Annotated in this window: 111 protein-coding genes and 2 tRNA genes (2 of these 113 running past the window's edge); 33 read left to right on the top strand and 80 right to left on the bottom strand. The window is 69.8% G+C overall.

Annotated features, from left to right (window positions below):
- On the bottom strand, window positions 1-79 hold the 5' portion of the coding sequence (locus AC1RTC_RS02660) for a hypothetical protein (RefSeq protein ID WP_493153906.1). It extends 185 nt beyond the left edge of the window; only the first 79 of its 264 coding nucleotides appear in the window; it begins with the start codon at window positions 77-79; the stop codon falls past the left edge of the window.
- 83 nt (window positions 80-162) lie between these two features.
- On the opposite strand from AC1RTC_RS02660, the gene AC1RTC_RS02655 reads away from it, so the two are divergent.
- Together AC1RTC_RS02655 and AC1RTC_RS02650 are read left to right on the top strand one after the other, a co-directional pair.
- Window positions 163-438 carry a hypothetical protein gene (locus tag AC1RTC_RS02655; protein ID WP_493153905.1) on the top strand — a complete coding sequence of 92 codons (276 nt, stop codon included), beginning with the start codon at window positions 163-165 and terminating at the stop codon, window positions 436-438.
- Window positions 439-454: 16 nt separating this feature from the next.
- The gene (locus AC1RTC_RS02650) at window positions 455-661 is read left to right on the top strand and encodes a hypothetical protein (protein WP_493153904.1); all 207 of its coding nucleotides are present in this window, start codon (window positions 455-457) and stop codon (window positions 659-661) included.
- A gap of 12 nt (window positions 662-673) precedes the next feature.
- Here the strand turns inward: AC1RTC_RS02650 and AC1RTC_RS02645 are convergent, their stop codons facing one another.
- The 3 genes from AC1RTC_RS02645 to AC1RTC_RS02635 all read right to left on the bottom strand — a co-directional run bounded on the left by AC1RTC_RS02645 (window position 674) and on the right by AC1RTC_RS02635 (window position 3085).
- On the bottom strand, window positions 674-1090 hold the full coding sequence (locus tag AC1RTC_RS02645; protein ID WP_493153903.1) for a CPBP family glutamic-type intramembrane protease: 417 nt from the start codon (window positions 1088-1090) through the stop codon (window positions 674-676).
- Window positions 1091-1342: 252 nt separating this feature from the next.
- Window positions 1343-2047: a hypothetical protein gene (locus AC1RTC_RS02640; RefSeq protein WP_493153902.1), complete on the bottom strand. Its 705-nt coding sequence runs from the start codon at window positions 2045-2047 to the stop codon at window positions 1343-1345.
- A 3-nt stretch (window positions 2048-2050) separates the two neighbouring features.
- Window positions 2051-3085: an NAD(P)-dependent alcohol dehydrogenase gene (locus tag AC1RTC_RS02635; protein ID WP_493153901.1), complete on the bottom strand. Its 1035-nt coding sequence runs from the start codon at window positions 3083-3085 to the stop codon at window positions 2051-2053.
- Between the two features lie 116 nt (window positions 3086-3201).
- Between AC1RTC_RS02635 and AC1RTC_RS02630 the strand changes: the two genes are divergently transcribed.
- The gene (locus tag AC1RTC_RS02630; protein WP_493153900.1) at window positions 3202-3876 is read left to right on the top strand and encodes a TetR/AcrR family transcriptional regulator; all 675 of its coding nucleotides are present in this window, start codon (window positions 3202-3204) and stop codon (window positions 3874-3876) included.
- On the opposite strand, the gene AC1RTC_RS02625 is transcribed toward AC1RTC_RS02630, so the two are convergent.
- From AC1RTC_RS02625 to AC1RTC_RS02615, 3 genes are all read right to left on the bottom strand, one after another.
- Window positions 3818-5182: a VaFE repeat-containing surface-anchored protein gene (locus AC1RTC_RS02625; RefSeq protein WP_493154273.1), complete on the bottom strand. Its 1365-nt coding sequence runs from the start codon at window positions 5180-5182 to the stop codon at window positions 3818-3820. The two genes, AC1RTC_RS02630 and AC1RTC_RS02625, sit on opposite strands and share 59 nt — an antisense overlap.
- Before the next feature lie 462 nt (window positions 5183-5644).
- The gene (gene murJ, locus AC1RTC_RS02620) at window positions 5645-7201 is read right to left on the bottom strand and encodes a murein biosynthesis integral membrane protein MurJ (RefSeq protein ID WP_493153899.1); all 1557 of its coding nucleotides are present in this window, start codon (window positions 7199-7201) and stop codon (window positions 5645-5647) included.
- 106 nt (window positions 7202-7307) lie between these two features.
- Window positions 7308-7988 carry a hypothetical protein gene (locus AC1RTC_RS02615; protein ID WP_493153898.1) on the bottom strand — a complete coding sequence of 227 codons (681 nt, stop codon included), beginning with the start codon at window positions 7986-7988 and terminating at the stop codon, window positions 7308-7310.
- A 388-nt stretch (window positions 7989-8376) separates the two neighbouring features.
- Between AC1RTC_RS02615 and AC1RTC_RS02610 the strand changes: the two genes are divergently transcribed.
- Together AC1RTC_RS02610 and AC1RTC_RS02605 are read left to right on the top strand one after the other, a co-directional pair.
- Window positions 8377-9246: a PIN domain-containing protein gene (locus AC1RTC_RS02610; RefSeq protein ID WP_493153897.1), complete on the top strand. Its 870-nt coding sequence runs from the start codon at window positions 8377-8379 to the stop codon at window positions 9244-9246.
- 336 nt (window positions 9247-9582) lie between these two features.
- Entirely contained in the window at window positions 9583-10008 is a 426-nt protein-coding gene (locus tag AC1RTC_RS02605; protein WP_493153896.1) for a tyrosine-type recombinase/integrase, read from the top strand.
- On the opposite strand, the gene AC1RTC_RS02600 is transcribed toward AC1RTC_RS02605, so the two are convergent.
- From AC1RTC_RS02600 to AC1RTC_RS02585, 4 genes are all read right to left on the bottom strand, one after another.
- A complete protein-coding gene (locus AC1RTC_RS02600; protein ID WP_493153895.1) occupies window positions 10005-10763 on the bottom strand; it encodes a DUF5131 family protein in 759 nt (252 codons plus the stop codon). The genes AC1RTC_RS02605 and AC1RTC_RS02600 overlap by 4 nt on opposite strands.
- 25 nt (window positions 10764-10788) lie before the next feature.
- Window positions 10789-12024 (bottom strand): three-Cys-motif partner protein TcmP, encoded by a 1236-nt coding sequence (gene tcmP / locus AC1RTC_RS02595; protein WP_493153894.1) that lies wholly within the window; start codon window positions 12022-12024, stop codon window positions 10789-10791.
- Window positions 12025-12134: 110 nt separating this feature from the next.
- On the bottom strand, window positions 12135-12407 hold the full coding sequence (locus AC1RTC_RS02590; RefSeq protein ID WP_493153893.1) for a DUF3892 domain-containing protein: 273 nt from the start codon (window positions 12405-12407) through the stop codon (window positions 12135-12137).
- A gap of 205 nt (window positions 12408-12612) precedes the next feature.
- Window positions 12613-12689, bottom strand: a tRNA-Ile gene (locus AC1RTC_RS02585).
- 121 nt (window positions 12690-12810) lie between these two features.
- Here AC1RTC_RS02585 and AC1RTC_RS02580 point away from each other — a divergent pair.
- The gene (locus AC1RTC_RS02580) at window positions 12811-13350 is read left to right on the top strand and encodes a Dps family protein (protein ID WP_493153892.1); all 540 of its coding nucleotides are present in this window, start codon (window positions 12811-12813) and stop codon (window positions 13348-13350) included.
- Window positions 13351-13379: 29 nt separating this feature from the next.
- Window positions 13380-14486 carry a DUF4232 domain-containing protein gene (locus tag AC1RTC_RS02575; protein WP_493153891.1) on the top strand — a complete coding sequence of 369 codons (1107 nt, stop codon included), beginning with the start codon at window positions 13380-13382 and terminating at the stop codon, window positions 14484-14486.
- Here AC1RTC_RS02575 and AC1RTC_RS02570 read toward each other — a convergent pair.
- Window positions 14483-15721, bottom strand: coding sequence for a glycosyltransferase (locus AC1RTC_RS02570; protein ID WP_493153890.1), 1239 nt, complete (start codon window positions 15719-15721; stop codon window positions 14483-14485). The two genes, AC1RTC_RS02575 and AC1RTC_RS02570, sit on opposite strands and share 4 nt — an antisense overlap.
- A gap of 18 nt (window positions 15722-15739) precedes the next feature.
- Window positions 15740-16729 carry a DMT family transporter gene (locus tag AC1RTC_RS02565; protein ID WP_493153889.1) on the bottom strand — a complete coding sequence of 330 codons (990 nt, stop codon included), beginning with the start codon at window positions 16727-16729 and terminating at the stop codon, window positions 15740-15742.
- 40 nt (window positions 16730-16769) lie between these two features.
- Between AC1RTC_RS02565 and def the strand changes: the two genes are divergently transcribed.
- Complete coding sequence (gene def, locus AC1RTC_RS02560) at window positions 16770-17336, top strand: peptide deformylase (protein ID WP_493153888.1); 567 nt, start codon at window positions 16770-16772, stop codon at window positions 17334-17336.
- Here the strand turns inward: def and AC1RTC_RS02555 are convergent.
- From AC1RTC_RS02555 to dusB, 16 genes are all read right to left on the bottom strand, one after another.
- Entirely contained in the window at window positions 17333-17638 is a 306-nt protein-coding gene (locus tag AC1RTC_RS02555; protein ID WP_493153887.1) for an AzlD domain-containing protein, read from the bottom strand. The two genes, def and AC1RTC_RS02555, sit on opposite strands and share 4 nt — an antisense overlap.
- Window positions 17635-18339: an AzlC family ABC transporter permease gene (locus AC1RTC_RS02550; RefSeq protein WP_493153886.1), complete on the bottom strand. Its 705-nt coding sequence runs from the start codon at window positions 18337-18339 to the stop codon at window positions 17635-17637. The genes AC1RTC_RS02555 and AC1RTC_RS02550 overlap by 4 nt, the downstream gene beginning before the upstream one ends.
- Before the next feature lie 81 nt (window positions 18340-18420).
- Window positions 18421-18738, bottom strand: a complete 318-nt coding sequence (locus AC1RTC_RS02545; protein ID WP_493153885.1) for an SHOCT domain-containing protein — start codon at window positions 18736-18738, stop codon at window positions 18421-18423.
- 119 nt (window positions 18739-18857) lie between these two features.
- Window positions 18858-19523: a response regulator gene (locus AC1RTC_RS02540; RefSeq protein ID WP_493153884.1), complete on the bottom strand. Its 666-nt coding sequence runs from the start codon at window positions 19521-19523 to the stop codon at window positions 18858-18860.
- Window positions 19520-20767 (bottom strand): sensor histidine kinase, encoded by a 1248-nt coding sequence (locus AC1RTC_RS02535; protein WP_493153883.1) that lies wholly within the window; start codon window positions 20765-20767, stop codon window positions 19520-19522. The genes AC1RTC_RS02540 and AC1RTC_RS02535 overlap by 4 nt, the downstream gene beginning before the upstream one ends.
- 190 nt (window positions 20768-20957) lie before the next feature.
- Window positions 20958-21030 (bottom strand) — tRNA-Asn (locus tag AC1RTC_RS02530).
- A 52-nt stretch (window positions 21031-21082) separates the two neighbouring features.
- Entirely contained in the window at window positions 21083-22072 is a 990-nt protein-coding gene (locus AC1RTC_RS02525) for a lactonase family protein (RefSeq protein WP_493153882.1), read from the bottom strand.
- A complete protein-coding gene (locus AC1RTC_RS02520; RefSeq protein WP_493153881.1) occupies window positions 22072-23067 on the bottom strand; it encodes an NAD(P)-dependent oxidoreductase in 996 nt (331 codons plus the stop codon). The genes AC1RTC_RS02525 and AC1RTC_RS02520 overlap by 1 nt, the downstream gene beginning before the upstream one ends.
- Window positions 23068-23133: 66 nt before the next feature.
- Complete coding sequence (locus AC1RTC_RS02515) at window positions 23134-23967, bottom strand: ATP-binding cassette domain-containing protein (RefSeq protein WP_493153880.1); 834 nt, start codon at window positions 23965-23967, stop codon at window positions 23134-23136.
- Window positions 23964-25640, bottom strand: coding sequence for an ABC transporter ATP-binding protein (locus AC1RTC_RS02510; protein ID WP_493153879.1), 1677 nt, complete (start codon window positions 25638-25640; stop codon window positions 23964-23966). The genes AC1RTC_RS02515 and AC1RTC_RS02510 overlap by 4 nt, the downstream gene beginning before the upstream one ends.
- Window positions 25637-26656 carry an ABC transporter permease gene (locus AC1RTC_RS02505; RefSeq protein ID WP_493153878.1) on the bottom strand — a complete coding sequence of 340 codons (1020 nt, stop codon included), beginning with the start codon at window positions 26654-26656 and terminating at the stop codon, window positions 25637-25639. The genes AC1RTC_RS02510 and AC1RTC_RS02505 overlap by 4 nt, the downstream gene beginning before the upstream one ends.
- Window positions 26657-26658: 2 nt before the next feature.
- On the bottom strand, window positions 26659-27756 hold the full coding sequence (locus AC1RTC_RS02500) for an ABC transporter permease (protein WP_493153877.1): 1098 nt from the start codon (window positions 27754-27756) through the stop codon (window positions 26659-26661).
- Between the two features lie 95 nt (window positions 27757-27851).
- Entirely contained in the window at window positions 27852-29471 is a 1620-nt protein-coding gene (locus AC1RTC_RS02495) for an ABC transporter substrate-binding protein (RefSeq protein WP_493153876.1), read from the bottom strand.
- 159 nt (window positions 29472-29630) lie between these two features.
- Window positions 29631-31529: a DNA primase gene (gene dnaG / locus AC1RTC_RS02490; protein WP_493153875.1), complete on the bottom strand. Its 1899-nt coding sequence runs from the start codon at window positions 31527-31529 to the stop codon at window positions 29631-29633.
- Window positions 31530-31820: 291 nt separating this feature from the next.
- Window positions 31821-33074: a deoxyguanosinetriphosphate triphosphohydrolase gene (locus AC1RTC_RS02485; RefSeq protein ID WP_493153874.1), complete on the bottom strand. Its 1254-nt coding sequence runs from the start codon at window positions 33072-33074 to the stop codon at window positions 31821-31823.
- Window positions 33064-34218: a tRNA dihydrouridine synthase DusB gene (dusB, locus tag AC1RTC_RS02480; RefSeq protein ID WP_493153873.1), complete on the bottom strand. Its 1155-nt coding sequence runs from the start codon at window positions 34216-34218 to the stop codon at window positions 33064-33066. The genes AC1RTC_RS02485 and dusB overlap by 11 nt, the downstream gene beginning before the upstream one ends.
- Between dusB and AC1RTC_RS02475 the strand changes: the two genes are divergently transcribed.
- Window positions 34219-34692 carry an aminoacyl-tRNA deacylase gene (locus AC1RTC_RS02475; protein ID WP_493153872.1) on the top strand — a complete coding sequence of 158 codons (474 nt, stop codon included), beginning with the start codon at window positions 34219-34221 and terminating at the stop codon, window positions 34690-34692.
- Window positions 34692-35129, top strand: a complete 438-nt coding sequence (locus AC1RTC_RS02470) for a hypothetical protein (protein WP_493153871.1) — start codon at window positions 34692-34694, stop codon at window positions 35127-35129. The genes AC1RTC_RS02475 and AC1RTC_RS02470 overlap by 1 nt, the downstream gene beginning before the upstream one ends.
- Before the next feature lie 7 nt (window positions 35130-35136).
- Here the strand turns inward: AC1RTC_RS02470 and AC1RTC_RS02465 are convergent, their stop codons facing one another.
- The 6 genes from AC1RTC_RS02465 to AC1RTC_RS02440 form a co-directional block, all read right to left on the bottom strand.
- Window positions 35137-35286, bottom strand: coding sequence for a hypothetical protein (locus tag AC1RTC_RS02465; RefSeq protein ID WP_493153870.1), 150 nt, complete (start codon window positions 35284-35286; stop codon window positions 35137-35139).
- Complete coding sequence (locus tag AC1RTC_RS02460) at window positions 35286-35951, bottom strand: DsbA family oxidoreductase (protein WP_493153869.1); 666 nt, start codon at window positions 35949-35951, stop codon at window positions 35286-35288. Before AC1RTC_RS02460 ends, AC1RTC_RS02465 begins: the two co-directional genes overlap by 1 nt.
- Before the next feature lie 7 nt (window positions 35952-35958).
- Window positions 35959-36909, bottom strand: a complete 951-nt coding sequence (locus AC1RTC_RS02455) for a hypothetical protein (protein WP_493153868.1) — start codon at window positions 36907-36909, stop codon at window positions 35959-35961.
- A gap of 98 nt (window positions 36910-37007) precedes the next feature.
- Complete coding sequence (locus AC1RTC_RS02450; protein WP_493153867.1) at window positions 37008-38186, bottom strand: hypothetical protein; 1179 nt, start codon at window positions 38184-38186, stop codon at window positions 37008-37010.
- Between the two features lie 6 nt (window positions 38187-38192).
- A complete protein-coding gene (locus AC1RTC_RS02445; RefSeq protein WP_493153866.1) occupies window positions 38193-39578 on the bottom strand; it encodes a glycine--tRNA ligase in 1386 nt (461 codons plus the stop codon).
- Between the two features lie 52 nt (window positions 39579-39630).
- Window positions 39631-40674: an aminotransferase class V-fold PLP-dependent enzyme gene (locus AC1RTC_RS02440; RefSeq protein ID WP_493153865.1), complete on the bottom strand. Its 1044-nt coding sequence runs from the start codon at window positions 40672-40674 to the stop codon at window positions 39631-39633.
- 79 nt (window positions 40675-40753) lie between these two features.
- On the opposite strand from AC1RTC_RS02440, the gene AC1RTC_RS02435 reads away from it, so the two are divergent.
- On the top strand, window positions 40754-41692 hold the full coding sequence (locus AC1RTC_RS02435; RefSeq protein WP_493153864.1) for a LysR family transcriptional regulator: 939 nt from the start codon (window positions 40754-40756) through the stop codon (window positions 41690-41692).
- A gap of 3 nt (window positions 41693-41695) precedes the next feature.
- On the opposite strand, the gene AC1RTC_RS02430 is transcribed toward AC1RTC_RS02435, so the two are convergent.
- The 8 genes from AC1RTC_RS02430 to recO form a co-directional block, all read right to left on the bottom strand.
- Complete coding sequence (locus AC1RTC_RS02430; RefSeq protein WP_493153863.1) at window positions 41696-42745, bottom strand: Gfo/Idh/MocA family protein; 1050 nt, start codon at window positions 42743-42745, stop codon at window positions 41696-41698.
- A gap of 9 nt (window positions 42746-42754) precedes the next feature.
- On the bottom strand, window positions 42755-43873 hold the full coding sequence (locus AC1RTC_RS02425) for a cysteine desulfurase family protein (RefSeq protein ID WP_493153862.1): 1119 nt from the start codon (window positions 43871-43873) through the stop codon (window positions 42755-42757).
- On the bottom strand, window positions 43870-44709 hold the full coding sequence (gene nadC, locus AC1RTC_RS02420) for a carboxylating nicotinate-nucleotide diphosphorylase (protein ID WP_493153861.1): 840 nt from the start codon (window positions 44707-44709) through the stop codon (window positions 43870-43872). The genes AC1RTC_RS02425 and nadC overlap by 4 nt, the downstream gene beginning before the upstream one ends.
- Window positions 44706-46208 (bottom strand): L-aspartate oxidase, encoded by a 1503-nt coding sequence (nadB, locus tag AC1RTC_RS02415; protein ID WP_493153860.1) that lies wholly within the window; start codon window positions 46206-46208, stop codon window positions 44706-44708. The genes nadC and nadB overlap by 4 nt, the downstream gene beginning before the upstream one ends.
- On the bottom strand, window positions 46205-47461 hold the full coding sequence (gene nadA, locus AC1RTC_RS02410) for a quinolinate synthase NadA (protein WP_493153859.1): 1257 nt from the start codon (window positions 47459-47461) through the stop codon (window positions 46205-46207). The genes nadB and nadA overlap by 4 nt, the downstream gene beginning before the upstream one ends.
- The gene (locus AC1RTC_RS02405; RefSeq protein ID WP_493153858.1) at window positions 47448-48155 is read right to left on the bottom strand and encodes an NUDIX hydrolase; all 708 of its coding nucleotides are present in this window, start codon (window positions 48153-48155) and stop codon (window positions 47448-47450) included. The genes nadA and AC1RTC_RS02405 overlap by 14 nt, the downstream gene beginning before the upstream one ends.
- 73 nt (window positions 48156-48228) lie before the next feature.
- Entirely contained in the window at window positions 48229-49032 is an 804-nt protein-coding gene (locus AC1RTC_RS02400) for an isoprenyl transferase (protein ID WP_493153857.1), read from the bottom strand.
- A complete protein-coding gene (gene recO / locus AC1RTC_RS02395; protein WP_493153856.1) occupies window positions 49029-49757 on the bottom strand; it encodes a DNA repair protein RecO in 729 nt (242 codons plus the stop codon). The genes AC1RTC_RS02400 and recO overlap by 4 nt, the downstream gene beginning before the upstream one ends.
- 77 nt (window positions 49758-49834) lie before the next feature.
- Here recO and AC1RTC_RS02390 point away from each other — a divergent pair, with 77 nt between their 5' ends.
- From AC1RTC_RS02390 to AC1RTC_RS02380, 3 genes are read left to right on the top strand one after another with little or no spacing between them, the layout of a single operon-like run.
- Window positions 49835-50710 carry an RNA polymerase sigma-70 factor gene (locus AC1RTC_RS02390; RefSeq protein ID WP_493153855.1) on the top strand — a complete coding sequence of 292 codons (876 nt, stop codon included), beginning with the start codon at window positions 49835-49837 and terminating at the stop codon, window positions 50708-50710.
- Between the two features lie 44 nt (window positions 50711-50754).
- On the top strand, window positions 50755-51492 hold the full coding sequence (locus AC1RTC_RS02385) for an SDR family oxidoreductase (protein WP_493153854.1): 738 nt from the start codon (window positions 50755-50757) through the stop codon (window positions 51490-51492).
- Window positions 51489-52145: a trimeric intracellular cation channel family protein gene (locus AC1RTC_RS02380; protein ID WP_493153853.1), complete on the top strand. Its 657-nt coding sequence runs from the start codon at window positions 51489-51491 to the stop codon at window positions 52143-52145. Before AC1RTC_RS02385 ends, AC1RTC_RS02380 begins: the two co-directional genes overlap by 4 nt.
- Here the strand turns inward: AC1RTC_RS02380 and AC1RTC_RS02375 are convergent.
- Complete coding sequence (locus AC1RTC_RS02375; protein WP_493153852.1) at window positions 52132-53079, bottom strand: NAD(P)/FAD-dependent oxidoreductase; 948 nt, start codon at window positions 53077-53079, stop codon at window positions 52132-52134. The two genes, AC1RTC_RS02380 and AC1RTC_RS02375, sit on opposite strands and share 14 nt — an antisense overlap.
- A gap of 99 nt (window positions 53080-53178) precedes the next feature.
- Between AC1RTC_RS02375 and AC1RTC_RS02370 the strand changes: the two genes are divergently transcribed.
- The 3 genes from AC1RTC_RS02370 to AC1RTC_RS02360 are packed head-to-tail and all read left to right on the top strand — an operon-like array spanning window position 53179 to window position 54754.
- Window positions 53179-53604: a hypothetical protein gene (locus AC1RTC_RS02370; RefSeq protein ID WP_493153851.1), complete on the top strand. Its 426-nt coding sequence runs from the start codon at window positions 53179-53181 to the stop codon at window positions 53602-53604.
- Window positions 53598-53819, top strand: a complete 222-nt coding sequence (locus AC1RTC_RS02365) for a helix-turn-helix transcriptional regulator (RefSeq protein WP_493153850.1) — start codon at window positions 53598-53600, stop codon at window positions 53817-53819. The genes AC1RTC_RS02370 and AC1RTC_RS02365 overlap by 7 nt, the downstream gene beginning before the upstream one ends.
- The gene (locus AC1RTC_RS02360) at window positions 53816-54754 is read left to right on the top strand and encodes an NAD(P)-dependent alcohol dehydrogenase (protein WP_493153849.1); all 939 of its coding nucleotides are present in this window, start codon (window positions 53816-53818) and stop codon (window positions 54752-54754) included. The genes AC1RTC_RS02365 and AC1RTC_RS02360 overlap by 4 nt, the downstream gene beginning before the upstream one ends.
- A 148-nt stretch (window positions 54755-54902) precedes the next feature.
- Here AC1RTC_RS02360 and leuA read toward each other — a convergent pair whose 3' ends face one another.
- The 3 genes from leuA to AC1RTC_RS02345 form a co-directional block, all read right to left on the bottom strand.
- Window positions 54903-56666 carry a 2-isopropylmalate synthase gene (leuA, locus tag AC1RTC_RS02355; protein WP_493153848.1) on the bottom strand — a complete coding sequence of 588 codons (1764 nt, stop codon included), beginning with the start codon at window positions 56664-56666 and terminating at the stop codon, window positions 54903-54905.
- 149 nt (window positions 56667-56815) lie between these two features.
- A complete protein-coding gene (locus tag AC1RTC_RS02350) occupies window positions 56816-59272 on the bottom strand; it encodes a bifunctional lysylphosphatidylglycerol flippase/synthetase MprF (RefSeq protein WP_493153847.1) in 2457 nt (818 codons plus the stop codon).
- Window positions 59269-60582, bottom strand: coding sequence for an alpha/beta hydrolase (locus AC1RTC_RS02345; protein WP_493153846.1), 1314 nt, complete (start codon window positions 60580-60582; stop codon window positions 59269-59271). The genes AC1RTC_RS02350 and AC1RTC_RS02345 overlap by 4 nt, the downstream gene beginning before the upstream one ends.
- Before the next feature lie 241 nt (window positions 60583-60823).
- On the opposite strand from AC1RTC_RS02345, the gene AC1RTC_RS02340 reads away from it, so the two are divergent.
- Window positions 60824-62350, top strand: coding sequence for a S1C family serine protease (locus AC1RTC_RS02340; protein ID WP_493153845.1), 1527 nt, complete (start codon window positions 60824-60826; stop codon window positions 62348-62350).
- Window positions 62351-62431: 81 nt separating this feature from the next.
- Here the strand turns inward: AC1RTC_RS02340 and AC1RTC_RS02335 are convergent, their stop codons facing one another.
- A complete protein-coding gene (locus tag AC1RTC_RS02335) occupies window positions 62432-65167 on the bottom strand; it encodes a helix-turn-helix transcriptional regulator (protein WP_493153844.1) in 2736 nt (911 codons plus the stop codon).
- Between the two features lie 114 nt (window positions 65168-65281).
- On the opposite strand from AC1RTC_RS02335, the gene AC1RTC_RS02330 reads away from it, so the two are divergent.
- Entirely contained in the window at window positions 65282-66244 is a 963-nt protein-coding gene (locus AC1RTC_RS02330) for an ATP-binding cassette domain-containing protein (RefSeq protein ID WP_493153843.1), read from the top strand.
- Window positions 66241-67011: an ABC transporter permease gene (locus AC1RTC_RS02325; RefSeq protein WP_493153842.1), complete on the top strand. Its 771-nt coding sequence runs from the start codon at window positions 66241-66243 to the stop codon at window positions 67009-67011. The genes AC1RTC_RS02330 and AC1RTC_RS02325 overlap by 4 nt, the downstream gene beginning before the upstream one ends.
- On the opposite strand, the gene AC1RTC_RS02320 is transcribed toward AC1RTC_RS02325, so the two are convergent.
- From AC1RTC_RS02320 to AC1RTC_RS02300, 5 genes are all read right to left on the bottom strand, one after another.
- Window positions 67008-69803 (bottom strand): AfsR/SARP family transcriptional regulator, encoded by a 2796-nt coding sequence (locus tag AC1RTC_RS02320; protein ID WP_493153841.1) that lies wholly within the window; start codon window positions 69801-69803, stop codon window positions 67008-67010. The two genes, AC1RTC_RS02325 and AC1RTC_RS02320, sit on opposite strands and share 4 nt — an antisense overlap.
- 44 nt (window positions 69804-69847) lie before the next feature.
- Window positions 69848-71248 (bottom strand): ABC transporter permease, encoded by a 1401-nt coding sequence (locus AC1RTC_RS02315; RefSeq protein WP_493153840.1) that lies wholly within the window; start codon window positions 71246-71248, stop codon window positions 69848-69850.
- A complete protein-coding gene (locus AC1RTC_RS02310) occupies window positions 71245-72006 on the bottom strand; it encodes an ABC transporter ATP-binding protein (RefSeq protein ID WP_493153839.1) in 762 nt (253 codons plus the stop codon). The genes AC1RTC_RS02315 and AC1RTC_RS02310 overlap by 4 nt, the downstream gene beginning before the upstream one ends.
- 73 nt (window positions 72007-72079) lie before the next feature.
- Window positions 72080-72718 carry a response regulator gene (locus tag AC1RTC_RS02305; protein WP_493153838.1) on the bottom strand — a complete coding sequence of 213 codons (639 nt, stop codon included), beginning with the start codon at window positions 72716-72718 and terminating at the stop codon, window positions 72080-72082.
- On the bottom strand, window positions 72715-73833 hold the full coding sequence (locus AC1RTC_RS02300; protein ID WP_493153837.1) for a sensor histidine kinase: 1119 nt from the start codon (window positions 73831-73833) through the stop codon (window positions 72715-72717). Before AC1RTC_RS02300 ends, AC1RTC_RS02305 begins: the two co-directional genes overlap by 4 nt.
- A gap of 162 nt (window positions 73834-73995) precedes the next feature.
- On the opposite strand from AC1RTC_RS02300, the gene AC1RTC_RS02295 reads away from it, so the two are divergent.
- Window positions 73996-74595, top strand: a complete 600-nt coding sequence (locus tag AC1RTC_RS02295; protein WP_493153836.1) for a hypothetical protein — start codon at window positions 73996-73998, stop codon at window positions 74593-74595.
- Here the strand turns inward: AC1RTC_RS02295 and era are convergent.
- The 8 genes from era to hrcA are packed head-to-tail and all read right to left on the bottom strand — an operon-like array spanning window position 74592 to window position 81527.
- A complete protein-coding gene (gene era / locus AC1RTC_RS02290; protein ID WP_493153835.1) occupies window positions 74592-75482 on the bottom strand; it encodes a GTPase Era in 891 nt (296 codons plus the stop codon). The genes AC1RTC_RS02295 and era overlap by 4 nt on opposite strands.
- Window positions 75475-76773: a hemolysin family protein gene (locus AC1RTC_RS02285; RefSeq protein ID WP_493153834.1), complete on the bottom strand. Its 1299-nt coding sequence runs from the start codon at window positions 76771-76773 to the stop codon at window positions 75475-75477. The genes era and AC1RTC_RS02285 overlap by 8 nt, the downstream gene beginning before the upstream one ends.
- A 4-nt stretch (window positions 76774-76777) precedes the next feature.
- Entirely contained in the window at window positions 76778-77239 is a 462-nt protein-coding gene (gene ybeY, locus AC1RTC_RS02280; protein ID WP_493153833.1) for an rRNA maturation RNase YbeY, read from the bottom strand.
- Window positions 77236-78246, bottom strand: a complete 1011-nt coding sequence (locus AC1RTC_RS02275; protein ID WP_493153832.1) for a PhoH family protein — start codon at window positions 78244-78246, stop codon at window positions 77236-77238. Before AC1RTC_RS02275 ends, ybeY begins: the two co-directional genes overlap by 4 nt.
- A complete protein-coding gene (locus tag AC1RTC_RS02270; protein ID WP_493153831.1) occupies window positions 78236-78589 on the bottom strand; it encodes a histidine triad nucleotide-binding protein in 354 nt (117 codons plus the stop codon). Before AC1RTC_RS02270 ends, AC1RTC_RS02275 begins: the two co-directional genes overlap by 11 nt.
- 12 nt (window positions 78590-78601) lie before the next feature.
- Complete coding sequence (locus AC1RTC_RS02265; protein ID WP_493153830.1) at window positions 78602-79330, bottom strand: 16S rRNA (uracil(1498)-N(3))-methyltransferase; 729 nt, start codon at window positions 79328-79330, stop codon at window positions 78602-78604.
- 51 nt (window positions 79331-79381) lie between these two features.
- Complete coding sequence (dnaJ, locus tag AC1RTC_RS02260) at window positions 79382-80482, bottom strand: molecular chaperone DnaJ (protein ID WP_493153829.1); 1101 nt, start codon at window positions 80480-80482, stop codon at window positions 79382-79384.
- 22 nt (window positions 80483-80504) lie between these two features.
- The gene (gene hrcA, locus AC1RTC_RS02255) at window positions 80505-81527 is read right to left on the bottom strand and encodes a heat-inducible transcriptional repressor HrcA (RefSeq protein WP_493153828.1); all 1023 of its coding nucleotides are present in this window, start codon (window positions 81525-81527) and stop codon (window positions 80505-80507) included.
- 110 nt (window positions 81528-81637) lie between these two features.
- Between hrcA and AC1RTC_RS02250 the strand changes: the two genes are divergently transcribed.
- Complete coding sequence (locus tag AC1RTC_RS02250; RefSeq protein ID WP_493153827.1) at window positions 81638-82321, top strand: magnetosome magnetite crystal formation protein family; 684 nt, start codon at window positions 81638-81640, stop codon at window positions 82319-82321.
- Window positions 82322-82409: 88 nt separating this feature from the next.
- A complete protein-coding gene (locus AC1RTC_RS02245; RefSeq protein WP_493153826.1) occupies window positions 82410-82805 on the top strand; it encodes a DUF4870 domain-containing protein in 396 nt (131 codons plus the stop codon).
- Window positions 82806-82853: 48 nt separating this feature from the next.
- Here the strand turns inward: AC1RTC_RS02245 and hemW are convergent, their stop codons facing one another.
- Both hemW and AC1RTC_RS02235 read right to left on the bottom strand, forming a co-directional pair.
- A complete protein-coding gene (gene hemW, locus AC1RTC_RS02240) occupies window positions 82854-84077 on the bottom strand; it encodes a radical SAM family heme chaperone HemW (RefSeq protein WP_493153825.1) in 1224 nt (407 codons plus the stop codon).
- Window positions 84077-84547, bottom strand: a complete 471-nt coding sequence (locus AC1RTC_RS02235) for a nitroreductase family deazaflavin-dependent oxidoreductase (RefSeq protein WP_493153824.1) — start codon at window positions 84545-84547, stop codon at window positions 84077-84079. The genes hemW and AC1RTC_RS02235 overlap by 1 nt, the downstream gene beginning before the upstream one ends.
- Before the next feature lie 32 nt (window positions 84548-84579).
- Here AC1RTC_RS02235 and AC1RTC_RS02230 point away from each other — a divergent pair, with 32 nt between their 5' ends.
- Window positions 84580-85320: an HAD family hydrolase gene (locus AC1RTC_RS02230; protein ID WP_493153823.1), complete on the top strand. Its 741-nt coding sequence runs from the start codon at window positions 84580-84582 to the stop codon at window positions 85318-85320.
- Window positions 85317-86147: an NAD-dependent epimerase/dehydratase family protein gene (locus AC1RTC_RS02225; protein ID WP_493153822.1), complete on the top strand. Its 831-nt coding sequence runs from the start codon at window positions 85317-85319 to the stop codon at window positions 86145-86147. Before AC1RTC_RS02230 ends, AC1RTC_RS02225 begins: the two co-directional genes overlap by 4 nt.
- Here AC1RTC_RS02225 and AC1RTC_RS02220 read toward each other — a convergent pair.
- From AC1RTC_RS02220 to AC1RTC_RS02195, 6 genes are all read right to left on the bottom strand, one after another.
- The gene (locus AC1RTC_RS02220; RefSeq protein ID WP_493153821.1) at window positions 86144-86716 is read right to left on the bottom strand and encodes a DUF1990 domain-containing protein; all 573 of its coding nucleotides are present in this window, start codon (window positions 86714-86716) and stop codon (window positions 86144-86146) included. The genes AC1RTC_RS02225 and AC1RTC_RS02220 overlap by 4 nt on opposite strands.
- Entirely contained in the window at window positions 86713-87207 is a 495-nt protein-coding gene (locus tag AC1RTC_RS02215; RefSeq protein ID WP_493153820.1) for a DUF1990 domain-containing protein, read from the bottom strand. Before AC1RTC_RS02215 ends, AC1RTC_RS02220 begins: the two co-directional genes overlap by 4 nt.
- A gap of 9 nt (window positions 87208-87216) precedes the next feature.
- Complete coding sequence (locus AC1RTC_RS02210) at window positions 87217-87567, bottom strand: NINE protein (RefSeq protein WP_493153819.1); 351 nt, start codon at window positions 87565-87567, stop codon at window positions 87217-87219.
- 9 nt (window positions 87568-87576) lie between these two features.
- Complete coding sequence (lepA, locus tag AC1RTC_RS02205) at window positions 87577-89433, bottom strand: translation elongation factor 4 (RefSeq protein ID WP_493153818.1); 1857 nt, start codon at window positions 89431-89433, stop codon at window positions 87577-87579.
- Window positions 89434-89518: 85 nt separating this feature from the next.
- Window positions 89519-89845, bottom strand: a complete 327-nt coding sequence (locus AC1RTC_RS02200; RefSeq protein WP_493153817.1) for a DUF4190 domain-containing protein — start codon at window positions 89843-89845, stop codon at window positions 89519-89521.
- A gap of 53 nt (window positions 89846-89898) precedes the next feature.
- Window positions 89899-91038 carry a pyridoxal phosphate-dependent aminotransferase gene (locus tag AC1RTC_RS02195; RefSeq protein ID WP_493153816.1) on the bottom strand — a complete coding sequence of 380 codons (1140 nt, stop codon included), beginning with the start codon at window positions 91036-91038 and terminating at the stop codon, window positions 89899-89901.
- Between the two features lie 139 nt (window positions 91039-91177).
- On the opposite strand from AC1RTC_RS02195, the gene rpsT reads away from it, so the two are divergent.
- Window positions 91178-91438 (top strand): 30S ribosomal protein S20, encoded by a 261-nt coding sequence (gene rpsT / locus AC1RTC_RS02190; protein ID WP_493153815.1) that lies wholly within the window; start codon window positions 91178-91180, stop codon window positions 91436-91438.
- A gap of 227 nt (window positions 91439-91665) precedes the next feature.
- On the opposite strand, the gene holA is transcribed toward rpsT, so the two are convergent.
- The 5 genes from holA to AC1RTC_RS02165 all read right to left on the bottom strand — a co-directional run bounded on the left by holA (window position 91666) and on the right by AC1RTC_RS02165 (window position 99542).
- Window positions 91666-92661, bottom strand: coding sequence for a DNA polymerase III subunit delta (holA, locus tag AC1RTC_RS02185; protein WP_493153814.1), 996 nt, complete (start codon window positions 92659-92661; stop codon window positions 91666-91668).
- 9 nt (window positions 92662-92670) lie between these two features.
- Window positions 92671-94890 carry a ComEC/Rec2 family competence protein gene (locus tag AC1RTC_RS02180; RefSeq protein WP_493153813.1) on the bottom strand — a complete coding sequence of 740 codons (2220 nt, stop codon included), beginning with the start codon at window positions 94888-94890 and terminating at the stop codon, window positions 92671-92673.
- Window positions 94887-95456: a ComEA family DNA-binding protein gene (locus AC1RTC_RS02175; protein ID WP_493153812.1), complete on the bottom strand. Its 570-nt coding sequence runs from the start codon at window positions 95454-95456 to the stop codon at window positions 94887-94889. Before AC1RTC_RS02175 ends, AC1RTC_RS02180 begins: the two co-directional genes overlap by 4 nt.
- A 58-nt stretch (window positions 95457-95514) precedes the next feature.
- Complete coding sequence (gene leuS, locus AC1RTC_RS02170) at window positions 95515-98112, bottom strand: leucine--tRNA ligase (protein WP_493153811.1); 2598 nt, start codon at window positions 98110-98112, stop codon at window positions 95515-95517.
- Window positions 98113-98225: 113 nt separating this feature from the next.
- Window positions 98226-99542: an anthranilate synthase component I family protein gene (locus tag AC1RTC_RS02165; protein WP_493153810.1), complete on the bottom strand. Its 1317-nt coding sequence runs from the start codon at window positions 99540-99542 to the stop codon at window positions 98226-98228.
- 58 nt (window positions 99543-99600) lie between these two features.
- On the opposite strand from AC1RTC_RS02165, the gene AC1RTC_RS02160 reads away from it, so the two are divergent.
- A complete protein-coding gene (locus AC1RTC_RS02160; RefSeq protein WP_493153809.1) occupies window positions 99601-100353 on the top strand; it encodes an aminotransferase class IV in 753 nt (250 codons plus the stop codon).
- Between the two features lie 107 nt (window positions 100354-100460).
- Window positions 100461-101099, top strand: a complete 639-nt coding sequence (locus AC1RTC_RS02155) for a DedA family protein (RefSeq protein ID WP_493154272.1) — start codon at window positions 100461-100463, stop codon at window positions 101097-101099.
- 45 nt (window positions 101100-101144) lie between these two features.
- Here AC1RTC_RS02155 and AC1RTC_RS02150 read toward each other — a convergent pair whose 3' ends face one another.
- The 5 genes from AC1RTC_RS02150 to AC1RTC_RS02130 form a co-directional block, all read right to left on the bottom strand.
- A complete protein-coding gene (locus tag AC1RTC_RS02150) occupies window positions 101145-102059 on the bottom strand; it encodes an ABC transporter substrate-binding protein (protein ID WP_493153808.1) in 915 nt (304 codons plus the stop codon).
- Between the two features lie 15 nt (window positions 102060-102074).
- Window positions 102075-102809 carry an ABC transporter permease gene (locus AC1RTC_RS02145; RefSeq protein WP_493153807.1) on the bottom strand — a complete coding sequence of 245 codons (735 nt, stop codon included), beginning with the start codon at window positions 102807-102809 and terminating at the stop codon, window positions 102075-102077.
- Window positions 102806-103507: an ABC transporter permease gene (locus AC1RTC_RS02140; RefSeq protein ID WP_493153806.1), complete on the bottom strand. Its 702-nt coding sequence runs from the start codon at window positions 103505-103507 to the stop codon at window positions 102806-102808. The genes AC1RTC_RS02145 and AC1RTC_RS02140 overlap by 4 nt, the downstream gene beginning before the upstream one ends.
- On the bottom strand, window positions 103504-104328 hold the full coding sequence (locus tag AC1RTC_RS02135; protein ID WP_493153805.1) for an ABC transporter ATP-binding protein: 825 nt from the start codon (window positions 104326-104328) through the stop codon (window positions 103504-103506). Before AC1RTC_RS02135 ends, AC1RTC_RS02140 begins: the two co-directional genes overlap by 4 nt.
- 174 nt (window positions 104329-104502) lie before the next feature.
- Window positions 104503-105153, bottom strand: coding sequence for a TetR/AcrR family transcriptional regulator (locus AC1RTC_RS02130; RefSeq protein ID WP_493153804.1), 651 nt, complete (start codon window positions 105151-105153; stop codon window positions 104503-104505).
- 109 nt (window positions 105154-105262) lie between these two features.
- On the opposite strand from AC1RTC_RS02130, the gene AC1RTC_RS02125 reads away from it, so the two are divergent.
- From AC1RTC_RS02125 to AC1RTC_RS02105, 5 genes are all read left to right on the top strand, one after another.
- The gene (locus AC1RTC_RS02125; protein WP_493153803.1) at window positions 105263-106003 is read left to right on the top strand and encodes an SOS response-associated peptidase; all 741 of its coding nucleotides are present in this window, start codon (window positions 105263-105265) and stop codon (window positions 106001-106003) included.
- A gap of 9 nt (window positions 106004-106012) precedes the next feature.
- Entirely contained in the window at window positions 106013-107038 is a 1026-nt protein-coding gene (locus AC1RTC_RS02120) for an App1 family protein phosphatidate phosphatase (protein WP_493153802.1), read from the top strand.
- A 2-nt stretch (window positions 107039-107040) separates the two neighbouring features.
- Window positions 107041-108813, top strand: a complete 1773-nt coding sequence (locus AC1RTC_RS02115) for a glycoside hydrolase family 15 protein (protein ID WP_493153801.1) — start codon at window positions 107041-107043, stop codon at window positions 108811-108813.
- A gap of 720 nt (window positions 108814-109533) precedes the next feature.
- On the top strand, window positions 109534-110733 hold the full coding sequence (locus AC1RTC_RS02110; RefSeq protein WP_493154271.1) for a winged helix DNA-binding domain-containing protein: 1200 nt from the start codon (window positions 109534-109536) through the stop codon (window positions 110731-110733).
- Window positions 110723-111649 carry an alpha/beta fold hydrolase gene (locus tag AC1RTC_RS02105; RefSeq protein ID WP_493153800.1) on the top strand — a complete coding sequence of 309 codons (927 nt, stop codon included), beginning with the start codon at window positions 110723-110725 and terminating at the stop codon, window positions 111647-111649. The genes AC1RTC_RS02110 and AC1RTC_RS02105 overlap by 11 nt, the downstream gene beginning before the upstream one ends.
- Here AC1RTC_RS02105 and AC1RTC_RS02100 read toward each other — a convergent pair.
- Window positions 111639-112097 carry the final stretch of a glycoside hydrolase family 3 N-terminal domain-containing protein gene (locus AC1RTC_RS02100; RefSeq protein WP_493153799.1) on the bottom strand. It continues 717 nt past the right edge of the window, so 459 of the gene's 1176 nt are visible here — the last part of the coding sequence; its start codon lies off the right edge, out of view; the stop codon is at window positions 111639-111641. The two genes, AC1RTC_RS02105 and AC1RTC_RS02100, sit on opposite strands and share 11 nt — an antisense overlap.

Below are 112097 nucleotides of genomic sequence, written 5' to 3'. Positions count from 1 at the left end.
GGACCAGCCTCGCCGGGACGCCGTTGGTCATCCAGATCGCGACAGCCGTACCGGTGCGGGCCGGGTGCATGAGGCTCATATTGACTCCTTGGACATTCGAACATATCTTCGAGAGCACGAGAGTAACCCCGGCTCTCGCGACACGCCAAGAAAGAGTTCCGGATGACCCACCACTGGCGCCCCAGCGACGGCCTCATCGCCGGCCCGCGCCCCGGCGGCGAGTGGTTCCTCTACGACCGCAGCCTGTTCATCGGCACCATCCAGACCGGCAAGGTCGATGGGAGGCGGGCGTTCCGGGCGCTCACTCCCGACGAGGAGCCGGTGGGCTACGCCTGGACGCTCGAGGCCGCGTGCGACCGGCTCTGGACGTGGCACGTCCTCGTGCGCACGGGAGGTGAGCATGTCAGCCTGGCCCTGGCCACCCATCCAGATCAGTGAGTGCGAGTGGATAGTCATGCGACACGACCGCACCCGCCCCCAGGCGATCGTGCGCCGCTTCGAGGCGACGCCGCCGTACTACCGCGCGGTCACGTGGGCGGTGCGGTCGGAGGACAGGAAGCTCATCGGCCGCTACCGGTCGCTCGAGGCGGCGGACGAGGCAGTGCTCGTTGACTCGCCCGGGGCGATCACCAGCGGGGCCGACCGGGATCGGCCCCGGTAAAGGGGTTGGGCGTTAACCAAGTACGAGGAAGAAGATGATGACGTTCATGGCGAGATTGAATGACGCGTGAGCGACGATCGCTCCGGCCAGCGACCCAGTGAGAGCTCTGAACCAGTAGAAGATCAGTGCACTGAGGAACATTGCTCCGACCCAGACGATGGCTGGCAGGGCGAGGAAGCTCCAGCTTCCGAACATGTACACGATCCCGAAGTGCGCAAGGTGCACCAGGGCAAACGCGGCAGCGTCGATGGCCGCCGCTGCACGGTTGCCGAGTTTCATCGCGAAGCTGTCATGAGCGATTCCTCGGTAGAGCAGCTCCTCTCCTAGGGGGCTGAACGTCACACCGATCAGCGCGTAGATCGCAAAGTAGATGAACTGCGAGTAGCGCCACAGGCATCCACCGCCAACGGGTGGGCTTGACCAGGCCAATGCGATTGCGGCCGGGCCGCGAGAGCACCACCCATGGCAAAGCCGCCATCGCGACGAAGACAATACTCACCAGTTGATAGCTGCCGGTGACGTTCGCTTGAAGTACCAGCAAGACTCTGGCGGTTCCAAAGACTCCCAAGAGAAGCAGCCCGGTTCGGACATTGAAGCCGAGGGCCTTCCTGAACGGGCGCCGGAAGTCGTGCTCGATCCCGTCTCGTCCCGCGCGCCCCCGCTTCTGCAGCGCCGCCGTCCTCAATTCGCTCGCGACCGGATGAGGCGCACGCCGGTCACGAAGAGCCAGACCAGCCAGGTGGCGAAACCGAGCAGCCCCGCGAAGATCAGCGGCGAGCCGCCGGCGACCCAGAAGTTGCCCAGCCCCGCGGCGAGCAGCAGGCTCCCGCCCAGCAGGCCCAGTACGCGCTGCCACGCGGGAGTCAGTCCGCTCGCGTGCGCGGCGAGGGCCGAGCCGATGCAGGCGGTGCCGAGCAGGGGCAGCGTCAGCGCGAAGGCCGCGGCGTGGACCTGCCAGACGAGCCCGAACACGGAGGTCGGCCCCTCGAGCCCGTCGGCGGCGAGCGCGAGCCCGATCTGCAGGACGTTGACCAGCACGAACACGGCCGCCACGGTCGCTCCCGCGGCCGCGCCGAGGCGCGACCAGTCGGCGCCCGCTCCGCCTCGCCGCGTCACGAAGCCGTGCAGGCCCGTCACGAACACGAGGAGCAGCGGCAGGTACAGCGCCACCAGGCCGGACACGACGGCAATCACGCCGGAGTTGGCCGCGTAGTAGGCCAGCACGTCCTCGACCGGGTCGCTGTAGGACGGCGCGTCGGTCGCCACGAACAGCGCGTTCTCGATCACCACGAGCACGGCGAATGCGATCGCGGAGACACCGACGAGCCGGCCCCTCACGAGCTCACTGCGGTCTGGCGCGGTGGTGGGGGTCTGGGGGGATCTCATTTCTTACTCCTTGGGTGTGGGGTTGACGGTGATCACGACCTTGCCGCGGGTGTGGCCGGCCGCGACGTACCGGAGGGCGTCGGCCGCCTCGTCGAGGGGGTAGGTGCGGTCGATAGCGGGAACGACCTGTCCGGTCTCGAGCAGGGTGCACAGGGCAAGCAGGTCGTGGCGCTTCTCGACCGAGACGAAGGGCTTCAGCCGCTGGCGGGTGAAGCAGGACAGCACGTGCGCTGTGAGGATCCGACCGAGGGGGCCGATCCACCGGCCGCCGTGCCCGCTGTTCGGGACGAGGGTGCCGGTGGGCGTGAGCGCTCGACGGACCGCCGCCAGTGGCTGGGCCTCCACGTTGTCGACGATGACGTCGTAGCGCTTCTCGCCGCGGGTGAAGTCGGTGGTCGTGTAGTCCAGGACATGGTCGGCGCCGAGCATCCGGACCAGTGCGACGTTGCCGGTGCTGCACACCCCGGTCACCTCGGCGCCGAGCGACTTGGCAATCTGCACCGCGAAGGAGCCCACGCCGCCCGACGCGCCCGTGATGAGCACCGTCTGGCCCGGTCGCACGTTCGCAACGTCGCGCAGGGCCTGCAGCGCGGTCAGTGCGGACGTGGGTACCGCCGCCGCATGCTCGACGGGCACGGTGGCCGGCCGCGGCACGAGGTGGTCCGCCGGCACGCAGGCGTACTCCGCGAGCGTCCCCTCGGTACTCCAGCCGAACACCTCGTCGCCGGGCCCGAGAGTCGCGACATCCTGCCCGACTGCGACCACCACGCCCGCCAGATCCCTGCCGGGGATGCCGTTGCGCGGCTTGCGGAGCCCGTATGCCAGGCGCACCAGGTGCGGGTTGCCGGTCATGACGAAGTAGTCGCCGGGATGCACGGAGGCCGCACCCACTCGAACGAGCACGTCGCCCCGGCCGGGCACAGGGATCGGCACCTCTGACAGCTCGAGCACCGACGGCGGCCCGTAGCGGTGCTGTACAGCGGCGCGCATCGTCGCGCCCTCGGCCGGGCTCATCCCCCGCACCTGCTTGTTTCCCACAGAAGCCTCCTCACGTCGAGCCGCGACTTTCGCTCTCTCGTACACCGTACGTCGTACACTGTACGGTGGCACGTACGCTGTACGGTTGTCAAGCCGGTCGAGAGAGCGAGGGACCCATGTCTGCGAAGGATGATGGCCAGGCCGCGTCAGACGCGGGGCTCAGCAAGCAGCGGGTCGTGGCCGAGGCCGTCAGGCTCGCCGACCGCGAGGGGGTCGACGGGCTGAGTATGCGCCGGCTGGCCGGTGTGCTCGACGCGGGCGCCATGTCGCTCTACCACTACGTCGCGAGCAAAGAAGAGCTGCTGGACGCGATGATCGATGTGGTGTTCGAGGAGATCACACCCCCGCCCGAGGAAGCCGACTGGCAGTCCGCCATGCGGCAGGAGGCGGTCTCGACCCGGGACGTTCTCGCGCGCCACCCCTGGGCGATCAGCCTCATGGAGTCGCGCACGTCGCCAGGCCCCGCGAACCTCCGCCACCGCGAGGCGGTCACCTCGTGCCTGCGACGGGCCGGCTTCTCGGTGATCACGGCGACCCACGCCAACTGGGTGCTCAACAGCTACGTGTACGGCTACGCCCTGCAGGCGGCGAGCCTGCCGTTCGACACCGCCGACGAGCTCGCGGGCATGACCGAGGACGTCTACCTTCCTCAGCTTCCGCCCGAGCAGTTCCCCTACCTCAACGAGTCCGCCGCGGGCCTCGTCGCCGCCGGCTACGACCCGTCGGAGGAGTTCATGTTCGGCCTCGACCTCGTGCTGGCCGCGCTGGAGCCGTTGAGGGCCGGCGAATAGCCAACCCCGCGCCCAGCGCGATCGCCAGAACGGCGAGAGCAGCGGGACCATATGGCGGGGTCGAGCCGGTGGATGCGAGGTGAGCGGTCTGCGGCTGGGGCACGGACGGGTTTGCCGGACCGTTCGGTGCGAGAGACTGGATCGCGATTGTCTGAGCGGCGTCGTTGATGTCCTGGTGCTGAGCGACTGCCGTAGCGTTCCCCGCCTCGAAGAGCGACTCGAAGGCGACCAGGCTCTGCCCGGCGAATCCTGCCGGAACGGTGAACGTGACATCGATCGAGCCCGTCGCCGTCGTCGCGGTGAACGTGGTTGACCCCGTGATGCCGGTCGATGAGCCATTCGATTTGCGCATCAGCTCGCCGGAGACGGTGTAGCTGGTGCCCGGAGTGAGGTCGACGTAGGCAACCGTGTCGGTGACGGTGCCGCCGGTGGATGGCAGCGTGTGGTCGCCGTCGGCGAGATCGACGAGCGTCGTGCTGATCGCAGGTACCGCAGCGGCGGGCACGGCGGCCCACGAGATCGTGGCAGCACCGCTGGTCTGGGTGGTGGACGGAGTCACAAGGATGAGTGTCTGAGCGTGGTCGAGAGCCGTCGTCGGGCCGCCCGGGACGTTCGGCACCGACAAGATCATGCCGGTAGAACTCGAGCCGACGGCCGAGGCCGCTACGGTCGAGCTGCCCGCCGTGGTGACGCCGCGCAGGTCCAGGTAGAGCTCCTGCCCGTCGACCACGGCCGCCGGGTCGATAGCGGTGCCCGTCGAATCGACCAGCGGGACAACAGGATCGGTGGTCACGGTGACGGTGGGCTGGTCGGTGTTCACGAGAAAGGGCCCCACGAGTGTCCCCGCGACCTGCGCACCCGCGGGCGGCGTCACCGAGACGGTGGGATGCAGGTCGGCCGGCTGAAGCCCAGCACTCGCGTTCGCGCCGTTGATGAGGTACCAGTATGCCGTTTCCGAGTCGGGGGTCGCCCACGCCCAGGACGCATCGAACGTCAACTCGGTGTATCGCCAGATGGCGTACTGGGTCGCCTCGATCGCGTCGTTCAGTGAGATGCCCGGCGCGCCCGCTGCGGTGCCGAAGTCCGCGAGGCTCATCGCGGGGTAGCTGTTCGCGAGCACCCACAGCACCTTGCCCTGGACGACGGGATCGATGAAGAAGTTCGCGCCGAGGTAGTCGCTGAATTCCCCCACGTGCCCTAGCCGATCAGTTTCAACGCTGATGTTGTGCTCGACGCAATACGCAAAGAGATCCGGTGGACCCGGGTTCAACGGATCGGCCGGCGGCGTGACGTAGATCCCGTGCACCGAAGTGCCGCCGTACCCGACCCCCGCACCCACGTACACGTCGTCGCCAACATCCACGCCCGAAGGCGGGTCCGCCCACGCCGCCGCGGGGATCAGCAGCGCGAAGAATGCGAAGAGCCCAGGAAGCAGCAAATGCGCGCGCGGGCGCCTAGCCTTCGCGAAACGCACAGCCGACTTCCCGGCTAGTTCAGTTCTTCTCACGATTCGCTCCTTTGCGGCCAGATCAGTCGAATAAGGGACCGACGATCGCCACCCATATGACGCCCAGGACTGCCCCCCAATTCAGGGGTCAGATGGGACAAAAGCTCATGTCACATGCTGTCCACGCTACTGACGGCATCCCGACCCGACAAAGCCCCCGACAGGGAGGCGTAAGGAGCTGGGCACGACGCCCCACGGGATCGCAGTTCCCCCTACCTCAACGAGTCCGCCGCGCGCCTCGTGCGACCTGGCCGGGAATCGCTATTGCCTCAGCAAGGATCGAAGAGAGGCAACGTTGAATCCGGCCACACGGAAAGAGAAGCACGCCGCTAGATAGGTGAGCACGATCGCGACGCCGACTATGGCGGCGTGGACAACGTCCGCCTCCCAGGTTCCCCCGATCGGAATCATCCCGACCAGGGTGCCAATCGCGGCACTCGCGACTCCGGCGGCCGCGAGGCGCCCCACGTCTGACCCTACGGTGGGCAGGCGCAATGTCTCCGCGCCGAGCATTCGCATTCTCCTGTTGAGCGCACAGTAGGCCACCACCCAGCCGGCGAACTGGGCGATCGAGGTAGCTATGGCTATACCCACCACCACTTGCGCGGGCGGGAGAAGCAAGCCGGAAACAAGAGAGCCGGTACCCGTGAGAACTGCGACACAGCATTGGGTGAGAAACACCGCCCTGGGATCCCGCAACGCGATCGACGTCCGGTTCATAAGGTACGTCTGACTGAACGGAAGGAGGCCAGGCGCGAGCGCGACAAGGACAGTGCCGATCACCGACGAGCCCCAGATAAGAGCAGTAACGGCTGGTCCCAAGACGATGAAGCCCGCCGTACCGATGACGGAGAATACGGCCACATTGCGCATTGCGCTGGTGACGTCGCCGTGAAGCCCCAAGACCTTCCCGCCCTCAATCGACCGACTTACCTCCGTGAAGAGGGCGGTGACGATCGACACCGAGAATATGCCGTGCGGCAGCAAGAACAGTAGGAAAGCAAGTCCGTAAGAGTTCAGACTCGCGCCGTCTATACCCTGCTCGTGCAGGCGCTCACCCGCGGCAGTGGCAAAGACGGACGTCAACACGAAAGACAACTGGCCAGCGAGCGCTCCTCCGAACATCCATCCGCCCGCGCGGCTTATCTCTCCGATGTGCGGGTATCCCCAGGCGGGGCGATAGGAGTATCCGATGGATCGCAGAGCCACAACGACAATCACCGCTTGAACCAAGGCCCCGCCCGTGACTCCCGAACACAGGATCAGCACCATCCCGGGTGTCCAGCTCTCGAGACCGCCTGTACCGCCCGCGGTTGTGGCGATGAAGATGCCGATTCCCGCGATCGCGACGAGGTTAGACGCCGCCGGCGCCCAGGCGAATGGACCGTAGCGATCGTGGGCATTGAGGAGCTGCCCGAACACCGAGTAGATGATGAAGAAGAAGAGTTGAGGGAGGCATAGGTAGGCCATGAGTACGGCCAAACTCATCCACCCTTCCGACCATGTCGGGGCATAAATGTATACGAGGAGTGGCGCAGCAACTGTCACTGCCGCCGTAACGAGCAAGCCGATCGAGAGGCAGAGCGTCAACAGCGCGTTCAACTCCCGCCTGTCGCCCGGGATCCGAATTGCGCGCATGATCTGAGGGAAGATCATCGCGCTCAGTACTCCCCCGGCGATGAGGTTGAAGATATTCGTCGGTAGATCGTTAGCAACGCCGAACGCTTGACCCCCCACCGAGCGGGCCGTTCCTCCAATCGCCACGACAAGGATCGTCGCCTTTGCAAAGCCGAGGATGCGGGACACGAGCGCCGCCATGGCCATGCCACCGATCGCGCGCCGCCGGCCCGCCGCGGGTGTACCTGATGGTCGTTGGCTCACAGGACTTGAATCCGCCACCGACGAGACGTCCCGATGAACATCTTCAGCCCCCGCCACGTTCTTCAGCTCTAGTCATCTCAGACCGCACGGCCGACACCAGGTCATTGAGACTTTCGAACGAGGGGCTAGAAAAACGCTTCACATTCACCGGAAGAACCCCGATCTTCGCCAACATGTCTCCTGAGCGCGCGATGAATTCCACCTGCACCATGTCGGACCCTGACATGTTCCTCGTTCCGATCGAAACCTCACAGTTCGCGTCGCGAATAGTGGCGAGGCTGTCCGCAGCCTCCGAGATGCGTACGAGTGCGAGTTCCGGACCCTTGACCACGATGCCATGCACTTTGGAGACTTTGAGGCCCGCCCACCCGGGAAGAGGCGCTGACACCTTCAACGTCGTATAGCCCACCATGAAGGTGAGGGAGTCTGGATATGCAGCCTTGAGCACCTCGAAACGATAGGCAATAAGGCGGACACGTCGCATCAAATAGATCACCATGCCGACGACAACAGCGATAACCAGTAACCCAACGACCGTGCCTGAAATGAAGATGTTCGACGCGGTGTGTTTGTCGCCAGAATTGGCCGCGCTAATCCCCCGTCCGACCATCGCTGCAATACCAAGTCCAACGAGTGGCACGCTGATCCAAATGCTTATCAGCATGCGCTTGCGCGCACTATCCGTCAGCCCGCTGCGAGGTCCAGCCCCGAGGGAGTCGTCCATCATCTGCTCCCTCTTCTATGCGGCCCTGCCGAGACTATTGCGCGAACTCGCGTCTACGCCATGGGTGAATCCAACTTTTGATCAAGATTCTCTGCTCGGCTTAGGGCTCTCGACGAGTTAATGCTCGATACGCCGTCGTCTCCTTGCGGATGCGATCGGCGGGTGGACGTGGCGCAAGATCCGCGGGCACTTGAACAGTTGACTCGAGCCAAAACAGGCTCGGCGTCATTCGCTCGACCGCTGCCGCTGCCCACAGAAGAATAGGGATTGTCGTCGCCCTCCCGAACGCTCCCGTTTTCCTCGGTCGCGCCGCTTGCACAGCGCCCGTCTGTACGTAGGTCGGTCGAAGTTGGATCACGTCCGTGATGGCAGGCAATACAGTTGCGCCATGATCGGCATTCAGCCCGGCTATAGGGCCGACGCAGTACTGGGGCACTTAGAGGCCGCTCATCTCGGCGCGCGCAACCTGCTTGGCAACGAAGACCACGCGAGTCTTCATAAGTACGTGAACTGGGCTACGACCCATCTGCGCACGCTAGGACCAGCGATCAAGCCCGACGACGTGGATGCGCTCATCACGACGAAGCACTACTGGACCTTGATCAGTTTGTTGTCGGGCGGCGGGACGGGCGTACCTGGCACAGCCATTAGGGACCTGCTCTATCTAGAAATCTCGCAACGTGCCGCTGCGCTCGAAGTCGCACATGACGAACTGCAAAACCAGATGATGCTGTCAAAGGGCATCGACGCGGCTGTACTCGATACGAATGTGGTGATGGTGCTGAGGGACCAACTCGACACATACGACTGGCACGCGGCGCTGAAAATCCTGCCGCTCGAGCCGCTAGTGATCTGGATACCACTCGCTGTGATTGACGAACTCGACCGCAAGAAGTTAGACCGTAACAAGATGGTGATTGAGGGCAAAGGATATGCCCGCCGGACGATGGCTCGCGTGGCCCTTAGGAACATCGACCGAATGTTTCCTGACCCACGTCGCGCTTATGTCGTCAGCGAACCGAAACCTGAAATAGGGCCGCTAGCGCCGAAGACCGTACTCCGAATCCTCATGGAAGAGCCGGGGCACATCCGACTTTCGTCGGTGGATGCGGAGATTATCGATCAGGCCGTGTCACTGATGGGTCTCGGTGGCAGGGTCAAGGTCGTCACTTTTGACACAGGGATGCGGCTAAAAGCGCGATCCGCTGAACTAGCCGCTCTGCAGTTGCCAGATCCTGAGGATGACGAAAAGGACTAGCCCTCGATCTTCATGTGGCCGTTCTCCAAGTCATCGCGCACGAACCGAGCGGTCTGCGACAACTTTCTGCACGGTTTGCAACGGCCATGTACACCTGAGCGTCCCCGCCCCTGCAATCGGGGAATCCGGCATTCGCCCGCAATCATTGGTAGGGCGGACGGGACTTGAACCCGTGACCGACGGATTATGAGAACGGCAGGATACTCAGACCGAGACGTACCGAGTTGATCCGCCTTGCTCCGCCTCCCTTCCGAGTTCCCGCATGAAATCAGCCCGCTTGGTGGCCAAATCGGGGCACCGTGGTGTGCCCCGGATCGGATCGGTGGCGAGTGGCGAGTGAGCACCCCGAAGTCCAAACGCTCCACCCGAGAGGTCCCACTGCTCAATCGAGCGCTGACGGCAGAGCTCCGCGCGCTGTTGGTGGAGCACCCGAACTCGGGCGACCCGGATGCGCTGTTCTGGCCGGGGCGCACGCACGGCCCGCACACGGTCGACTGGTCTCGTCCGCTCGACGGCTCGAGTTTCATCCGGCACTACTTCAAGCCTGCCCTCGCGCGAGTCGGTATGCCGAAGATGCGCTTCCACGATCTGCGGCACACGTTCGCCTCGCTCATGCTCGCAGCAGGGTTCAAGCCCTACGAAGTGAGCCGATGGATGGGCCACGCAAACGTCGCGACCACAGACTCGATCTACGCGCATCTGTACCCGAGCGACTACAACGCCCAGATCGCCCTGTTCGAGAAGTTTGTCGCCGAGGGCTAAGCGGTAACGAGGTGTCGGAGACGCGGCGTGGGCATCTCGTCCCATGTCACTCCGGCCAGAGTTCGACCGTTGCGCTTGGGCGTGGTGCCGCCCCACTGCTTGAAGAAGAACGGGACTTCGGAGACAGCGCATTGATCACGGATGTCCTCGACCCACTGGGCCTCAATGGGCCGGTGGTGGTGCCCCGACTCGCCCCCGGCAATTACCCAGTCGATGCCCTCAAGGTTCATGTTCGGCAATGCGGCAATTAGCGGCTCACATGAGAGGAAACGAACCGCGGCAGGGACGTCGCGCAGGTGGTCAATCCTATTCAGAACCTTCGGCTCCTCCACCGATACGCCCATCCACACGTTCTTCGGCCACGTGAGCTTGTCTGCCATGCGGCGTAGCCGCAGCGAGCGCTTGGTGAGTACCTGATAGGTGTGCTGCGGTGTGTCGGCCATTACATCGAACACGTCCTGCACGAATCCAGCGGGAACTCCCGCGTGAAACAGGTCACTCATCGAGTTCACGAAAACAGTCACCGGCTTTCGCCATCCGTAGGGCTGCTTCAGAGACGCAGGGTGAGTGGTGATCCCAAAGCCGGGACCCGACGTGATCGGGTTCCCGTCGTTTTGATACTTCTCAGCCCCCATTGCCTTCAGCCGCTTCGAGAGCGTCAGCGCGTAGCAATTGTCGCAGCCCGCCGAGGTCTTGTCGCAGCCCGTGACTGGGTTCCACGTGACCTCTGTCCACTCGATCGACGTTTTCGCCATGAGTCCCCCTAACCTTCGAGCAATACTAGAAGGTTGGAAGGCGTCGGTCGACCTTTCTGATGACGGCGCGCTCAAGTGTCTTCATCGACTTGTCGCGTGGTTCGGTGACTCCAGCAGCCGTCAGCTCGTCCCAAGCGGCTCGGAGGTGCAATGATCTCGCGGTGCCAATGGCGGAGCCGTATGCCTTTCCGCACTCCTTATTCATCGATATTGAGTTCTGCACATCCAACGTCGCGCGAATTGCATCCCTGACCGTCGCGATCGTGTCCACCTTGAACTGTTCCTTATCAGCCAACGCTGCAGCTCGTGCATGGTCGACGTGCGCCGATCCGAGACCAGGGCTCTTCCTGAATTCCTTCGCGGCGGCGGCAATATCCAGCTCCCACATAGCCTCTCGCCACTTATCCTGCGCGAGGCTCACCGCTTCGTTGTATGGAAAGACGGCGACGTTTCGCGGGAAAAAAAGCATGAGCGTGAAGATGGCCTTGTGCGCCGCTGAGCGGCGCATGGGAACGGGGAAGACTCCGCAGCCAGTGCGCTGGTGCACGCGATGAGCGTATTCGTTTGCCACCTGAGAGGCGGCGTTGTCGACGGCGTCGGGTAGCGACAGGTCCGCGGCGCGGAATATGTCCTGCCACCAGTCACCACCGAGCCAGAGGTCCATGGTCGCAAGCATCGGATCTCGACGCGGAGTTCCGACCGGCTTCTTCACCCACGGTCCCGTGCGGCGGATCGCTTCGAGACTGAAGTTCATCAGTAGTTCCGTCGGCGCATCTCCGTCGCGCCCGAGAATGTCCTTGATGCAGGTCTCACGATCGAGCCCCGCTCCGAACGGGTCAAGGAAAACAAGCGCCGGAATTCCCTTGAACCGCGTTAGCGCCGCACCAAGGTGGTCTTTGACGTCGCCGTGGAAGGCGCCCGCCACCGTTGGAGCGGCAGCCGCTAGCGCACGCACAGACTCGAAGTACTTCTTCCTCTTCTCAACGAACATGCACTCGAGATGGGTCGGCCTCTTGTTTGTCGCGAGGTCTGCGGCGACCCGAAGTGCAATCGCGGGTGAACCTTCGCTCTTCGAACCGGACGAGCCATGGATGTTTTCACCGGGGCCTGAGTACCCGTCTACGTAACCCACACGGTTGCCGAGCGAGGTGCTCCCCGTTTTGGAGGCGAATGCTGGAAGGTACGAACCGAGAATTGCATGCTTCAGGTCAGATTGCGCGCGCCGCACGCTTGTGCTGAAAAACGTATCCGTGTTGCCCACGCTGTTCCTCCATTGGCTGACTGCACTATACGGGCGAGCGTTTACAGATCGCTCTTTCGACACGAGCGACTCCCGGCCATTTGGGTTGGCCGGGAGTCGCCTGAGTTGCGCTAGAAGGTAGGCAGGGCCAGCAAGTTGTCGGTCCAAGTGTTGTCAGCCTTGGTACGCAGGTACGGCGGGTTGTCGTTCACCACTAGCACCTGAGCGCGGTTCGCGCCGCTGACGACGAACGCCTGTCCGCCCTTATTGATCCAGTCGATCATCGATGGCTTGTCGTTGTCGCCGGTCGCAGCGGTCTGCTCGTTCTGCCACTTGTAGCGAACGATCGACTGGTGCGTCTTACTGGTTCCAGAGAACCTGACGTGCGTTATTTTCAGGGACATCTCAATCTCCTTTGGGTAATTGGCACTCCGGGGTTTCGAGTGCCAACTCCAGATTGAACCTGAGCACTGACATTTCCTCCACAACACGCCGAACATGAATGAGATTCCACAGGGATATCGGAAGGCTTGAGTGAGTCGTACGGGGATGTGACGGGGTTGCGCGCCACCCGTGGCACGCCAAATGCCCGGACTTCCCCGTAAACTTTGGTAGGGCGGACGGGACTTGAACCCGTGACCGACGGATTATGAGTCCGCTGCTCTAACCAGCTGAGCTACCGCCCCGCGCCCGCGAGGAGCGGACGGATTCTTACGATACAGCCAGCGGGACGCGGCATCCGTTACCACGCAGCAGCGGCGCGGTCGACCCCTCGCCGCTGCCAGAACGCGGACGTACCGTGAAGACATGACCGACACGAAGCAGACCACCAAGGCGCCCGCCGGCTCGGGCGCGCGCGTCACCCGCCAGCAGAACTGCGAGTCGGGGTTCAAGGCGTCCAAGAAGCTCACCGACAACCTGCAGAAGGTGCTCGTCGACCTCCTCGAGCTGCAGATGCAGGGCAAGCAGGCGCACTGGAACGTGGTCGGCAAGAACTTCCGGGACACGCACCGCGTGCTGGACGAGATCATCGAGGATGCCCGCACCTTCAGCGACACGGTGGCCGAGCGCCTTCGTGCGCTCCACGCCGTGCCCGACGGCCGCAGCGACACCGTCGCGGCGACCACGTCACTGCAGGAGTACCCGAACGGCGAGGTCGACACCGCCACCACGGTCGACCTGGTGACTGAGCGGCTCGAGGCCACGGTCGCGACCATGCGCGAGGTGCACGACGAGGTCGACGACGAGGACCCGACGAGCGCCGACATCCTGCACGCCGTCATCGAGCGGCTCGAGCAGTTCGCCTGGATGGTCTCTGCCGAGAACAGGACCCCCGCGAAGAGCTAGCCGGAGGAACCCTCACGTAGGGTGGGAGCATGCGCGACCTCCGAGCGATTGCTCCCGCCTCCGTCCTCGCCGCGGTGCTCTGGCTCGCCAGCGCCCTCGCCTATCGCGGTCTCAGCGAGATCAACCCCGGACCGCACCAGTTCGTGCAGCACCTCACCCCCGAGACGCTGCCGCTGGGCGTGTGGCAGTGGGCCCAGCCCTGGATCGTGCTCGGGCCGCTGCTCTCGATGCTCGTGCTCGTGATCGCCTACTCGCTCGTCGGCCGTGTCGCCTTCGGTGCGGAGGCGCGCGGCGCCCGCTTCGTGACGCTGTGGTTCGCCGCCGTCGTTGCGGGCACGGCGGCCACCGTTCCGTGGGCGATCGGCATCACCCTCGCGACCTATCCCCCGGCCCGGCCCGCGTTCCTGTTCAACGGCATCGGCGACTACCTGGTGCAGAGCGCCTACTGGGGTCTGATCTGGGGCTGGCTCCCCGCGCTGGCGGCGGTACGGGGGGTTCGGGATGCCGCGCGCTCCCGCCGCACGACGACCGCCCTGGTGGGCGCGCTCGTGGCGGCCACCGTGCTGGCCTCCGCCCCGGCCGCCCTCGCGGTGCCCGCCGGGTCGGACGAGTTCATCGACATCCCGGAGGCCATTGTCCCGGCGGAGCCCATAGTGCCGGTGCCCACGCTCGCGCCCGACGCCGGCCCGATCGACCCGGAGTGGTGTACGCCAGACCAGTCGGCGCTCCTCTGGGGCAACCACGACGCGGCGACCGGGCATCGCCTGCAGACGATCCGCCTCATGAACTTCTCCGAGGGGCCGTGCGTGCTCGAGGGCTACGCCGACCTCGCCTTCGCCGACGCCGCCGGATCAGAGCTCGACATCACGGTCACGCACGGCGGCTCGTTCATGACGGAGGACCCGGGACCGGCCCGGATCGTGGTGCCCGCCGGCGGCTACGCGACGTTCTCCATCGGGTGGGACGCCGGTTCCGGCCCGGATGACGACCGGGTGGCTGCTGTGTTCGGTGCCGCGTACCCGGGTTATCCGCGCGGCTCTTGGCCGGAGGATCCCGATATCTTCGACGGCCAAGAGGTGACCATCACGGCGTGGCAGCTCGACCCGCTCAAGGGGCAGGATCCCGGACCGGGCTAGGAGCGCTTCTTCGCCTCGCTCGCGACCGGGAGGTCGACGGGCTCGCCGCGGTACAGGCTCTCGAAGGTGTCGAGGGTGCGCTGGATGTCGTGCGACTCGACGATGCGCAGGCTCTCCTTCTTGAGCGCCTGCAGCTCCTTCTCGGGCATTGTGAGCACGCGGCCCAGCTTCTCGGCGAGGTCGTCGACGTTGCCGGGCTTGAAGAGGAACCCGTTCTCGCCGTCGTGCACGAGGTGCGGCAGCGCCATCGCATCGGCGGCCACGATCGGGAGGCCGGAGGCCATGGCCTCCATGGTCGAGATGCTCTGCAGCTCGGCGATCGAGGGCATCGCGAACACCGTCGCCCGCGTGAGGGCGTTGCGCAGGTAGTCCTCGTCTACATAGCCGGTGAATTTCACGTCAGCGGTGACGCCGAGCGAGGCCGCGAGTGCCTTGAGCTTGCCCTCCTGGTCGCCGCCGCCCACGATCTCGAGCTTCGCCTTCAGCGAGGGGTCGAGCTTCGCGAACGCTCGGATGAGCTTGTCGATCTGCTTCTCCTCGACCACGCGGCCGAGGAAGACGATCAGGTTGTCCGTGCGGGGCTTCATGTTCGGGGTGTAGTTGTGCGCATCGAGGCCGCAGGAGATTGCCAGGACGTGCTCCACCGAGGTGTTGGCCTCGAGGTAGTCCGCGGCCTTCTGGGTCGGCGTCGTGACCCGCTCGGCGCGGCGGAAGGTGCGGTCAGCGGCGTTCCACGCCTTCTGGATCGCCCACTTGTGCAGGAACGGCGGAATGATGAAGGTGTACTCCATCAGGTTCTCGGGCATGAAGTGGTTCGTGCCGATGAGCCGGATGCCCCGCTTGAGCCCCTCGATGGTCATGCCGCGGCCCACCACGATGTGCGACTGGAAGTGCACCACGTCGGGCTTCACCAGATCGAGGATCTTCGCGCTGTTCTGCTTGATGCGCCAGGGCAGCGAGAAGCGCAGCCACGGATGCGGGTACCAGCGCCACGAGTAGATGCGGTGCACCGTGATCTTCTGGCCCTCGTGCTCCTCGATCTGCGCACCGAGTTTCTTGTTGGAGTACGACGGGGCCGCGATGTGCACGTCGTGACCGCGCTCGGCGAGGCCGGCTCCGAGGCGCGCGATGAAGGTCGCCGCGCCGTTGATCTCGGGCCAGAACGTGTCGGCGCCGATGAGGATGCGGAGTCGCGGCTTGCCCTCGTGGGGGGAAACGCGAGTGGCAGGAGTCATAGTGGAGTTCAAAGTACCTTACGGATGCTGGGCGGCGTCTTCAACCGCGTCGGCGAGAGTCGTATTGGCCAACGACTGCGGGTGGTGGCGTGAAAGCGAGACGACGCCCCAGATCGCCGCAGCGGCAGCCGCTGCAAAGGCGAAAATGGCCCAGAGCGGGGCGGATGAGGCCTCGCCGAGCACGACGATGCCGATCGAGACGGCGACGATGGGGTCGATGACGGTGAGGCCTGCCACCACGAGGTCTGGCGGGTTCGACGAGTGGGCGGTCTGCACGAAGTAGGTGCCGAGGAGGGCCGCCGCGGCAAGGCCGATGACGCACAGGATGGTCAGGATGTCAGACGCGTCGATACCGCGACCGGCCGCGAGAATCGTCTGCACGCGGCCGATGACGACGTTCGCGAGCGTGACCACGAAGCCGAAGAGCACACCGGCCGCGACGACGTAGAAGATCGGGCGCGGGGCGCGGCGCTTCATGAGGATGAAGAGCGTCACGAGCACGGCGAGCACGACCGCGAGGATGATCAGCACGACCGAGAGCTGGGTCGCGGTGATCGGGTGGCGCTCGGTGACGAAGGCGGCGATCGTCACGAAGGCGGCAACGCCGATCACGCAGACGAGGATGGCGCGGATCGACACCCGGTCGAGCGGCACCTTGCTCACGCGGGAGTTGACGATCGAGGTGATGACGAGGGCGATCGCCCCGAGCGGCTGGACCACCGTCAGCGGCGCGAAAGTGAGGCTCGTGAGCTGCAGCACGATGGCGAGCCCGAGCAGGAGCGTCCCGATCACCCACGACGGGCGGGCGAGCAGGGAGGTGAGCTGGCCGAAGCTGAGGCCGGTCTTGCCCTTGCCGCCCGACTTCTCCCCCACGATCACGACGCCGCGGTTCTGGAACTGGGTGCCGAAGGCGAGAAGAACCGCCGCGACGACAGCGAGGGCGATCCCGATTCCCGACTGGGTGTTGAGGGTCAGCTGGTCGGCTATGTCCTGGATGTCCGGCGGCACCCGTCGAATCTACCCGTTCAGCGCCCGTTATTCTGGGTGAATGGCCGTACTCCCCATTCGAATCACCGGCGAGACGGTGCTCCACGAGGTCGCCGCAGAGGTCACCGAGTTCGACGATTCGCTGCGCACGCTGGTCGACGACATGTTCGAGACCATGCGTGAGGCACCCGGCGTGGGGCTCGCCGCACCCCAGGTGGGCGTGGGCCTCCGGGTCTTCGTCTACAACTGGACGGACGACGACGGCGCGCTCTGGCGCGGGGTAGCGATCAACCCCGAGCTCTGGCTCTCCCCCATCCCGGTCGGCGAGGCCGACGAGGAGGACGAGTCAGAGGGCTGCCTCTCCCTGCCCGGCGAGCGGTTCCCGCTGATCCGCGCCGAGCACGCGATCCTTCGCGGTGTCGATCTCGACCAGAAGCCGTTCGAGATCGTCGCCGACGGCTGGCTCGCCCGCATCTTCCAGCACGAGTACGACCACCTCGACGGAACCCTGTACGTCGACCGACTCGAGTACCAGTACGAGAAGCCCGTCGCCAAGGTCATCAAGAAGAAGGGCTGGGGCGTCCCCGGTCAGTCCTGGCTTCCCGGCGAGGACCACCTAGAGGACTAGGTCCACAGTCTGATCAGCGCTGCCGTCACAGCAGCCGCGGCCACCACGACGATGAACGGCACCCGCAGAGCGAACAGGCCCGCCGCGACGATCAGCGCCGGCACCCGGGCGTCGAGCACGATTCCGGATGCTCCCCCGACCGTCTGCACCACGATGAGTGCCGCGAGCAGCGCCACCGTCAGCAGGTTCGCGACGCGGGCGGGAGTCGGCTTCTCGACGAGTGCGGGCGGCACCAGGTAGCCCGCGAGCTTGAGGGCGTACACCGCGATCGCCGCGAGGATGAGCGTCTGCCAGATCGTCACAGCTCCGCCTCCTTCCGCGGCCCGAGCCAGTTGGTGAGGCCCACGACGACGGCGACCACCGCGGCCGCGAGCACGGGGATCCCCGCCGGGACGAACGGGATGAGCACCGCCGCGACCACGGCGGCGCCGATCGCGACGACGACCGGCTGCAGCTGCCTGAGCCGGGGCCACAGGAGACCCAGGAATGCGGCGGCGGCAGCGGCATCCAGACCGTACTGGCTCACATCGCCCAGCAGGTCGCCGATGAGCGCGCCGATGAGGGTGGTGAGGTTCCAGCCGACGTAGATGATGACGCCCGTCCACCAGAAGCCCGCGCGCTGCCCGGCAATCGTCTTCTGGGCGGTCGAGACGGCGGTGGTCTCGTCGATCGTCCAGTGGGCTGCGAGGATCTTCTTCGGCCACGGGCCGCCGATGAACGGCGCGACCCGCAGCGCGTAGAGGGCGTTGCGCGTGCCGAGCAGCGTGCTGCTCGCGATCGCCGCGCCACCGGCCGCAGCGCCGCCCGAGGCGAGGATGCCGATCACCGCGAACTGCGAGCCGCCCGAGAACATGATGAGGCTGAGGAAGCACGTCTGCCAGATGTCGAGGCCGGATGCCACGCTCAGGGCCCCGAACGAGACGCCGTAGGCGGCCACGGCCAGCCCGACGGCGAAGCTCGCTCGGATGGCGGCTCGGCGCTCGAGGGCGACAGGGTCTGACAAACGAAGAACTCCCTCCGGGCCGGATGGCCCGAAGGGAGACTCTATCGTGCGGCTCGGCCGACCTCAGCCGGCCAATTCCGACTACTTGGCCGGCGGTGTGAAGGTGTTGTTGGCGCGCAGCACCTCGAGGCGCGCGCGGTACTCCTTCTCGTCGATGTCGCCCTGCGCGAAGCGCTCGGCGAGGGTCGACTCGGCCCCGCGGGCAGCGGCGCCCCAGGGGCCGTACCCACCGTGGAACTGGTGGCCGGGGCCCCATCCGCCACGGCTCCAGCGGCGGCGCGCGAGGCTCACGATGAGGATCACGACCCCGATCCAGAACAGCGGAATCAGGAAGAAGAGCCAGCCGAAGCCGAACCCGGGGCCGCCCAGGTGGGCGGCGAGAGCAGTAGCTGTAAACACGTGATATCCATTCCGTCAGGGCCCTGGTTGGGCCGATGACTCAACACTCGTCGAGTCGGGCGGAAAGGGAATCTGCCCTGCGGCGGCACCTGGGCTACTCCCCCGGGTGCACGTTCGCGCTACTCCGTACGCCCGGCGCGTACCAGCCCGGTCTCGTACGCGATCACGACGAGCTGCACCCGGTCGCGGGCGCCCAGCTTCGACATGATCCGCGAGACGTGGGTCTTCGCGGTGAGCGGGCTGAGGAACAGCGTCTTGCCGATCTCCTCGTTGGTGAGGCCCTGTCCGACGAGGGCGAGCACCTCCCGCTCGCGCTCCGTGATCACGCCCAGCTGGGTGGTGTCGGGCGCCTCACGGAGCTGCCCCGAGATGCGCTCGAGCAGGCGCCGCGTGACGCCGGGGCTGAGTAGGGCATCCCCGCCCGCGACGACGCGCACCGCGCGAATCAGCTCGACGGGCTCGGTGTCCTTCACGAGGAAGCCGCTCGCGCCGGCGCGGATAGCGCGTCCGACGTACTCGTCGAGCTCGAACGTCGTGACGATGACGATGTGGGTGTCTTTGAGCTCCGGCTTCTGCACGATCTGCTCGGTCGCCCAGAGGCCGTCGCCGTCGGGCATCCGGATGTCCATGAGCACCACGTCGGGGCGCGTCGCCGTGACGAGGGCGACAGCCTCGGCACCGGATCCGGCCTCGCCGACGATCTCGATGTCGGGCTCGGCCTCGAGCAGGCTGCGGAAGCCGCCGCGGATGAGCTGCTGGTCGTCGGCGATGGCTACTCGGATCATTCGTGCTCCTTGACGGGGATTCGTGCCGTGACCTGCAACCCGCCGAGCGGTGAGGGGCCGGTCGTGAGGGTGCCGCCGAGCAGCTCCGCGCGCTCGCGCATGCCGAGCAGGCCGCGGCCGCCCGTCGCCTCGTCGGAGAGGCCCCTGCCGTCGTCGTCCACGACCACGGTGTACTCGTGGGCATCGGCGGAGACCGAGACCGTCGCCCGGGTCGCCTTCGCGTGCCGCACCACGTTCGTGAGCGACTCCTGCACGATCCGGTAGACGGCGAGCTGCACAGCCTTCGGTGCGTCGGCCACGTCGCTGGCGAGCGTGACGTCCACGCCCTGCGAGGTGACGGAGGCCACGAGCCCCGGCAGCCGCGACAGGTCGGGTTCCGGGACCAGAGGAGCCGAGGGATCCTGCCCGCCCTCCGCCCGCAGCACGCCGAGAACGGAGCGGACCTCGTCGAGCGCCGTCTTGCTCGTCTCCTTGATGCTCGCGAGGGCCTCGGCGGCCTTCTCGGGCTGCTTGTCCATGAGGTGCAGGCCCACGCCCGCCTGCACGTTGATCTGGCTCAGGGAGTGCGCGAGCACGTCGTGCAGCTCGCGCGCGATGCGCACGCGCTCGGCCTGCACCTCGCTCTGCTTGCGCTGCGCCACGATGCGGCGGAACTCCTCGTAGTTCTCGCGGCGGGTGCGCATGGCCTCGCCGATACCGAAGGTGATGAGGATGCCCAGCGTGGTGATCGCGATGCGCGCCGGCTGCCAGTTGAGGCCCAGCAGGATACCGACCGTCACGGTTCCGACCCAGGCGGTGCCGACCGCGATCCAGGCCCAGAGCCGGGCGCCGCCTCTGATCGAGAGGATGATCGCGAACGCGAGCGCGACGAAGGGCGGGCCGCCGTTCTGGTTCGCGAGGAAGAAGTCCGCGCAGGCCGCGGCCGCGACGAAGGCGACGACCGGGCCGGGGAAGCGGCGGCGGAACAGCAGCGCGAGCGGACCGAGAAGCGCGAGGAGCACCGACAGCCAGCCGAGCTCGCTCGGCGAGCGGACGGCCCAGAACGCTGCAGCCGGAACCTGCAGCAGCAGCGACACGATGAACGGGATGACGAGACGCGCCGTGCTGGACATGCGGAACGGGCGCGGCTGCCGGAGGGCGAGCTCCTCCGCGAACTCGCGGAACTCCAGCCGGTCGGCGTCGCGCCACTTGCCGTGCCAGCGGTCGTGGCTCCAGCGCGGTGGGAGCTCGCGGCCGGGATGCATGTCTCGATCGTAGTTCCGGGGGCGGCCGCGGTCGTCGGCTGGGCGGTGTGACGCAGCTACTCCCGTGGGAGTACGGAGCGGAGCGCCGGTTTCGATACGCGCGCCAGAGCGCGCTACTCAACCCGCCGGGCAAACAAATAGGCCCAGGCCGTGGAGGGCCTGGGCCTAACTTGTCAGAAATGAATCTGTGCTCCCCGACTTGGACTCGAACCAAGAACCTACGCATTAACAGTGCGTTGCTCTGCCAATTGAGCTATCGAGGATTGCGATTGAGCTTGTCTACATTACCAAACGTTCGGCCTGCGCCAAACCGGCTCACGCACGCGCGAGCAGGTAGTTCGGCGAGGGCACCGCGGTGGGCGCCGCGATGAGGCTCGGCATGCCGTCGGAGCCCAGCCGGAAGCTCGCGATCGAGTTGGAGACCTGGTTCGCGACGTGCAGCACGTCCCCGTCGACGGCGTGGCCGCGGGGCCACTCCCCCTCGCTGGAGACCCAGCCCACCGGCTCGAGCTCCGCGCCGTCGTCACTCGCGCGCAGCACGGCGACCCGGTGGCTGCCGCGCAGCCCGGTGTAGATATAGCGCCCGCCCGCGCCGATGCTGATGCCGGCGCCGTCGTCGCCGTTCTCGAGCGCGCCGGGCACGCTCGCCGACGAGACGACCTCGAGCTCCGCGCCCGTCCAGCGCAGCACAGTGAGTGTATTGCCCAGCTCCCCGAGCACGTAGAGCAGTCCCGACGGATGCCGCACGATGTCCCGGGGCCCGGTTCCGGGCGGAAGAGCGAGGGATGCCGCGACAGCCAGCCCCGGCCGGTGCACATTCACGCGGTCGGCCCCGAGATCGAGGCTGAGGAGCGTGTCGTCGTCGACGGCGAACACCGCGTGCACGTGCGGCCCCTGCTGGCGCTGGTCCGGCCCCGAGCCCTCGCCCTGCTCAGTCTCGAGCAGCCCGGTCACCGCGCCGCTGCCGTCCACGCCCACGAGCGCGACCGAGCCGTCGAAGTAGTTGGCCACGGCGATGCCGCCCGCGACGAACTCGAGGTTGCACGGCCAGGTGCCGCCGGAGGCCGCGGACCCGTCGCGCACGAGGCCGTGCTCCCCGCTGCGGCGGAACGACTCAACGGTCCCGGCGCCCTCGGCGACCGCGTAGACGTGGTCTCCGCGCTGCACGAGGTACGACGGCGACGGCGTCTCGACCGCAGTTCCGACGAGCTCGAGCGTGCCGGCATCCGTGGTGCGCATCGAGAGGATGCCCGACAGCGTGCCCGACATGTCCTCGCCGTAGCCGCCGACCCAGAAGTCGGACATCAGTACCCCGACTCGGGGTCGACCCGGCCCACGAAGCCGCCACCGCCGACGAGCGCGGCGACATTCGCCCTGATGCGCTCGGCGAGGAGGGGCTCGGTCATCTCGGGGGTGTCTGCGGAGTGCGAGGTGATCACGATGCGCGGCGCGGTCCAGAGGGGATGCCCGTCCGGCAGCGGCTCCGGCGTTGTGACGTCGAGCCCGGCACCCGCGAGGTGGCCGCTCTCGAGGGCGGCGACGAGCGCCTCCTGGTCGACGAGCGATCCCCGGGCGATGTTGATGAGCGCGGCCGACGGCTTCAGAAGCGCGAGCTGCTCGGCGCCGATGAGGTGGGCCGTCTCGGCGGTGGCCGCCGCGGCGAGGATGAGCACGTCGGCATCCGGGAGCACCTCGCCCAACTGCGACACGGGCACGGTGCGATCGGCGCCGGGCAGGGGGTCGCTTCCGCGCCGCACGATCGTCACGTCGACCTCCCACGGCGCGAGCAGGCGGAGCAGCTCGACGGCGATGCCGCCCGCCCCGACGATCACGACGCGGCGGCCGTAGAGGGAGATGCCGGTCTTCGGGTCTGCCCAGCTCGTCCCGCGGGACTTCTCCGGCAGACCCCGGAGCACGGCGAGCGCGAGGGCGAGGGCGTGCTCGGCGACGGGCTCGGCGAACGACCCCTTCGCGCTCGTCCACACCGGCAGCGGCGTGCTCCCCTGCGCGGCGAAGATCTGCGCGAACGCCTCGATGCCCGCGAGGGGAAGCTGCACCCACTCGATTGCGGGATGCTCGGCCAGCACGGCGGCGAGCGCGGGGCCGTCCGGGGTGAGCCAGACGAGGCCGCGCGTCGCGCCGGAGAGCGGCTCGACGACTCCCCCGCCGGCGACAACGGCCGCCTCGAACGCCGGGTGGGCGAAGGGCAGAACGGCGACGGGACCGGCTGTCGGGCGGGGGCTGTCGAGGGGCACGGGCGCGAGCGGATCCCGGTGCTCGCCCGGGTGTCGTGTCGTCATGGCGGGGGCGTTTCCTCTTCGTCGGGGCGGGCTCGCCAAACATCATACCTGTGCGGGCGGGCGGCCTCAGGACTGGTCGACGAGCTCGCCCCTGCGGTTGAGGTGGTCGAGCGAGCGGGCGAGATCGCGCACGTACGGGTGGCGCGGGTCGGCGAGAACCTTCTCCAGATCGCCGATGCCGACGAAGACGCCGCGGTGCATGATCGCGACGCGGTTGCTGATCCGGCGCACCTCGCTGAGGTCCGCGGTCACGACGAGGGCGGAGAAGCCGCGCTCGCGCTGCAGAGACACGATGATGTCGAGGATCGCCGCGCGCACTGTCACGTCGATGCCGGCCGTCGGGTCGTCCGCGACGAGCACCTTCGGCTCGAGGATCATCGCGCGCGCGATCGCGACCCGCTGGCGCTGGCCCTTGCTGAGCTCGTGGGGGTACTTGTTCATCGTCGAGAGCGGAAGGCGCACGGCGTCGATGAGGGTCGCGACAGCTTCGCCCGCCTCGTCCTGGTCGAAGTGGCGGTCGCGGGAGAAGATCGGCTCGGCCACGTTCTCGCCGATCGTGAGGCGCGGCTCGAGGAAGTCCCCGGCCTCCTGGCGCAGGTAGCCCACGTACAGTCCGAGCCGGTCGCGCTTGCGGGCACTCACCCCGCGCAGCTGCGTGCCGATGACCTCGAGGCTGCCGCCGGTGATCTTCGGCGAGTCGGCATCCACGAGGTCCGCCTGCAGCGCCACCGCCTTGGCGAGGCTGCTCTTGCCCGACCCGGTCTCGCCCACGACGGCGAGCACCTCGCCGGGCGCGATGTCGAAGCTCAGCCCGTTGACCGCGATCGAGCGGGTCTGCGGGTTCGACGAGGGGTACAGCAGGGAGAGGTCGCGCGCGCGGACCGCGACGTCGTCGGTCATTCGCTGGCCCTGAGGGCGCGGAGCTGCTCGCGGCGCACGGCCTGCTCGGCCGGATCGGGCACGGGCAGGGAGGCCAGGAGCCGCTGGGTGTAGGGATGCTGCGGCGCGCCCAGCACCTGCTCCCCCGTTCCCTCCTCCACGAGCCTGCCGTGGTACAGCACCGCGATGCGATCGGACAGCATGTCGACGACAGCCAGGTCGTGGCTGATGAACAGGGCGGCGAAGCCGAACTCCTTCTGCAGCTCCGCGAAGAGCTCCAGCACGCGCGCCTGCACCGAGACGTCCAGGGCGCTGGTCGGCTCGTCAGCGATCAGCAGGCTCGGCTCGAGGGCGAGCGAGCGCGCGAGGCTCGCGCGCTGGCGCTGGCCGCCGCTGAGCTCGTGGGGGTAGCGGTCGCCGAACCCTCGCGGCAGTTGCACGGCCTCGAGCAGCTCGTTGACACGAGGGCGGGCGGCGCGGGCATCCCGGGCCTTGCCGTGCACGATGAGCGGCTCGGCCACGCATTCCGCGATGGTGAGGAGCGGGTTGAAGCTCGACGCCGGGTCTTGGAAGACGAAGCCGATGTCGCTGCGGACCGGCTTGAAGGTGCGCTCGCGAATGCCGAGCATCTCGTGCCCGAGCACCTGCAGCGAGCCGCCGGTGATCTTCGTCAGGCCTCCGATGGCACGGCCGATCGTGGTCTTGCCCGATCCGCTCTCGCCGACCAGGCCGAGGACCTCGCCGGGCGAGATGGTGAAGCTCACGCCGTCCACCGCGCGGAAGCCGCCGCGGCCGAGACGGCCCGCGTACTCGATCACGAGGTTCTCGGCGACGACGACGGGCTCGGCAGTGTTGACGGTGCCCGACGCGATGCGCTCGTCGATGCGGGCCTTCGCGCGCGCACCGCCCGTGCCGATGCGGGGCACGGCGGCGAGGAGCCTCTGCGTGTACGGGTGCTCAGGGGAGGCGAACAGCTTCGCGACTGGCGCCTCCTCCACGAGCTTGCCCTCGAACATCACCGCGACCCGGTCGGCCAGGTCGGCGACGATGCCCATGTTGTGGGTGATGAGGATGATCGCCGCACCGAACTCGTCGCGGCAGCGGCGGAGCAGGTCGAGGATCTCCGCCTGCACTGTCACGTCGAGTGCGGTAGTCGGCTCGTCCGCGATGATCAGCTCGGGCTCGAGCACCAGCGCCATGGCGATCACCACGCGCTGCTTCTGCCCGCCCGAGAACTGGTGCGGGTAGTAGTCGATGCGCTTCTCGGGCTCCGGGATGCCGACGCGGCTGAGCATGTCGATGGCCTTGGCTCGGGCATCCTTCTTGGAGATGCCCTTGTGCGCGCGGAGGCCCTCCATGATCTGCCAGCCCACGGTGAAGACGGGGTTGAGAGCGAGCGACGGCTCCTGGAATACCATTGCCGCGTCCGTGCCGCGGATCTCCCGCAGCTTCTGACCCGTGAGCCCCACGACCTCGCGGCCGTTGAGCAGGATCGCGCCCGTCGTGGTCGCGGTCTCGGGCAGCAGGCCGATGATCGACTTGGCGGTGACGGACTTGCCGCTGCCGCTCTCGCCGACGATGGCGAGCACCTCGCCGGAGTCGACAGTCAGGCTCACGCCGTCGACCGCCGCGACGGAGCCGCCGTCGGTGGCGAACCGGACGTCGAGGTTCGTGATGTCCACAACGCGGGTCACTGTACGGCCTCCTGTGCCTGGTCGCTGCCGTCGAGCACGGCGGATGTCGCGGCCGTCGGCCCGGGGACCGCGCTAGCCTTCCGCCGGGTGCGCAGGCGCGGGTCGGCGAGGTCGTTGAGGCTCTCGCCGACGAGGGTGATGCCGAGGACCACGAGCACGATCGCCGAGCCGGGGAACACGGAGGTCCACCAGATGCCGCTCGTGACATCCGAGATCGAGCGGTTGAGGTCGTAGCCCCACTCCGCCGCGGCCGTCGGCTGGATGCCGAAGCCGAGGAACCCGAGGCCCGCGAGCGTCAGGATCGCCTCGGAGCTGTTCAGCGTGAAGAGCAGCGGGAGCGTGCGGGTCGCGTTGCGCAGCACGTGGCGGAACATGATGCGGCCGGTGCTCGACCCGATGACCTTGGCCGACTCGACGTAGGCCTCCGACTTGATGCGCGTCGTCTCGGCTCGGATCACCCGGAAGTACTGCGGGATGTAGACGACCGTGATCGAGAGCGCGGCCGCGAAGATGCCGCCCCACAGGCTCGACTGCCCGCCCGAGATCGCGATGGCCGCGACGATGGCGAGCAGCAGAGTCGGGAACGCGAACACCGCGTCGGCGATCACCACGAGCACGCGGTCGACCCAGCCGCCGATGTAGCCGGAGACGAGGCCGAGGATCACGCCCGCGAAGATCGACAGGATGACCGCGACGATGATTACCGCGAGGGCGGTCTGGCTGCCCCAGATCACGCGCGAGAGCACGTCGTAGCCGCCGACGGTGGTGCCGAGGATGTGCGCGCCGCCCGGGGGCACCTGCGCGCCGAACGGTGTGCCGTCGGGGTTCTTGAGCTGGGCGAAGCCGTACGGGGCCAGGAGCGGCGCGAAGATCGCGGTGAGCAGGAAGATGCCCGTGATCACGAGGCCGACGATGAGCATGCCGCGCTGCAGGCCGACGCTCTGGCGAAGCTGGTGCACGACGGGGAGGCGCTGCCAGAGGCGCACGCGCCGACGGGGCTCGGTGGGGCTCGTCATGATCAGTACCTCACCCTCGGGTCGATGAGCGCGGCTATGACATCCACGATGAAGTTGCTCAGGGCCACGATCACGGCGAGGAGGGCCACGATGCCCTGCACCGCCACGAAGTCGCGGGCGGTGAGGTACTCCGCGAGCTTGAAGCCGAGGCCCTTCCACTCGAACGTGGTCTCGGTCAGTACGGCGCCGCCGAGGAGGACGGCGATCTGGAGGCCGATGACCGTGATGATCGGGACGAGGGCCGGCTTGTACGCGTGGCGCCGCACGAGGCGGTACTCGCTCACGCCGCGCGAGCGGGCGGCGTCGACGTAGTCCATCGAGAGGGTGCCGATGACGTTGGTGCGCACCAGGCGCAGGAAGACGCCGGCGGTGAGGAGTCCGAGGGCCAGCCCCGGGAGCACGGCGTGCTGGAGGACGTCGCCGATCGCCGCGGGCGTTCCGAGCTGCAGCGCGTCGATCAGGTAGATGCCCGTGCGCCGGTCGCCCAGCTTCGACATGTTGAGCTCGGTGCGGGTGCTCGCGCGGCCGGCCACGGGCAGGACCTTGAGCCAGACCGAGAAGACGAGCTTGAGCAGGAGCCCGGCGAAGAAGACGGGAGTCGCGTAGCAGAGGATCGCAAAGACCCGGAGCACGGCGTCCGGCCACTTGTCGCGCAGGTAGGCGGCGAGCATGCCGAGCGGGATGCCCACGATGAAGGCCACGATGAGCGCGTAGAACACCAGCTCGAGGGTGGCGCCGCCGTAGGTGACGAGCAGCTGGAGCACGGGGCGCCCGTCGCTGATCGCGGTACCGAAGTTGCCGGTGAATACCTGGCCGATGTACTCGAAGTACTGCACGAAGATGGATCGGTCGTAGCCCGCCGAGTGTATGCGCTCGGCGAGCTGCTCGGCCGTGAGGCGCCCACCGAGAGAGGCCGTGATCGGATCGCCGATCGACCGCATGAGGACGAAGACCATGGTGACGAGGATGAAGATCGTCGGGAAGATCAGGAGGAACCTGACGATGATGAAGCGCAGCAGTCCGCCGCCTCCGCCACGGGGGCGCCGGGCGGCGGGCACGGGCCCGACGGGGTCGAGCACTGCGGGGGCGGTTGTCGTCATTGGTACCAATCGTGCGTGTGCAGAAAGAGAGAAGGGGCGACCCGCACTGGTGCGGGTCGCCCCTCTGCGCTAGAGAAGACTCTAGCCGCGGATCGTTAGCCCTTGACGAGGCTTCCGTAGCGGAACTTGAACGAGCCGTCGAGAACGGCGCCGGTCACGTCCTTGCCGGTGACAGCGATCTGCGCGCCCTGGAGCAGCGGCACGGTCGACAGGTCAGCGGCAACCTTGGCCTGGATCTCCTCGATGTCGGACTGGCGCGTGGCCGGGTCCTGCTCGACGGCCTGGTCCAGGATCAGCTGGTTGACTTCCTGGTTGTCGTAGTGGTTCGCCAGGAAGTTGTCCGTGGTGAAGAACGGCGTCAGGTAGTTGTCAGCGTCGGAGTAGTCCGGGAACCAGCCGAGCTGGTACGCCGGGTACAGGTCCGCCGTGCGGTCCTTCGAGTAGGTGACCCACTCGGTGGACTGCAGGTTGACCGTGAACAGGCCGGTTGCCTCGAGCTGGCTCTTCACGAGTGCGTACTCGTCGCCCGACGACTCACCGTAGTGGTCCGGGTTGTACTGCAGGTTGAGCGCGACCGGGGTCGCGACGCCGGCATCGGCGAGGGCCTTGGCAGCCTTGTCGGCGTCAGGGCCGCCTTCGCCGTCGCCGTAGAGGTCCTTGAGGACCTGGGTGGCGCCGGTGAGGCCGTCCGGAACGTAGGAGTACAGCGGCAGGTAGGTGCCCTTGTAGACCTGGTCCGAGATCTCCTGGCGGTCGACGAGGTCGGCGACGGCCTGGCGGACGGCAAGAGCCTTGGCCGGGTCGGCCTCAGCGGTCGTCGCGCCGAAGGGCTGCGTGTTGAAGTTGAACACGATGTAGCGGATCTCTCCACCGGGGCCGACGACGACGTTCACCGCGTCGTTGCCCTGCAGGTCGGCGACGTCAGTCGCGGACAGGCTGCGGTGTGCGACGTCGATGTTGCCTTCCTGCACGTCGAGCTTGAGGTTCGACGCGTCCGTGTAGTACTTCAGGTCGATGTTCTTGGTCTTCGCCGCGCCCAGGACACCCTGGTAGTCGGGGTTGGCCTCGAACGAGATCAGGTTGTTGAAGTCGTAGCTCTTGATCACGTACTGGCCGGCGAAGGCGTTGCCGTCGACGATGTCCTTGTCCGGCGTGACGGAGTCGGCCGAGAAGACCTCCTCGTCGACGATCGGAGCGGCGGGGCTCGACAGGATCTGCGCGAACGTCTGGTCGTTGCCGTTCTTGAGGTGGAAGACGACGGTGGTGTCATCCACAGCCTCGACGCTCTCGATGTTGCCGAGGAGGACGGACGGGCCGTTCTCGTCGGCGATCGTGACCTGGCGGTCGAACGAGAACTTCACGTCGGAGGAGGTGAGGTCGTGGCCGTTGGCGAACTTCAGGCCGTCCTTGAGGACGACCGTGTACTCGGTCGGGCTCGTGTACTCGGCGGAGACCGCGATGTCGGGCTCGACATCCGAGGTGCCCTGCTTGGAGTTCAGGAGGAACGGGTACACCTGGTTCATGACGGCGAAGGAGCCGTTGTCGTACGAGCCGGCCGGGTCGATGAAGGTGACCTTGTCGGTGGTGCCGACGATGAGCGAGTCGCTCGAGCCGCCGGTGTCGCCGCCCGTCGCGGCGCAGCCGGCGAGAGCGAGTGCGAACACTGCCGTGCCGGCGAACGCGCCGAGAACGCGCTTCTTGGATGCGGATGTCATATCCGTCTACCTCTTCCTAATTGATGGCAAGGAACGCGACGGCGCGCCAAAGTGGCGCGCCGTGCGTTGCTGTGAATCAGTCCTAACACAGATAGACAGACCGGTTGCCATTGCGAGACGGATGTTTACGCGAAAGCAACATTTCGTCGCACAATGGCGTTATTCGTCGCGCAGGGCCCGTCGTTCGGTCTCAATTCGCACCAGGTCGCGCTGCACGGCGGAGAACCGCTCGGCGTCAGCGGTGGCATCCAGCCGCTGCATCGCACCCATCAGCTCGACCTTCTCGCGCAGCAAATCGCGGTCGATGAAGTCGGTGACGATGCTGCGGCAGTAGCCCGGCATCTTGTCCTCGCGGGCCGGGATGGGCGCCACGGTCAGCTCGTTCACGAGCTTGCCGAAACGTTGCGGAACCTCCGCGGTCACGCGCGCCGCCCAGTCCGGTGCGGCGGCCATCGCGAGGTTCACCGCTATCGCGTCGCGCACGACACCGAGGTCGCCGTCGGTGAAGCCGATGCGCACCGCCTTGGCCAGGAGCCTCTCCCCGACATAGTCCGGGTGCTGCAGGATCGCCATGAGCACGTCGCGCTCGGTGCGCGTCGCCGTGTCGGTGCGCAGGCGCGTGATAGAGGGCTCGTCCTCCGCGACGGGCGCCGCCACGGAGGGCTCGCGCTCAGGCTGGCCCTGCGCGGTCGAGGGCCGCTGGGGGGCCGAGTACCGCTGGTTGGCCGAGCCGCCCGAGGCGCGCACCGCCCGCTGCACCTCGGTCGGGTCCATCCCGAGCCAGCCCGCGAGGTTGCGCACGTACCCGATGCTGAGTGCCTGATCCCGGATGCCCGCCACCACCGGCGCCGCCGCGCGCAGTGCCGCGACCCGCCCCTCGACGGTCTCGAGGTCGTGCGCCGCCAGCTGCCGGCGGATCATGAACTCGAACATGGGCTTGCGGCTCTTGATGAGGCGCTGCACGGCGCCGTCGCCCTGCGCGAGGCGGAGGTCGCACGGGTCGAGCCCGTCCGGCGCGACCGCGACGAACGTCTGCGCGGCGAAGCGCTGCTCCTCCGCGAAGGCGCGACTCGCGGCCTTCTGGCCGGCCTCGTCGGGGTCGAACGTGAAGATTACCTCGCCCGTGCCCGTCGTGTCGGCGTTGTCGACGTCGCCGATCACCCGGCGCACGATCTTGATGTGGTCGACGCCGAAGGCGGTGCCGCAGGTGGCGACCGCTGTCGTGATGCCCGCGAGGTGGCACGCCATCACGTCGGTGTAGCCCTCGACGACCACGACCTGGCGGCCGCGGGCGATGTCGCGCTTCGCGAGGTCGAGCCCGTAGAGCACCTGGCTCTTGTGGTAGACCGGCGTCTCGGGGGTGTTGAGGTACTTCGGCCCGTTGTCGTCGTCGAGCAGCTTGCGGGCGCCGAAGCCGAGGGTTGCGCCCGTGACATCCCGGATCGGCCAGACCAAGCGGCCCCGGAACCGGTCGTAGACGTCGCCGCGGTCGCCGCGACCGAGGAGCCCGGCGGTCACGAGCTCCTCCTCGGTGTAGCCGAGGGACTTGAGATGGGTGCGCAGCGCACTGCCGCGCGGGGCGAATCCGACCCCGAAGCGCTGGGCGGCCGAGGCGTCGAAGCCGCGGCTGCCGAGGAAGGCCCGCGCCGGCTCGGCGTCCGGGGTCGTGAGCTGCGAGGCGTAGAACTCCGCGGCGGACTCATTGGCGGCGAGGATGCGCGCGCGGTTGCCGTGGTCGGTGGCCGCCGCTCCGTCCTCGTAGTGCAGCTCGTACCCGATGCGCGCGGCCATCCGCTCGACGGCCTCGGAGAAGCTCACGTGGTCCATCTTCTGCAGGAAGGTGAAGACGTCGCCGCCCTCCCCGCAGCCGAAGCAGTGGTAGAAGCCGACCTGCGGCCGCACGTGGAAGCTCGGGCTGCGCTCCTCGTGGAACGGGCACAGGCCCTTCATCGAGCCGACGCCTGCGTTCTTGAGGCTCACGTAGTCGCCGACGATGTCAGCGAGGTTCGTGCGCGACCGGACCTCGTCGATATCGCTTCGTCGGATCAGGCCTGCCACGCTGTGATTCTACGTTCAGCCGGCGTCAGACATTCCCACGGGGGCAGCCCACGAGCCGCCGGGCGAGGCCGTCGCTGACCGGTCGCTGAGGCTCCGGCAGAGCCGCGGCCTCCGCTGCTCCTCGCGTTACGGAGGACGGCGCGCCGCAACAGGTGCGCCGACGGCAGCGCCAACGGCGTGTCATCCTCCGCAACGACGGGGCGGACGGGGCGGGTGAGCGGGAAGGGACGGGTGCGGGAAGGGACGGGAGCGGGACGGGACGGGGACGACGGGGCGGCGGGCGGCGGCCGGTCAGCCGACCAACCGCTGGTGCCAGGCCGTCGCCGACTGGTCGGTGAGCGACGCGACCTGGTCGACCACGGCGCGCTTGCGCTGCTCGTCGGAGGTCGCGGCGTTCCAGTCGGCGGTGAATCCCGCGTCGAGGTTCGTCGGGGCGGACCACAGCAGCACGTCGGCGAGCTCGGTCAGGATGTCGCGCTGGTGCGCGTAGATCGGCTGGCGGGAGTTCGTCGACATCACGAAGGCCGCTACGATGCCCTTGAGCACGGCGATCTCGGCCTGGATCTCGCGCGGCACCTCGAGGTCGGCCCCGAAGCGCGCGAGCGGCCCCGAGTGGGCCTCCCGCGTCGCCTGGACGGCCGCCCCGGCGAAGCGCCCGATGAGCTGGCTGGTGAGGTTCTTCAGCCGGCCGTGCGCCTCGCGGCTGCCGTCCCAGCGGTCGAGCCACTGGTCGAGGTTGTCGAGGCGGTCGAAGGCGGCGATCAGTTCGTCGTGGTCGACCTCCCCGCCGATCCAGGTGAACATCGAGTTCACGAGGTCGTCGTGGTCGACGCGGGCACCGAGCGCCGTGACATCCACGTAGCCGTTCACGATCGCGTCCTCGAAGTCGTGCACCGAGTAGCCGATGTCGTCGGAGAGGTCCATCACCTGCGCCTCGATGCAGCGCGTGCGGTCGGGCGCTCCCGCGCGCAGCCATTCGAACGCGGCGGTGTCGTCGTCGTAGAAGCCGTACTTGCTGCGGCCGCTCGGGTCCGGGATGCCCTGCGCGCTCGGCCACGGATACTTGCAGCTTGCATCCAACGAGGCCCGGGTGAGGTTGAGGCCGTAGCTGCGGCCGTCGGACCCGAACACCTTCGGCTCGATGCGGGTCAGCAGGCGCAGGGTCTGCGCGTTGCCCTCGAACCCGCCGATGTCCCGCGCCCAGTCGTTGAGGGCGCGCTCCCCGTTGTGCCCGAACGGCGGGTGGCCCAGGTCGTGGGCGAGGCACGCGGTGTCGACCACGTCCGGGTCGAGGCCGAGGCTGTCGGCGAGCTCGCGGCCCACCTGCGCGACCTCGAGGGAGTGGGTGAGCCGGTTGCGGGAGAAGTCGGAGCCGCTCGTGGGGCTCAGCACCTGCGTCTTCGCGGCGAGCCGGCGCAGGGCGCTGGAGTGCAGCACCCGCGCCCGGTCGCGAGCGAAGTCGCTGCGGCGGCTCGAATGTTCCTCCGGGAACCAGCGCTCGGCGTCGAACTCTGAGTAGCTCCTCGGCACCGCACTAGCCGCCACTGGTGCTCAGCTCCGCCTCGTTCAGTTCGTTCCGGTGGGTCTCCTGCAGCTCGCGGCTGTCCAGCCAGCCCTGCGGCAGCGACGGGCTCTTCGGGGTGCCGGCGCGGCCGCGCTGGCCCTCGGCGTCGGCGCCAGGGTACGGCTGCTCCCAGTCGAGCTGGGCGAGCAGCTCGTCGAGCTGGGCGAGGTCGCGGACGGTGGCGAGGGATGCCCGCAACTCCCCGCCCACGGCGTAGCCCTTGAAGTACCAGGCCACGTGCTTGCGGATGTCGCGGCAGGCCCTGTCCTCCTCCTCGAAGAACTCGGTGAGCAGCTCGGCGTGCCGCTTGAACGCCCGCGCGACCTCGCCGAGCGTCGGCTCCGCCTTGAGCGCCTCGCCCCGGAAGGCCGCGGCAAGGTCGCCGAAGAGCCAGGGGCGGCCGAGGCATCCCCGGCCCACCACGACGCCGTCGCACCCGGTCTCGTTGACCATGCGCAGCGCGTCCTCGGCGCTCCAGATGTCGCCGTTGCCGAGGATCGGGGTGTCGGTGATGGTGCTCTTGAGCTTCTCGATGGCCGACCAGTCGGCGGTGCCGGAGTAGAACTCGGCGGCGGTGCGGGCATGGAGCGCGATGCTCGCGACGCCGGCCCCCTGCGCGGCCTTGGCGGCCTCGAGGTACGTCAGATGGTCGGAGTCGATGCCCTTGCGCATCTTCACGGTGAGCGGCACGGCCCCGGCGGCCTTCACCGCGCCCTCAACGATGTCGCGGAACAGGTCGCGCTTCCAGGGGAGCGCCGCTCCCCCGCCCTTGCGCGTCACCTTGGGCACCGGGCATCCGAAGTTCAGGTCGATGTGGTCCGCGCGGTCCTCGGCGACGAGCATGGTGACCGCCTCGGCGACGGTCTTCGGGTCGACGCCGTAGAGCTGGATGCTGCGGGTCGTCTCCGACTCGTGGTGCCGGATCAGCCGCATGCTCTCCGGAGTGCGCTCCACGAGGGCGCGGCTCGTGATCATCTCGGACACGTAGAGGCCGGCGCCGTACTCGCGGCACAGCCGCCGGAACGCCGTGTTCGTGATCCCCGCCATGGGCGCGAGCACCACGGGGACATCGAGCGCGAGCGGCCCGATGTTCAGCGTCGGCGCCGGAGCGGCAAGAATGGACATATGTCAATTGTCCCATCCCCGGGCACCGAGCGTGTTCGCACGGATGCCGCGGCACGAGGAATCCCGGTCGAGATCGTCGAGCGCCCGAAGGCGGAGTCGCTCGAGCAGGCCGCCGAGCTGCTCGGCATCTCCCCCTCCGCGATCGTGAAGAGCCTCGTGGTGAAGCGGCACGACGGCACGTTCCTCTTCGCCCTCGTCCCCGGCGATCGGCAGATCTCGTGGGCGAAGCTGCGCGCGGTCGTCGGAGTGAACAAGCTGCAGCTGCCCTCGCAGGAGATCGCCCTCGAGGCTACCGGCTACGAGCGCGGCACGATCACACCGCTCGGGTCGACCACCGCCTGGCCGGTGTTCGTCGACTCGCGCGTGAGCGGCCGCATCGCCCTCGGCGCCGGCGACCACGGCTATAGCGCGTGGGTGCAGACCGATGACCTCGTCCGCGGCCTCGACGCCTCCATCGCGGACATCAGCGACTGATGGCGCTCGACGAGAACCCGTGGGTGTTCCGGTTCGAGGGCAAGCTGTGGGTGAGCGAGACTCCGCGCGAACGGGCTCTCGCCGAGCTCCGGGCCCAGAGGGCGTGGGACGCGCAGAACGCGAGGCTGCAGCGGTGGTGGGTGGCGATCGCCATCGGCGCGGCGGTCGGGATCGTGCTCACCCTCGCGCTGGGCACTGCCACGGGCATCCCGCCGGCGCTGTACCTGTTCGCGCTGCCGGTGGGCTTCGGCATCGGCGCCGTGCTCGGCGCGCTCGTGAACCGGCGGATCAACCCCGAGTCGCAGCACCCGTCGCTGTCGGAGCGGCCCACGGTGCCGTTCCTGGTGCGGGTGCCGCCGCGTGTGGCGTCCAAAGCGCCCGCGGACGCCTCGGCCCGCGACCTCATGGAGTGGTCGCGGCGGGGGTACGTCGGCTAGGCGCTTGCTAGACGGCGTCCTCGTCGAGCTTGCGGTTCACTACCGCCTGCTGGTGGTGGTCGGGGATGGCGCAGAAGTCGCCCTCGCACGCCGCCGCAGTCGGATCACCGAGCTGCTCCAGCGTGATGATCGGCAACGGCAGTGTTGTGGAGTCCATCAGACAGCTTCTCTCTCGCTCTGCACCTGTGCCAGCACGTTAGCGAAGGTTGCGGCCTCCTGCGCGCCGGACACCCCGTACTTGCCGTCGATGACGAAGAACGGGACGCCCTGGATGCCGTACTCCTGCGCGAGCGCCACATCGGCCTTCACGTCCGCGAGGAACCGGTGCGACTCGAGCGCCTCGGTGACCTCGTCGCGGTCGTAGCCCAGCTCGACGGCGATATCGACGAGGTCGGGGATGCGCCCGACGTGCTCGCCGTTGACGAAGTACGCCTTGAGCAGGCGCTCCTTCATCTCGATCTGGCGGCCCTTGCTCTTGGCGAAGTGGATGAGCTCGTGCGAGATCACCGTGTTCGTCTGGTGCACGTGGTCGTAGTCGTAGTCAAGGCCGACGCTCTTGGCGATGCCGGTGACGCGGGCGAGCATCTCCTGCGCCTGCGCCGGGGCGATGCCCTTGCGCTCGGCGAGGTAGTCCATCGGCGATCCCTCGAAGTCGACGGGGGTGTCGGGGGCCAGCTCGAACGAGTGGTACTCGATCTCGACCGCGCCGTCGGCGTTGCCCGCCAGGAACTCGGCGGCTCCCGCCTCGAACTTGCGCTTGCCGATGTAGCACCAGGGGCACTGCACGTCTGACCAGATGTCTACCTTGATGGGTTCACTCACGTGAAGGTCAACGCGCTCGTGCACGTCGTATTCCCGCGGGTCGCGCGCCGACGACGAGAAGAACTCCGAACCCCACCAGCCCCGCCGCCGCCAGCGCCGCGTGCGGGTTCGCCTCCCCCGTGGCCGCAAGCCGGGGCGGGGCTGTGGCGGTCGCGCTGGCATCGGCGCTGAAGGTCAGAGACCCGGGCGGTCCCCCGCGGATCGTGCGCTGCTGGCCGGAGGTCGTGTAGAGGACGAGACCGGGTGCCGCCGCCGTCACCGCCGCGAAGTCCACGTGCGCGGAGATCGTGTACTGCTGCTCGTCGTCGCGCGGGGTACCGGTGATCGGCACCACCTCGTTCGAGGAGACCGGAAACTCGGCCTCGCCGGTGTCGGTGCGCACGGCGCCCGCGAGCGTGAGCGTTCCTGTCGCTGCGGCGGGCGAGGCGGTGACCGTGACGGTGCCGGCGTCGGGATCGACCCGGACGGTGGCGGTGCCGACCGGCGCCGCGTTGGCCGCGGCATCCGCCCAGATCGTGTCGTAGACGGAGGTGACCGTCGCGTTCCCGTTGAGGTACCACGCGCCGGCGGCATACCCGGCGCCGAGATCGCGGGCCCAGCCGCTCGTGTAGGCGTTGACGAAGGCCGCAACGGCGGCGGCCTGCACGGGGTCATCAGTCTGGCCGTAGGTGAGGAGCACGTAGTTGAGCTTCTGCACATCAGCCGCCGGGAGGGTGAGACCCCAGGTCGTCACGAGGGAGTCGACGGCGGTCGGGCCCGAGGTGTCGCCCGACGGCCACGGCAGCGCGGAGTCGATGCAGTACACGCGGTAGCCGTCGGGGGCGAGGTAGTTGCCGAGGTAGCCGCCGTACGGAGTGAGGTCGGGGATTCCCGCGTTCTTGGTCGCGGCGTGTGCGGGCAGGGCGCCGATCAGCAGGAGGCCGAGCACGGCGAGGAGGAGGGCGAGGAGTCTGCGCATCCCGACAGTGTCGTGATCGCGGCGCCCGCGCCGGCCCGGTCCTCCGGCATGTGTGAACCGCGGTCTGAGGGCGACGGTGGGGAGGAGTCGCCCGGCACTCAGCCGGCGAGACCCGCAGCGATCGCGGCCTCGAACCGGGCGAAGTCGAGCAGGCCGGTGTCGTCGACCGTCGTGATGAGGAAATCGGATCCGGTGACGCTCACCGTGCAGTGGGGACCGAGCAGCGGGCCGCGGTTGAGCATCAGCAGCGTCGAGCGCTGCTCGCCGCCCGGAACGAAATCGTCGCGGGCGGCGCCGACGCGGCCCGTGATGACGTTGTAGGTGAGCTGCAGCGGGCTGCCGCCGTCGACCGGCCGCCGCCGCAGTCGCCCCCGCGCGTGCGCAATGACCTCGACCGCCTCCGCCGCGACGAGCGCCGGCGAGGAAGTGACGGCCGCCATCGCCTCGCGGGCGCCGGCGGGCGTCCACGAGCTTCCCCGCAGCGAGCCCAGGATGGCGCTCGTGGAGAAGTTGCCGGAGGTGGAGAGCCCCTCGGGCAGATGCTGCCGTAGGCCCACGAGCATCCGGACCGGCATGTCTGCTCCCTCGGAGAGACTCGCCGCGAACGACCGCAGTACGAGCGAGGTGAGCACGTCGAGCGACGACGCCCTGGGGTCGGTCTCGCGCTCCTTCGCCACGAGGGGCCGGAGAGCGGCGGTGTCGATGCGCACCGCCGAGAGGGTGACGGACTCGGTGACCTGGCCCGGCTTCGACCACGACGCCGTGGCGAAGTGCTCGTGCATGCCGTGCAACAGGCCGCGGCCCTCACGCAGGGCGGACGGGCGCCATCGGCCCGTGGCAAGCAGGGCGCGCAGGAGCGGGAACCGAGTCATGCGCGGTTCGTCGGGGATCTCGCCCGACAGGATGGAGCGGATGGCCAGGAGGGCGAACGGGCCGTCACCGAAGTAGTGCGACAGGTTCATCGCCGCTGACGACGGCGTGAGGATGAGCATCGCCGCGAGCTCGGTGTACTCGAGGTCGCGCACCACCGACTCGAGCTGGGCGGCATCGAGGTCGTCGGCAAGGCGCACCACCGAGCGCTCGACACGGGCCGCGAGCTCACTGCGCCGCACCGGGACCCAGCGGCGCCCGGCGCGGCGGAACCGGTACCGCGCGCCGGCGCGCGAGGCCGCCCAGGCCGCGAACCGGCCCGGGAGTGCGGCAAGGGCATCCGGCGTCAGCGGGCTCACGATCGCGAGGTTCGTCGAATCCGCGAACGGCAGATCCCGCCGGGCCATGACGGGCTAGGCGCCGACGAGCTGCGCCGCGAGGTACGCGCGCAGGCCCTCGAGCGGGATGCGCTCCTGGGCCATCGTGTCGCGCTCGCGCACCGTGACTGCCTTGTCGTCGAGCGAGTCGAAGTCGATCGTGACGCAGAACGGCGTGCCGATCTCGTCCTGGCGGCGGTAGCGGCGGCCGATGGCCCCGGCGTCGTCGAAGTCGACGTTCCAGAGCTTGCGCAGGTCGGCCGCGACCTCCTTGGCCAGCGGCGAGAGCTGCTCGTTGCGCGACAGCGGCAACACCGCGACCTTGACGGGCGCGAGGCGGCGGTCGAGCCGCAGCACGGTGCGCTTGTCCACGCCGCCCTTGGCGTTGGGTGCCTCATCCTCGGCGTAGGCGTCCAGCAGGAACGCCATGAGAGCGCGCGTGAGGCCGAACGCGGGCTCGATGACGTACGGGATCCAGCGCTCGTCCTTCGTCTGGTCGAAGTACGAGAGATCGGTGCCCGATGCCTCGGAGTGCGTCTTGAGGTCGAAGTCCGTGCGATTGGCGACGCCCATGAGCTCGCCCCACTCGCTGCCCTGGAAGCGGAAGCGGTACTCGATGTCGACGGTGCGCTTCGAGTAGTGCGACAGCTTCTCCTTCGGGTGCTCGTAGAAGCGGAGGTTCTCGGGGTTGATGCCGAGGTCGACGTACCAGCGCATCGCCTCGTCCATCCAGTACTGCTGCCACTCCTCGTCGGTGCCGGGCTCGACGAAGAACTCCATCTCCATCTGCTCGAACTCCCGCGTGCGGAAGATGAAGTTGCCGGGCGTGATCTCGTTGCGGAACGACTTGCCCACCTGCCCGATGCCGAACGGCGGCTTCATCCGGGCAGCGCCCATGACGTTCGCGAAGTTCACGAAGATGCCCTGCGCCGTCTCGGGGCGCAGGTAGTGCAGCCCCTCCTCGTTGTCGACGGGGCCGAGGAACGTCTTCAGCAGCCCCGAGAAGTTCTGCGGCTCGGTCCAGGCGCCGGGCTGGCCGGTGTCCGGGTCCTTGATGTCGGCAAGGCCGTTGACGGGGGGATGCCCGTGCTTCTCCTCGTACGCCTCGAGGAGGTGGTCCGCGCGGTAGCGCTTGTGGGTGTGCAGCGACTCGACGAGCGGGTCGGAGAAGACCTCGACGTGGCCGGAGACCTCCCACACGCGCTTCGGGAGGATCACCGCGGAGTCGATGCCGACGACGTCATCGCGGCCCTGCACGATGGTCTGCCACCACTGCTTCTTGATGTTCTCCTTGAGCGCGGTGCCCAGGGGCCCGTAGTCCCACGCGGAGCGCGAGCCGCCGTAGATCTCTCCCGACTGGAAGACGAAACCCCTGCGCTTGGCGAGGTTGATGACGGCGTCGAGATTGCTGGGGGTTGCCACGTGCACTCCAATAGTCAGCCGAGCTGGGTGCCCGGTCGGCGGAGTACCAAGACTACCGAAGCGCCCGCACCACCGACTCCACGTCGGACGCGTCGTTCCAGAGGTGGAAGGAGGCGCGCAGGCGGCCCGCGCGGCCGGAGGCACGGATCCCCGCGGAGATGAGCTTGCCCAGATCGGTGCCCGAGGCATCCGGCCAGCTCACGATCGCCTGGTGCTGCTGCTCGATGCCGAGCGCGTCGCACAGGGAGTCGCCGAGGCCGCTCGTGAGGTCCCAGACCTCCTGCATGTCGAGGCCCGCGAAGAGGGCGAGCGACTGCTCCGCGCCGATCCACGCCTGCCACGCCGGCGAGACGTCGAAGCGCCGGGCGCTCGGGGCCAGGTGCATCTCGGGCCCGTAGCAGCTCTGCCAGACCTCGTCGCCCGCGTACCAGCCGGCCTGCAGCGGTGTCAGTATCGCGTCGAAGCGCTCGGAGAGGGTCATGAAGGCGACGCCGCGCGGCGAGCACAGCCACTTGTAGGTGTGGCAGACCGTCACGTCGTACGGGCTCGCGTCGACCGGTAGGACGCCGGCCGCCTGAGTCACATCGCAGAACGTGTAGGTGCTGTGGCGGGCCGCAGCCTCCACGATGGAGGCAGCGTCGGCGACGAGCCCGCTCGACGACTGCACGAGCGAGAAGACCACGAGCCAGGTGTCGTCGGTGATCGAGTCCGCGAGGGCGGACTGCGGGACGGTCCGCACGGTGATACCGGGCCGCTGCAGGAACGGGAAGATGATCGACGAGAAGTCGCCCTCGATGCACAGCACCTCCGCGCCGTCGGGGGCGGCGGCGGCGACAAGAGATGCCATGACGGAGCTCTGCGACCCCTGCGCGACCCGCTCGACGGGCATCCCGACCAGCGAGGCGTAGTGCGCCCGGGAGCGCTCGATGACCGGGTCGTAGCCCTGTGGGTCGCGGTCGGCGCGGGCCCACGCGGCCAGATCGGCGGTCATCGCCTCGACCGCCTGGCGGGGCGGGAGGCCGATGGAGGCGACGGCGAGGTAGCCGCGCGGGTCGCCGAAGCTGTCGATTGCCTGCTGCAGGGCTGCTGACGTCATGGAGCCAGCCTCCCCCGCGCGCATCCATGCGACAAGGGCATGTATCGCATGGTATTCATAACGTGGGATTATTCGAGTCATGGATACCGCACTCGACCTGCACTCGATCCGCATCGTCAGGGCGATCGCCGAGCACGGCACGATCAGCGGCGCGGCGCGCGCCCTCGGTTTCAGCCAGCCCGCGATCAGCCAGCACCTGCGCCGGGTCGAAGGGCGGCTCGGGGTGCCGCTGGTTGTGCGCGCGGGGCGCGGAGTGCGGCTCACGGAGCCGGGGCAGGTCATCGCCCGGCACGCGATCACCATCACCTCGGCGCTCGATGCCGCCAGCGGCGACCTCGCCGACCTCGTGGGCCTCGCCTCCGGGCTCGTGCGCGTGGCCGCGTTCCCGACCGCGTCGTCGACCGTCGTGCCGCGGTTCCTGCAGGCCATGCGCGACGCGCACCCCGGCATCACCGTCAGCTACGTCGAGGCGGAGCCGCCCGAGGCGATCGGGATGCTCCGCGAGGGGCTCGTCGACCTGGCCGTGACGTTCGCCTACCCCGGTGACAGGGCCGACCCGCACCGCGACCAGGACGCCTCCGTCGAGACCGTGCCGCTGTACACGGAGCCGGTGGTCATCGCGCTGCCCGCCGACCATCCCCTGGCTGCCGGCGACACCGTCGAGCTCGCCGGACTCGCCGACGCGCGCTGGATCGCGGGATGCCCGCTGTGCCGCGGGCACCTGCTCGCGGCGTGCGAGGCAGTCGGAGTCACCCCGCGCATCGACCTCGAGACCGACAACGCCATCGCCGTGCTCAACCTCGTCGGCGCGGGGCTCGGCGTGGCGCTGCTCCCCCAGCTCGCTCTCGCGACCGCGCCGGTGCCGCCCGGTGCCGCGGTGCGCTCGACCTCGCCGTCGAGCGACCGCAGCATCCAGGTGATCGTGCAGTCCGGGTCCCAGCGCGTGCCGAGCATCGCCGCCGCGCTGGCCGCGATGCGCGCGCTCGACGGCGCCGACTGGGGCCTGCGCCGCAGCTGAGCCCTACTGGGCGACCGCGGCCGAGAGAGCGTGGGCGCGCTCGACGATGCGGACGACCTCCAGCGCGTCGCGCGGGTCGACGGGCGAAGGGGCGCCGTCGAGGATGCTCGCCGCGACGCCCGCGTAGAACGCCGGGTAGTCGCCGGCCTCGGTGGGCACCGGCTCGATGGCGTCGCCGGCGCCGATCGTGCCCCACTCGGCCGACGGGGTGACCCCGTAGCCCTCGGAGCCCGGCCAGCGCTGCTCCTTCAGGAACGGCTCCTGGTTGTCGAGGCCGTAGACCTTGTAGGCGGCCTCCGAGCCGAGCACGCGGAAGCGCGGGCCGGACTGGCCGGCCGCGCGGCTCATCGTGAGGTGCGAGCGAACCCCGCTCGAGTGCAGCAGCGAGATGAAGGAGTCGTCGTCGGAGACGCTCCCCTCGCGCACGGTGAGGAGCTCGGCCTGCTCGACCGTCGCCGGCCCGAACAGCTGGAGCGCCTGGTCGATGAGGTGGCTGCCGAGGTCGTAGGTGATGCCCGCGCCCTGGTCGACGGTGGTGGTGTCCTGCCAGCGGACCCGGTTCGGGCCGCCCCAGCGCTCGAAGGTCGACTCGAAGCGGTGGACAGTTCCGAGGCGGCCCTCGGCGATGAGCCGCTTGACCGTGAGGAAGTCGCCGTCCCAGCGGCGGTTCTGGAACACGGCGAGGAGCTTGCCGGTCTCCTCCGACTTGGCGATGAGCTTCTTCGCGTCGACGACGGTCGGGACGAACGGCTTGTCGATGACGATGCCGGCGCCCGCGTCGAGAGCGGCGAGGCCCTGCTCGAGGTGGGTGTGCGCGGGAGACGCGAGGACGACCAGGTCGAGGTCTCCGGCGCGGGCGAGCAGGGCATCCGGGGAATCGACGATCTCGGCACCGGGATGCTGCGCGCGGGCCTCGGCGGCGCGCTCGGGGTTTCCCGTGGCGATGAGGTCGAGGCGGAAGGCCGGGTTCGTAGCGACAAAGGGGGCGTGGAACACGCGGCCGGAGAGTCCGAAGCCGATGATCCCCACGCGGATGGGCTGTGTGGTGGGCATCAGGACAGCCTAGCCACCCAGCGCGCTGACCCTCTCCCGCGCCGCCGCTATCTCGAGCGCCACCTCGTGCAGCTGCTCGCGGGTCGCGGTCGTATCGAGACTGAAGCGCACGGCGGTCTGCGCGACGGCCGGATCGATCCCCATCGCGAGCAGCACGTGCGACGGCTCGTCGTCGCCCACGGCGCACGCGGAGCCGGCAGAGCAGACGATGCCCTGCTCCCCGAGGGCCAGGAGGATCGACTCCCCGCTCGTGCCCGGGAAGCAGAATGACGCGTTCCCGGGCAGCCGGTTCTCCCGCGGCCCCGTCAGCACGGCGCCGGGCACCGTGGCGAGGACCTCCTCGATGAACTCGTCGCGCAGTCCCGAGATGTCGGGCCCGTGGGCGAGGCCCACAGCGGTCGCGAGTCCGACGGCACCGGCGACGTTCTCGGTGCCCGAGCGGCGGTCGCGCTCCTGCCCGCCGCCGTGGATGACGGCCTCGAGCGGGACGCGCCCGCGCACGAAGAGCGCGCCGACGCCCTTCGGGGCGCCCAGCTTGTGGCCCGAGATGCTGAGCGCGTCGACGCCGAGCCGGGTGAGGTCGAGCCAGCCCGCGGCCTGCACCGCGTCGGTGTGCACCGGGATGCCCCGGGCATGGGCCAGCTCGGAGATGCGGACGAGCGGCTGCACCGACCCCACCTCGTTGTTCGCGAGCATCACGGTCACGAGGGTGGTGTCCGGGCGCAGTGCCGCCTCGTACGCAGCGAGGTCGAGCATCCCGTCGCCGTCGACGCCCACGACGGTCACCTCGAAGCCGTGGAAGCGCTCCAGGTAGCGGCAGGACTCGAGCACGGCCTCGTGCTCGATGGCCGAGGTGACGAGGTGCCTGCCGCGCGGGGTCGCGAGTGCGATGCCCTTGATGGCGAGGTTGTCGGCCTCGGTGCCGCCCGACGTGAAGACCACCTCGGAGGCGCGGCAGCCGAGCCACTCGGCCACCGTCGCCCGAGCGCCCTCCAGCGCCCGCAACGCCGACTCGCCCAGCTCGTGGTGGCTCGACGGATTGCCGAAGTCGCCCGTGAGGTACGGCCACATCGCCTCGAGCACCTCTCGGCGCACCGCGGTCGTGGCCGCCGAGTCGAGGTAGATCATGAGACGGAGATGTCGAGCCCGAGGTCGAGCGCGCGCACGCTGTGGGTGAGGGCGCCGACCGAGATGATGTCCACGCCGCAGCGCGCGATCTCCGCGACCGTGTCGAGGTTCACGCCGCCGCTCGCTTCCACGAGCGCGCGGCCGGCGACGAGGGCGACCCCCGCGCGCAGCTGCTCGGGCGTGAAGTTGTCGAGCATGATCGTGTCCACCCCGGCCGAGACGACCTCCTCGACCTGGTCGAGCCTGTCGACCTCCACCTCGAGGTGGGTGGTGTGCCCGATAGTCGCGCGCGCGGCGCGAATGGCGTCGCCGAGCGGGATGCCCGCCGCCGACAGCACCGCGAGGTGGTTGTCTTTGGCGAGCACCGCGTCCGAGAGCGAGAAGCGGTGGTTGTGTCCGCCGCCGTCGCGCACGGCCTGCCGCTCGAGCGCGCGGAGCCCGGGCGTGGTCTTGCGGGTGTCGACGATGCGGGCATCCGTGCCATCGACCGCCGCCACGTAGCGGGCGGTGAGCGTCGCGATGCCGCACATGCGCTGCGTGAGGTTGAGGGCTACGCGCTCGGCCCGGAGCACCGAGCGGGCGGGGCCGGTGACGCGGGCGAGCTCGGCGCCCGGGACGAGCTGCTCGCCGTCGTTCGCGAGCAGGGTGATGACCGTGGCGGGATCCACCAGCTCGAACACCCGGGCGAAGACACGGACGCCGCTCAGGATGCCCGGCTCGCGCGCCACGAGGCTCGCGGTCGCGGTGGACTCGGCCGGGAGGAACGCCTCGGAGGTGATGTCGCCCCAGGGCGCGTCCTCCTCCAGCGCCCGCAGGATCACGTCATCGAGGCTCATGCGAGCACCGCCACGGGAACGACGAGCTCGAACGAGTGCGCGAGCGCGGGATCGGTCTCGGGGAAGTCGAGCCGCTCGTGCGCGCCGCGCGACTCCTCCCGCCGCTGGGCCGCGTGCACGAGCACGCGTGCGAGGTCGAGCAGGTTGCGGTTCTCGCCGTCCTCGACCGTGCCGCCCTCGGCGTGCCAGCGCGCCAGCTGTGCGGCGGCCCGGGCGAGGCCGTCGGCGTCCCGCTCGAGGCCGACGAGGTTCCACAGGAGCTCCTGCAGCTCGGCGCGCTCGAAGGGCTCGCTGCCGTCGTGCAGCACGTCCGCGAGGGCGGCGTCCGTCACGAGGGGCGCGGCGTCGCTGTCGAGCGCGTCGCTCGCGCGCCAGGCGAACACGAGCGATTCGAGCAGCGAGTTCGACGCGAGCCGGTTGGCGCCGTGCACTCCGGTGGACGCAGCCTCCCCCACGGCGAACAGGCCGGGCAGCGACGTGCGTCCCTCGATGTCGGTGCGGATTCCGCCCATCCAGTAGTGGGCAGCGGGAGTGACCGGCACGGGCTCGGCAGCCCAGTCGAACCCGTGCTGCTCACAGGCGCGCGTGATGCCCGGGAAGCGCTGCGCGAGGTAGTCGCGGCCCAGCGCCGTGGCATCCAGCAGCACGGGCCTGCCGCCCTGCGCCGCCATGGCGCGTGCGATGCCCCGGGCGACGACGTCCCGCGGGGCGAGCTCGCCGTCCGGGTGCACGTCGAACATGAACCGGCGGCCGTGCTCGTCGAGCAGCACGGCACCGTCGCCGCGGACCGCCTCCGAGACGAGCGGGTTGCCCGGCACCGCGAGGGAGGTGGGGTGGAACTGGTAGAACTCGAGGTCGGCAAGGGCGGCGCCCGCGCGAAGGGCGGCGGCGACTCCATCGCCCGTCGTGACCGTCGGATTGGTCGTGTGGCTGTAGAGCTGGCCCGCTCCCCCGCTCGCGAGCACGACCACGTCCGCGTCGATGGTGCGGGCAGCGCCCTCGTGGAGGACTTCGATACCCACGACCCTGCCCTCGTTGAGCACGAGATCGCGCATGAAGGTGTACTCGTGAACCTCGACGGCGAGCTTCTTCACCGCGCGGAGAAGGGCGACCTCGATCGCGAGCCCCGTCGCATCCCCGCCCGCGTGGATCACGCGGCGCGCGGAGTGTGCGGCCTCGTGGCCGCGCGCGAGCTCCCCGTTGACCCTGTCGAACTCGACGCCGAGCGCGATGAGGTCGCGCACCCGCTGCGGGCCCTCGCTGCACAGCACCTCGACGGCGACCGGGTCGCACAGCCCGTCGCCGGCTCGAAGCGTGTCGGCGACGTGGGAGGCGACGCTGTCGTCGGGGAACAGGGCGGCGGCAATACCGCCCTGCGCGTACTTCGTGTTGCTCTCGGCGAGCTCCGACTTCGTGACGAGCACGACGTCGTGCCGGGCGCTGGCCCGGTAGGCGGTGATCAGGCCGGCGATACCCGTACCTACGACGACTACTCTCACGGCTTGGCCGCCAGCATGCGCTCCAGCGCGAGGCGAGCCGGCTCGGCCACGTCGTCCGCGACGGTGATCTGGTTGGTCACACGCCCCGCGACCAGCTCCTCGAGAACCCAGGCGAGGTACCCGGGGTGGATGCGGTACATCGTCGAGCACGGGCACACCACCGGGTCGAGGCAGAAGATCTCGTGCTGCGGGAACTCGGCCGCGAGCCGGTTCACCATGTTGACCTCGGTGCCGATCGCGAAGGTCGTCGGCTCGGTCGCGGCGGCGACGGCCTTGCGGATGTAGTCGGTAGAGCCCGCCTCATCCGCCGCGTCGACGACCTCCATCGGGCACTCGGGGTGCACGATGACACGGACGCCGGGATGCTCGGCGCGGGCCTTGTCGATCTGGCCGACGGTGAACCGCTTGTGCACGCTGCAGAAGCCGTGCCACAGGATCACCCGCGCGTCCTCGATGCCGGCAACGTCGTTGCCGCCGAGCGGCTTGCGCGGGTTCCACATCGGCATGCGCTCGAGCGGCACGCCCATCGCCTTCGCGGTGTTGCGCCCGAGGTGCTGGTCGGGGAAGAACAGCACGCGCTGGCCGCGCTCGAACGCCCACTCGAGCACCGTCGCCGCGTTCGAGCTCGTGCACACGATGCCGCCGTGGCGGCCGCAGAAGCCCTTGAGCGCTGCTGAGGAGTTCATGTACGTGACAGGGATGATCGGCACGCGGCCCTCGGCGTCGGGCTCGGTGCCGTAGATCTCGGTGAGCTGCTCCCAGGCCTCCTCGACCGAGTCGATGTCCGCCATGTCGGCCATCGAGCAGCCGGCCGCGAGGTTCGGCAGGATCACCGCCTGACCCGGCTGCGCGAGGATGTCCGCGGTCTCCGCCATGAAGTGCACGCCGCAGAACACGATGGCCTCGGCGTTGGGAACCGTCTGCGCGGCGTTCGCGAGCTGGAAGGAGTCGCCGAGGAAGTCGGCGTGCTGCACGACCTCGTCGCGCTGGTAGAAGTGCCCGAGCACGACTACCCGGTCGCCGAGTGCGGCCTTGGCGGCGCGGATGCGGTCGTGCAGCTCGTCGTTCGAGGCCCGCTGGTACTCGACGGGCAGCTGGCCCTGGCGGGGCGAGCCTGTCGGGATGACGTCGCCCATCGACGCGCCGGGGCCGTAGCCGGGCGTGCCGAGGTCGAAGGTCCACGGGCCCTGGGCGAGCTCTGGACTGCAGCTCTCGCCGGGCGCGCTGCGGATGATGGTGTCAACTGACGACACGGGTGCTCCCTGTCTTCTCGTGGCTGAGCGGGCCGTTGTCGACGAGCTCGATGGTTCGGTCGTAGCGGTAGAGGCGCGGCGGCCGGTGCCTGCCGCCCTCGACCTTCGCCTCGGTCGGGACGAGGGTGCTCTCGACCTGGCGACGGAAGTTGGCCGGATCCAGCGGTCGCTGCAGAACCGCCTCGTGAACCTCCCGGAGCTCCGTGAGGGTGAAGGTCTCCCCGAGGAACGCGCGCGCGATGCGGCTGTACTCGACCTTGGTGCGCAGCCGCCACAGCGCGTAGTCGACTATCACGTTGTGGTCGAAAGCGAGCTGCGGCAGGGCGTCGGCGGCGAACCAGCGGACGTTCTCGCCCTCGAGCGCCTGCTGGGCCTCCTCGGCGCGCACGAGCGCCCAGTACACGACGGAGACGACGCGGTCGGGCGAGCGGTCCACGTCACCGAAGGCGTACAGCTGCTCGAGGTAGGTCGGCTCGAGGGCTGTGGTCTCGAGGAGGTTGCGGGCCGCGGCATCCGCGAGGCTCTCGCTCGGGGCGACCCAGCCGCCGGGCAGCGCCCAGAGCCCGTCGAAGGGATCGGCGATGCGGCGGACCAGCGGGATCCACGGTGCGCTGAGGCCGGTCTCGGGGTGCGGGCGGAGCGCGAAGATGACTGTCGACACGGCGAGCGAGATGCCCTGCTGCTCACGTGCCATGGTTGCCGCCTCAGTAAGAGTCAATGTGACTTGAACTGATGATAGCACTTAGGGTCACGGTGACCAAAACCCGTCAGATAGAGGGCACGTCCACGGCACCGCCGAAGCGCCGGTTGCGCTGCGCGTAGATGGTGATCGCCTCCCAGAGCTGCTCCCGCGTGAAATCCGGCCAGAGGGTGTCGAGGAAGACCATCTCGGCGTAGGCGCTCTGCCACAGCATGAAGTTGCTCGTGCGCTGCTCGCCTGAGCTGCGGACGAACAGGTCGACGTCGGGCAGGTCGGGTGTGTAGAGGTGCGACTGGATGGTGCGCTCGCTGATGCCGGAGGGCCTGAGCCGGCCCGCGAGGACATCGCGCGCGATCGCCTGGACGGCGTCGGTGAGCTCGTTGCGCCCGCCGTAGTTGACGCACATCGTGAGGGTGAGCACGTCGTTGTGCTTGGTGAGCTCCTCCGCGAACTGCAGCTCCTTGATGACGGATGCCCAGAGCCGTGGCTTGCGCCCGGCCCAGCGCACGCGCACCCCCCAGTCGTTGAGCTGGTCGCGGCGGCGGTGCAGGACGTCTCGGTTGAACCCCATGAGGAACCGGACCTCGTCCGGGCTGCGCTTCCAGTTCTCGGTGGAGAAGGCGTAGACGCTCAGGTGCTTGACACCGATCTGGATCGCGCCGGCCACGACGTCGAGCAGGGAGGCCTCCCCCGCCTTGTGGCCCTCGATGCGGGTGAGTCCCTTGCCGTTGGCCCAGCGGCCGTTGCCGTCCATGACGATCGCGACGTGCTCGGGGACGGCCTTGATCGGCATCTCCGGCGGGTACAGGCCCGTCCAGTCGACGGGCTTGAAGTCGACGGCGTCCTTGTGGGTTTTGCGTACCGGGCTCACGCGGTGCGGTCCACGTGCTCCAGGGAGCGCAGCGTGCGCTCGAGGTGGAACTGGGTGTACGCCGCCACCACGCCGCTCGCCTGGTGGCGGGCGCGCTCCTCGGAGGCCTCGGCCGCCTCCCAGCGCCCCTCCAGCAGGGCGCCCAGGAGTCCGAGAGTGTCGAGGTCGAGGCGCGGCGACCCGGGCGGCGCAACCTCGTCGGCGACGACACCGCCGAGCTGCGGCACGAACACGGTGTGCGGTCCCGGCGCGCCGGTCACGGCGCAGTCCGAGAAGCTGGGCGCCCAGCCCGCGATCGACAGCGCGCGCAGCAGGTAGGAGTCGAGGGTGAGCGAGGGGTGGTGCTCGCGGCGGGAGAGCGAGCGCAGAGCGCCGACGAGCAGCAGGTACTGCTGCAGCGAGCCGTCGTCGTCGGTGACCTTGTCCGCGGTCTCGACCATGGCGCTGCCGGCGGTGTAGCTCGCGTAGTCGTCGGCGATGTCGGCGCCGTACGACCCGAGGGACTCGGCCTGCTGCACGATGTCGAGGCTGCGCCCGACGTAGCACTGGATGTCGGCGACCATCATGGGCTCGAGCCGCGCACCGAACCGCGAGGCCGTGCGCCGCACGCCCTTCGCGACGGCACGGATCTTGCCGTGCTGCCGGGAGAGCATCGTCACGATGCGGTCCGCCTCACCCAGCTTGTGGGTGCGCAGCACAACGGCTTCGTCACGGTAGGTCGGCACCCCTCCAGTATCCCCTCCTCCACCGTCCGAGTTGCGGCGACGGACCGCACGGGCGGGCGAGAAGCCAGAATGGGAGTGTGAACTCCCCCGTCGAGACGTTCGAGCAGCAGCGCGGCAGGATGTTCGGCATCGCGTACCGCATGCTCGGCTCCGCCTCGGAGGCCGAGGACATCGTCCAGGACGCCTGGCTCCGGTGGCAGTCCGCCGACCGCTCCGACGTCGAGGAGCCCGGCGCCTACCTCGCCACGGTCGTCACCCGCCTCGCCCTCACGGCACTCGACTCCGCGCGGGCGCGCCGCGAGGTCTACGTCGGCCCGTGGCTGCCGGAACCGGTGTCCACAGTCGACGACCCCGCCATCGGCGCCGAGCGCGCCGAGGCCATGTCACTCGCCGTACTCCTGCTCCTCGAGCGGCTGACGCCCGCGGAGCGCGCGGCGTACGTGCTCCACGAGGCGTTCGGCTACTCGTTCCGGCAGGTCGCCGACGTTCTCGGCACATCGGAGGCGAACGCGCGGCAGCTGGGCAGCCGTGCCCGAGCGCACCTGGAGCGCGAGCGGGGCGTGGTCGTGAGCCGCGCCGAGCGGGACCGGCTGCTCGCCCTCTTCCTCGCTGCCGCCGAGCGCGGCGACCTCGCCGGCCTCGAGGCGGCGCTCAGCCACGACGCCGAGTCGATCTCTGACGGCGGCGGCGTCGTGAACGCCGCCCGCAGGGTGGTCCGGGGTCGCGAGCGGGTCGCGCAGCTCATTCTCGGCGTGCTCGAGAAGTTCGGCCAGGGCATCGAGACCACGGCGGTCGAGGCGAACGGCGAGCTCGCGATGCTCGGCATGCGGGACGGGCATCCCGTCGCGCTCTGGACCGTCGACATCGGGCCGGAGGGCGTGCGGCGCCTCATGATCGTGATGAACCCCGAGAAGCTCGAGCCGTTCGCGGCTGCCGCGCTGTCACATTCCTGAGGCCCGCCCAGTCGTAGCTGGTGACCCTCCAGGAAAGGAACACCATGACCATCCTCGTCACCGGCGGCACGGGCATCCTCGGCCGTCCGACAGTCGACCTGCTCCGCGCATCCGGCCACGATGTCCGCGTTCTCAGTCGCAGCACCGGCGGCGACCTCACGACCGGCGCGGGCGTCGCCGAAGCGCTCGTGGGCGTGGACACGCTGCTGCACCTCGCCACGAGCGCCAGCAAGAAGGATGTGCCGCAGACCCAGCGGCTCATGGACGCGGCGGTCGCGGCGGGGGTGGCGCACGTCGTCTACATCTCGATCGTGGGCGTCGACGTGGTGCCCTACTCGTACTACCGCGCGAAGTTCGCGTGCGAGCAGATCATCGAGCGGTCGGGCATCCCGTTCACCATCCTCCGCGCGACGCAGTTCCACAGCTTCGTGGCGATGGTGCCGCGCGCCCAGCGCCGGCTTCCGGTCATCTTCTCGCTGAACGCGCCCGACCAGCCGATCGCCGTCGAGGAGGTCGCCCAGCGGCTCGTTGAGCTCGTGGACGCCGGTCCCTCGGGCCTCGTTGCCGACATCGGGGGGCCGGAGCAGCTGACCGTCCGCAGCGCCATCGACATCTGGCAGCGAGCGGCAGGCACCCACAAGCCGGTGTGGACGATACCCCTCGGCGGCAGGATGATGCGCTCGATGCGGGCCGGCGCCCACATGCCGGGGCTGCCCGGCTACGGGACGGGCACGTTCGCCGAGTACGCGGCACGGGAGGCACGTGGTACGAATGACCGGTGACCGCCACCTTCGTCATTCCCCTGTGGGCTGACCTCCTCGCCATCGGCATCGGCTCCGTGCAGGGGGCGCTGTTCGCGGCGCAGTTCCGCGACCGGCGGCTCGACCTGCTCGGCGTCGCGATCATCGGCATCGCGACCGGGTTCGGCGGGGGCATCCTGCGCGACGTCCTGCTCTCGCAGGTGCCCGCCGCGCTCACGAGCAACTGGTACCTGATCGTGGCCACGGGCGCCGCCCTGGTCGGGATGCTGCTCGAGCGGCTGATCTCGCGGCTGGGCCCGCTGGTGACCGTGCTCGATGCGCTGACGATCGGGCTGTTCGGCGCGATCGGCACCACCAAGGCCCTCTCGGCGGGGCTGCCCGAGGTACCGGCCGTCTTCGTCGGCGTGCTGTCGGCGGTCGGCGGTTCGATCCTGCGCGACCTGCTGCTCAACCGGCCGATCGCGCTCATGCACGTCGGGTCGCTCTACGCGGTCGCGGCAGTCGTCGGCTGCACGAGCCTCACGATCATGCTCGACTTCGGCGTCGAGGTGTTCCTGGCCGCAAGCATCTGCGTCGCCCTGACGTTCGGCGTGCGGGTTCTGGCCGTCGCGTTCAACTGGAGCCTGCCCGAGCAGCGGGCCATCGAGCGGCTGCCGCGGATCAGAAGGCGCTAGCCAGCTCGACGACGGCTTCGGCGCAGCCCCAGGAGAGCGTGACGCCCGAGCCGCCGTGGCCGTAGCAGGCGATGACCGGCACGGCATGGCCCCCGACGGCCTCGAGCCGGACCGTCGGCCGTGCGGGCCGCAGTCCGGCACCTCGTGACACGATCCGCAGCCCGGCGAGCTCGGGCACGAGCGCGGCCGCGCGATCGAGGATCCTCCGCTCCGTGACCGGGTCGATCTCGAGGCCCGTGGCGCCGAATTCCGAGACGCCGCCGCACACGATGTCGTCGCGGCGGGGCACGACATAGGTGAGGCCCGCGGGGTTGTCGTCGTCGATGGACCACTCGGTGAGGCCGGGGTTCTCCAGCCGCACCACCTGGCCGCGGACGGGGACCACGCTGTCGTCGTCCCCGAGCAGCGCTCCCGAGCGCAGGCCGCCCGCGACGACCACGAGATCGGCGCCCCCGGCGAATTCGTCGACGGATGCCACGGCCCGCACCTCGAAGCGGACGCCGAGGTCGCGGCAGCGCGCCGTGAGCCACTCCCCGTACGTGCCCGTGGTGATGACGGGCACTGTGGCCCGGACACCGGACAGCGCCCCGGCCGGCAGCTCGCCGGGCGCCGCTGGACGCGCGCCGGCGACCACGGGCATCCACGATCTGTCGGGGTGCGCAGTTCTCTCGATGACCGTGCCGCGCCGGAGGTCGACACCCGAGGACTCGTCGACCGCGACCTCGCGGTAGCGCTCGAGCGACCGGGTGAGCCACCCGGTCACGCGCGGCGATACCTCGCCCAGGTAGGGGAACCACACCGCCGCCGCGACCGTCGAGACACTGTGCGCGATGTCGGCGTCCGCCACTACCGTCACCCGGTCTCCGGCGACTGCGAACTCGTGCGCGATGCTCAGCCCGATGACACCGCTGCCCACCACCGTCACCCGCCTCATGCCGCAAGCCTACGGCGCTAAGCATGTATGAAATATTTGACATGACGTACGGTTTGCCATACATTCGCCATGTCAAGCTTTCTTTACATCGGAGGAACAGTGTCATACGAAGAGAAGAGCGCCTGGGTCATGGGGGTGCTGGCCGTCGTGGCCCTCGCCGTCTACGCGGCCATCACGCTCGGCCAGGCCGCCGACATGCCGCTCACCGAGACGCCGTACGTGCCCACCATGCTGTGGACCATCGGCGGCTCGATCATCGCGTCGATCGTCATCCACATCGGAGTCGGCATGACCTCGCGCAACCGCAAGACGGACCAGCGCGACCGCGAGTTCTACCGCTTCGGCGAGACGGTGGGGCACGGATTCCTCGTGGCCGGCGCGCTCGCGGCGCTGGTCATGGCGCTCCTGGAGTGGGACTACTTCTGGATCGCCAACGTGCTGTTCCTCGCGTTCATCCTCTCCGCCATCGTCGCCGCGATTGCCAAGATCGTCGCCTACCGCAGGGGCATCGTCGGCGCATGGTGAAGCCCACGAGCGTCACCAACTCGATCCGCACCCTGCGGTTCACCCACGGCGAGATGACACAGGCCGACCTCGCGGACCGCATCGGCGTCACCCGCCAGACCGTCATCGCGATCGAGCAGGGGCGCTACTCCCCCTCGCTCGAGATGGCATTCCAGATCGCCCGCGTCTTCGGCGTCCCGCTCGACGACGTGTTCCAGTACCCGGAGGAATCATGAAAGCCATAGTCCGCCACACCTACGGCGACGAGTCGGTGCTCGAGCACGCCGACCTGCCCGACCCCGTTCCCGCGGCCGGGGAGGTGCTGGTGCGCATCCGAGCGGCCGGCGTCGACCGCGGCGCGTGGCACGTCATGACCGGACTGCCCCGCCTCGCCCGGCTCGCCTTCGGCGTGCGCCGCCCGAAGGACCCGCAGCTCGGCATGGATGCAGCGGGCGTCGTCGAGGCCGTCGGCGAGGGCGTCACGCGCTTCAGCCCCGGAGACGAGGTCTTCGGCATCGTGCGCGGATCCTTCGCCGAGAAGGCTCTCACGGCGGAGCGGCTACTGGTCGCGAAACCCGCCACCGTCAGTTGGGAGCAGGCTGCAGCTGCACCGACCTCGACCATCACGGCGTTCGACGCCCTCCGCAGCCGCGCCGCCGCCGGCACTCGCGTTCTGGTGCTCGGCGCTGGGGGCGGCGTGGGGCACCTCGCGGTGCAGGTCGCGCGCGCGCTCGGCGCCGAGGTCACGGCCGCGACGAGCGACCCGGCGTTCGCCGCATCCCTCGGCGCTGGCCGGGTCATCGACTACCGCACCGAGCCGCTCGACGGAATGTACGACGTCATCCTCGACGTCGGCGGACGGCGGCCGGTGCGGGAGCTGCGGGCGCTGCTCGCCCCGTCGGGCACCCTCGTGTTCGTGGGCGGCGAGGGCGGCGGGCAGATCCTGGGCGGGATGCAGCGGCAGCTCGTCGTCGCGCCGTTCTCCGGGCAGAAGTTCGTGACCTTCGTCGCTCGCACGACACCCGCCGCGCTCCAGGAGGTCGCCGACCACCTCGCCGCTGCCACCGTGGTACCTACCGTCGACCGCACGTACCGCCTCGACGAGGCGGCCGCCGCCCTGCGGCACATCTCCACGGGTGCGGTGCGCGGCAAGCTCGTGCTGCTGCCGTGACGAGCTGCGGGCGAACGAAAATGCAGGACTTCGGGGCGCACAGCGGCAGGTAAGGCGCGATCGCGCGCACGGGCATCCGGAAGTCCTGCATTTTCGGCAAGGAGGGGCTCCGGATGCCCGTAGCGCGCGGTTCGCTACGGTGCGGTGCTCAGCCGGCGGAGATGAGCTCGCGGTCGCCGGCCTCCGTGCGCACGGCGCGGTTGACCGCGGAGACCACGGCCTTGAGCGACGCCGTCGAGATGTCCGCGTCGATACCGACGCCCCACAGCCGCTTGCCGTTGACGCTGAGCTCCACGTAGGCGGCGGCGAGGGCATCCCCGCTCGCCGACAGCGCGTGCTCGACGTAGTCGTAGAGCTTCACGTCGATGCCGTGGCTCTCCATGATCGCGAGGAACGCGGCGATAGGCCCGTTGCCCGTCCCCGTCGCCGCCAGCACCTCCTCGCCGACGCGCAGCCTGACCTGCAGCTCCGTCGACCCCGACAGGTCGCTGGATGTCGCGGTGGAGTGCAGCTCGAACCGCCCCCACTTGTCGGACTCGACGTGAGCGGGCAGGTACTCGTCGTGGAAGATCTCCCAGATCTGGTCGCTCGTGACCTCGCCGCCCTCGGCGTCGGTCTTGTGCTGGACGACGGCGCTGAACTCGATCTGCAGCTTGCGCGGCAGGTCGAGCGCGTGGTCAGCCTTGAGCAGGTACGCGACGCCGCCCTTGCCGGACTGCGAGTTGACGCGGACGACGGCCTCGTAGCCGCGGCCCAGGTCCTTCGGGTCGACGGGCAGGTAGGGCACGGCCCAGAGCAGGTCGTCGACCGAGACGCCCTTGCTGCGCGCGTCGGCCTCCATGGCCTCGAAGCCCTTCTTGATGGCGTCCTGGTGCGAACCGCTGAACGCGGTGTAGACGAGGTCGCCGGCCCACGGGCTGCGCTCGGGCACGGGCAGCTGGTTGCAGTACTCGGCCGTGCGCTTGACCTCGTCGAGGTCGCTGAAGTCGATCTGCGGGTCGATGCCCTGCGTGAACAGGTTGATGCCGAGGGCGACGAGGTCGACATTGCCGGTGCGCTCCCCGTTGCCGAAGAGGCAGCCCTCGATCCGGTCGGCGCCCGCCATGTAGCCGAGCTCGGCGGCGGCGATGGCCGTGCCGCGGTCGTTGTGCGGGTGCAGCGACAGGATGACGTTCTCGCGATGGGCGAGGTGGCGGGACATCCACTCGATCGAGTCGGCGTAGACGTTCGGAGTCGCCATCTCGACCGTGGCCGGGAGGTTGATGATGACCTTGCGCTCGGGCGTCGGCTCGAACACCTCGAGCACCTGGTTGCAGACGTCGACAGCGAACTCGAGCTCCGTGCCCGTGTAGCTCTCCGGCGAGTACTCGTAGTAGATCGTCGTGCCCGCCGCGATGGGCTCGGCGGCCTTGCACAGCCGCGCGCCGTTCAGGGCGATGTCGATGATGCCCTGCTTGTCGGTGCGGAACACCACGTCGCGCTGCAGCACGCTCGTCGAGTTGTACAGGTGCACGATCGCCTGCTTGGCGCCCTTGATCGACTCGTAGGTGCGGTTGATCAGCTCCTCGCGCGCCTGGGTGAGCACCTGGATGCGCACGTCGTCGGGGATGAGGTCCTCCTCGATGAGGGACCGCACGAAGTCGAAGTCGGTCTGGGATGCAGACGGGAACCCGACCTCGATCTCCTTGTATCCCATCTTCACGAGCAGGTCGAACATGATGCGCTTGCGCTCGGGGCTCATCGGGTCGATGAGGGCCTGGTTGCCGTCGCGGAGGTCGACGGCGCACCAGCGCGGCGCCTCTGTGATGCGCCGGGAGGGCCAGGTGCGGTCGGGCAGGTCGACGTTCAACTGCTCGTGGTACGGGCGGTACTTGTGGATCGGCATTGCAGAAGCCGACTGTGTGTTCTTCATGGACTGTTCTTTCGTCTGGTGGATGTGAGATCCAGGCCAACGATGCCGCTATGAGTCAGCAGAGGCCGCGACGAGTGAGGCCTGAGGTTAGGACTCGTCGCGGCAGCTAAGAAGAAGCAGACCGAACACAGTTTCAGGGTAGCACCGTGCTAGCGCAGTCCGCGCACCAGAGCCGCAGATTCGCGCAGGGTGAGGTTCGGGAGGTAGCAGCGCGAGAGGGCGATGGCGATCGCCGGGAGCGACAGCGCGTCCGGATACGCGAGCGCGAGCGGCACGAGGCGGGGCTGGAACTTCTGCTTGAAGGCGAGCAGGGAGCGGAACCCGTACACCGGCTCGAGCGTGCGGCCGAGCATCCCGAGCACCCGCTCGAGCGGGCCGCCCTTCTCGTCAGAGGGAGCGATGGCGAGGGGGGCGCCCGACAGGCTCAGGAACTCCAGGCCGTCGAGCTGGGCGCGCACCGCGGCCTCGGCGATGACGAACTCCATGACCCCGTTCATACCGTCGGCGCGCCGCCGCATGAAGTCGAGGGTGCGGCCGACCAGGACGCCGTCCCGCCAGGTGGGCAGCCAGCTCGTCACGGCCTGCACGGCGCCGCTGCCGTCGGCGGCGACGCCGAGCAGCACGTCCGGGTCCCGGAGCTCGTCCAGCCCGCCGAGGGTGAAGCCCAGCTCGGGCAGCTTCTTCTCCACCACCCAGAGCTCTGAGATCTCGGCGATCTGGTTCGCCGTGCGCGCACCCAGTTCGTGCCAGTGCAACCAGCTGACGCGCACACCCTCGCGCGCCGCGCGGTTGACCGAGGAGCGGACATCCTGCCACTTCTTCCCGGTCATCTCGAACGTCGACGGGTCGATGACGGTCTCCTCGGCCACGACGGTCGACGACCAGCCGAACTCGGCAAGAAGTTCCGCCCACTCCTCGTGCACGCTGTAGAAGACCGGCGTCCACGCGTTGGCGTCGCAGAACCTGATGAACTGCCCGAGCGAGTCGCGCGGATCGCGCGGATCGCCCACGGGATCCCCCGTGGTCACCGCGCACCCATTGGCGATGCGGTAGGCGATGCCCATTCGGCGCTCGGCGTCGAACCAGTACGAGTTGCCCGCCCAGGTGCCGGGGAAGTCCATCGAACTCCCCCGAGAGCGCTCGAGCGCCCGGAACGCCGCGGCATCGCCGCTGAGCTCGCGCGACGTGCGGCGGCCGCGCAGCAGGGCGACGACCGCGAACAGCAGGACGATCCAGAGCAGGGGCCCCACGCCGTGGTACAGGAGGCGGGCGGCAAAGCCCACCGGCACGAAGTCGCGACGCTCCGCCAGGAGGAACGAGAGCGGGATGAACCGCTCGGGCAGGTCGGAGAGCAGGTCGAGCAGGCCCACCACGGGCCGGAACTGCGCGGCGAGCAGGGACCCGAGGGCGAGGTAGCCGCTCGCAGTCGCCACCGTCGCGACACCCATCGTCACGACGAAACGGCGCCGTGCGGCGGGCGTCGACCGGATCGGGAAGTGCCGCCGCTGCGAGAGCACGAGCGCGGCGAGCGCCAGCGGGATCACCGCGTTCGCGATGAGCCACGCTCCGTACTCAGGCGAGTCGCCCACCTCGTCGACGACCCGGGAGGCATAGCCCAGTGCCGGGATGACCCCGAAGTACAGTGCCGCGAGAATCCCGTTGGCGGCGGCGGCGGTCGCGACGAGGTACACGGCGGCGCGACGCCCGATCGCGAGCCCGTAGGCGCCGAGGAGCACAACGGCGAGCGGCAGCAGCGCGAGCACAACCGCTGAGACCCCCTGGCCGGAGTGTGCGGCGAGAAGCGCCCTGCACGCGCCTCCCGACTCCGCGAGAGTGCACGCCGGGCTCCCCGGCCGGGCCCCGTGCACGCCGTCCGCGGTGAAGTCCCCTAGGGGCGACAGGAGGCCGAACCTGCCGTGGGCGACGAGCGTGATGACCGGCCCGAGCGCGAAGATCGCGGTGAGGGCGGCGAGGAGCACGCGCGTCTCGTGGTGCGAGCTGGTCCAGCGCTCAAGCCGGATACGGCGCCGCGTGAGGACCGCGCCGAGACCCAGGCCCGCGATCACGGCGATGAGCCGGAAGAAGTCGGAGGGCTGGCCCGAGTAGAGCAGGAACATCACCACCGAGGCGACGACCCCGAACCGGATGCGGCGCCGCCACAGCACCGACGCGTAAGCACTCGCTGCGGCGACTGTGCCCAGGATCGGGCCGAGCGGATCGACCGTGACGAGGTTGCGCACCGCGTCGGCCCAGTACTCCCCCGCCAGCACACCGAGCGCCTCGATCCCCAGCCCGATGGCGGACGCGGCGACGCCGGTCACGACGAAGGCCAGGATCGTCCGCCCGGTGCCCATCAGCCGTTCGGCCGCGCCCACGCCGATCGCCGCGGCCACCAGGACGATGACCAGCTGCGCCGCGTTGTCGACGAAGAAGTCGGCGGTGACGAGGGACCACCACTGGTGCCGCCCGAGAGCCGCCAGATCCACCCCGACCGCGTGGCGCACGAGTGCAGAGGGGCCGGTGATCGGCCCGGTCACGGCCGCGAGCGCGGCGAGCAGTGCGACGAGCGCGATCGTGAACGGCACTCGGCGCAGGAACGCGCTCACGAGCCGAGTCCCCATCGCGTGAAGAGCAGCGGCAGCCCGTGCTCGTAGGCGTAGGCCACGGTGCTCCAGTCGTGGGCGGTGCCGGGCGACCTGAGGACTGTCGTGGTCATCCCCGCCGCCTTCGCGGCGGCGGCGACGGTCGCCACCCAGGGCGTGTACTTCGTGTCGAGGGCGCCCGCGGCGAAGACGGCGACGGTGTCGCGGTAGGGGCCGTGCGCAGCGATCAGCGACAGCGGCTTCGCCGCCTCGTACGCCGCGGCGTCGCCCGCGAAGCCCTGGTCGATGGTCTCCTGGGGGCTGCCCACCTTGGGCTCGAGCTCGCCCGACACGTCGAAGATCGAGCCGAAGACATCCGGATGCCCCGCGCCCAGCTGGATGGCGCACGTGCCGCCCTGCGAGAAGCCGCCGATCGCCCACGCGGCGGGCGAGGCCTGCACGCCGAGGTTGGCCCTGATCCACGCCGGGACGTCGACGGTGAGGTACGTCGCAGAGTCTCCGATGGCGGAGTCGACGCACATCGGGTTCGTCTGCGGCGCGCTGAGCTGATCGGGCACGACGACGATGGGCGCCAGTCCGTGGTGATCAGCGGCGAACGAGTCGAGCACGCTATCGAGATGGCCGGAGATGAACACGTTCTCGGGGCTGCCGGGCTGCCCGGAGAGCATGACGAGAACGGGCAGGGCGGGCGGGTGCGCCGTGAGCGCGGCGGGCGGCAGGTAGACCAGGGCCTGTCTGGCCGCGAAGTGCGAGACCGTGGCGGGGATCGTGACGGCGCCCACCAGTCCGCTCGCCGGGAGGTCTGCCGGCGGCGTCCAGTCCGCCGGGAGCGCCGAACCGATGGCTGCGCGCTGGCCGGCGGCGGCACTCGCGGGGAGGTCGGGGAACGAGCTGTAGCCCACCATGCTCGCCAGTGTCGGGTACTGCCCGAAATCGGCGTTGACCCCGACCGCGCCCATCAGCGCGAACACGACAGCGGCGGCCCCGGCCCCGGCCCGGCGCCAGGGGCGGGTGCGGACGAGGCTCGCGATGGCGAGCGCAACCCCCGCGAACGCGACAGCCACCCACGTGCGCGATACCGGCGAGAGGGTCACGTCGAAGGCGTTCGCGAGATCCCCGACCACCCAGCAGGCCAGCAGCCCCGCCCCGGCACCGATCACCACGGACGCGACGACGACCACGAGCCAGCGCATCCGGCTGCCGCGCGGAAGGGGACGGAGTACGAGGGCCAGCGCCGCAAGGGCGGCCAGCACCTCGAGCACCACGGGCAGCGGGCCGCCGATCACACGAATTCCGGCAAGGAAAGGCCCCACCGCGCCTCCTTCGGTTCAGACGGCCCTCAGTATCCGCCCGCTGCGCTCACGCGTGCGCGTTTCACATCCGGTGCACCGCGAGTGCACGGCGATCGCACAGCGGGCTCGCAGGCTGCCCGCAGCGCGACGACCACCCCAGACCTTGAGAACTAGGGTCCCCGGCACTCCGGTCGGGCGGCGGCCCGGCACGACACTGGGGTGCGGTTCGGAGTCAGGTGCACTCCGCCGCAGGAGGAACACCGTGTTCACAGCACAGAAGGATGCCCGCCTGCGCGCTCGCGCGGCGGGCGCCGTGGCTCTCGCCATCGCAGCAACAGCGCTCACCTCGTGCGCGGCCGGAGGCCCCAGCCCCGTCAGCTTCGAGGACGTGCAGTCGGCGACCATCCAGTTGCAGGCCCAAGGGACGTTCATCGACCCCGGCACGACCCAGCCGTCGGAGACTGCCGGCCGCGGCTCCGGCTTCCTGATCGACCCGAGCGGCATCGCCCTCACCAACAACCACGTGGTGGTGGGTGCCGGCACGCTCAAGGTCTGGCTCGGCGGCGACACCGACAAGCAGTACAACGCGACGGTTCTGGGCGCCTCGGAGTGCCTCGACCTGGCCGTCGTGCAGCTCGACAAGGGCACGTACCCGTTCATGGGCTGGTACCAGGGCGAGATCAAGACCGCGCTGGATGTCTACTCGGCGGGCTTCCCGCTGGGCGACCCCAACTTCACGCTCACCCGGGGAATCGTCTCGAAGGCCGACGTGCCCCAGGATGACTCCTGGGCGTCGCTCGATCACGTGATCGAGCACGACGCCCGCATCCGCGGCGGCAACTCGGGCGGCCCGCTCGTGGCTGACAACGGCCGCGTGGTCGGGATCAACTACGCGGGCGACGACGAGCTCGACTACAACTACGCGATCCACCGCGACGAGGCGCTCGCCGTGATCGACGACCTCAAGGCGGGCAAGCCCGTGCTCTCGCTCGGGATCAACGCGCAGGCGATGGCCCCGGAGGAGGACGGCACGCCGAACGGGATCTGGGTGTCGTCCCTGCAGGCGGGCGGCCCGGCCGACAAGGCGGGCATCGAGGCCGGCGACGTGCTCCTCAGCCTGGCGGGCATCACGCTCGGCGCCCGCGGGACGCTCGAGGACTACTGCCAGGTGATCCGCACCCAGGGCGTCGACGCCACGATCGACGTGAGCGTGTACCGCCCGTCCACCGACGAGCTGCTCGACGGGCAGCTCAACGGCAGCGAGCTCGAGGTGACCGCGACCGGCGTGCTGGGCGGGAACCAGGAGGCTGTCGGGTCGTTCGTGACCGTGACCGACGACAGCGGCACCGTGTCGGTCTCGGTGCCGAACACCTGGGCTGATGTCGACGGCGCGGGCTTCACCGACCAGCAGGGCAACTCCTGGGTGTCGGTGACCGCGACCCCGGACAGCTCGGGCTTCAGCACGAGCTGGGGCACCCCGGGCGTGAGCGTGGGGGCCACCGCGGCCACGGCCATGACGGTGGACGCCGCCCTCACCCTGCTCTCGAGCGGGATTGACGCGGAGTGCACCCCCGTGGATGTGGCGCAGAGCTACGACGACGGCCTGTACGTGGGCAAGTACAACAGCTGGACGGGCTGCGGGGGCAGCGGCGGCGCGGACTACTACGTGCTGACCGCGACCGACGGCACGGGATCCAGCCTCGTCGCGGTGGTCCTCCAGCTCGTGTCCGACTTCGACAAGTCGACAGTGCTGCAGAACGTCATCGGCTCCTTCCAGGTCGCCAGCTAGGCACCACCGGCTCTCGGCCAGCCCTGTGGCGCGAGAGAGCGGGGTGGGCCGTTCCCCGACGGCCCGCCCCGTCTCAATCGCTCAGTCGCTGTCGCGGAAGGCGGCAGCGAGCTCCTGCCGAGAGCCGACGCCCAGCTTGCGGAAGATCCGGGCGAGGTGGAACTCGACGGTCTTCGGCGTGACGAACAGCTCGCGCGCGACCTCGCGGTTGCTCAGCCCGGAGATCGCGCGCAGCGCGACCCGGAGCTCCGCGGCCGTCAGGGACTGCTTCCTGCGCTCCATCGCGCTGGGGATCGGCTCCCGCCCGATCGACTTGAGGGCGGCACGCGCGCGCCGCTCGAGGGACTCGATCCCCTGCTCGAGGGCGCAGGCCAGGGCGAGCAGGAGGTGGGACTGCGCCGCGTCGACGTCCCCCACGGCGATCTCCAGCTCGGCCATCCGCTCCGCGATGCGCGCGCGCTGCCAGCGGTGCTCGGCCGGGAGGGAGTCGAAGTAGGCTCCGAGGGCGGCACGCGCCTGCGGTGGCTCGAGCAGCCTGGAGCGCAGCAGCTCGGCGTCCAGGTGCGCGGGCCGGGGTATCCGACGGCGCTCGAGCAGCTCGCGCTCCTCCGCGTTGAGCTCGGCGGCACGAGCAGGGTCGCCGAGGTCGAGCGCTGCGGCGGCGAGCACGCCCCGCCAGCTGAACGTCCAGGCGAAGCCGCCCTCCGGGTCAAGCCGCCGGGACTCGGCGGCGAGCCGCGTCGCCTCCTCCGGGGCTCCGGTCGCGAGGGCGTGCTCCGCGCGGCCGAGCAGCCAGACGGCGCGGTGGGCCGGCGGCAGGTCGAGGTGCTCGAGGCTCTTCGCAACGGCGGCCGCGGCATCCACCTCCCCCGCCGCGATCGAGAACCTGATGAGCAGCGCCGACGCCAGCACGTGGTACAGCCACGGGCTCAGGCGCCCGAGGTTCACGGCCACCTCGAGATCCTCGATGCCCGCTCGAAGGTCTCCGGCGAGCATGCGGATCGGCCCGCGCACGCCGCGCGCCGAGACCTCGCTCGCCAGCCGGTTGCGCCCGCGGGCATCCTCCACGGCGCGCCCGAGCAGCTCAAGGGCGTCGTCGTAGCGGCCGACGAGGTACAGCGAGCCGCTCAGGAGGTAGGTGGTCGGGTCGTCCGCGAAGCCTGCCACCGAGAACGCGCCGCCGCCGTATGCGCGCTCGGCGAGCATCCCCGGGTCGAGCGACCACTCCTGGCGGGTGTGGGCCGAGATTGCCGCGGTCGCCAGGAAGCGCCGCTCCTCCTGCCCGTCGGTCTCCCGGGCAAGGACCGCCTGCAGAACCTCGAGCGGCACCGCCGCCGCCATCGGCTCCACTGTGAGGCGCGCGGTCGCGTACCGCGCCGCCCCGTCCAGTGCGTCGGGGGATGCCCGGTCCAGCCCCGCGCGGTCGAGCAGCTCGACGCCGGCGCGGTAGGCCTCCTCGGCGGCCGGGTAGTCCGCGGCGAGGTACAGCGCGTCACCGATGTCGACCATGCGCCGTCCTCGCTCGACGGGCCCGAGGTACTCCAAGCCCTTCCGCCATGCCGCGGCGGCAGCGGCACCGCTGCCCAGTCCGAAGTGGGCGCTGCCGAGGAGGCCCAGTACGTCCGAGCTACGCCAGTCCGAGGGCGAGGGCTCGAGCAGGGCGCGCTCGAGCAGCTCCACAGCGCCGGCGAACGCCCCCGAGGAGAGCGCCTCCACGGCGGCCTCCCGCAGGATGCCGAGCTGCCACGGCCCCTGGCCGGGCTCGGTGAGCAGCAGCTGTGCAGCCACGCGCGGTGCGGGAGTGCCCTCCTCGTGGAGGATCTCGGCGGCCGCGGCCCTGAGGGCGGCGAGGCGCACCGTGCCGGTTCCGGCGAGCACCGCGTCCGCGACCAGCGGGTGTGCGGTCACGAGCGCCGGCTCCGAGCTGTCGGCCCCGAGGATCCCCTCCGCCACGAGGATGCGGGCGAGCCCGTCGAGCTCGTCCTCCGTAACCCGCGCGAGCCTGCCGACGACACCGAACCGCGCCTCGGGCCCCAGGACGCACACCGCGCGAGCCACGTCGCGGGCGCCGGGCCCCAGCGCCTCCAGGCGCGCCATGACGGACTCGATCACGCGCGGCGGAGGCCCCAGCTCCTCCCCCGCCGCCAGCAGTCCCGCGAGCTCCGCGATGTAGAACGGGATGCCCCCGCTGAGCTCGCGCACCCGCTCGCTCTCGGCCGACCCGGCGCCGATGAGCTCTCCGATCCCGCGGGCGCTGAGCGGCCGTGGCCGGACCACGGTGCCGGCCATCGACACGAGCTCCGCCGCGCCCCCGACTGCCTCCCACGCGGTCTCCCGCGCACCGAGGAGGATCGTCACCGGGTCCGCGGCGAGAAGGGCGGCGACCTGCGCGAACACGTCCGCGCTCACGCGGTCTGCCCACTGCACGTCGTCGATCACGAGCAGTACGGGCCCCGAGCGCGCGAGGCTCGACAGCGTCCAGTGCACCGCGTACGCGATCGCGACGCCGTCCGCCGGAACCCGGCCCCGCAGCACGAGCTCCTGCAGCACCGAGCCGGGGCCGTCGAACGGCGGCGCGCCGGCCTCTGCCGCACGGGCGAGCGGCAGGAACAACTGGTGCAGGATGCCGTGCGCAACGCCCGCGCCGATGCGGGTCCCCACCGCGGAGAGCACGGTGCCGCGGTCGCGGGCCTCGGCGGCGATCGTGCGCAGCAGGCTGCTCTTGCCGATGCCGGGCGGGCCGGTGACCGCGAGGAGCGCGCCCGTGCCCACGGCGGCACGGAGCTGCGCGAGTTCCGCCTCACGCTCGACGAGCATCCCCTGCGCCCTCCTCCGGACTAGAACTCGTGCCTGACAGAGTAGTGAACCTCGGGAAACAGCGCTGACAGCGGGCGACAGCGCCGCGACAGCGGGCAGCTGCACACTCGAACCATGACACCCAAGATCATCGAGGCCCACGGCCTCACCAAACGATTCGGAAAGACGCAGGCGCTCGCAGGCATCGACCTCGAAGTCGAGCAGGGCACCGTGCTCGGCGTGCTCGGCCCGAACGGCGCGGGCAAGACCACGGCCGTGCGCATCCTCGCCACCCTCCTCCGCCCCGACGGCGGTACCGCGACAGTCGCGGGCTTTGACGTCGTCCATGACTCCAAGAACGTCCGCCGCACGATCGGCCTCACCGGCCAGTACGCGAGCGTCGACGAAGACCTGACCGGCACCCAGAACCTCGTCATGATCGGGCAGCTGCTCGACCTGAGCACGGCGCAGGCGAAGGCGCGCGCGAAGGAGCTGCTCGAGGAGTTCGACCTCTCCGACGCGGCGGGCCGCCTGACCAAGACCTACTCCGGCGGGATGCGCCGGCGCCTCGACCTCGCGGCGTCGCTCATCGGCCGGCCGCAGGTCGTCTTCCTCGACGAGCCGACCACGGGCCTCGACCCCGCCAAGCGCGATGACGTGTGGGGAATGATCCGCGTGCTCATCAAGCAGGGCACCACGGTGCTGCTCACCACCCAGTACCTCGAGGAGGCCGACGCGCTCGCGAACCAGATCACCGTGATCGACCACGGCAGGGTGATCGCGCACGACACTCCGCAGGGCCTCAAGCGCCAGGTGGGCGGTCAGACGCTCGAGGTGCGGCCCGTGCTGCTCTCGGACATCGACCGCGTCACCGCGATGCTCGCCGCCGTCGGGACGCGCGAGCCCGAGCATCCCGCGCCCGATCTCGTCTCGGTGCCCGTGCTCGGCGACGACGCGCTCACCACCGTCGTGGGCCGGCTCGCCGCCGAGAAGATCGCCGTCACCGAGCTCTCGCTGCGGCTGCCCAGCCTCGACGAGGTCTTCTACTCGCTCACCGGGCACACCGAGAACACCGACGGAACGGAGGTTGCAGCATGATCCGCGACTCGCTCATCCTCGCCAAGCGCAGTGTGACGAAGATGTTCCGCAACCCGGAGCAGTTCATCGACGTCACCCTCCAGCCGATCATCATGACTGTCCTCTTCGTGTTCATCTTCGGCGGTGCCGTGGCGGGCAACACCGAGGACTACCTCCCGTTCGTGCTGCCCGGCATCATCGTGCAGACGATCATGTTCACGTCCCTCACCATCGGCGTGAACCTGAACACCGACATCCAGAAGGGCGTGTTCGACAGGTTCCGCTCCCTGCCCATCTCGCGCTCGGCGCCCCTGCTCGGCGCGGTCGGCGGCGACATCATCCGCCACGTCATCGCGATCGCGGTGACCATCGCGTTCGGCACCCTCATCGGCTTCCGCACCCACACGGAGTGGTACTCCGTGCTGGCGGGGGTCGGCCTCCTGATCCTGTTCGCGGTCAGCCTGTGCTGGGTGTCGGTTCTGATCGGGATGCTCGCGCGCAGCTCCGGCGCCGTGCAGGGCCTGTCCTTCCTGATCGTGTTCCCGCTCACGTTCGGCTCGTCCACCTTCGTGCCGGCCGACACGCTGCCGACCTGGCTGCAGGGCTGGGTCTCGATCAACCCCGTGACCCACCTCATCGAGGCGATGCGCGGGCTGATCTCGGGCGCCGAGTACATGGCCCCCGGATCAACCCTCGGCCACGAGGTGCTGTGGGTGCTCGCCTCGTGCGTCGTGCTCGTCGCCGTCTTCTTCCCGCTCGCCACCTGGGCGTACCGCAAGAAGATCTAGCTCAGGAGCTCGCGCAGTCCCTCGATTGCGACCGGGCGGGAGCTCGCTTCGGCGAGCTCCCGCTTCCGGTCGTCGCCGATCGCCGCGAGGATGCCTGCCACGCGCGGGTCGGCGGACTCCAGCACGCCCCGGATCGCCGCCGCCAGCTCGAGCGCGCGGAACGCCTCGTCCAGGTCGCCGCGCGCGACCGCGAGCTCGCCGAAGCCGAGCGCGACCTGCGCGATGATCGGGTGGTCGCCGCTCGCCAGCCCGATCTCCGCGCTCGCCCTCATCGCGGTGAGGGAGTCGTCGAGCCGCCCCTCCCGCAGCAGGATGCAGCCGCGGGTGAGCTCGATCGAGGCGAGCAGCTGCGGGTAGATCGCCGGCCAGTCCGGGGTGAGCTCGTCGACGCGGGCGAGGTGCGCGCGGGCCGTGCCGAGGTCGTCGCGCGCCAGGGCGACCGTCGCCGCGAGCGTCGTGGCCTGCACGATCAGACGGGAGCCGCCGTCCGCGTGCGCGGCGTCGAGCATCTGCTGAACGCGCACCTGGGCCTCCTCGGCGCGGCCGAGCCGCAGGAGCAGCGTGAGCGAGAGCCCCTGCTGCTGGAGGGCGTCCTGCGCGGAGGTGATGTCCCGCATCCCCGCCGACGACAGGTCGGTCATGGCGAGGGCCTCCTCGAGCCTTCCGCTCAGGCTCAGCCACTCCGAGCGGATCTGCCGCGCGAGGGCGAGCCCCCACTGGTCGCCGATCCTCTCGAACATGGCGAGCGCCTTCGCCGAGGCCTCGCCCTCGATCGCGACGTCCCCCCGGTTCTCCGCGAGCGCCGCGCGCATCACGTGCAGGATGGCGGTCGGCCATTCGTCGAGCCCGAGCTCGTCGCCGTCAGGGACGTCCACGAGGTACGGCCAGGTCTCGTTCCCGAGAGAGGCCCCGAAGGCGAGCAGCAGCGGCGCGAGCACCTGGAGCAGCTCGTGGCCGCCGGCGCCGACCGGCTCGATCGCCGAGACGGCCAGCGCGTCGCGCGACCGCTGCTCCTGCACGCTCGGGTCGTTCCACGCGGTGTCGCCCGTGAAGGCGCGGCTGAGATGGCCCATCAGGGTGACGATCTGCGCTTCGTCGCTCTCGTCGTCGCCGATGAGCGGCTGCACCTGGTCGAACCACGAGATCGCGTCGAGATGCCGGTCGCGCACCGTCCAGTACCAGCCCGAGGCCGCGGCGAGGCGTACGGCCGTCGCCGGCAGCGGGTCATCCACGGCGTACCGCAGAGCCGCGAGCATGTTGTCTTCCTCGGCGTCGAACCACGCAATGGCCTCGTGGATGCCCGCGCCGCGCAGCATCGCATCGTGCACCACGGCGGCCTCCGCCATGAACCGCGCCTGCTGCTCCCGGGCGCTCGCGAGCTCGCCGTCCTGGGCGAGCCGCTCGATCCCGAACTCGCGGATCGTCTCGAGGGTGCGGAACCTGCCCTGCAACCGCTGCACGAGAGACCTGTCGACGAGGAGGTCGAAGATGTCCGGACGCAGCTCGAGCTCGCCCGCCAGACCGGCATCCACGGCGACGCCCGCCGGGAACACCGAGAGCGCGCACAGGGCGTGCCGCTCGTCGTCGTCGAGCAGCTCCCAGCTCCAGTCGATGAGCGACCACAGTGTCTGGTGGCGCGGCAGTGCCGAGCGCGGCCCGCTGGCGAGCAGGGTGAAGCGGTCGTCGAGGCCCGAGGCGAGCTCGGCGAGGGTCATGGTGCGCAGCCGGGCGGCCGCGAGCTCGATCGCGAGAGCGAGCCGGTCGAGCCTGTCGCACACCACGGAGGCGGTGCGCAGCTCGTCGGCGTCGAGCCCGTGGCCGCGGGCGGCGATCGTTCGCCGCTCGAACAGCTCGAGGGCGTCGACGCGGTCGAGGGCGCCGATCGCGACGAAGGCCTCGCCCACCACGCCCAGGGGCTCGCGGCTCGTCGCCAGCACCCGCAGCCGCGGGAGGGCGCGCAGCAGCTCGGAGACGAGGTGCGCAGCCTCGGCGACAAGGTGCTCGCAGTTGTCGAGGACGAGCAGGAGGTCGCGGCCGCCGAGCGCCCCGATCACGCGCTCCGCCGTGCCGACGGAGGTCGGAGCCTCACCCAGCCGGAGGTCCCGGCCGGAGGCGCCGAGCACCGCCGGCCACACCTCGCCGTCGGCCACCGGCGCGAGCTCCACGAACAGGGCGTGCTCGCGCTGCCGGGCGACGGCGAGCGCGAGGCTCGTCTTGCCAGCACCGCCCGGGCCGATGATCGTCACGAGCCGGTTGACCGCCAGTTGGGAGCGCACCAGCGCCAGATCGGCCTCCCGGCCGACGAGGTCGGTCAGCGCTGCCGGCAGTTCGTGCACGGGCGGCAGCACCGCTCCCCCGAGGTCGAGCGCACGGGCGCGGTCGGCCAGCAGTTCCGCGCCGAACCACTCGAAGCCCTCGGGATGCCACGGCTCGCCCCGCCACTCGGCGAGAGCACGCGTGGCGAGCGCGGGATCGCCCTCGGCGGAGGCGGCCGCCACGAGGTCCTGGAAGGCGAGGACGTCGACGTCCTCGCGGGCGACCGCGAGGCGGTAGCCGCCGGACTCCGAGGCGATGGCGCCGGGCGGCAGCTGCGCGCGGAGCCGGGACACGATCGACTGCAGCGCCGCCCGGGAGTTCTCGGGCGGGGCATCCGGCCACAGGTCCTCGACCAGGGAGCGCGTGCTGACGACGGTGCCCGCGTCGATCGCGAGGCGGAAGAGCAGCGCCTGCTGCATGGTCCCCGCGACCGTGCCGTCATCGACGCCAAGCCCGCCGAAGAACCCGATATGCACGCGCACGAGTCTACGGCGGGCCCGAGAGCCTCTGCCCTGCGAGGTCAGTCGACCGCGAGGGCGACGACCGGGGCGATGCGGGTAGCGCGGCGGGTGGGTGCCACCGATGCCACGGCGGTCAGGACCGCGGCCGCGACCGCCACCACCGCGAGCAGCCACAGCGGAACGACCGGCACCACGAGCCCCGGCGAGCCGTTGATCGTACCGAGGAGCGACTGCGCTCCGGCCCAGCCGTATCCGATGCCGAGCACGAGGCCCACGAGGATGGCGGCGATCGTCAACTGCGCCGCCTCCGCCCGGACCATCGACCGCAGCTGGCGGGCCGTGAACCCGAGCGCCCGCAGCAGGCCCAGCTCGCGGGTGCGCTGCAGCACGCTCAGGGAGAGGTTGTTGACCATCCCCACCGCCGCGATGAGGGCGCTGAACCCGATGAGCACCGAGAAGATCGTCACCACGACGATCAGCATCTGGTCGGTGCCCTGGTAGAGCTCCGGCTGGGCCTTCTTGGCCTCCTCGATGATCCGCTGGAAGCTGCCCATGGCGACGGCGAAGGTCGTCACGAGGGTGACGCCGATCACGAGGCCGATCGTGGTGCGGGAGCTGCGCTCCGGATAGCGGACGGCGTTCTCCGCCGCGAGGCGGGCCGAGGGGCTGGAGCCGAGCATCCTGCCCACCGCTCGCAGTGCGGGCGGCATCACGAGCTGGGCGCCGAGCACGAGGCCGGTGAACGACACGACTCCGCCGACGAGGCCGACAAGCACGCCGGCGGGGTTGATGAAGCCCACGATCACACCGACGACCAGGAGCGCGGCACCCACCGCGAACAGGGTGATGGCGAGGACATTGCGGCCGCGGTGGCCCGCTGCCTCCTCCCGGCTGGCCTCCTGTGCTGCACCGGTTGCCTGCATGGGCGAGACCTGCAGCACGCGGCGCGAGCCGACCCAGGAGGCGAGCCACGTCGTCAGCACGACGCCGACCACCGGAACGAGCAGCACGGGCTCGACGTAGGTGTACGGGAGGTCGGGGATGAACTTCGTCCCTACGGCCACGAGGACAGTCGCCAGGGTCACGAGGGTGCCCACGGCACTGCCGACGACAACGCCGATCAGCCCGACGATGAGCCCCTCCTTCGCGACCGCCCGGCGCTGTGCCGCCGCGGTCGAGCCGATCAGGCGCATGAGCGCGATCGTGCGGGTACGGCCGGCGATGATCGTCGCGAAGGTGTTCGACGTGACGATCGCCCCGACATAGGTGGAGATGACGATGAACACGATCGCGACGATGCCCAGCATCACGGCGACGGTCTGGCTCGAGCCGGTGACGCGGTCCGCGGCGAGCAGGATCGCCAGGTTGCCGGTCACCTGCAGGAGCGAGACGCCGAACGCGGCGCTGAGCGCGCTGACGAGGATGCTCGACGTGTGCTCGCGGATGGCGAAGCGGCTCATGCGGCACTCTCCATGCCCAGCATGTAGCTGGAGATCTCGGCGGCGGTGGAGCGCCCGCGGTCCTCGACGACCTTGCCGTCGGCGAGGAACAGGATGCGGTCGGCGAAGCTCGCCGCCACCGGGTCGTGGGTGACCATCGCGATGCTCTGGCCGTACGTGGAGGCCGCCGTCGCCAGCAGGGAGAGCACCTCGCGGCCCGTGCGGGAGTCGAGGTTGCCGGTCGGCTCGTCGGCGAACACGAGCTGCGGGCGCGAACCCAGGGCCCGGGCGATCGCGACCCGCTGCTGCTGGCCGCCGGAGAGCTCGTACGGGCGGTGGCGGAGGCGGTCCGCAAGGCCCAGGGAGCCGATGAGCTCGTCGATCCAGGCACGCTCCTCCGTGGTCGGCCTACGGCCGTCCAGCTCGAACGGCAGGAGGATGTTGCCCTCGATGTCGAGCGTCGGCACGAGGTTGAACGACTGGAACACGAAGCCGACGCGCCGGCGGCGGATCATCGTGAGCTCGGTGTCCTCCAGGTTGGTGATCTCGGTGTTGCCGATCCACACCCGGCCGGTGGTCGCCGAGTCGAGGCCGGCCATGATGTGCATGAGCGTGGACTTGCCGGACCCGCTCGGGCCCATGATGGCGGTGAACTCGCCCTTGCGGATCCCGATCGACACGTCGTCGAGTGCGGTCACGGTCGTCGATCCGGCGCCGTAGGACTTGGTCAGTTGCGCGACCCTGGCGACGAGGCCGAGGGAGTCTGGGGTGATTGTCATGCTTCAAGCCTCGCGACGTGCGCGCCCCGGCGAATCGGCCGCTCGTCGCGAAGCACTACATCGCTGGGATGACCTACGCGAGCCGGTTCTCGTAGGCGTAGACGACCAGCTGCACGCGGTCGCGGAGCTCGAGCTTGCCCAGCACCCGGCTGATGTGCGTCTTCACCGTGGCCTCGCTGAGGAACTCCGTCTTCGCGATCTCGGAGTTGCTGAGCCCGCGGGCGGCGAGCAGGAAGATCTCGCGCTCGCGCGCCGTCAGCGTGCCGAAGGCGGCGGGCTCCGTGGAGGCCCGCTCCCCGAAGTGCTCGAACAGCTCCCGGGTGGCGGATGCCGCGATCACCGAGCTGCCCGAGTGCACCGCCCGGATCGCGGCGAGCAGCAGCTCCGGGTCGGCGTCCTTGAGGATGAAGCCGCTCGCTCCCCCGCGGATCGCCCGGGCCGCCGCCTCGTCCAGGTCGAAGGTCGTGAGCACGATGATGCGCGGGGCCTGGGGCCCGGATGCCACGATCAGCCTCGTCGCCTCGATGCCGTCCATCACGGGCATCCGGATGTCCATGAGGATCACGTCGGGCTTCGTCTCGGCCGCCATGGCCACGCCCGCGGAGCCGTCGCCGGCCTCCCCCACGAACTCGAGGTCGGGCTGCGACGACACGAGCATCCGGATGCCCGCGCGGAACAGAGCCTGGTCGTCGACCAGCGCGACCCGGATCACGCGGGAATCCTTGCCGACACGACCCAGTGGTCGTTCTGCGCGCCGGCCTCGAGCGTTCCGCCGACCAGGAGCGCGCGCTCCCGCATGCCCGCGAGGCCGTGGCCCGGCCGCGGCTCGCGGGCGGGGAGCTTCAGCGCGTTCGAGACCGTGAGGGATGCGGCATCCCGCCCCCAGTCGATGAGCACCATCGCCTCCTCGTCCGTGTCGCCGTGGCGCAGGGCGTTCGTGAGCGCCTCCTGCGCGATGCGGTAGAGGGCGAGCTCGCGGGCGGCGGCGAGCTGCAGCGGGATGCCGCGGCGCTCGACCGCGACGACCAGTCCCGACGCGCGCAGCTGCTCGACGAGGCGGTCGAGGTCGGCGAGCACCGGCTGCGGCCCCTCCTCCTGGCTGTGGCGGAGCTGGCCGAGCAGCAGGCGCACGTCGGAGAGCGCCTCGCGGGCTGTGGACGCGATTGTCGTGAGCGCGGCATCCGTGGCCTCCTTGTCACCGGCGTAGCGCGCACCGTCGGCCTGCGCGATCACGACAGCGAGTGAATGGGCGACCACGTCGTGCATGTCGCGCGCGATGCGGTTGCGCTCCTGCTCGACGATCGTCGACTGCTCGGCCGCGATCTTCTCGCGCCGGTTCTGGCGGGCCGTGTCCCACGTGCGCCACAGGAAGCCGAGCGTCCAGCTCAGCCCGAGCACGGCTGCCGCGCCCAGCAGGCTCACCGAGAAGCTGCGGAAGAACAGCCCGATGTCGACGGGCGTCCCGAAGATGCCGGTGACGAGCACCGTGTACGCGCTCGCGACAGCGGCACCGCCGACGGCGGACGCGAACCCCGCCCATCGCACGACACGGCCCCCGTACCGCGCGGTCGCGAACAGCACCGCGAGGATGGCGGCGTTCGACACGTCGGGCGGCAGCATCGCCGACATCTGCAGCACCGCGCCCACCCACGCGACCACCAGTGCGATGCCGGGGCTGAGCCGCCGGATGGCGAGGGCCCCCGCCATGAGCACCACCACGAACCACAGTGCGAGGTTCTCGAACGTCATGCTGCTGCGCACGAGCAGGCACACGACGGCGACGCTGATGTCGACCGTGAGCTGGGTCGGCGTCAGGCGGCGGAACATGAGGACAACGCTATGCCGGATGCCCCGCCCGCGCGTCCGTCGCGCGATGTAGTTGCGCGGGCCGCGCCCCGCCCCGCCCCGCCCGTTGTGGAGAGCCGCAGACGCGCAACTGGCCGCAAACGTTGGGTGGTGGACGGCCCGACCTCCCGCGACACTGGACGCATGACCGTGTCGCGCACCCCCGCCGCCCTCGCCGTGGCCGCCGTCCTGCTGCTCGCCGGATGCGCCCCGCAGACCTCGCCCGGTTCCGCCCCCGCCGTGCCCGTCGACGTGATGGGCCAGGGCACCGTGCTGCAGGTCGGGGACGCCGCGCCGCAGTTCTGCCTGGGCGCCGTCCTCACGTCGTATCCGCCGCAGTGCAGCGGCCCCGAGCTCACGGGGTGGGACTGGGAGACCATCGAGGGCGACGAGACGGCTGACGGGACCACGTGGGGCGCCTACGCGGTCTGGGGCAGTTGGGACGGCTCGGGCCTCACCGTCACCGACGCCGTGCAGCTCGCGCTGTACGACCCGATGCCCGTGGACGACCCGCAGATGGACCCGGAGAACGCCGGAACCGCCGGGCAGGAGGCCCTCGACGCCGCGCAGGAGGCGCTGCCCGACGAGGCGCCGGTCGAGATCCTCTCCGCGAACCAGGTGAACGGCTACGTGGTGGGCTCCGTCGTGTTCGACGACGGCTCGGTGCAGAAGTGGGCGGACAGCAGGTTCGGCACCGGCGTGGTGCTCATCCGGCCGCAGCTCACGGCGGTGACCGAGGGCTAGAAGCCGAGGCGCCCCAGCTGCTTGGCGTCGCGCTGCCACTCCTTCGCGACCTTCACGCGCAGGGAGAGGAACACCTTTCGGCCGAGCAGCTTCTCGATCTCGACCCGGGCGCGGGCACCGACGTCCTGCAGCCGCTGGCCCTGGTGGCCGATGATGATGCCCTTCTGGCTGTCGCGCTCGACGAACAGGTTCGCGTAGATCTCCAGCAGGTCCTTCGTCTCGCTCTCGATCATGTCGTCGATCGTGACGGCGATGGAGTGCGGCAGCTCGTCCATGACGCCCTCGAGCACCGCCTCGCGGACGAGCTCGGCGACGCGGGACTCCGTCGTCTCGTCGGTGGTCGCGTCATCCGGGTACAGCGCCTGCGACACGGGCATGAGCTTCACGAGCTCGGCGCCGAGGATGTCGAGCTGCACCTTGTCGAACGAGGAGATCGGGATGATGGCGTCCCAGTCGCGCAGCTCCGAAACCGCCTGGAGCTGCTCGGCAACGCCCGGGCGCGAGGACGCGTCGATCTTGGTCACGATCGCGACCTTCTTCGCCCGCGGGAACGAGTCCAGCTGCTCGTTGATGTACTTGTCGCCGGGGCCGATCTTCTCGTTCGCGGGCAGGCACAGCCCGATCACGTCGACCTCCGCGAGCGTGTCCTGCACGATGGTGTTGAGGCGCTCGCCGAGCAGGGTCCGCGGCCGGTGCATCCCGGGGGTGTCGACGATGATGAGCTGCCCGCCCTCGAGGTGGACGATGCCCCGGATGGCGCGGCGCGTGGTCTGCGGCTTCGAGGAGGTGATCGCCACCTTCTCGCCCACCAGCGCGTTCGTCAGGGTGGATTTGCCGACATTGGGCCGCCCGACGAACGAGACGAAGCCTGCGCGGAAGTCAGTCATTGCTGTCCTTGCTGTTGAACGCCTCCTGGGCGTCGATGAGTGCGGCATCCCGCTCGACCAGCACCGTGCTGAGCCGCTTGCGGCGGCCCTCTGTGCGGTCGGCGGTGAGGATGAGGCCCGAGAACTCCGCGGAGGCGCCCGCGGTGGGCAGCCGCCCGAGGACCTTGGTGATGAGACCGCCCACGGAGTCGACCTCGTCGTCCTCCAGCTCGAGGCCGAACAGGTCGCCGAGCTCGTCGATCGCGAGTCGAGCGCTCACGCGGTAGCGGCCCTCCCCCAGCTCCTCGACCTCGGGCACCTCGTGGTCGTACTCGTCGGAGATCTCGCCGACCAGCTCCTCGATGAGGTCCTCGAGGGTCGCGAGGCCCGCGATACCGCCGTACTCGTCGACGACCATGGCGAGGTGGTTGGACTCCAACTGCATCTGGCGCAGCAGGCTGTCGGCCTTCTGCGACTCCGGGGCGAAGAGCGCGGGACGGGCGAGCTGCGCGGCGGTGAGCGTACCGGCGTCGAGGGTCTGCTCGTACACCACCCGTGCAACGTCCCGCAGGTACAGCACCCCGAGCACCTCGTCGATGTTGTCGCCGATCACGGGCATCCGGGAGATGCCCTTGCTCAGGAACAGGCCCATGGACGTGCTCATCGTGGCGTCCGAGTCGATCGTGACCATGTCGGTGCGCGGGATCATCACCTCGCGAACTACCGTGTCGTTGAACTCGAAGATCGAGTGGATGAGCTCGCGGTCGTCCTCCTCGAGCACCTCGAGCTCGGTGGCCTCGTCGACCATGCTGAGCAGCTGCTCCTCGCTCGAGAAGGTCGCGCTCGGCGGGCGGCCGGGCGTGACCCGGTTGCCGAGGGCGACGAGCGCCGCGGCGATCGGGCCGAGCACCACGCGGATGCTCCGCACGATGGGCGCCGCGAAGCGCATGACGGCGCGCGCGTTCGCCCGGCCGACGCTGCGCGGGCTCGACCCCACGAGAACGAACGACGCGCCAGTCATGATGAGGGCGCTCGCCAGGAGGGTCCACCACCAGTCCGCGAAGACGGAGGCGAAGGCGAGGGTGATGAGCACCGCTGCCGTCGTCTCGGCCACGATGCGCATGAAGTTGAGGGCGTTGATGTGCGCGCCGGGATCGGCGGCGATCGCGAGCAGGGAGCGGCGCGAGCGGCTGTGGGCGGCAAGCTCCGCGAGGTCCGTGCGGCTCAGGACCCCCAGGGCGGCATCGGCGGCGGCGAGCAGGCCGCCGAAGACGACGAGCAGCACCGCGACCGTGATGAAGATGCCGACCATGCGGCTACCGTCGTCGCTCGGCCAGGGCGAAGCCGACGAGGATGTCGCGCTGGATGCCGAACATCTCCCGCTCCTCCTCCGGCTCCGCGTGGTCGAAGCCGAGCAGGTGCAGGATTCCGTGCGTGGTGAGCAGGAGCATCTCCTCGAGGGGGCTGTGGCCGGCGGTCTGCGCCTGGGCGATCGCCACCTGCGGGCACACGACGATGTCGCCGAGCAGGCCCGCGGGCGTCACGGCGTCCTCGCTGCCGGGGCGCAGCTCGTCCATCGGGAAGCTCAGCACGTCGGTGGGGCCGGGCTCGTCCATCCACTGCACGTGGAGCTGCTCCATGGCCGCCTCGTCGACGAAGACGATTGCGAGTTCGGCATCGGGATGCACGTGCAGCTGGTCGAGCGCGAACACCGCGAGGCGCTGGATCGCCTCCGCGTCGACATCCACGCCCGACTCGTTGTTGATCTCGATGCTCACTTGCGGCCCCGTTCGTACTTCTCAAGCTGAAGCTCGGCGTCGTACTTCGTGTACGCGTCGACAATCTGGCCCACCAGGCTGTGGCGCACGACGTCCGCGCTGGTCAGGCGGGCGAAGTGGATGTCGTCGATGCCGTCGAGCACGCGCGTGACCAGCTGCAGCCCGGATGCCCCGGCCGGCAGGTCCACCTGCGTGACGTCGCCCGTGATGACCATCTTCGAGCCGAAGCCGAGCCGGGTGAGGAACATCTTCATCTGCTCGGGCGTGGTGTTCTGGGCCTCGTCGAGCACGACGAACGAGTTGTTGAGCGTGCGGCCGCGCATGTACGCGAGCGGCGCGACCTCGACGGTGCCCGAGGCGAGGAGCTTGGGCACCAGGTCGGGGTCCATCATCTCGTTGAGCGCGTCGTAGAGCGGTCGGAGGTACGGGTCGATCTTGTCCGTGAGGCTGCCGGGGAGGAACCCGAGCCGCTCGCCCGCCTCGATCGCGGGGCGGCTGAGGATGATCCGCTCGACCTCCTTGCGCTGCAGCGCCTGCACGGCCTTCGCCATCGCGAGGTAGGTCTTGCCCGTACCGGCGGGGCCGATGCCGAACACGATCGTGTTCTCGTCGATGGCGTCGACGTACTCCTTCTGCCCGAGGGTCTTGGGCCGGATGCTCTTGCCGCGGGCCGTGAGGATCGCCTGGCTGAGCAGCTCGGCCGGGCTGCCCGACTTCGCGTCGAGGATGCGGGCGGACGACCGCACCTCGGTCGGCCCGAGGTCGACGCCGTCGCGCACCATGTGGACGAGCTCCTCGATGAGCACCTTCGCGGCCTGCACCTGCGCGGCCTCCCCGCTCAGTGCGACGTGGTTGCCGCGCACGTGGACGTCGACGAGCGGGTACTGCTTCTCGATGGTGGCGAGCAGGCGGTCCTGCGCCCCGAGGAGCCTGACCATCGCCACGCCGTCGACCTCCAGATCGACGTGGTCGATGTTCTCGGGAGCCGTACTGTCGCTAGAAGCCAAGGGAGCCTTCCGTGATAGGACCGCTCAGCACATGCGCGTGCACGTGGAAGACGGTCTGGCCCGCACTGGAGCCGCTGTTGAAGATGAGCCGGAACTCGCCTGCCGCGTGCTCCGAGGCGAGCTGCTGAGCCACCGCGACGACCTCCGCGAGCAGGGCCGGGTCGCCCGCGGCCAGCTCCGCGACGTTCTCGTACTCCTCGGTCTTGGGGACCACGAGCAGGTGCACGGGAGCCTGCGGCTTGATGTCCTTGAACGCGATGATGCGGTCGTTCTCGAACACGATGTCCGCGGGGATCTCGCGCGCGACGATGCGCGTGAAGATCGACGGGGTTGCAGAAGTCATAGGCCTAGTCTCTCACCAGCGGCCGAGCTTCACATTGAGAACGGCGAGCGCCGCGGGGCCCGCGGTCGACGTGCGCAGTACCTCGTCGCCCAGTCGGACCACGGACGCGCCCGCGGCCGCGAGCGCGTCGAGCTCCTGGGGCGCGATGCCGCCCTCCGGGCCGACGACGAGGATGAGGTCCCGCTCGTCGGTCTCGAGCTCGCCGAGCGTCAGCGCGGCGGTCGGCTCGAGGACGAGCATCCTCGCCCCCTCTGCCAGGCGGACGAGCTGCTTGGTCGTGACGAGGTCGAGCACGTCCGGGATCCACGGCCGCAGCGACTGCTTGCTCGCCTCCCGCACCACGGCGCTCCAGCGGTCGCGGCCCTTGGCGATCTTCGGGCCCTCCCAGCGTGAGATGCTGCGCTGGGCGGTCCACGGGATGACGCCGTCGACGCCGAGCTCGGTGGCGGCCTGCACCGCGAGCTCGTCACGGTCGCCCTTGGCGAGCGCCTGCGCGAGGAATACGGCGGGGGCGCGGCGCGGCTCCTCGTGGGCCGAGGCGACCGTGATGGCGAGCTCCGTGTGCTCGGCGGTGACGATCGGACCCGTTACCACGAGGCCCGAGCCGTTGCCGATCGAGATCGTCTCGCCGACCGCGAGGCGGCTCACGGTCACGGCGTGGCGCGCCTCGGGCCCGGTGATCGCGACGCGGTCGCCCACGGCCGCGCTCTCGAGCTCCTCGGAGATGTAGAAGTGCGCCACTCGGCTACCGCACCCTCGCTGGGCCGGGCGCCGTGGCGGGCCAACGGCTCATCAGAAGCCCAGGAAGCGGTCGCGGAGCTTCGTGAAGAGCCCCTGCTGGAAGTGGGCGAAGTGGGGCGCCTGCGGCTTGCGGGCGGCCGCCAGCTGCTTGATGAGCTCCTGCTCCTTGCCGTTGAGCTTCGTCGGCGTCATGACCTGCACGCCGATCTTGAGGTCGCCGCGGCCCGAGCCGCGCAGGTGGGTGATCCCGCGGTCCTTGACGGTGATGACCTCGGCGCTCTGGGTGCCGGGCTTGATCTCCACGGCCACGTCGCCGTCGAGGCCCTTGAGCGTGGTCTTGGTCCCGAGGATGGCGTCGGTCATCTGCACCTCGATGGTCGCGAGCAGGTCGTCGCCGTTGCGGCTGAACGTCTCGTGGTGGCGCACCTTCATCTCGAGGAACAGGTCGCCGTTGGGGCCGCCGGCGGGGCCGACCTCGCCCTGGCCCGGCATCTGCAGGCGCAGGCCGGTCTCGACGCCCGCGGGGATGTCGACCGGGATGCTCCGGGTCGCCCGCACGCGGCCCTGCCCGGCGCACGTGACGCACGGGTTCTGGATGATCGTGCCGTACCCGCGGCAGGTACCGCACGGGTTCGACGTCATGACGTTGCCGAGCAGGCTGCGCATGGTGCGCTGGATCTGGCCGGTGCCCTGGCAGATGTCGCACATGACGGGCGAGGTGCCGGGCACGCAGCACGAGCCCTGGCAGGTCTCGCACAGCACCGCGGTGTTGACCTCGAGGTCGCGCTTGGTGCCGAAGATGACCTCGTCGAGGTCGAGCTCGACGCGCACCAGGGCGTCCTGCCCGCGCTCCCGGCGCGACCTCGGCCCGGACTGCCGCCCGCCGCCGCCGAAGAACGTCTCGAAGATGTCGCCGAAGCCGAAGTTCGCGCCGCCGCCGAACCCGGGCTGCGGGCCCAGGTCGTACTGCTGCCGCTGCTGCGGGTCGCTCAGCACGTCGTACGCGTGCGTGACGGCCTTGAACCGCTCGGACGCGTCCGCACTCGGGTTCACATCCGGGTGGAGCTCGCGAGCGAGTCTGCGGTACGCCTTCTTGATCTCGTCGGGTGTGGCGCTCCGGTCGATGCCGAGCGCCTCGTAGTGATCTGCCACTTCTTTACGTATTCCTCAGTGCTTATTCTTCGCCGAGCAGTCGCGAGAGGTAGCGCGCTACCGCCCGCACCGCGGCCATGTTGTTCGAATAGTCCATGCGCGTAGGGCCCAACACCCCGAGTCGCGCCACGCTTCCCCCCGACGACGAATAGCCGCTCGAGACGACAGACGTCTCACCGAGGCCGAACGTCGCGTTCTCCCTGCCGATGCGCGCCGAGACGCCGCCGAGGTCGATCTCCATCTCGCCGAACAGGCGCAGGAGGGTCACCTGCTCCTCAATCGCCTCGAGCACCGGGAAGATACTGCCGGTGAAGTCCTCCTCCGTGCGCGCGAGGTTCGCGGTGCCCGCGAGCAGCAGCTTGTCCTGCCGGTTCGCGAGAACCTGCTCCGAGAGGGATGCCACGACCTGCGCGACCACCGGTCGCCGCTCGGCCGCGAACTCGTCGGTGAGGGTGCCGAGCCTCGCCGCGGCATCGGAGAGGCCGAGCCCGCCGAGCGCGGAGTTGAGCCTCGTCCGCAGCTCGCCCGCGAGCTGGTCGTCGATCGGGCTCGCCAGGTCGAACTGGCGCTGCTCTACGCGGCCGGAGTCGGTGATCAGCACGGTCATGAGCCGGGTCGGTGCGAGTGTGACCAGCTCGATGTGCCGCACGCGCGACGTGGCCAGCGAGGGGTACTGCACGACCGCGACCTGGTGGGTCAGCTGGGAGAGGAGCCGGACGGTGCGGGCGAGCACGTCGTCGAGGTCCGCCGAGTGGCCGAGGAACGACTCGATGGCCTGGCGCTGCGCCGAGCTGAGGGGGCGCAGGTCGGCGAGCTGGTCGACGAAGACGCGGTAGCCCTTGTCGGTCGGAACGCGGCCGGAGGAGGTGTGCGGGGCGGTGATGAGCTCCTCGTCCTCGAGGAGCGCCATGTCATTGCGGATCGTGGCCGCCGAGACGCCGAAGGAGTGCCGGTCGACTATCGACTTGGAGCCGACGGGCTCTCGGGAGGCCACATAGTCCTGCACGATCACCCGGAGCACTTCGAGACCGCGTTCTGACACCATGCCGACACCCGCCTCCCGTGGATTAGCACTCATTCACACTGACTGCCAATTGTACCGTGACACGCCCCGCCGCGCCCTCCAGCGGGTCGCGCGCCGGTACGGTGTGCGCTATGGCCCTCGCCCACCCCGCGCTCCAGGCGACTCCGTCGGCCGCGCGCGAGTCGCGCATCCTCGGCACCGTGGCCCACGCGGCCGGTGTCTTCGGCGCCGCACCGGCGGCGGCGATGTACGTCTTGCTCCGTGACAACGACGAGCGCACCGCGGAGCAGGCGCGACTCGCCCTCAACTGGCAGCTCACGCTGGGCGTGCTTCTCGTCGGCGCGGTGATCGCCGACTTCGTGCTCTCCACGCTCGCTTTCAGCGCGGGGGCGTACTGGGCCGTGAGCCTGCTCGCGTGGCTCCTCCCGGTGCCGTGGGCGGTCGGAGCCGTGGTGGCCGTGTGGGCGGGCATCCGGATGTGGCGCACCGGGTCGTGGCGGTACCCGCTGTCGATCCCGTTCGTGGGCTCGGGAGCGGCCGCCCGGCGGCGCGAGCTGCTCGCCGTGCTCGACAGGGACGACGACGAGGGCGACCGGCCGACCCCGCTCGCGACGCTCGCACTGTGGTTCGGCGTCATCGGCGGCGTGCTCGGCGTGGTGTTCGGCCATCTCGCGCGCGCCCGCATCCGCCGCACCGGGGAGCCCGGCTGGGGCACCGCCACCGCTGGGCTCGCGATCGGCTACGCCGAGATCGTGGTCGGGGTGATCATCGTCGCGAGCGTCGTGCTGTCGATGGCCGTCGTCACGGGCCTGTGACGCGCCGTAACCAAACCGTTGCACGCGCGAGTTGCGAGGCACTACCTTGTGTCAGTACACCTCGTTCACCCTGAAAGGCAACGATCACATGACTGACGCAACTCCGCAGCCCGCTCCCGCGGCTGCCGCACCACTGACCCCCGCTGAGGACAAGCAGTGGGCGTCATTCGCTCACCTGGGCGGCATCCTCGGCTTCCTGCCGTCGCTGATCATCTGGCTCATCTTCAAGGACCGCGGCACCGTGACCAACGTCGAGGCCAAGGAGGCGCTGAACTTCCAGATCACCGTCGCCATCGCCCAGGTCGCGGTCTTCATCGTCAACGCGATCCTCACCGCCGTGACTCTCGGCTTCTGGGGCCTCGTCGGCTGGCTGCTCCCGCTCGCCGTGTGGGTCATCTCCCTCATCTGGTCGATCCAGGGCTTCCAGAAGGTCAACGCCGGCGGCTCCTACCGCTACCCGTTCGCCCTGCGCCTCATCAAGTAGTCGCACTTCTCAGAAGGCCCTCGGAGCTCCGGCTCCGGGGGCCTTCTGCTATTCGACGAGGCGCCTGACCACGGCATCGGCAAGCAGCCTGCCGCGGAGCGTCAGCTCGATGCGGCCGGCGAGTGCCGCACGGGCATCCACGAGCTCATCAGCGATGAGGCCGGCAACGGCGGTGCGACCGGATGCCGCGAGCTCGCCGATCGGGAACCCCTCCCGCACGCGCGTCCGGAGCAGAACGGACTCGACCCTGCGCGTCTCCGCGTCGAGCGTCTCGCGCCCGGCCGCCGGACTGTGGCCCGCCGCCATCCGGTCCGCGTATGCCGCCGGGTGCTTGACGTTCCACCAGCGCACGCCGCCGAGGTGGCTGTGGGCGCCCGGCCCGACGCCCCACCAGTCGTGACCGACCCAGTAGCCGAGGTTGTGGTCGCTCCTGAACTCGGGCCGTCGCGCCCAGTTCGACACCTCGTACCACTCGAAGCCTGCGTCGCGCAGCTTCTGCTCCGCGCGCTCGTACATGTCGGCCTGCAGGTCGTCGTCCGGCATCGCGACCTCGCCGCGGCGGATCTGCGCGGCGAGCTTCGTGCCGTCCTCGACGATGAGCGCGTACGCGGAGATGTGGTCGGGCAGCTGCGCGATGGCCTGTTCGAGCGAGGCATCCCAGTCGGCGAGCGACTCCCCCGGCGTGCCGTAGATGAGGTCGAGGCTCACCTGCAGCCCCGCCTCGCGCGCCCACTCCACGACGAGCGGGATGCGGGACGGGTCGTGGGTGCGCTCCAGCGTCGCGAGCACATGCGGCACCGCCGACTGCATGCCGAAGCTCACCCGCGTGAAGCCCGCCTCCCGGAGGGCGAGCAGGTACTCGAGGTCGACGGAGTCGGGGTTCGCCTCGGTCGTGACCTCGGCGCCCGGGGCTAGCCCCCAGGTGTCCACCACCGAGTGCAGCATCGCGATGAGGTCGGTCGAGGGCAGGAGGGTCGGGGTTCCGCCGCCGAAGAATACCGTCGAGACCGGGCGGGCGGGCATCCGGGCCTCGCGCATGACGCTCTGGGCCAGGGCGACCTCGGCGATCGCCTGGGAGGCGTAGTCGCTCCGCTTCGCGCCCCGGAGCTCGTCGCTGGTGTAGGTGTTGAAGTCGCAGTAACCGCAGCGCACGCGACAGAAGGGCACGTGCAGGTAGACGCCGAAATTGCGGCCGGATGCCCCCTCCGCGACGCTGTGCGGCAGCAGGCCGTCCAGCGGGGCGGGGTCGGCGATCGGCAGTGCGCTCGGCACTAGCGGGGCACCAGGTGGAAGATCCGGATGTTCCGTTTGGCCGTCTTCTCGTAGTCGCGGTAATCGGGCCACTCGGCCTCGAGCGCTGGCCAGAGCCCGTCGGCCTCGTCCTGGGCGAGGAGCCTGGCGCGCACCGGCCGGAGCGCCCGGCGGTAGTGCACCTCCGCGTCCGGGTTCGCCATGAGGTTCCAGGTCCAGGCCGGGTGAGTCTCGAGGCCGAAGTTGCTGCCCACGATGAACCACGTGCCGTCGGGCTGCGGGAAGCAGATGAGCGGCGACTCGCGGCGCGCGCCCGACTTCGCCCCGGTGCTGAACAGCATGAGGGACGGCATCGCAGGAGCACTCAGCTTCCACCGGCCGCCGGTCACCCGGAAGAGGAAGCGGTCGGTCTGGGGCACGAACCGCTTGAGCACGTGGCGCGCGGGGCTGCGGGAGATTGCCGCGGTGATCGTGCGTCCGGTGCGATTCATAGGTTGATTCTCCCATCTGTCACGATGGGGGTATGAGCACGTACATCCTGTGGGACATCGACGGGACCCTGATCTACAACACCCCGAGCGCGGGAGCCCTCTACCTCGACTCGATCGAGCAGGTCACCGGGGTGCGCCCCACGGTGCCCGTGGAGAACCCGCACGGCATGACCGAGGGCCAGCTGCTGCGCGCCATCCTCGAGGTGAACGGCCTCGATCCGTCGCGGCTCGGCGACGTGCTGTACCAGTTGGACGTGCTCTCCCGCGAGCAGCACGAGCGAGGCCACGTGCGGGATGCCTGCGCCGGCGCCCCTGAGGCGATTGCCGCCGTGGCCGAGCACGGCTGGACCAACGCTCTCCTCACCGGCAACGGCCCGAACCGGGCCCGCTACAAGCTGCTCGCCGCGGGCTTCGACCCGGAGGCCTTCGACTGGGAGCACTCCTACTTCGGGCACGAGTCCCCCACTCGCCAAGACCTCACCGCCGGAGCGCGGTCCGCCCTCGCCGGGCACGACGCCGTGATCATCGGCGACACCCCCAACGACGGGCTCGCGGCGGACTCGGCGCGCATCCCGTTCATCGCCGTCGCGACGGGGATCTACTCCGCCGACGAGCTGCGGCCCACGAGCGCGCTGGTCGTCGTCGACGACCTCGCGTCGGGGCTCGACGCGGTAGTCGGCGCGATCGAGGGGGTCGCGACACCGGCGGCCGCCGAGACCGGTCTCGAGGAGTTCGGCGAGAACCCGGACGTCGAAGTGAGCGCGGCAGAGTGATCGCGGTCACGGGCGGCAGCGGCAAGCTCGGCCGTGCTGTCGTGCGCGCACTGCGGGAAGAGGGCAACGACGTCCTCGTCCTGGACCGGGTGCCCACCGCCGGCGGCACCGTCGTCGACCTCACGGACTACGGCCAGACCGTCGACGCCCTGCTCGGCGTGCAGGACCGCCACGACGGGCTGGACGCGGTAGTCCACCTCGCCGCGATCCCGGCGCCCGGTATCGCACCCGACGCCGAGACCTTCCGCAACAACATGCTCACCACGTTCAACGTCTTCCAGGGGGCGAAGCGGGCGGGCATCCGCCGCATCGTCTACGCGTCCAGCGAGACCGTGCTGGGCCTGCCGTTCGACACCCCGCCGCCGTACATCCCGGTCGACGAGGAGTACGACACGCGGCCCGAGTCGGTCTACTCGATGGTCAAGCGCCTCGAGGAGGACATGGCCCGCACCTTCGTGCGCTGGGACCCGGCGCTCAGCATCACGGCGCTGCGCTTCTCGAACGTCATGGCGCCGGAGGACTACGCCGCGTTCCCGTCTTTCGACGCGGACCCGCTGCTGCGCAAGTGGAACCTGTGGGGCTACATCGACGCGCGCGACGGCGCCCAGGCGGTGAGCCGCGCGCTGGCGACTGCCGCACCCGGCTTCGAGGCGTACATCATCGCCGCCGCTGACACCGTGATGTCCCGGTCGAACGCGTCGCTCGTCGCGGCCGTCTTCCCGGGGGTCGAGATCCGCGGGGAGCTGGGCGAGCACGACACGATGCTGTCGATCGCGAAAGCCCGCCGCCTGCTCGGCTACGAGCCGCGGCACAGCTGGCGCGACTAGATCCGGCCGGCGAGGGCGGACAGGTAGCGGCGGGTCAGGATCTCCTGCGCGACCCGCACGGCGGGGCCGAGCAGCCGCCACATCCGCGTGCTCGGCCGGGAGAACGACCGCACGACCAGCCACACCGAGTCGTCGTCCCGGCGCTCCACGACGAAGCTCTCCTCCCCCCGCAGCGGGTGGCCCTCGAGGGTGCCGTAGCCGAAGCCCTGCCGGTCGGGCTCGTCGATCACGAACACCACCCGCACGGGCTCGAGGAGCGGCCCGAACCGCAGCATCGCGGTGTCTCCGGGATGCACGAGCTCGAAACCGTCCGGCGAGAACACCCTCTCCGTGCGCGAGCCGGCCTCCGAGGCAACCGGATCGACGTGGAACCCCGACCGCCGCTTCACGCCCCAGCTCAGCACCTGCAGCGTCGCGAAACGCCAGCGGGCCTCGCCGTGGCCGATCCGCGCGCGCCGCTCGAGCGGGCGGAATCCCGCGGGCGGGAACGCGAGGAGGTCTGGCGCCTGGCTGGCGCCCACCGCGCCGTAGGTCACGGGCGCGGTGGCGAGGGCCGCGGCATCCATCATGGCTGGAGCGCTTTCAGGTAGCGGCGCGTGTAGAGCTCCTGCGCGAGCCTGAGCACCGGAGCCCCCAGCCACCAGAACCAGTTGGCGGGGTGCGAGAACGCCCGGATGACCGTGCTCACGGTGCCGTCGGAATCCTGTTCGACGAGGAAGGCCTCCTCGCCGCACTCGGGATGCCCGGGCAGCGTGCCGTACGCGAAGCCGGCCCGTCGCGGCTCGTCGACGACGTACACGACCCGCGCCGGCGCGTGCACCCGCAGCGGACCGAACGGGATCGTGAGCCGCACGGTGTCCCCGACCTCGATCGGGCCGGTGATGTCGACCGCCATGCCGCTGCCGGTCTGGAGGCCCCAGTCGAGGATGCGGCGCTGCGCCGCGGTGAACGCCTCCGTGCCGTGGCCGATCACCGCACGGCGCTCGAGGGCGCGGAAGCCCTCCGGCACATCGCGCAGGTCGCGCGTCGCGCCGATCGCGGTGTAGGTGAGCTCGGGCATCCGGTGGCCCTACTCCCAGCTCGTGACGGCTAGGCCCTCTCCGTCGTGGGCGGAGCCCGCCACGATCACGATGAAGTCGATGAGCGGCCAGATGCCGGCGGTGAGCCAGCCGAGGAGCAGCTTCGCCACGCCCATGCCGATGTTTCCGAGGTAGAACCGGTCGACACCGAGCCAGCCGAGGAAGAAGCTCAGCAGCGAGGCGACGGTGCGGCTCTTCGGCGAGACGCCTGCCGGGCGCGCGAGGTAGACGGCCTGCTGGGCGATCGGCCGCGTCTGCACGTACGCTGTGCCGTCCCACCAGTGCTCGAAGCCGGGCTGGCTGGGGTCGCGGTACCATCCGGGAGGTGCTGGAGTGCTCATCCCGCCATGCTATTTGGTCTTCTTCGCCGCCTCGACATCGCCGGTCAGCGCGGCCACGAATGCCTCCTGCGGAACCTCGACGCGGCCCACCATCTTCATGCGCTTCTTGCCCTCCTTCTGCTTCTCGAGGAGCTTGCGCTTGCGGGTGATGTCACCGCCGTAGCACTTGGCGAGCACGTCCTTGCGCATCGCGGAGATGCTCTCGCGCGCGATGATGCGAGCGCCGATCGCGGCCTGGATCGGCACCTCGAACTGCTGGCGCGGGATGAGCTTCTTGAGCCGCTCGGTCATGAGCACGCCGTAGGCGTAGGCCTTGTCGCGGTGCACGATCGCGCTGAACGCGTCCACGGCCTCGCCCTGGAGCAGGATGTCGACCTTCACGAGGTCGGCCTCCTGGTCGCCGGAGGGCTCGTAGTCGAGGCTCGCGTAGCCCGCGGTCTTGCTCTTGAGCTGGTCGAAGAAGTCGAACACGATCTCGCCCAGCGGGATCGTGTACTTGATCTCGACGCGGTCCTCGCCGAGGTAGTCCATGCCGATGAGGGTGCCGCGGCGCGACTGGCACAGCTCCATGATCGTGCCGACATAGTCCTTGGGGGCGAGGATGCCCGCGCGCACCATCGGCTCGGAGACGTGCGCGATCTTCGTGCCCGACGGGAACTCGCTCGGGTTGGTCACGGTGTACTGCTTCTTGTCCTCTGTCGTGACCTCGTAGGTCACGCTCGGGGCCGTCGAGATGAGGTCGAGGCCGAACTCGCGCTCGAGGCGCTCGGTGACGATCTCGAGGTGCAGCAGCCCGAGGAACCCGCAGCGGAAGCCGAAGCCCAGCGCGACGGAGGTCTCGGGCTCGTAGTTGAGCGAGGCGTCCGAGAGCTTGAGCTTGTCGAGCGCCTCGCGCAGCACCGGGTAGTCGCTGCCGTCAATCGGGTACAGGCCAGAGAACACCATCGGCTTCGGGTCGGTGTAGCCCGGCAGCGCCTGGGTCGAGGGCTTCGCCGCGTTGGTGACGGTGTCGCCGACCTTCGACTGGCGCACGTCCTTCACGCCCGTGATGAGGTAGCCCACCTCGCCGACGCCGAGCCCCTTGGTCGGGGTCGGCTCCGGGGAGCTCACGCCGATCTCGAGGAGCTCGTGCACCGCGCGGGTCGACATCATCTGGATGCGCTCGCGGGCGGTGAGCTTGCCGTCGATCATGCGCACGTAGGTGATGACGCCGCGGTAGGAGTCGTACACGGAGTCGAAGATCATCGCACGGGACGGGGCATCCGGATCGCCCTGGGGCGGCGGGATGAGCTCGACCACCCGGTCGAGCAGCTCGGGCACGCCCAGGCCGGTCTTGCCGCTGACGCGCAGCACGTCCTCCGGCTTGCCGCCGATGAGGCTCGCGAGCTCCTTCGCGTACTTGTCGGGGTCGGCCGCCGGCAGGTCGATCTTGTTGAGCACCGGGATGATCGTGAGGTCGTTCTCGAGGGCGAGGTAGAGGTTCGCGAGCGTCTGCGCCTCGATGCCCTGCGCGGCATCGACGAGCAGGATCGCGCCCTCGCACGCGGCGAGGGAGCGCGACACCTCGTAGGTGAAGTCGACGTGCCCGGGCGTGTCGATCATGTTGAGCGCATAGGTCTGCGATCCGTCGGACCACGGCATGCGCACGGCCTGGCTCTTGATCGTGATGCCGCGCTCGCGCTCGATGTCCATGCGGTCGAGGTACTGCGCCCGCATGTCGCGGTCGGAGACGACCCCCGTGATGCCGAGCATGCGGTCGGCGAGGGTCGACTTGCCGTGGTCGATGTGCGCGATGATGCAGAAATTCCGGATGAACGCGGGGTCGGTTGAGGCAGGCTGCAGTGCAGTGGTAGCTCTGGGACTCAAGGAACGCCTCTCGTTGCGGCCCCGCGCGGGCCGACTAAGAGTTTACGAGACGCCGGGCACGAGACTCACCAGGCCCGCTGGACGCCTACCAGCTGAAGCCCCACGCACCTGCGATCGCGATGAACGGGAGGAAGGCGGCGAAGGCCACGGCGCCGATCAGGAGGCCGGCGAGTGAGACGGCGCTCGTGATGATGCCGCCGACGGCGAGACCACGGCCGGTGGACTCGCGACGGAGGGCCATGATGCCGAGCACGAGCCCGGCAATCGCGACGACGGGCTGGAAGCCCATGAATACGGAGCCGATGCCGAGCACGAGGCTGGCGATGCTGAAGGCCTTGTCGTCCGTGACGGTGGCGGGCGCGATCGGGGTGGTGGCGGTGGCGGTGGCGGTGTCGGGGGCTGTGGTTGTCATGGTTCGAGCCTAGGAAGGCAGGACCCCCGCCGACATCGGGGTAACCCCCGAAACTACGGGGCGGGAAGCCGCCTGAGTCCCTCGAGCAGCGCATCCTGCGCCGTCGCGAGGTTGACGCGGATCCAGCCCTCCCCCGAGGCTCCAAAAGCGCTCCCCGGCGCGATCGACACCCGCTGCTCCATCAGGAAGCCCTCGGCCCAGCCCGCGACATCGCCGTTCGTGGCATGGCGCAGGTCGATCCAGAGGTAGAACGTGCCGCCGGGCACGAGGTACCGGATGCCCCGGCTCTCGAGTAGCGCTGTGGCGGCATCGAGGTTCTCGCGGTAGTGCTCCCGGGCCGCCGCCACGGCGTCCTGCGGACCGTCGATCGCCGCCAGCGCCGCGTACTGCCCGGGCTGCGGCGCGCAGCTGATGGACGCCTCCTGCACGGTCCGCATCGTGTCGGCCATCCCCACCGGTGTTACGAGGTAGCCGATGCGGATGCCCGTCATGGCGTAGGTCTTCGACAGCGAGAACACGGAGAACACCCGATCGCCGCGGTCGAGACTCGCGATGCTCACGTGCCGCTCGCCCCAGGTGAAGGCCTCGTAGACCTCGTCGCTGATGATCCACAGGTCGTGCCGCTCGGCGAAGGCAAGGAGTTCGCGCTGGAGCGACTCGGGGATGACGGTGCCGAGCGGGTTCGACGGCGAGTTGAGGATGAGCACGCGCGTGCGCGGGGTGACGAGCCGCTCGAGCTCGGAGACCTCGGGGAGGAACCCGGCCGCGGGATCGAGCGGGTAGGGAACCGGAACCGCGTCGAGCATCCGGGCGTTCATGGTGAAAGTCGTGTAGCCCGGGTCGGGCAGGAGCACCTCGTCCCCCGGGTCGAGGGTGATCGCCATCGCCTGGTGGAGTGCCTGCGTCGCGCCGATAGTGACCCAGACCTGCTCGGTGTCGACCTGTACGCCGTTGTCGCGCGCGAGTTTGCGGACAATCGCCTCGCGGAGTTCCGGGATGCCGCCGTTCGCCGTGTAGTTCGTATCATCGTCGTCCCACGCGCGCTTGGCCGCAGCCGCGATGTGCGGCGCCACCGGGACATCCGGCTCGCCCACGGCAAGTGAGATCACGCCGTCGAGGCGGAGGGCGATCTCGTGGATGCGGCGGATTCCGCTGCCGGGCACGGTAAGGATGTGGGACGCTAGGCGGGGCACGGACTCAGGCTACTGAGGTGGCGGCGGGAGCCGAAACACGGTAATGTTGCCTGTTGGCTTGCGCGTCGTTTCGAACGGCGCGAATCGCGGCCCGACTGGGTCGCCCAGACACTCCCCATCAACGAAAAGGTACAGCCACGTGGCAAACATCAAGTCGCAGATCAAGCGCATCCTGACCAACAAGAAGTCGCAGGACCGCAACAAGGCCGTCAAGAGCGAGGTCAAGACCGCCGTTCGCGCGACCCGCGAGGCCATTGCCGCCGGCGACAAGGCCGCCGCTACGACCGCTCTCGCCACCGCCGCGAAGAAGCTCGACAAGGCCGCGTCCAAGGGCGTCATCCACAAGAACCAGGCCGCGAACCGCAAGTCGTCCATCGCCAAGCAGGTCGCCGCGCTGTAACCAGCACTTCAACGAAAGCCCCCGCCTCGGCGGGGGCTTTCGTCGTTAGGGCGGGTTGAGTAGCGCGCTCTGGCGCGTGTATCGAAACCAGTCATGGGACAACGGGTTTCGATACGGCCCCCGGAGGGCCTACTCAACCGGCCTAGCTCGTCAGACGGGTTTCGATACGGCCCCAGAGGGCCTACTCAACCGGCCTTGCTCGTCAGACGGGTTTCGATACAACCGGCCTAGCTGCCCCGGTTGGCGACGATACCGATCATCCGCTCGAGGGCGTAGACGGGGTCTCGTCCGAGGCCCTTGATCTGGGCATCCGTGTCAGCAATGGTCTCGATGGTGCGGCCGAGGCCCTCCTCGGTCCAGCCGTGGAGATCCTTCCGCGCCCGGTCGACCTGCCACGGCGCCATGCCGAACTTGGACGCGAGCTGGCCCGCCGGCGCGTTCGTGCCCATGACCTTCGCCATCGTGCGCACCTTGGCGGCGAAGGCCGCGAGAATCGGCACCGGGTCGGCGCCCGACGACAGCGCATGCCGCAGCAGGATGAGGGCCTCGCCGCGTCGACCGGCTATCGCGGCATCCGCGACCTTGAACGCATTGGTCTCGACCCGGCCGGAGTAGTACCGCTCGACGGTCACCTCGGTGATCTCGTCGGAGTCGTCGGCCAGCAGCTGCTGGCACGCCGACGCGAGTTCGGCCAGGTCGTCGGCGAACGCGGAGACGAGGGCGCGGATCGCACCGCCCGTCACCCGCCTGCCGGCCGCTGAGAACTCCGCCGCTGCGAACTCGCTCTTCTCCTGGTCCTTCTTGAGCTCCAGGCAGGCGATCTCAATGCCGCCGCCGGCACCCCCGCGCACCGCGTCGAGCAGCTTCTTGCCGCGCACGCCGCCCGCGTGCCGCAGAACCAGGTAGGTGTCGTCTGCCGGGTTCTCGAGATAGGCGATGGTCTCGGTGATGAACGCGTCCGTGCACTTCTCGACGTTGACGGCGCGGATGAGCCGCGGCTCGTTGAACAGCGACGGGCTCGCGAGCGTGATGAGCTCGCCGGGCGCGTACTGGTCGGCTTCGAGATCGTGGATCTCGAGGCTCGGGTCCTCCGTCTTGAGCAGGTCGCGCAGCGAGCGGATCGCCCGCTCGGCCAGGAACGACTCGGTGCCGCTGACCAGCACGACCGGCGCGGGCCGCACCTTGTTCCACGCGAGCTGGGGGATCTTCGCTGCGGTGGCCATGGGTCAACGCTACCGCTCGGTCCAGACACTCACGGCGCCCTCCGACTCCCCCGGCGACACGAGGATCAGCCCGTGCTCGTCCGTGCGCAGGGGAACCGTGCCGGCGCGCCCGAGCAGATCCAAAAGGCGGTCGGTGGGATGCCCGTACCCGTTGTCAGCACCGACGCCGATGAGCCCCACCGCGGCGCCCAGCCCCGAGTACAGCCTCTCGGACTGGTCGGACGAGCCGTGGTGCGCGACCTTCACCACGTCGACGTGCCCCACCCGCGGCAGTCTCTCTTGCGCGGACTCACCGAGGTCGCCGAGGAACAGGGCGCTCAGGCATCCGGATGCGCAGTCCACCCTCAGAGTCAGGCTCGCCCCGTTGCCGGGCTCGACGCCCGCGAGCCGCGGCGGGGGCCACAGCACCTCCCAGTCGAGTGCGCCGAGGGTGCCCGCCGCACCCTTGCCCGCCTGCTCGACCACCGCACCGGCGGCGAGGAGCCGGTCGACGATCCGCGGCGCGTCCTGGTCCGCGGGGCCGACGAGCACGCGGTCGGCCCGCCCGACGACCGCGTCGATGCCGCCGACGTGGTCGAGGTCCCAGTGGGTGAGCACCGCAAGGTCGAGCCGCCCGATCCCCAGCGTGGAGAAGCACTCTCTGAGCAGCGCCGGGTCCGGCCCGGCGTCGATGAGCATCGTCTCCCCGCCGCTGCGCAGCAGGAAGGCATCGCCCTGCCCGATGTCGCAGCCCGCGATCTGCCACTCGGCGGGCCTGCCCCACTGCTCGGCGAGGCGGCCGCCGGCGGAAAAGCCCGCGTACACGACGAGCGACGCCAAGAGCACTGCTCGGGCCCACCGGCGGCGCAGCGCCAGGAGGGCGAGCGCGCTCACGGCGACGGCGAGCAGCACGCCCGGGAGTTCGGCGGGCCACGGGAGCTGCGCGAACGGCGCACCGGCGAAGAGCTTCGCGACCGCCGCGATCCAGGCGGACGGCAGCCAGGCCGCCGCGCACAGCAGCTCCCCCACGGGCGGCGCTATCGCCAGCGCGACGCACGCGGCCAGCCCCACCACAGTCGCGACCGGCGCCGCCGGCTCGGCGAGCAGGTTGGCCACCACGCCGTACGTCGGGATCGACGCGTTGAGCATGATGATCACGGGCTGGCACGCGAGCTGCGCGGCGAGGGGCACGGCGATCACGAGGGAGAGCCAGCGGGGCAGCCAGCGCTCCAGTGCGCGGGCGATCGGCGAGGCGAACAGCAGCAGCCCCGCGGTGGCGAGCACCGAGAGCACGAAGCCGAAGCTGCGGGCCAACCACGGGTCGGCGACGAGAAGCCCTACGGTCGCGAGGGACAGGATCGGCAGCCCCTGCAACGGGCGGCCGCCCGCAAGAGCGGCGAGAACGAGCGCGGCCATCACCACCGCGCGCAGCACGCTGGGCTCGGGTGTGACGAGCACCACGAAAGCGACAAGGACGACTCCGGATGCCCCGATCCGCACTCCGCGCGGGACCCCCAGAGCAGCCCCCGCCAGCATGACGAGCCCGATGACGACGGCGCAGTTCGCCCCGGACACCGCGGTCAGGTGCGTGAGGGACGACGCCTTCATCGCCGCGTCGAGCTCGGCGCCCACTGCACTCGTGTCTCCGATTGCGAGCCCGGCGAGGAGGTCGCCGCCGTCGCCGGGCAGCGCTGTCGCGGACGCGAGGAACCGCTCCCGGAGGCCGTTCGCCCAGTCCAGCTGCCAGGGCGGGTCCTGGACCACCTTCACCGCGCCAGCAGGGAACAGGAGGAAAGCGCGATCATCCCCCGCCTCTGTCATCGCCAGCGTTCCGGTGAACGCGAGCCGCGCCCCGATCCCCGCCCGTTCGGCCGGCGCCCCGCCGAGGACGAGCACGGGCACCGACATCCGCTCGCCGCCTGCCTGCTCGAGCTGCGACTCGAACGATTCGCTGCCCGGGAGCACAGTCTGTGTCGCGCTCAGCACCACCGAGACGCTGCGGTGAGCAGTAGCTGCGTCGAGCAGGGATGCAGGATGCCGGCCAGCGCTGTGGAGCAGGATCGAGGTGCAGCACAGGGCGACCGCCAGCAGGACGAGGGCAGAGCGAGGGTGCCGCACCGCCAGTGCCCCGGCGAGGAGCCATCCCGCGAGCGCAACGGGCAGGGAGACCGCGGGAAAGCCGATGACGACCGCGGTGGCGACCCACCCGCAGAGGGCCGGGATGGCAAGACGAAAGTCGGGGCGGCTCATACGGTCACGAGCTCGCGGAGGCCCTCGAACGTCTTGTCCCCGATTCCCGTGACGCCGAGCAGATCGTCGACGGCAGTGAACGGGCCGTTCGCCTCGCGCCATTCGATGATGCGCGCCGCCATCGCCGGGCCGACGCGGGGCAGGGTCTCGAGCGTCGCAGCATCCGCGGTGTTGAGGTTCACGAGTCCGCTCGCGGTGGTGCCCGGGACGACGGCCGGCACCTGCCCCACCACCGGGACGACGATCTGCTCGCCGTCCACGAGCAGCCGCGCGAGGTTCAGCTGCGACTGGTCGGCGGTCTCGAGGAATCCCCCTGCCGCGGCCACGGCGTCGACGGCGCGATCGCCGTCCCGCAGCTCGTACAGGCCGGGCCGGGCGACCGCGCCGAGGATGTGCACGAAGATCGCCGACCCGGATGCCGCGACCGCCGTCGCCGTCGGCTGGACGTCGACCCGCACACCGCCGCGGTCGCTGAGCGCCGAGACCAGGACGGCGCAGCCGAGGCCCGCCAGCACGAGGACCACGACCCCGCCGGCCTTGACACGGGGCGAGAGCGGGAGGTCCACCCGCTGAGGCTAGGCTCGCGCTCGCTCCGAGAATCTCAGCGAGCGCGAGACCGACGGACTACGCGGGCTTGGTGGCGATGTTGACGAGGCGCGGGGCACGGACGATCACGTTGACGATCTGCCGGTCGCCGATGGCCCGGATGACCCCGGCCGACGCGCGGGCGAGCTTCTCGAGCTCCTCGGAGGAGATCTTCGGACCGACCTCGAGCTTGTCGCGGACCTTGCCGTCAACCTGCACGATGGCCGTCACGGACTCCTCCACAAGGAGCGTGGGGTCCGCCTTGCGCCAGCCCGCGAGGGCGACTGTCGGCTGGTAGCCCAGCTTCTCCCACATCTCCTCGGCGGTGAACGGCGCGAACAGGCTGAGCGCGATCGTGATGACCTCGACCGCCTCGCGCACCGCGGCGTCGCCGCCGCCCGCGCCAGAGTCGATGACCTTGCGGGTCACGTTCACGAGCTCCATGATGCGCGCGACGAGCACGTTGAACTTGAGGGACTCCGCGAGCCCCGGGCCGTCGGCGAGGAAGCGGTGCGTCTGGCGGCGCAGGGCCTGGTCGCCCGTCTTCCACTCGATCTCGGGGGCGCTCGTCACGTCCGACGCGAGGCGGAAGGCCCGGGCGAGGAACTTGGCAGAGGCCGTCGGCGAGACGTCCTCCCAGTTGATGTTGTCGGCGGGAGGACCTGCGAAGGCGAGGGTGAGGCGCAGGGCATCCGCACCGTACGCGTCGACCTCGCCCGTGAACGTCGTGCTCTTCCGGCTGCGCTTGGACATCTTCTTGCCCTCGGAGAGCACCATGCCCTGGTTCAGCAGCGCGCTGAACGGCTCGGTGAAGCTCACGTAGCCCAGGTCGAACAGCACCTTCGTGATGAAGCGCGCGTAGAGCAGGTGCAGGATCGCGTGCTCGACGCCTCCCACGTACTGGTCGACGGGAAGCCACTTGTCGACCTCGGCGATGTCGAACGCCTTGCCGTCGTCGTTCGGCGAGATGAACCGCAGGAAGTACCACGAGCTGTCGACGAACGTGTCCATCGTGTCGGCGTCGCGCTTGGCGGGGCTGCCGTCGCGGGGGTCGGGCACGTTCACCCAGTCGCTCGCGGCCGCGAGCGGTGACTCGCCGCGCGGCTTGAGGTCGAGCCCCTCCGTGGAGGGCAGCACGACCGGCAGCTGGTCCTCGGGAACGGGGATCAGCTCGCCGTCGGCGCCGTGGATGATCGGGATGGGAGTGCCCCAGAACCGCTGCCGGCTGATGAGCCAGTCGCGCAGGCGGTAGGTCTTGGCGGCCCGACCGGTTCCCGCGGCCTCGAGCTGCTCGATGATCTTCTTGATCGCGTTGTTCTTGCTCAGACCGTCGAGGGGGCCGGAGTTGATCATCCGGCCGTCGCCGCCGAGCGCGACACCGGTCGCGGCGGGGTCGAGCGGGGGCAGGTCGTCCGGCAGGATCGCCTGGCCGTTCTCGTCGAGTTCCAGCACGGGGATCGCACCGGTGACCGGGGCGTTCACGTCGAGCACGACGCGAACCGGCAGGTCGAACTTCCGCGCGAAGTCGAGGTCGCGCTGGTCGTGCGCGGGCACGGCCATCACTGCGCCGTGGCCGTAGTCGGCGAGGACGTAGTCGGCGGTCCAGATCGGGATGCGCTCCCCCGTCACCGGGTTGAACGCGAACCTGCCGAGCGGCACGCCGGTCTTCTCGCGCGTGGCATCCTGCCGCTCGATCTCGGTGTTCTTCTGCGCCTGCTCGAGGTAGGCCTTGAACGACGCCTGCACCTCGGGGCTCGAGCCCGCAGCGAGCTCGGCGGCGAGGTCGGAGTCGGGCGCGACGACCATGAAGGTCACGCCGTACAGGGTGTCGGGGCGCGTGGTGAAGACGGTGACCTTCTCGTCACGTCCCTCGATCTCGAAGTCCACGTCGGCGCCGACCGAGCGGCCGATCCAGTTGCGCTGCATCGACAGCACCTTCGCGGGCCAGGAGCCCTCGAGCTGGTTGAGGTCGTCGAGCAGGCGGTCCGCGTACTCCGTGATCTTGAAGTACCACTGCGTGAGCTTCTTCTTGACGACCACCGCGCCCGAGCGCTCGGACGTGCCATCCGGCAGCACCTGCTCGTTGGCGAGCACGGTCTGGTCCTTCGGGTCCCAGTTGACCCAGCTCTCCTTGCGGTACGCGAGGCCCTTCTCGTACAGCTTGAGGAACAGCCACTGGTTCCACTTGTAGTACTCGGGGTCGCTGGTGTGCAGCACGCGGCTCCAGTCGAAGGAGACGCCGTAGCGCTCCATGCTCGCCTTCTGCTGCGCGATGTTGTCGTAGGTCCAGCCCACGGGGTTCACGCCGCGCTCGATGGCCGCGTTCTCGGCGGGCAGGCCGAACGAGTCCCACCCGATCGGGTGGAGCACGTTGAAGCCGCGCTGGCGCCAGTAGCGCGCCGCGATGTCGCCGAACGCGTAGGCCTCCGCGTGGCCCATGTGCAGGTCGCCCGACGGGTACGGGAACATGTCGAGGATGTACTTGCGCGGGCGCTTGTCGGCCGGGTCGTCCGTTGCCCACGGCTTCATCTCGTCCCAGATCGGCTTCCACTTCGCCTGGATGGCGTCGATGTCGTAGCCGTAGCTGTCGTCGCGCTCGTCGCGCTCGTGGGGCTGACTGGCGGTGGTGTCGGTCACGGAGGGTCTCAATTCATTGCTGTGCGGAGGGCCGATCACCGTTGATCGAGAGTCGTCCGCTCCTGCGCGAACGACCCCGTCAAGGTTACCGGTGATCGCCGTCCCGCGGCTCGTTATGCCGACACCCCCAGCACCGCGAGCAGGGCGGCCGCCTTCAGCTTCGCCTCCGCGAGCTCCTCCTCCGGCACGGAGAGAGCGGTGATCCCTCCCCCGGTGCCGATCGTGCAGCCCGCGGCATCCACGATGATCGACCGGATGACCATGGCCAGGTCGACCGCGCCGTCGAGCCCCACGTAGCCGAACGCGCCGGCGTAGATGCCGCGCGCCCGCTGCTCGAGGCCGTCGAGGATCGTCGTGGCCGACCGCTTCGGCGCCCCCGTCATCGATCCCGCCGGGAAGCACGCCCGGATCGCGTCGATGCCGTCCAGGCCGTCGTCGAGCTCGCCGCGCACGGTACTCACGAGCTGGTGCACCTGGGCGTAGCTCTCGACGGCGAGCAGGCTCGTGACCCCGACTGTGCCGGGCTTCGAGACGCGGGCGATGTCGTTGCGCATCAGGTCGACGATCATCACGTTCTCGGCGCGCTCCTTGTCGCTCGACTGCAGCTCGTCCCGGAGTTTCCAGTCCCCCGCCTCGGTCGTGCCGCGCGGGCGGGTGCCCTTGATCGGGCTCGTGCGCACCACCCCGTTCGGAGAGACCGCCAGGAACTGCTCGGGCGACGCGCTCAGGAGCGACACCCGCCCCACCCGCAGCAGGGCGCCATGGTGGGTCGGGCTCGAGGCGCGCAGTGCGAGGTACGCCGCGAGCGGGTCGGGGCTGATGCCGACCGAGACCTCGGTCGTGAGGCAGAGCTGGTACGCGTCGCCCTCGGTGATGGCGGCCTGGCAGGCGCGCACCATGTCCAGGTAGGCGTCGTCGGAGTACGCCCAGCTGGCGGTGCCGTTCCCCATGGTTCTCGACGGGAGTGGGGCCACAGGCGCCTCGAGAGCCGCAGTGACCGAGTCGCGCCACCGGTCGAGGCCGTCGAGCGCGAGCAGGGTCACCTCGCGCCGCGCGTGGTCGAACGCGAGGGCCCGGTCCACCCGCAGCCACGCCGCGAGCGGGTACCGTGACGCCCGCGCCACCGGCACGCCCATCGTCTCGCCCCGCAGCTCGTAGCCGAGCCACCCGACCCAGCCGAGGGCGAACCCTGGCGGGGCATCCGCCGTGTCGACGTCCTGCGATCGCAGCTCGTGCTGCAGCCAGTCGAGCACGGGGCCGTCGAACTCCGTGACCGCCTCTGCCGCGAGCCCGAGGTAGCTCATTCCTGTGGTCGCACCCGGTCCGCTGTCGAGCCAGAACGCGGCATCCGAGTCACCGCAGACTGCCGCGTAGGCGGCCGCGGGGTCGACCCAACGGCCGAGGGAAGCCGCGAGGACCCGGGGGCGCATCCCCCAAGCCTAGGAGAGGGCGGAACTGCACGAGAGCGGGTGGCCGTACCCTGAAGTCGTGGAGTCGATATTCCGGTGGCGAGCTACCGACGAGGGCAACGTGCTCGAAGCACTCGAGTACTGCGACATGACCGAGAGCCGCATCGTCGCGGCGGACTCCTGGCTCGTCGTCGAGGGGCGCACTCTCGCGCTCGGGCTTCACCGCGAGCGCTTCCTGTCGTCGGCCCCCGGCAGCGAGGAGTTCTGGGATGCCGCGGTCGCCGCCATCCCGTCGGACGGCGAGTGGTTCCCGCGCGTCGAGCTGCACGAGCCGCGCCGGCTGGTGCTCCGGCTCAGGTCGGCCCCCGAGCGGACCCGCTCCGCCGTCCTCGCGACGTGGACCGGCCCGGACCCGCGCACCGAGCCCGCAGTGAAGGGTCCCGACCTGTCGTCGATGCTGCGCATCCGCACCGCCGTGCAGGCCCAGGGCGCGGACGAGGCGGTCATCCTCACGGAGGACGGCTACGTCGTGGAGGGCGCCTACTCGGCGCTGCTCTGGTGGCGCGGCGAGATCCTGTGCGGGCCGCCCGAGACATTCGACCGTGTGGACAGCGTCACCGCGCGCAGCGTCCTCACCCTCGCCCGCGCGCTCGGGCTTGACACCCACGAGGAGGCGGTCACCCCCGCCGAGCTGGACGGGACCGAGTTGTGGGCGCTCAGCGCGCTGCACGGCATCCGGATCGTCACGAAGTGGGTGGACGGCCCCGAGCTCGCCGAGAAGCCGGGACGCCTCGCCCAGTGGCGCGCTCGGCTGGAAGCCCTGCGCCGGTAGCTCGGGATAACCCCCGAGACGGACACGCCGCCGGACCGTAGGCTCGAAGGATGCACGAGCTCCTCCTCGCGACAGCGGCCAACCCCATCGAGTGGTTCGGTGCACTGCTGAGCGGCGCACTCGGCTGGATCCTCGGGATCGTGCAGTCGGTCGACCCGGTACTGCGAACGATTCTCGCCGGGGTCGGCATCCTGCTCGAGACCTCGGTGCTGGTCGGCCTCGTCGTGCCCGGCGACACCATCGTGATCGTCGCGGCGACCGCGGTCGACAGCATCCCGCAGTACTTCGCTCTCGCGCTCACCGTGATCGTCGGCGCGCTGTGCGGCGAGAGCATCGGGTTCCTGCTCGGCCGGTTCTTCGGCCCGCGCCTGCGCGCGTCCCGTCTCGGTCGGCGCATCGGCGAGGCCTGGTGGGTCCGCGCGGAGAACTACCTCGACCGCCGCGGCGGCATCGCGATCTTCGTGTCGCGGTTCCTGCCGTTCCTGCACTCCCTCATCCCGGTCACCGTGGGCATGAGCACCATGAGCTACCGCAAGTTCATCGCGTGGACCCTTCCCGCGTGCGCCATCTGGAGCTTTGCCTACGTCTCCGTCGGCACCTTCGCCGCGGGCAGCTTCGAGGCCCTGCTCGACCGACTGCACTACGCCGGCTACATCTTCGTCGGTATCGTTGCCGTCTTCCTGGTGGGAGTGGTCGTCGTGAAGAAGCTCATCGAGCGGGGCGAGGCCCGCCACATGGAGGAATAGGAAAGGGGCGGATGCCGAAGCATCCGCCCCTCCTGTCACTCAGTGCTACTTGAGGAGGCCGTTGTCCTCGAGCCACTTCTTGGCGATGTCCGCCGACGACTTCTGGTCGACAGTGGACTCGACGTTGAGGGCGACAAGGCCCTCAGCCGTCAGCTTGGCCTGCACGGCGTTGATGACATCGGCGATCGAGTCCGCGATGTCCGCGTTCACGAGCGGCACGACGTTCGAGGCCAGGAAGAGGCCCTTCGGGTCGGCGAGCGTCACGAGGTTCTCGGTCTGGATGCGCGGGTCGGCGCTGTACACGTTGGCGATGTTGATCGTGCCGGCGAGGAGGTCCTCGACGGTGGTGTCGCCCGTGGCGGAGAAGCCCACGGTCGCGCCGTACACGGAGAGCAGGCCCTTGGGGCCGTACGGGCGCTCCTCGAGCTCGGCGTTGCCGCCGAGGGTGAGGGGCGTCTTCACGTTCGCCAGGTCCTCGAGCGACTTCAGGTTGTTCGCGTCCGCGAACTCCTTGGTCACGTTGTAGGAGTCCTGGTCGGTGGCCGCGGCCTGGTCGAGCACGGTGAGGCCCTTGGGCAGGGCGTCCTTCAGCTCGGCGTAGACGTCGGCGGACGTCGTGGCCTTCGTGTCGGGGCTGTAGAACTGGAGCAGGTTGCCGGTGTACTCGGGGAACAGGTCGACATCACCGTTCTCGAGCGAGGGCAGGTAGGCGTCGCGCTGGCCGATCTGGAACTGGCGCTCGACGGTGAAACCGGCGTTCTCCAGAGCCTGGGAGTAGATCTCCGCAATGATCTCGTTGGAGTAGTAAGCCTGCGAGCCGACCGTGATCGTCTCGCTGCTCGGCGATTCGCCACTGCCCGAGTCCAGCGGGTCACCTGTTGCGCACCCTGACAGGGCCAATGCCGCCCCGACCACGACTGCACCAAGTGCGAGCCGGCCCTTGTTCCTTGCTGTGAACATGCGTTATCTCTTTTCTTAGACGGTGGGAGTTTCCACCACCGCGCGACGTCGGGATGACGTGGTGCGGAGTTCTTTGGGCCGCCCGGCGGTCACGCCGCGCGGTACGACGAGGTGCTGCAGCAGGGCGAAGGCCCCGTCGAGCAGGAGCGCCAGGGCGACGATGACGAGAGCCGCGCCGAGGATGGCGTCGTACTGCTTGGTCGCGATGCCCAGGATGATGTACGTGCCGATGCCGCCGAGCGTGACGTAGGCGGCGAGGACCACGGTCGCGACGATCTGCAGCGCCCCGGCGCGCAGCCCGCCGATGAGCAGCGGGAGCCCGAGCGGGATCTCGACCTTGAACAGGATCTGCCACTCGGTCATGCCGACCGCGCGCGCCGCGTCGATCACGCGCCGGTCGATAGCCTCGAGCCCCGCGTAGGCGCCGGCGAGGATCGACGGGATGCCCAGCAGCACGAACGCGATGGTCGCCGCGAGCGGCTTCTGCGTGACGCCGATGACGAGCACCAGCAGCAGGATGAGGCCGAACGACGGGATCGCCCGGGCCGCCCCGGAGATGCCCACCGCGAGATTGCGGCCGCGGCCCGTGTGGCCGATGTAGTAGCCGAGCGGGATCGCGATGAGGGCCGCGATGATGACGGCGAGGAACGTGTAGAACAGGTGCAGACCGATCGCGGCGGGCAGCGGCGACGACCCCGTCAGGCGGTCGGGCGAGAAGATCCAGGCGAAGGCCTCGGCGAGGAGGTTCATGCGAGCGGCCCTCCCTGCGGGATGGGCGTGCGGCTAGAGGCCTCGGTGAGGCGTCGTGCTCGCGTGGACGAGGGCGCCCACGGCATGAGCAGCCGCCCGAGGCGGGCGAGCAGGAAGTCGATGACGAGGGCGACAAGCAGCACCATGACCACCCCGGTGAGGATCTCCGGGATGATGCGGCGCTGGAAGCCGTTGGTGAACAGGTAGCCCAGGCTCTGGACGCCGATCAGGATTCCGACCGTCACGAGGCTGATGGTGCTCACGGCGGCGACCCGGAGACCGGCGAGGATGACCGGCCCGGCGAGCGGGAACTCCACCGCCCAGAACCGGCGCCACCCGCCGTAGCCCATCGCGGTGGCCGCCTGGCGCACCGCGGGATCGACGGAGGAGAGGGCATCCGCAATGGACCTCGCCATGATGGCCACGGCGTAGATCGTGAGCGCGACGGTGAGGTTCAGCGGGCTGAGGAAGCTGATGTTGAGAAGCACCGGCAGGATCGGGAGCAGGGCGAGCGACGGGATCGTGTAGAGCAGCCCCGCGACAGTGAGCAACAGGCCGCGAGTGAGCTTGTAGCGGTACGCAAGCCAGCCCAGCGGGATGGAGATGATGAACCCGAGGATGATCGGGGGAATCGCGAGCTTCAAGTGCTCGATGGTCAGGCTGCCGATGAGCCCGAAGTTGTCGAGGAGCCAGTTCACGCGGTGGGCCTCTCGACAAGCACGCCCTGCGCGCGGCCCTCGCTGTCGACGAGCACGGAGCCCGTCTTGGTCTTCTTGATCGAGAGCGCGCGCTTGCCCTGCTCGACACCGATGAAGTTGGCGACGAAGTCGTTTGCCGGGTTCTCCGTGATCTCCGTCGGGCTGCCGATCTGGGCCACCTTGGCGCCCTCTTCGAGGATGACGACCTGGTCGCCCAGGAGGAACGCCTCGTCGATGTCGTGCGTGACGAACACGATCGTCTTGTCGAGGTCGCGCTGCAGGCGGATGGTCTCCTGCTGCAGCTCGGCGCGGACGATCGGGTCGACGGCGCCGAAGGGCTCGTCCATCAGGAGGATGTTCGGGTTGGCCGCGAGGCCGCGGGCGACGCCGACCCGCTGCTGCTGGCCGCCCGAGAGCTGGCTCGGGTAGCGGTTCGCGACGGAGCGGTCGAGGCCGACGGTGTCGAGCAGCTCGAGAGCCTGCTCCCGCGCCACATTGCGCGGCACGCCGTTGAGGATCGGGACCGTCGCGACGTTGTCGATGACTTTGAAGTGCGGCAGCAGGCCGGAGTTCTGCATCACGTAGCCGATGCTGCGGCGCAGGGCCACCGGGTTGCGGTCGAGGATGCTGTCGCCGTCGATCTCGATGGCGCCGGAACTCGGCTCGACCATCCGGTTGATCATCCGCAGGAGCGTGGTCTTTCCGCTGCCGGAGGAGCCCACGAGCACCGTCGTCTTGCGTGACGGGATGACCAGGCTGAAGTTGTCGACCGCGACCGTTCCATCGGGGAACTCTTTGGAGACAGCGCGGAACTCGATCACGATGGGGCCCAATCTGTCGGAGAGCGCCGCGCCCGCGCGGCAACGCGGATCGGCACCTGCCAGGTCATAACCAGCTAAACAGTATTCGGAGCCACTGTCATACCCGGTTGCGCCTTTGTGTCGCGGCGTTACACTGCGGGCCCTCGCACCGGTTCACCGGGCGGGCCTATCCCCTTACGGGCGGCCGAAGTGCGGCGTGAGGAGCTGCGCGACGACGTCGCGGCTGGTCTCAAGGAAGGCCGCGTCGCCCTGCGGGTCGCGGGCGAAGGCGCGCGTGGCGAGGGCGTCGGAGATCTCCACGGCGGTCTCGAAGTGGAACCGCAGCTCGGAGCTGTCCGTGAAGCCGAAGCGCTCGATGAGGGCGCCGAGCAGGCCGTCCGCCACGATCGAGTTGAACGTGCGGTCGTGCGTCGCGGGACGGATGTCGAGCACGTCGCCGACGCGGAGGCCGCGGAATCCGGGCTCGCTCCTGAAGGCGTCGACGAGCACGCCGAAGGATGCCCCGAGGGCCGCGACCCAGGTGGTCTGCCGCTCGTCGTGGATAGCTCTGGTGGCTTTGTCCAGCACCCGCTCGAGATTGCGGGCCGAGAGGGCCTGCAGCACCGCGATGCGGTCGGGGAAGTAGCGGTAGACGGTGCCGATGGAGGCGCCGGCGCGCTCGGCGACCATGGCGGTCGTCAGGCGCTCGTACCCGATCTCGTCGATGATGGCGGCGGCGGCGTCGAGCAGGGCGGTGAGGCGCGCGGCGCTGCGGGCCTGGACGGGCTCGTTGCGCAGGCTTGCGCGGGAATCGGGGATGTTCTCGACGATCTCCTGGGCTGCCATGACCCCTCCTGGTTTCGATTACGCGCTTAACTCGCGCCCTGAATTGTACCGTGACCCCGCGGCGGGAGCGCCGCATTAACGTCACAGGTACCTGAGAGAATTCCTAATTATGTGCGGACGATTCGTTGTAGCGGGTGCCTCTAGCGATCTTGTGGACATGTTCGACGTCGATCGGAGCGCCGAAGACCTCCCCGGGCCCTCCTTCAATATCGCCCCGACCGACCGGGTGCCGATCGTGCTCGACACCATCCCCAAGGGCGCCGATCCGGACGACCCGCCGGTGCGCAGGCTCGAGGGCGCGCGCTGGGGGCTCGTGCCGCCGTGGGCCAAGGACGTCAAGGTCGGGGTCACCGCCTTCAACGCCCGCATCGAATCGGCCGCCGAGAAGGCGCACTTCAAGAATGCGGTGAAGAAGCGCCGCGCCATCGTCCCCGCCACCGGCTACTACGAGTGGAAGACGGTCGACGACATCAAGACACCGCACTTCATCCACCTGCCGGAGGGCGAGCTCTTCGTGTTCGCCGGGCTCTACGAGTGGTGGCGAAACCCGGCCGAGGCCGACGACTCCCCGGACAAGTGGCTGCTCTCCACCTCGATCCTGACGCGCGAGGCCACCGGTGAGCTCGCCGGCATCCACGACCGGATGCCCGTCTTCCTCTCCCCCGAGCTGCTCGACGAATGGCTCGACCCCCACACCGAGGGCGAGGAGGACCTGCTGGCCGAGATCTCGCACGGCGGCGAGGAGGTGGCCCAGCGGGTCGAGTTCCACGTCGTCGACCGCGCGGTGGGGAACGTGCGGAACAACTCGCCCGAGCTCATCCAGCCGATCGGCACGGAGCCTCCCGCCTAGGCTGGGGTGATGGCCGAGCCCGCAGCACAGATCATGCACCGGGCGGCCCGGATCGAGGACGCGTTCCACCGCTGGCGCGAACGGAGGGGCCGCAGACGCGGGCTCGTCACCACCATCGTGCCGTACGCGGGGTACGGCGCACCGGGCTGGACGCGGGTCCTCTGCCGAGTGGTCCTCGCCCGCGCCGACGGCGCGGCGCGGCAGCGCGCCGACAAGGTGCGCGGGTGGCGCAGCTTCTTCAGCATCCCGGTGGCGGACGCGGATGTGATGGTCATGGCCGGCGGCGTCGAGCAGCGGGTGACGCCCAACCGCGGCGGCGTGGTGGACGTGCGCATCGAGACCGAGCTCGACCCCGGCTGGCACACGATCACGCTGCGCAGTGAGGGCACCGAGCCTGTCACGGCGCCGGTGTTCATCGTGGACCCGGCCACTCGGTTCGGCATCGTCTCCGACGTCGACGACACCGTCATGGTCACCGCCCTGCCGCGGCCGTTCCTCGCGGCGTGGAACACCTTCGTGCTCGACGAGCACGCGCGCACCCCGGTGGCGGGAATGGCCGTGCTCTACGAGCGGCTGCGGCGCGAGCATCCCGCGTCGCCTGTCATCTACCTCTCCACGGGGGCGTGGAACGTCGCGCCGACCCTGACGCGGTTCCTCGACCGCAACCTCTACCCGCCCGGGGCACTGCTGCTGACCGACTGGGGGCCCACGCACGACCGGTGGTTCCGCAGCGGCCAGGAGCACAAGCGCTCGAACCTCGCGCGGCTCGCCGAGGAGTTCCCGCAGCTGCGGTGGCTGCTGTTCGGCGACGACGGCCAGCACGACGAGGCGCTCTACGGGGAGTTCGCGGCGGCGCATCCGGACAACGTCGCGGCCGTGGCGATCCGACAGCTGTCGACCGGCGAGGCCGTGCTGGCCGGCGGCCGCACCAAGGCCGCGCAGCGCGAGGAGGAGTCGGCCGTGCGCTGGTTCTACGGCCAGAACGGGGCCGAGCTGGCACGCGCGCTGGTCTCGGCCGACCTGATGGAGGAGTGACCGTGGCCCTGCCCATCGAGGAGTACGCGATCATCGGCGACTGCCACACGGCGGCCCTGGTGGGCAGCGACGGCAGCATCGACTGGCTGTGCCTGCCGCGGTTCGACTCGGCGTCGACGTTCGGCGCCCTCCTGGGCGACGAAGAGCACGGCCGGTGGATGCTCGCCCCGAGCGACCCCGCCGCGACGAGCACGCGGCGCTACGAGGAGGACACCTTCATCCTCGTCACCACCTGGACCACGCCGACCGGCGTAGTCGAGGTCGTCGACCTGATGCCGCACGGCGACCGCCGGGCCGATGTCATCCGGCAGGTGCGCGGAGTGAGCGGCTGGGTCGACATGCACATCGACCTGCGCGTCCGGTTCGGGTACGCGGACGCGCTGCCGTGGATCCGGCGGGTGCCCGAGAAGGGCGGCCACGCCCTCCTCGCGATCGCCGGCCCGGACGCGATAGTCGTGCGCGGACCGGAGCTCACGGCGCAGGGCCACTCGCACGTCGGGGACTTCCGGGTCCACCCCGGCGAGGCCGTCGACCTCACCCTCACCTGGTATCCGGCCCACCGCGAGGCGCCGGCACCGCTCTCGGTCAGGAAGCGCATCGCGAGCACGGCGAAATGGTGGCGGCACTGGGCATCCGGGGCGGGCAGTTCGAGCGTGTACGCCGAAGAGGTGCGCCGATCGCTGCTGGTGCTGCGCGCCCTCACCCACGAGGACACGGGCGGCATCGTCGCCGCGGCGACCACGAGCCTGCCGGAGGAGTTCGGCGGCGGGCGCAACTGGGACTACCGGTACGTCTGGCTGCGCGACGCCTCGCTCACGCTGCACGTGCTGCTCAACCACGGCTACGTCGGCGAGGCCGACGCGTGGCGCAACTGGCTGCTGCGCGCGATCGCCGGCGACCCCGACGACGTGCAGATCATGTACGGCCTCTCCGGCGAGCGCCGGCTGGACGAGTGGGAGCTCGCGTCGCTGCCCGGCTACCAGGGGGCGGCTCCCGTGCGGGTCGGCAACGGGGCGTACACGCAGTTCCAGGGCGATGGATTCGGCCACGTCATGCTCGCGCTCCAGGAGGCCCGGCGCCGCGGGGGTGACGAGCCCGACTTCTCGTGGCCCGTGCAGCGCGCTCTGATGGCCTACGTGGAGGAGAACTGGAGGCGGCCGGACAACGGCATCTGGGAGATCCGCGGGCCGGAGCGGGAGTTCACCCACTCCCGCGTGATGCTGTGGGCCGCCGTCGACTGCGCCGTGCGCGCGGTCGAGGAGTTCGGGCTCGACGGCCCGGTCGAGCGCTGGCGGCAGCTGCGCGAGGAGATGCGCGACGACATCGAGAACCGCGGCTTCGACGCGGCGCGCAGCACCTACACGCAGTACTACGGCGGCTCGGGGGTGGACGCCTCGCTGCTCCAGCTCTCGCAGGTGGGCTACCTCGCCGCCGACGACCCGCGGATGCTCGGCACGGTCGCCGCGATCGAGCAGGAGCTGCTGGAGGACGGCCTGCTTCTGCGCTACCGCACCGAGTCGGGGGTGGACGGCCTGCCCGCCGGCGAGAACGCGTTCCTCGCGTGCTCCTTCTGGCTCGTGGAGCAGTACGCGCGCTCGGGCCGCCTCTCGGATGCGATCACCCTCATGGACCGGCTGTGCGGATTCTCCAACGACGTCGGGCTGCTGAGCGAGGAGTACGACGTGGCCGGCCGGCGCCAGGCGGGCAACACGCCGCAGGCGCTCAGCCACCTGGCGCTCGTGCGGGCCGCCGACGCGATCGCGGCGGCGTCCTGAGGCGCAACCCCGCGCGCGCCGCGCGCCGCGCGCCGCGCGTCCGCCGCGTACTGCGGCTGCGGCTGCGGCTGCGGCCAACCCTGCAGTACGAAATGCAGGAGATTCGGGCATCCCGAGCGAGGTTATGCGGTTAACCGCAGTTGTGGGGTGCGGATCTCCTGCATTTCGCACCGGAGCGGCGACGGCTGGGCGAGCGGCGGGGCACCGGGCGGAGGCCGGCGTGGCGGGGCACCGGGCGGAGGCCGGCGTGGCGGGGCACCGGGCGGAGGCCGGCGTGGCGGGGCGACGACGCGGGCGACGCCCACCCGCGCCGCGTTCTTCGAGGCGCCCCCGAAATTGGGCGGCAACGAATTCCGCAGTTGGTTAAGCGCGAAACGGGTGGAATCCGCGGCTCGGGGTACGTATTTCGTGGACTTTCCGGCATGGGAGCGCTCTCATCATCTGAATCCACCCCCATTCGGGGGAGAAATTGGTGCTTGACGGTATATCGGCTCGCTGATACTTTTTCCTCGCTGATCATTTAGTCCTCCTAATGGAGGACCGGATGGGCACACGGATCCGCACCCGACGGAGCCGGGGTTTCACCCGAAGGAACCCGCAGCAACAGCCTGAGACCACGTTGTGCCCTGCACGTTGGTGATTCGCTTACCCGATCACCAGCAGCAGTGGCCGACGGGGGTCAGGACTGCACTTCTCGTCGCCACGGGGATACTGGTGAACATGCTTCCCGCCCGGCGCGACCTCACCGCACTACGTCTGAACGCCCAGCACATCGGCGCTCAGCCCAGCCCCGCTCAGCCCAGCACCGCTCAGCACATCGGCGCCCCGCCCAGCCCCGCTCAGCCCAGCCCAGCCCAGCACATCGGCGCCCCGCCCAGCCCCGCTCAGCCCGGCACCGAGCCCCGCGCTCTCCGCACCCCCGCTGATGTCGCGCGCTGGATGCTCGCCCTGCAGTCGCAGGACCTCCCCGGTGCCCGCTGGGCCATCGGCCTGCGGCTGCCCGACGCCACGGAGGCCGACGTCGAGCGCGCGCTCGCGTCCGGCGAGATCGTGCGGTCGTGGCCCCTGCGCGGCACGCTGCACATCGTCGCCCCGGAGGACCTGGGCTGGATGCTCGACATCGCCGCCGTGCGCCAGGCGACCTGGGCGGCGAAACGACGGCGGGACCTCGAGATCACGGGCGAGCAGCTCGCGGCGGCGGGCGCCATCGCGGCCGAGCTCATGGGCGGCGGTACCGCGGTGCGACGGGATGCCCTGCTCTCCGAGTGGGAGGCGCGGGGCATCCCGACCACAGGCCAACGGGGGTACCACCTCCTCTGGAACCTCGCCCACGAAAAGCTCATCGTGTTCGGACCTCCCGATGCGAAGCAGCCCACGTTCGCCCTGTTCGAGGAGTGGGTGACGGAGCACCGCCGGCTGAGCGGCGACGAGGCGCTCGCCGAGTTCGCAAGCCGGTACTTCAGCAGCCACGGCCCCGCGACCGAACGGGACTTCGCCTGGTGGGCCGGCATCACTCTCGGCGACGCGCGGAAGGGCATCGCCGCCGCCGTGGGGGTTGAGCGGCGCGAGTTCGGCGGGGTGGCGCACTACCTCGCCGAGGGGCTCGAGCCCGCGGCATCCGGAGTCCATGCCCTTCCCGGCTTCGACGAGTACATGCTCGGGTACCAGGACCGCTCCCCCGCGCTGGCGCCGGAGTTCGCGCCGCGGATCGTGCCCGGCAGCAACGGGATGTTCCTGCCGACGGTCGTCGTCGACGGGGAGGTGGTCGGCACGTGGAAGCGCACCGAGGGTGCGAAGAAGATCACCGTCGACCTGTCGGAGTTCACGGGCATGACGAAGAAGGGGCATGCGGGATTCGAGCGGGCCCTCCGCCGGTACGGCCGGTTCATCGGCAAGCCGGCCGAGCTGCGTGAGCCCTAGCGCCGCGCGCACTGCCTACGCGCCCCACCCGCTCGTCGACGACCCGGCGGCGTTCGGCCTGGTGTCGACGCGCGTCGAGAACGGGCTCGGCTCGACAGTCGTGCGGCACCGGCCGGTGCGCGACTCGACCCGCGCGACGGTGCTCCTGCACGGCGCTGCCGGCTCGTGGACGACGTGGACGCCCGTGCTGCTGGCCGCGCGCGACGCGGGGTCCCTCCTCCACGAACCGGTGCTGTTCGACCTGCCCGGCTGGGGAGAGGGCGAGCTGACCGGCACCGCCCAGACCATCGAGGCGGTCTGCAGCCTCGTCGAGGAAGCCCTGCTGCAGCTCGGGTACACGGAGTGGGACCTGGTCGGCCACTCCCTGGGCGGGTTCGTCGCGCTGCACCTGGCGGCGCTGCGGCCCGAGAGCGTGCGATCCGTGGTGATGGTGTCGGGAACGACGTGGTCCGTGATCGAGAGCGTCGAGCATCCCGTTGCCCGCTTCTCGGCTCTGCCGGGCTTCGTGGCGCTCTGGCAGGTGATGCGCGCCCTCACCGCGCTCGGACCGGCCGGGGCGGCCTTCGTGCGCGCCCTCGACCGGGCGCACCTGCTGCGTGCCGCCGTCTTCCCGCTGTTCCGGCACCCCTTCCGCGTGCCGGGCAGCGTGATCGACGCGCTCGCCCGCGAGGTCAGGCCGCGGTCGTTCACCGCCGCCGCCGCTATCGCCGGGGGCTATTCCGCGGATGCGCTGTGGGCGGGCATCCGCTGCCCCGTCACGGCCCTCAAAGGCGACCGCGACGTGTTCGTGCGCGACGACGACCTGGCGCGGCTCAGCGCGCTCCTGCCGCACGCCCGCACGGCTGTAATAGCGGACTGCGGTCACTTCGCCAACGTCGAGCGCCCGGAGGCGCTGCTCGAGCACCTCAGTCGATGATCGCCTGGCACGCCTCGAAGCAGTGGACGAACGGCCCTGTCTCGCCCGACAGCGTGCGCCGCATCACGAGCAGGCGCCGGGCCGCGTCGTCGATGACCGCGGCATCGATCGTGCCGGCGTCGACAGCGGCGTGGATGCCCGCTACCACCGCCCCGACATCGACCCCCTGCACGTAGAGCAGCATCGTGTTGCCCGCCGCGACCGCCAGCACGGCGTTGTGCACCGGGTCGAGGTACCCCGGCCGCCCGGTGTGCTCGAGCATGTTCATGTCGTCCGTGATGGCGATGCCCTTGAAGCCGAGCTCGTCGCGCAGCAGCTCGTGCCACATCGGCGAGAGCGTGGCGGGCACCGCGTCCAGCGCGTCGAACTCGAGGTGCCCGAACATCACGAACTCCGCGCCCGCGTCGATGCCGGCGGCAAAGGGCTCCTCGTGGCCTGCCCGCCAGTC

The sequence above is a fragment of the Rhodoglobus sp. GW821-FHT12B09 genome, assembly GCF_058809925.1.
Note: the sequence above shows the minus strand (reverse complement) of the source record. Positions and strands in the feature narration are given on the sequence as shown.

Bases quoted from the DNA above. Each gene is read 5' to 3' on its own strand.
- AC1RTC_RS02655 (WP_493153905.1), top strand. From the start codon at position 163: ATGACCCACCACTGGCGCCCCAGCGACGGCCTCATCGCCGGCCCGCGC.
- AC1RTC_RS02650 (WP_493153904.1), top strand. From the start codon at position 455: ATGCGACACGACCGCACCCGCCCCCAGGCGATCGTGCGCCGCTTCGAG.
- AC1RTC_RS02640 (WP_493153902.1), bottom strand. From the start codon at position 2,047: ATGAGATCCCCCCAGACCCCCACCACCGCGCCAGACCGCAGTGAGCTC.
- AC1RTC_RS02630 (WP_493153900.1), top strand. From the start codon at position 3,202: ATGTCTGCGAAGGATGATGGCCAGGCCGCGTCAGACGCGGGGCTCAGC.
- murJ (WP_493153899.1), bottom strand. From the start codon at position 7,201: ATGGCGGCGCTCGTGTCCCGCATCCTCGGCTTTGCAAAGGCGACGATC.
- AC1RTC_RS02615 (WP_493153898.1), bottom strand. From the start codon at position 7,988: ATGGACGACTCCCTCGGGGCTGGACCTCGCAGCGGGCTGACGGATAGT.
- AC1RTC_RS02610 (WP_493153897.1), top strand. From the start codon at position 8,377: ATGATCGGCATTCAGCCCGGCTATAGGGCCGACGCAGTACTGGGGCAC.
- AC1RTC_RS02600 (WP_493153895.1), bottom strand. From the start codon at position 10,763: ATGGCGAAAACGTCGATCGAGTGGACAGAGGTCACGTGGAACCCAGTC.
- AC1RTC_RS02590 (WP_493153893.1), bottom strand. From the start codon at position 12,407: ATGTCCCTGAAAATAACGCACGTCAGGTTCTCTGGAACCAGTAAGACG.
- AC1RTC_RS02580 (WP_493153892.1), top strand. From the start codon at position 12,811: ATGACCGACACGAAGCAGACCACCAAGGCGCCCGCCGGCTCGGGCGCG.
- AC1RTC_RS02575 (WP_493153891.1), top strand. From the start codon at position 13,380: ATGCGCGACCTCCGAGCGATTGCTCCCGCCTCCGTCCTCGCCGCGGTG.
- AC1RTC_RS02570 (WP_493153890.1), bottom strand. From the start codon at position 15,721: ATGACTCCTGCCACTCGCGTTTCCCCCCACGAGGGCAAGCCGCGACTC.
- def (WP_493153888.1), top strand. From the start codon at position 16,770: ATGGCCGTACTCCCCATTCGAATCACCGGCGAGACGGTGCTCCACGAG.
- AC1RTC_RS02540 (WP_493153884.1), bottom strand. From the start codon at position 19,523: ATGATCCGAGTAGCCATCGCCGACGACCAGCAGCTCATCCGCGGCGGC.
- AC1RTC_RS02535 (WP_493153883.1), bottom strand. From the start codon at position 20,767: ATGCATCCCGGCCGCGAGCTCCCACCGCGCTGGAGCCACGACCGCTGG.
- AC1RTC_RS02525 (WP_493153882.1), bottom strand. From the start codon at position 22,072: ATGTCCGACTTCTGGGTCGGCGGCTACGGCGAGGACATGTCGGGCACG.
- AC1RTC_RS02520 (WP_493153881.1), bottom strand. From the start codon at position 23,067: ATGACGACACGACACCCGGGCGAGCACCGGGATCCGCTCGCGCCCGTG.
- AC1RTC_RS02515 (WP_493153880.1), bottom strand. From the start codon at position 23,967: ATGACCGACGACGTCGCGGTCCGCGCGCGCGACCTCTCCCTGCTGTAC.
- AC1RTC_RS02505 (WP_493153878.1), bottom strand. From the start codon at position 26,656: ATGACGAGCCCCACCGAGCCCCGTCGGCGCGTGCGCCTCTGGCAGCGC.
- AC1RTC_RS02500 (WP_493153877.1), bottom strand. From the start codon at position 27,756: ATGACGACAACCGCCCCCGCAGTGCTCGACCCCGTCGGGCCCGTGCCC.
- AC1RTC_RS02495 (WP_493153876.1), bottom strand. From the start codon at position 29,471: ATGACATCCGCATCCAAGAAGCGCGTTCTCGGCGCGTTCGCCGGCACG.
- dusB (WP_493153873.1), bottom strand. From the start codon at position 34,218: ATGTCCATTCTTGCCGCTCCGGCGCCGACGCTGAACATCGGGCCGCTC.
- AC1RTC_RS02475 (WP_493153872.1), top strand. From the start codon at position 34,219: ATGTCAATTGTCCCATCCCCGGGCACCGAGCGTGTTCGCACGGATGCC.
- AC1RTC_RS02470 (WP_493153871.1), top strand. From the start codon at position 34,692: ATGGCGCTCGACGAGAACCCGTGGGTGTTCCGGTTCGAGGGCAAGCTG.
- AC1RTC_RS02465 (WP_493153870.1), bottom strand. From the start codon at position 35,286: ATGGACTCCACAACACTGCCGTTGCCGATCATCACGCTGGAGCAGCTC.
- AC1RTC_RS02455 (WP_493153868.1), bottom strand. From the start codon at position 36,909: ATGCGCAGACTCCTCGCCCTCCTCCTCGCCGTGCTCGGCCTCCTGCTG.
- AC1RTC_RS02450 (WP_493153867.1), bottom strand. From the start codon at position 38,186: ATGGCCCGGCGGGATCTGCCGTTCGCGGATTCGACGAACCTCGCGATC.
- AC1RTC_RS02440 (WP_493153865.1), bottom strand. From the start codon at position 40,674: ATGACGTCAGCAGCCCTGCAGCAGGCAATCGACAGCTTCGGCGACCCG.
- AC1RTC_RS02435 (WP_493153864.1), top strand. From the start codon at position 40,754: ATGGATACCGCACTCGACCTGCACTCGATCCGCATCGTCAGGGCGATC.
- AC1RTC_RS02430 (WP_493153863.1), bottom strand. From the start codon at position 42,745: ATGCCCACCACACAGCCCATCCGCGTGGGGATCATCGGCTTCGGACTC.
- AC1RTC_RS02425 (WP_493153862.1), bottom strand. From the start codon at position 43,873: ATGATCTACCTCGACTCGGCGGCCACGACCGCGGTGCGCCGAGAGGTG.
- nadC (WP_493153861.1), bottom strand. From the start codon at position 44,709: ATGAGCCTCGATGACGTGATCCTGCGGGCGCTGGAGGAGGACGCGCCC.
- AC1RTC_RS02405 (WP_493153858.1), bottom strand. From the start codon at position 48,155: ATGGCACGTGAGCAGCAGGGCATCTCGCTCGCCGTGTCGACAGTCATC.
- AC1RTC_RS02385 (WP_493153854.1), top strand. From the start codon at position 50,755: ATGACCATCCTCGTCACCGGCGGCACGGGCATCCTCGGCCGTCCGACA.
- AC1RTC_RS02375 (WP_493153852.1), bottom strand. From the start codon at position 53,079: ATGAGGCGGGTGACGGTGGTGGGCAGCGGTGTCATCGGGCTGAGCATC.
- AC1RTC_RS02365 (WP_493153850.1), top strand. From the start codon at position 53,598: ATGGTGAAGCCCACGAGCGTCACCAACTCGATCCGCACCCTGCGGTTC.
- AC1RTC_RS02360 (WP_493153849.1), top strand. From the start codon at position 53,816: ATGAAAGCCATAGTCCGCCACACCTACGGCGACGAGTCGGTGCTCGAG.
- leuA (WP_493153848.1), bottom strand. From the start codon at position 56,666: ATGAAGAACACACAGTCGGCTTCTGCAATGCCGATCCACAAGTACCGC.
- AC1RTC_RS02335 (WP_493153844.1), bottom strand. From the start codon at position 65,167: ATGCTCGTCGAGCGTGAGGCGGAACTCGCGCAGCTCCGTGCCGCCGTG.
- AC1RTC_RS02330 (WP_493153843.1), top strand. From the start codon at position 65,282: ATGACACCCAAGATCATCGAGGCCCACGGCCTCACCAAACGATTCGGA.
- AC1RTC_RS02325 (WP_493153842.1), top strand. From the start codon at position 66,241: ATGATCCGCGACTCGCTCATCCTCGCCAAGCGCAGTGTGACGAAGATG.
- AC1RTC_RS02315 (WP_493153840.1), bottom strand. From the start codon at position 71,248: ATGAGCCGCTTCGCCATCCGCGAGCACACGTCGAGCATCCTCGTCAGC.
- AC1RTC_RS02310 (WP_493153839.1), bottom strand. From the start codon at position 72,006: ATGACAATCACCCCAGACTCCCTCGGCCTCGTCGCCAGGGTCGCGCAA.
- AC1RTC_RS02300 (WP_493153837.1), bottom strand. From the start codon at position 73,833: ATGTTCCGCCGCCTGACGCCGACCCAGCTCACGGTCGACATCAGCGTC.
- AC1RTC_RS02295 (WP_493153836.1), top strand. From the start codon at position 73,996: ATGACCGTGTCGCGCACCCCCGCCGCCCTCGCCGTGGCCGCCGTCCTG.
- era (WP_493153835.1), bottom strand. From the start codon at position 75,482: ATGACTGACTTCCGCGCAGGCTTCGTCTCGTTCGTCGGGCGGCCCAAT.
- AC1RTC_RS02285 (WP_493153834.1), bottom strand. From the start codon at position 76,773: ATGGTCGGCATCTTCATCACGGTCGCGGTGCTGCTCGTCGTCTTCGGC.
- AC1RTC_RS02270 (WP_493153831.1), bottom strand. From the start codon at position 78,589: ATGACTTCTGCAACCCCGTCGATCTTCACGCGCATCGTCGCGCGCGAG.
- hrcA (WP_493153828.1), bottom strand. From the start codon at position 81,527: ATGGTGTCAGAACGCGGTCTCGAAGTGCTCCGGGTGATCGTGCAGGAC.
- AC1RTC_RS02250 (WP_493153827.1), top strand. From the start codon at position 81,638: ATGGCCCTCGCCCACCCCGCGCTCCAGGCGACTCCGTCGGCCGCGCGC.
- AC1RTC_RS02245 (WP_493153826.1), top strand. From the start codon at position 82,410: ATGACTGACGCAACTCCGCAGCCCGCTCCCGCGGCTGCCGCACCACTG.
- AC1RTC_RS02235 (WP_493153824.1), bottom strand. From the start codon at position 84,547: ATGAATCGCACCGGACGCACGATCACCGCGGCAATCTCCCGCAGCCCC.
- AC1RTC_RS02230 (WP_493153823.1), top strand. From the start codon at position 84,580: ATGAGCACGTACATCCTGTGGGACATCGACGGGACCCTGATCTACAAC.
- AC1RTC_RS02220 (WP_493153821.1), bottom strand. From the start codon at position 86,716: ATGATGGATGCCGCGGCCCTCGCCACCGCGCCCGTGACCTACGGCGCG.
- AC1RTC_RS02215 (WP_493153820.1), bottom strand. From the start codon at position 87,207: ATGCCCGAGCTCACCTACACCGCGATCGGCGCGACGCGCGACCTGCGC.
- AC1RTC_RS02210 (WP_493153819.1), bottom strand. From the start codon at position 87,567: ATGAGCACTCCAGCACCTCCCGGATGGTACCGCGACCCCAGCCAGCCC.
- AC1RTC_RS02200 (WP_493153817.1), bottom strand. From the start codon at position 89,845: ATGACAACCACAGCCCCCGACACCGCCACCGCCACCGCCACCACCCCG.
- holA (WP_493153814.1), bottom strand. From the start codon at position 92,661: ATGGCCACCGCAGCGAAGATCCCCCAGCTCGCGTGGAACAAGGTGCGG.
- AC1RTC_RS02180 (WP_493153813.1), bottom strand. From the start codon at position 94,890: ATGAGCCGCCCCGACTTTCGTCTTGCCATCCCGGCCCTCTGCGGGTGG.
- AC1RTC_RS02165 (WP_493153810.1), bottom strand. From the start codon at position 99,542: ATGCGCCCCCGGGTCCTCGCGGCTTCCCTCGGCCGTTGGGTCGACCCC.
- AC1RTC_RS02150 (WP_493153808.1), bottom strand. From the start codon at position 102,059: ATGTTCACAGCAAGGAACAAGGGCCGGCTCGCACTTGGTGCAGTCGTG.
- AC1RTC_RS02145 (WP_493153807.1), bottom strand. From the start codon at position 102,809: ATGAACCTCCTCGCCGAGGCCTTCGCCTGGATCTTCTCGCCCGACCGC.
- AC1RTC_RS02130 (WP_493153804.1), bottom strand. From the start codon at position 105,153: ATGGCAGCCCAGGAGATCGTCGAGAACATCCCCGATTCCCGCGCAAGC.
- AC1RTC_RS02125 (WP_493153803.1), top strand. From the start codon at position 105,263: ATGTGCGGACGATTCGTTGTAGCGGGTGCCTCTAGCGATCTTGTGGAC.
- AC1RTC_RS02120 (WP_493153802.1), top strand. From the start codon at position 106,013: ATGGCCGAGCCCGCAGCACAGATCATGCACCGGGCGGCCCGGATCGAG.
- AC1RTC_RS02110 (WP_493154271.1), top strand. From the start codon at position 109,534: ATGCTTCCCGCCCGGCGCGACCTCACCGCACTACGTCTGAACGCCCAG.